Origin of the sequence: Cryobacterium sp. SO2 (assembly GCF_026151165.2) — a bacterium.
In the GTDB taxonomy this organism is placed as follows: Bacteria; Actinomycetota; Actinomycetes; order Actinomycetales; family Microbacteriaceae; genus Cryobacterium.
In genome coordinates, this window is record NZ_CP117849.1 from 3071624 (window position 1) to 3181440 (window position 109817).

Below are 109817 nucleotides of genomic sequence, written 5' to 3' on the forward strand. Positions count from 1 at the left end.
CTTCGGAATCTTCGCGACCTTCGAGATCCTGCTGTCGGCCGTGTACACCGGCCTCGCGCAGCGGGCGCTGGAGCTCGGCGTCGCGGCCGCGAAACGCCGCCGGTCGGCGAAGAACGACGGCCGTGCGCTCGCGCAGGACCCGGACATCCGCCGCCGGATCGCCGAGGCGGCGATGCTGCTCGACGCGCTCTGGCCGCAGATCGAGACGCTCGCCCGCGATGTGGACGCGGTCACCGACCACGGCCCGTTTTGGTTCGCGAAACTCGCCGGCCTCAAGCACCGCAGCGTGGAGAGCGCCAAGCAGGTCGTCGACCTGATGCTGCGGGTGAACGGCGGGGCCAGCTATTTTGCCGGAGACGAACTCGGCCGGCTGTACCGGGACGTGCTGGCCGGGCTGTTCCACCCCTCCAACGCCGATTCCGCCCATGCCACCGTGGCCGCAGCCTGGCTCGGCCCCCTCGATGACTGAGCGCACGCGCCCGATCCCCTCCCGCCTCACCGATCCCCGAAGTGTTGAAGTTGTCCAGTTGACTGCCGTGCCCCCGACCACCCCGCCCACACCCGCCCCACCCGCGAACCCGGCGCACACGTCACCGCTCACCACCGCACCGCTCACCACGGCGCCGGTCAGCGCCGCGACATCGCCCATCCCCAAGCAGCCGTATCGGGCGCCGCATCCCACCACACCGCGCCCGGTCACCACCAGCATCCCGATCCTGCGCGCCGACGCCAGCGGGATCGCCGCTGTGCGCGCCTACGAGGATGCGCCGAGCACCTCCACCACCGCCATCCCGGTGATCGACATCGCCGCGTACACCCGGTCGGTGCTCGACCTCACCATGCGCCTGGCCGAGGTGATCTTCTCGTCCGGCGCCGGCGCCGAAGACGCCACGGCGGCCATGCTCGCCCTCACCCGGGCGTACGGGCTGCGCGGCACCGAGGCGAACATCACCCACACGATCATCACCCTCACGCACGAGGACCAGTCCACCCACGAGTCGATCTCGCGCAGCCGGGACGTCAAGTACCGCACCCTCAACTACGCCAAGCTCACCGCCACGTCTGAGCTGATCGCCGACCTCATCGACGAGCCCACGGATGTCGCCGAGGCCCGCAAGCGCCTGGCCACCATTGTCTCCTCCAAGCCCCAGGTCCCCCTGCTCTACCGGCGGCTGGGCTGGAGCCTGGTCGGCGCCGGCGCCGCGGCGCTCATCGGTGGTGGCCCGATCGTGGTGCTCGCCGCCTTCGTCGCCGCGTTCGTGATCGACTTCCTCACCACCGCGCTCGACAAACGCCGGGTGCCGCTGTTCTACCAGACCGTGGTCGGCGGGGCGATCGGTCCGCTGTTCGCGGCGTTCGTTCCACTGGTGGACCCCACGGCCACCCCCTCCCTCGTCGTCGTCGCGACCATCATCATGCTCCTGGCCGGGGTCACCACCTTCGGCGCGGTGCACGACACCCTCTCCGGGTTCTACCTCACCGGAACGGCACGGCTCATCGAGGCGTTGCTGATCACCGGCGGGCTCGTCGCTGGGGTCGCCGGCTCCTCACTGGTGCTCTCCAAGTTCGGTCTCGACCTGCGCATCAACGCCGATCTCACGCCCACCCTGGGCGTCCTGGCGATCCAGTTGGCCGCGGCAGTGGTCATCGTGGTGGGCTTCGGCCTGGCCACGCAGGTGCCCTGGCGGGCCTTCTGGGTGCTCTGCCTGCTCGGGGCGTTGGCCGAAGCGATCTACCTCGGCGCCACGAGCTCCGGCTTCGGCCTGGTCTGGTCCTCCGGAGCCGCGGCGATGGGCGCCGGGCTCCTGGCGGCGGTCGGCGCGCGCATCGTGCGCACCCCGCCGCTGGTGATCGTGGTGTGCGCCCTGGTGCCGCTGGTGCCGGGCCTGGCGCTGTTCCGCGGGCTGCTGCAGATGTCCGACGGCGACATCAACGGGTTGCTCAACCTGCTCACCGCCGGCGCGATCGCGGTGGCCCTCGCGGCCAGCGCCATCCTGGCCCAGCTGATCGTGCAGTACGTCTGGGGTCCGGGCCGCAGCCTGCAGCGCCGGTTCGTGGGGCCGCTTATGGCCCTGCCCGTTCGGCTGAGCCGCAGCTCCAAGCCGGGCGCTCGCATCTAGGCCCTGGCCGCTGGCCGCTGGCCGATTGCCCTGGCCGACACGTCGGTGGCAGCGCCTGCCGCGCTGCCACCGACGTGGGCGGATCGATCAGTGGGGAACTTCGCCCGCTAGTTGGGGACGTCGCCCTCCGCGGTCTCGTCCGACACGTCTTCGTCGACGAATCGGTACGGGATCGGTTCTTCGGTCTCCCGGCCCTTGCGGTAGGTGCGGGTGATCGTCTGGCCATCCTCCACGGCCTCGAGCACCACCACGTCCTGGTACTCCCCATTGGCGTAGTGCAGTTCCACCTCAGTGCCGGACCCGATCACGTTCGGACCGAATAGCACTGCTTTGTACGTTTCCTGTGCGCTCATGATCTCCCGGCTCTCCGTACGACTTCCCGTCCCAGTGACGAGGCGCCTCAACGCAGACAGCCTACGTCGACACCCTCAAAAGGCACAGGGCCCGGCCCGGCCCCCAAATGGGCGCCCGGGAGGGCCTGGGGCGGCGACGCACGACGCCTCAAGATGCCCTTTGTGTCGAACCCGCGTAGGGTCAGATCATCGGTGCCGCTCGGGCTCAGGTCGAAGGAGTACACATGGCTGACAAATCACCCAAGAAGGATGCGACCAAGAAGGTCGCCGGCAAATCACTCAAGGAAAAGCGCGCCGACAAGCAGGCGAAGTCCGCTGAGACCGAGAAGGCCCGCAAGCGCTAACTCGCTATCCACCGGGCGTTTCCCGCCCGCGTGCGAACGACTCACCGGTGTCACCTGTCCGCGGGCGGCACCGGTTTCGTCTGCCACCGATGTCCAGGCGTCAGACCACGAACCGCACCCCGGCCGCCACCGCCCCGCCGCCGGGCATGTCATCGGCCCGCACCGCGAAGATCTCCGCCCCCGACAGCAGCGCCCGCCGCAGGATCTCGTCCACCACACCGTAGGTCACGGCATCCTCTGACTCGCTCAGGGTGACCGCCCCGGTCTGCTCGTCGACCAGGCCGGGCACGCTCTGGTCGATGTCGACGAAGAGCGTGTCCACCGCGCCGTAGGTGGCCGCCCTGGCCACGTCACTCAGGTCGGTCACCGCACGGCCGTGCGCGGCCCGGCGGGCCATCCGGTCCTTGAGGCCGTCGAGCTCGGCCGCGTAGAGCTCGTCCAGGATGCCCCGCGCCGCCCGGCCGAGGTCTTCGTCCGGGGTCTCCTCCGGGTTGCCGGCGATGATCCCCTCGGTGAGGTTCGGATAACTGTTCACCGACCGGTAGATGCCCGCCAACGGTTCGGTCGCGGCCAGGATGAGCGGCAGGTCGAGGCCGCTCAGCACGGGGCGCAGGGCCCGGTCGATGGCCCGCGCATACTGACGCATCCGCACCTTCTGGCCCTCTCCGCCCTGGATGCGGCCGCCCATGATGTGCTTGTCCTGCGTGCGGCCGTTGATCGACGGCAGTCCCACGGCGTCGGCGACGTCGCTGGGCAGCCCGGGCACCGACACCGCGTAGACCGGGCTTTCCGCGCTGATCTCCAGCAGGCGCACCGAGTTCTGGGCGAGGGCCAGCACGAACGCCGCCTGCGGGAAGGTGACCGCGCGCAGCAGCGGCTTGAGGTAGTACCGGTCGGAGACCTCCAGCGCCGAACTGAGCCGGTTGGGCAGCCGGAAGGTGCGCACACTGTGCGGGGTGGCGAAGATGGCCAGGCTGTACGACAGCGACCGCCAGAAATCGGAGTCCTCGATGAGGTCGTCCAGGGTCTCCTGCAGAGCCTCGATCAAGCCCTTGTCGGTGTCGGCATCGCGCAATTGCTGCACGGCCTCTGTTGTCGAGTTCTTCAGTTCCACCCTGGCCTTCTCCGAGTCCTGCGGCAGCGGGGTGGTGCTCAGGTAGATCGAGACGCACGGATGCGTGCGCACTGCGGCCAGGGTGTCGACGTCGTCTCGGGTGGGTATGTCGGTGTGCAACACGGCACGGGCTCCTTCGCATCTGGGTGCCCACGTGCCAGCCCCCAGCTCGACCGTGAGCCTCTTACCCGGCCCACTCTAACCACTCGGCCCACTTCTCATAAGGGCGGCGACGGCCTCCTCACCGCGGATCACGGCGAGCATCGCCAGGACCTCGTCGACGACGGCGGCGGTGACCCCCGAGCAGACGATGCTGTACCGTCCGACGGCCTGCAGCCCGTCGGAGCGCACCCGGATCACCGCCCAGCCCACCTCCTCGAGCGCCGCGTCCTTCTCCAGGTCCGAGACCTCCTTCAGACCGCGGTGCGACGTCTTCTCTCGGCCGGGCGAGTCATATTCGATGGCCACCATGAGCGCCGGGATGATGATGTCCGGCCACACCTCCGGCTTGCCGTAGAAGCTCCGGTTGACCCGGATCGCGTTCACCCGGTGCGGCAGCCGGATGCGTTCGCCCAGCAACATCCGCAGCTTCTGCTCCGCCTGCGAGGTGCGGGTTCGCAGGCCGGGCTTCATGAAGGGCACGCCGCCCTCCTGCCGGGCCGCGGGCGCCTGCGCGTTGCGTTGGCACTTCGGACAGCCCGGACCGGTGAGGGCCTCCCGCACGGTGGCCCGATACCGCGAGTGCCCGCGTGTGCAGACCCACTCGTACTCGGCCCCGATCCGGGTCTCCTGGGCCAGTGCCGCCAGCCCGGCGGGGGCCGCCTTCCGCAGCAGTTGCTCGCGGCTGCGCGTGGTCTCGGCGAGCAGCATGCACAGCGGGCAGGCCCGCTGCAGAGTGATGCGCGCCTGCCCGGCATCCGCCCCGTGCCCGCACCGGAACCGCACGGCGATGCCCGCCGTGCCCGCGCCGCCTGCATCGTCTCCCGCGCCGTCCATTCGCCTCCGCCTGTCGCCGCTGTGACCCCGAAAACCGAGCTGCCACCACGCTAACAACGGCCGGCGACATCGTCACCGGGCCTGGCGGCAGTCACTTCGGAACATCGCACAGTAGCCGGCCGAGTGGACCCTGCGAAGTTCCGAAGTCAGCTGGCGCCGGCGTGCGCCTCGAGGACCTCGCGCATGCGCGGCAGGGCGAACTGGTCGGCGATCTGGATGCCGGAGTGGCTGCCCAGGTCGGGGTCGGCCCCGGCCTGCAGCAGGTCGAGCAGGATCGCCTCGTTGCCCCGGAACACCGCGCAGGCCAACGCTGTCTGGCCCATGTTGTTCACGACGGATGTGTCGGCGCCTCGGCGAAGCAGCTCGCGCACGGTGTCGAGCTGCTGCCCATAGGCGGCCACGATCAGCAGACTGTCGCCGCGCCCGTTGACCAGGTCGATGGACACCCCGGCGTCGATCATCTCGCCGAGCGGCCCGGTGAGCCCGTCGCGGGCGAGTTCGAAGACGCCCTCGACGACGGCGGCCGACGGTTCGGTCGCCTGGTCTTCCGCGCGCGCTGTCATGATCGTCTCCCGGTGTCTCGAACAGAAGAACCGCCAGGCCATCGGCCTGCCGGTTCTGGTGAGTTGGTCAAGTCTATCCGCGGCTCCGGGCTCCCCTGCCAATGCCTGGACGGTTCTGGCGCACAAGCAGCGCCGCGCATTAGGGTAGGCTAACCAAAGTCACGACACCTTCGGGTCCGTCGTCCCCGTCCCCCACACGAAATTTGGAATCATATGTCGATCCCCCGCTTTCTCGGCCTCAGCGCGGCCGCAGTTATGACCATCGGCCTTGCCGCCTGCTCCACCTCCGCTGCGGAGACCTCCGACTCGACGTCGACCGCCAGCGGCGCCTTCCCCGTGACCGTCGAGCACGCTCTCGGAGAGACCGTGATCGAGAAGCAGCCCGAACGGGTCACCACAATCGGCTGGGGCAACCAGGACGTCGCGCTCGCGCTCGGCGTCGCTCCCGTCGGCGTCGACGACCAGACCTGGTCGATGGACGGCAGCGATGGGCTCGGCGTCTACGACTGGACCCTCGACGCCTACAAGGCGCTCGGCGCTGACGAGCCGGTGGTGTTCTCCACCGCAGACGGCACCGACTTCGAAGCGATCGCCGACACCCAGCCCGACGTCATCCTCGCCGGCTACTCCGGCGTCACCGAGGAGGACTACGCCACTCTGAGCGAGATCGCGCCGACCGTCGCCTACCCCGATGCCGCCTGGCTCACCCCGTGGCGCGACGTCATCCTCACCGACTCCGCTGCTCTCGGGCTCGCCGACAAGGGCCAGGCGCTCGTCGACGACCTCGACCAGCAGATCGCTGACGCCACGGCAGACTCCGCATTCGAGGGAAAGAAGGCGGCGTTCTTCTACATGAGCGCAGCCGACCTCTCCACGATCTCGATCTACGGTCAGGGCGACTCGCGCACGGCCTTCCTCTCCGATCTCGGCTTCGACCTGCCCGAGCTTGCCGGTGACGGCGACACCTTCTACCAGGACATCAGCGCCGAGAACGCCGATCAGCTGGCCGACATCGACGTGATCGTCAGCTACGGCGATAGCGACGAGCTCCTCAAAGCACTGCAGGCCGACCCGCTGTGGAGCACGCTGACGGCTGTGCAGAACGGCGCAGTCGTCTCGGTCGGATCCGGCGATGCCCTCAGCGGCGCCGTCACGCCGACCGCGCTGTCGATCCCGTGGATGCTGAAGGACTACGTCGCCCTGCTGGACGGTGCCGTCGCGCTCGCGAAGTGACCTCAGTACACGCACCGGTCGATGACCGCCGCCGCGCCCCCGCCGCTCAGGTAGGGGCGCGGCGGCGCGCTCTGACGATCGCTGGTTTGATGGTCGGCGTTGGCCTCGCCATCCTGCTCTCCCTGGCATTCGGGTCGCGAACCGTCTCGCTCGCGGAGATCGTCGACGGATTGACCTCCTGGGTGCAGGGGCAGACGCCCGCGGACATCGGAGCGATCGCGGTGCAGGAGCGCATCCCTCGCACTGTGCTGGCCCTCATGGCCGGCGCAGCGCTCGCGCTGTCGGGGGCGCTGATGCAAGCGATCACCCGCAACCCCATCGCCGACCCCGGCATCCTCGGCGTGAACACCGGCGCCGCGCTCGCCGTCGTGTGCGGAATCGCATTCTTCGGGATCACCTCGCCGTACCAGTACCTCTGGCTCGCCCTGGGTGGCGCCATCCTGACGTCCGTCTTCGTCTACAACGTCGGCTCGGTCGGACCTGGCGGCTCCACGCCCATCAAGCTTGCGCTCGCCGGAGCGGCGACCACGGCGGCGTTGGGCTCCCTGGTCAGTGCGGTCCTGCTGCCCCGTACCGCAGCGATGGATACCTTCCGCTTCTGGCAGGTCGGCGGCGTCGGCGGAGCCGACTGGGGCACGATGGCGGTCATCGCCCCCCTGCTCGTGGCTGGCACCCTGGTCGCATTCATCTGCGCACCCGCGCTGAACGCGCTTGCCCTCGGTGACGACGTCGCCGTGGGACTCGGCGTGCGCATCGGTCGCACCCGGCTGCTCGCCGCCGTGGCGGGCGTTGTGCTCTGCGCCGCCGTCACCGCGGTCGCCGGTCCCATCGCCTTCGTCGGTCTCATGGTTCCGCATGTGGTGCGGATGCTCGTCGGCCCGGATCAGCGCTGGATGCTGCCACTCTCGGCGCTGGGCGGCGCCATCCTGCTGACCCTCGCAGACACGATCGGACGACTCATCGGCTACCCCGGCGAGACGGAAGCGGGCATCGTCACCGCCTTCGTCGGCGCTCCCGTCCTCGTCATCATCGCCCGCCGCAGCCGGATGAGGGCCCTCTGACATGACCACTCTCCCCGCAACGCTCGATCTCGCTGCGCGCACGGCGCTGGTCCGTGCCGGCCGCATCCGCCGCTCCCGTCGTCGTCTCCTCGTCATCGGCTGCCTCGCCGTCGCAGTTCTGGCGCTCATGGCCGCCGTGATCATGGTCGGCAACACGATCTACCCGGTCTCGGACGTACTCGCCGTCATGCGCGGAGAAAGCGTGCCCGGAGCATCCTTCACCGTCGGCACCCTGCGCATCCCACGGGCGCTCATCGGAGCCCTGGCCGGACTCGCCTTCGGCGCAGCCGGCACGACGTTCCAGACGATGCTGCGCAACCCCCTCGCCAGCCCGGATGTGATCGGCATCAGCGCAGGGGCCAGCGCGGCCGCCGTCGTCTGCCTCGTCGTGCTGCGCTGGAGCGGCACCGCCACCATGTTCGCCGCTCTCATCGCCGGCGTCGCCACGGCCGCGGCCATCTACTTCGCCGCCCGTGGCGGCGAGTCCACCGGCGGCCGGCTCATCCTCATCGGCATCGGCATCGGCGCGATGCTGGACGCGGTCGTCAACTACGCGATCCAGCGGGCGGCCGAATGGGATGTCGCCGTCGCCATGCGCTGGCTCACCGGCAGCCTCAACGGCTCCCGCTGGGAGAACGTCCTCCCGCTCGGCATCGCCGTGGCCGTGCTGCTGCCACTCCTCGCCCTGCTCTCGAGGCAACTACGAGCGCTGGAGCTCGGCGACGCCGCTGCGACGTCGCTGGGCGTGCGGGTGGACCATGCCCGGATCCTGCTCGTCCTCGCCGCGGTCGCCCTCACCTGCTTCGCAACCGCGACCACGGGGCCAATCGCCTTCGTGGCATTCCTTGCCGGCCCCATCGTGAGCAGGCTGGTCGGTCACGGCTCCTCGCTGACCATCCCCGCAGCGCTCATGGGGGCCTGCCTGGTTCTCACCTCCGATCTCATCGGCCAATTCGCCTTCGACACCCGGTTCCCGGTCGGGGTGATCACCGGCATCCTCGGTGCCCCCTATCTGCTTTTTCTACTGATTCGCACATCCCGCCGCGGAGGATCCTCATGAGTGCACAACATCGACTCACCGCCGAAGCCCTGGTGTCGGGCTACGGCAGCACGACCGTTGTCGACGGCGTCGACGTCGAACTGCCGGCCGGGCGCATCACCGTGATCGTCGGGGCCAACGCCTGCGGCAAGTCGACGCTGCTGAAGACGCTGGCGCGACTCATCACGCCCACCAGCGGTGCTGTTGTGCTCGACGGCAAACGGATCAGCGAGCTGCACACCAAACAACTGGCACGCACCATGGGCCTCCTCCCTCAGCAGCCGATCGCGCCAGAGGGAATCGCCGTGGCCGACCTCGTCGGGCGCGGACGGCATCCGTACCAGAAGCTGTTCCGGTCCTGGACGACGGACGACGACAGGGCCGTCGTCGAGGCGCTGGAGGCGACCGGCGTCGCCGATCTCGCCGACCGCAGCGTCGACGAGCTCTCCGGCGGCCAGCGCCAGAGGGTGTGGATCGCCCTGGCGCTCGCTCAGGAGACCGATATTCTCCTGCTGGACGAGCCGACGACGTTCCTCGACATCGCACACCAGGTCGAGGTCCTCGACCTGCTCACCGACCTCAACCGCCGTCGCGGCACCACGATCGTCATGGTGTTGCACGATGTGAACCTCGCGATCCGCTACGCGGACACCATCGTGGCGGTCAAAGACGGCAAGGTGCTCGCCATGGGCGACCCGTCCGAGGTCGTCACCTCCACGCTCATCGAAGAGGTTTTCGGCCTCCCCAACTGCATCACCAGCGATCCGGTTTCAGGCAAGCCGATGGTCACACCGATCGGGCGCCATCACGTCCGCTTGACCGAAGCGGCGAAGCATCCGGCCTAGGTGTCTGCATCAGCTTCCCACTGCTCCAGCGTCGTCACGACGCGCTCGGCCATCCGATCCGCCTTGAAATGATCCTCGGCGGTGATCGTGACCACTGCGTTGTCGAGGAAGATGAGCAGCTGTCCATACGCACCATGCAGACGCCACGCATCATTGGGCCCAGCCCAGCCGGAGAGTGCATACCGCCGGTACGCGGGCTCGGGCTCTGGCCCCCGCTCGAACCAGTCAGAGTGCATGGCCTGCACCCAGCGCGAAGACACGACGCGCTGTGACTGCCACATTCCGCCGTCGCGGATGAGCTGACCGATCCGTGCCAGCTCAGCTGTGCGCAGGTGCAGCCCCCCTCCTGCCACGATCCAGCCGTTCGGGCATCGCTCCCACAGAGGCGCATCGATCGCCAACGGTGTGAACAAGCGCTGATCGAGCCACCGGGGAACGTCACCCACCACTGACTGCAGCGCCCGCATCGCGGTGTAGGTGCTCGCGTTGGAGTACTGGAAGACCGGTCCTCGTGAGGGACGGCTGAGAAACTCAGCCGCGAGATCGGGCCAGTCCGTCATCATCGTCTCCGACCACGGGAAGTCGATACCGCTCGTCATCTGGAGCACATGCCGCACCGTGACGTCTTCGACGCCCTGTCCGAGTGGGAAGTCCGGCAGGTAGGCGGCCACCGGCTCATCGACATCGAGCAGGCCGTCATCGGCTGCGATCCCGATCGCAAGAACGCAGACGCCCTTGGCAGCCGAGTGAACATCCCGGCGTTCATCTCGGCTCCAGTGATACTCGGCGCTCTCGTCGTCGATGAGGACGTGCACGGCGTGCGCAGCGAAGCCGTCCTCCTCCGCGATGGCGACAAGGCGGTCTACGATCTTCTGCGCGCGACTCATCCCACCATTCTGTCGCGTGTGCGAGGGTCCCCGGCCACCCTCCGCCACGGGGTTCGCAGGCGCCTCGCACCGCGTTCGGTGCGTTCATTCCCCGCCTGCCCGAGGAAAGCAGAAGGGACCGAAGCCAACTGGCTTCGATCCCTGTGCACTGGTGGTGGAGCTAAGGAGATTCGAACTCCTGACCTTCTCATTGCGAACGAGACGCGCTACCAACTGCGCCATAGCCCCAGACTGCGTATTTACAATATCACGCGAGGGCGAGCCCTCCGAACCGTCAGCCGACCGCGCGGCGGCGGCGCAGCACGTCGTCGAGGTCGGTCATGCCCGGTTCGGTGTCACCGATGATGCCCATGTTGGCGAACCGGCTGGGCGCGGCCTGCGGGGCGGCCTTGGCAGCGGCGGCGCGCGCGGCAACCGGCCGGGTGATCGGGGTGACTTCCGACGGTGCGATGGCCTCGGCCATGGCCAACGCCCGGCGCTGCAGTTCGGCCTCAGCGGCCGCCTGGCGCAGCTGGGCGGCAGCATCCACCGACGCCATCGCGGCCTGCGCGATCGAGCCCGGCGACAGGTGCAGGGGCTTGGGCAGCGGCTGCGGGGTCCACGGGCTGGGCTGGGCCACCGGGGCTTCGTCGAAGTGCACGGGTTCGAAGCGCTGGCCGGTGGCGTTGCCGGCGGCGCGGCGTCCCGTCGCGACGGCATCCGTGGTCGCTGTGGCGCGAGGCGCGCGGGCCGACCGGCTGACGGCGGCGAGGCGGCCGAGGGTGGTGAGGGCGGCCACGGCGGCGACGAGGCCGCCGGCGAGGAGGGTCCAGGTGCCCGCGGAGAGCAGGGTCACGCCGACCACGGCGGCGACGAGGCCGATGAGCAGCACGAGGGACGCGAGCGAGCGCATGGCGCGCAGCCGCTTGGCCTTACCGGCCGGTGTGAGCGCCTTGGGGCGGGCGGCGGCGGCGCGCAAGACGGCGGCGCGGCGGGCGGCTGCGGCGGCGTCGCCGGCGGCCTTCGACGCGATGCGCGCATCTTCCTCGGCCTGGGCCAGCAGTTTGCGCTGCGCGGACACTCCGCGGGCGTTGCTTTCCACGCGTACCTCCTGGGGGATCTCCGACGTCTCGGCCAGGATCCGCAGGGTCTGCTGCAGTCGCACGGCGTTGCGTTCGGTGGCGAGATACTGCCGGCGTCTCGCCCATGTCGGCATGAGGTACGTCACCCAGAGCGCGGCGGCAACGGCCACCATCACTCCCCCACCCAGGACTTCGCTACTCATGCTCCCTAACGTATGAGTCGCGGCACCTTCCGTGCCTGATTACCGGGGGTGTGTCACTTCTCAGCCACCGGCAGCGGGTGCAGCGCGGCCACCCTGTCGAACTCGTTCACGGTCGCATTGCCGGCCGGAACCAGGCCGTCCTGCCAGCGGCGCAGCACGCCCCCGCGCACCTCCTCGGCCACCAGGCCGAACGCGAAGTGGTCGCGCCAGGCGCCGTTGATGTGGATGAACCGGCGGCGCAAGCCCTCGTACCGGAAGCCGAGCTTCTCGACGACCCGCAGCGACGGCGCGTTCTCCGGCCGGATGCAGATCTCCATCCGGTGCAGGCCGAGCTGGCCGAAGCAGTAATCGGTCGCCAGCGCCACCGCGATCGGGGTGATCGATCGGCCGGCGAACTCCTCGCCGACCCAGTACCCGATGGACGCGCTCGAGAGCGAGCCCCAGGTGATCGACGACACGTTCAACTGGCCGGCCAGTTCGCCGTTGTACTCCACCAGGAACGGCAGCCCGCTGCCCGTGCGCGAGTGCGCAAGCAGGCTGCGGATGCTGGCCCGGGTGTCGAACGACATCGGCGCATACGGGCTGGTGGCCTCCCAGGTGCGCAGCCAGGACCGGTTCTCCATGAGCTCACGCTCGAGGGCCCTGGCATCGCGCAACCGGATCGGGCGCAGGGTCACGGCGCCCTCACGGAGCGTAGGAATCGCGGTCGGCACGATGAGCCCGTCTAGTTGGGGGCCGAAGCCCGAGATGGATGAAGCTTAGTCCGGAGCCGACCTGCTCGATTGTGGCGTTATTCGAGGGTGGCGGCGAAGTCGTGCAGCCAGGGCCGCAGGTCCGGGCCCAGGTCGTCACGGTCGACGGCGAGCTGGATGATCGCCTTGATGTAGTCGAGCCGGTCGCCGGTGTCGTAGCGGCGGCCGCGGAAGATCACGCCGTACACGCCGCCGGTGGTCTCGGGGGTGACGGCCATCTCCTGCAGGGCGTCGGTGAGCTGGATCTCGTTGCCCTTGCCCGGAGCGGTGCGCTCGAGAACCTCGAACACCTCGGGGCGCAGCACGTAGCGGCCGATGATGGCCAGGTTCGACGGGGCATCCTCTGCGGACGGCTTCTCGACCAGTCCGGTGATCCGCACGACGTCGGGGTCGTCGGTCTTCTCGATCGCGGCCGCACCGTACAGGTGAATCTGCGACGGGTCGACCTCGAGCAGGGCGACGACGCTGGTGTTGCGGCTGATCTGCTCGGCGAGCATCTTCTCGAGCAGCGGGTCGCGGGCGTCGATGATGTCGTCACCGAGCAGCACGGCGAACGGTTCGTGGCCCACGTGCATCTTGGCGCGGAGCACGGCGTGGCCGAGGCCCAGCGGGTCACCCTGGCGCACGTAGTGCATGTCGGCGAGGTCGGTGGACTCGTTCACCTTGGCGAGCCGGTCACGGTCGCCCTTCTGGATGAGCACGGCCTCGAGCTCGGTCACGCGGTCGAAGTGGTTCTCCAGGGCGTTCTTGTTACGTCCGGTGATCATGAGCACGTCGGTCAGGCCGGCCGCGACGGCCTCCTCGACGACGTACTGGATGGCCGGCTTGTCGACGACTGGGAGCATCTCCTTGGGCATGGCCTTGGTAGCGGGGAGAAACCGGGTGCCCATTCCTGCAGCGGGAATGACGGCCTTCGTAATCTGGGTAACCATGGCTTTAGGTTAGCGGCATCCCCCCTTCCTCACGCGTTAGGCGGGACCGACGCATCTAGGATGACTTATATGGACTCTGACATCGAGCACCGAAAGCGGGCGCTCCGCGCAGAGCTCCGGGAGCGCCGCCACAACCTCACCGCCGCCGAGCGTGAGGCCGCTACCGCGGGCTTCACCGAGAACCTGCAGAGCATCGTCACCGACCTCTCCGCCCGGTCGATCTCCTGCTACCTCTCCAGTCCCACCGAGCCCAACACCCGACCGTTCGTGAACTGGGCCGAGGCGCGGGGCATCCGGGTACTGTTCCCCGTCTCCCGCGACGACGGCCTGCTCGACTGGACCGTCGGCGAAGAAGAGACCGAGGTGCAGGGCATCTCGGGCGCACCGGAGCCGAAGGGCGAACTGCTCGGACCGATCGCCATCAACGACGTCGACCTGATCATCGTGCCCGCCGCCGCCATCGACACGACCGGCCTGCGAATGGGCTGGGGCCGCGGCTACTTCGACAAGACCCTCGGGTCGATGCAGAAGTGCCCGCCCGTCTACGCCGTGGTCTACGACAATGAGTATGTCGACGAGGTCCCGCGCGAGGTGCACGACCAGCCGGTGAACGGGCTCGTCACACCCACCCGGATCGTCGTCTTCTAGACTTTCCCGACCGGCGCCTGCCGGCCCTGTTCCCGAACACCCCCAACCGAAAAGACGCAGTGCCTACCTATTCCTACCGTTGCACCGAGTGCGACACGGCCTTCGACATCCAGCAGGCCTTCACCGACAACACCCTCACGGAGTGCCCCACCTGCGGCGGCAAGCTGCGCAAGGTGTACTCGTCGATCGGGGTGAGCTTCACCGGCTCCGGTTTCTACCGCAACGACTCCCGCGCCGAATCGGGCAGCAAGTCGAACTCCCTGTCCGCCGAGAAGAGCAGCGCGAAGTCCGAGACCAAGTCCGACTCCACGCCGGCCGCGAAGCCGGCCGAGAAGTCCGGCAGCAGCGCGTCGTCCTCCGGTTCAACCGGTTCGTCCGGCGGGTCCGGCTCGAGCTCCTCCTCGACTCCCACCCCTGCGCCCAAGGCGTCCTGACCTCCCTCCCCCGCACGACAGCAACACTAGGAGCATCCTTATGGCCATGATCAGCGGTTTCAAAGAGTTCATCATGCGCGGCAATGTCATCGAACTGGCGGTCGCCGTCGTCATAGGCGCCGCGTTCACCGGCGTGGTCAATGCGATCGTCGACGGGATCTTCAACCCGCTGATCGCGGCGATCTTCAACGCGGAGACTCTGAAGACCTCCATGACGGTGTCGCTGGGCACCAGCACCATCTCCTTCGGTCTGGTGCTGGCCGCGCTCATCCAGTTCCTGCTGGTCGCGGCCGTGGTGTATTTCGCGTTCGTGATGCCGCTGAACAAGCTCAAGGAGAACCAGGCCCGCCGCCGCCAGGCCGGTGTGCCGCTGGACCCGAAGAAGAACCCGGTCACCGACCTCGACCTGCTCACCGAGATCCGCGACCTCCTCGCCGCGCAGTCCGCTGTGGCCCCCGCCGCGATGCCCGCCGCCGCAACTGTCCCGGCCGTGGGCACAGCACCGACGGATGCCCTCGCATCCGACGGCCCCAAGCACACCCTCTAACCGGAGACCCACCCGGCAGCCTGCACTCGGCGGTCGTACCCCGGCCGCACCTTCGCCGACTTGCCGCAAACGCCCCTTCAGCGCCCGCGAAGGGGCGTTTTGCCGCAAGTCGGAAAAGCGTCGTTCGCCGACTTGCCGCAAACTCCCCCTTGAGAGCCCGCGAAGGGGCACTTTGCGGCAACTCGCGGATCGGCGCTGGGGACAGCCGCTTCGCGACTTGCCACTTGCGGCCCTTTGCGCACCTCGGACGGGGCCGCAACTGGCAACTCACCCCGGCACCCTCGACTGACATGGCAGTTCGCGCCCACTCCGACCCCTCCTGAAGGCCGCAACTGACAACTCGATACCGGCGTCGACTTGCCGCGAACTCCCCCTTGGGAGCCCGCGAAGGGGCACTTTGCCGCAAGTCGGGAAAGCGTCGTTCGCCGAACTTGACTGCGTCGCGCATCCACGCGCGCAGCGGCGCCGAAAAGCTACCAGTGCGGGGGCTTGTCCTGGCGCAGGCGGGCGTCATTCGGGCTCGTCGACGAGCCGTCGCCGTCGGTGTGCCCGCCCTCTTCCCGGGCGGCCGGCTGGGGGCTGGTGTCGGTGTTCGGTGCCGGCGTCAGACGGGCACGCCGGGCACCGGATGACTTGACGACAGACTGGCGCGGCTCCCCCGCGCCGGCGGATGCCCCCGCCCCGGCAGCGCTGTCGGGCGCAGCCGACCGGTCGGGCACGGCAGCGCCGTCGGGCGCGACCGACCGATCAGGCACGATGCGCCGGACCGGTCGACCCCTCGGTCGGCGTCAGCCCTGCGAGGGCAGCGACGCGGCCGGCAACGGCATCCGGGTTGCTGAACAGTTCGAAGCTGTGCACGCGCAGGTAGTGCCAGCCCAGGCGGCGCAGCACCTCGGGGCGCAGCCGCAGGGATTCGCGCAGGCTGGCCCGGTTGACCACGGCGTCGGTCTCCACCACCACGGCGCGTCCGGCGTGCGAGGCGGCCAGCGCGAGCTTGCCGCGGTGCCCGAGGGAGACGGTGAGGCCCTTGCGTTCGAGGCGGCGGGCGAGGTCGACGAGCATGGCTTCGCGGGCATCCGGCACGGCCACCTCGTTGCGGCGCGCCTCGGTCTCGGTGAGCACCTGTGACAGGGCCAGGATGCCGTGCCGCTGCCGGTCGGCGTCGATGTCGACGGGGCGGAAGCAGGAGACGATGTCCATGGCGCGGCGGGCGCGGGTCATGCCGATCGCCAGCAGGCGTTCGCCGCCGGGCTCGCCGAGCGAACCGAAGTTGCTCAGCAGGCGGCCGTGCGGGGTGCGGCCGTAGCCGATCGAGAAGATCACCCGGTCGCGGCTCTGCGCCACGGCCTGCTCGAGGGTGAGCACGGTGAACGGCTCGGCGCGGTCCTTGAGGATGAAGTCGCTCAGGTCGGTGCGCTTGGCGAAGGCCGCGAGCACGGCCTGGTGCACCCGCACGGCGTGCCGGGCGCTGGCGGTGATCACCATGAGGGACTCGCGCGGGCGCTTGACGGCGTGATCCATCACCAGGTCCACGACCTTGGCCACCTCGGCGTCGACGCTCTCGACCGCTCCACTGTCCACGTCGGGCATGCCGTGACCGCCGGCGACGTAGTTGAGGGTGAGGCTACCGTGGCCCAGGAAGCTGCCCGCCCAGGGCAGCGAGTCGATCCGGCCGCCGTAGAAGCGGTGGTTCACCAGCTCGGCGAGGTCTTCGCCGCCGGCCCGGTAGCTGCGGGTGAGGGTGAGGGTCGGCAGCAGCTCGCCGAGGCGGGCCAGGGCGGAGTCGGCGTGCAGGGCGTCGACGTTGGTCTCCTGCGGAACGGGCACATCGGCCGGTTCCACGATGCCGGTCTCGAACGGGGACGGGGTCTGGGTGACCGGGTCGCCGAACGCCACGACCTGCTTGCCGCGGCGGATGGCGCCGACGTTCTCGGCGAGGGTGGTCGCTCCGGCGTCCACGAGCAGCACGGCGTCGAAGGTCATCGAGTCGTCGAGGGCGGCCACCTCGTAGGGTGAGGCCAGCCAGACCGGGGCGAGCACGCGGCCCAGGTGCGGGGAGACCTCGTTGATGCGAGTGGGGGTGGCCCGGTCGGCGCGCAGCAGCCGGCGCAGCTGGTCGGCCTCTTCGGGCCAGTCGACCACGCCGATCTTCCAGGTCTCGGCGAGCAGCCAGGCCAGGATCTGCCCGGTGGTGGAGGCGTGCGCCTCGTCGACGAGCTTGAAGTCGGCCTCGAGCCGGTCGAGCACCTGGGTGTTGGCGTTGAGCAGGGCGCGGTCGCCGCTGAGCATGACCTCGAGCACGGACTGCCACCAGGCCAGCTCGAGTTCGGCGGCCACGTCGGCCTCCGACACGTGCCGCTGCGACAGGTCGGTCATCAGCGGGTCGAGGTTGTGCTCACGCAGGGTGGCGAGCAGGGCGGTGCGCTCGTGCAGGTTGGCGAGCACCTCGCTCTCTGCGGCGAGACCGTTGATGGTGTGCAGCAGTTCGCGGATGGGCCGGTTGACCAGCTGACGCGGGGTGCCGGCGTTGCCGAGAGGCACGTCAAGCTTGCCGAGGTCCTCCGCCACGCGCTGGTAGGCCACGTGCACGTCGTTGATGCCGACCGGTACCTCGGGGGTGACGCCGGCGGCGGCGTAGCGCTGCCAAAGGGTGCGCTGCTGCTGGATGCGACGCAGGCTCTCGTTCATGTCGCTCACGTGCACGCCGGGCCGCAGGTACTCGTCGGCGAGCTTGCGCAGCCGGCGGCGGTTCGCGCCGGTCATCTCCGGCGAGTCCCGGCGGGCCGAGGTGGCGGCGATCAGTTCGGTCAGCGACCGGTCGAACACGCCGGGCTGGAACTTGTCCAGGGTCTCGCGGATGTCGAGCAGCAGGCGCAGGTAGATGCCCAGTTCGTGCACGGTCTCGAACGGGCGCAACCGGGTCTGGCCGACGAGGTTGTTGGCGCGCTCGAGCAGGCGGGGCAGGTCGGGCAGGTTGAGGCGCTTGGCGAGTTCGTGCGAGGCGCCGGCATCCGCCGTGGAGGTGAAGGACGCGCCGTACCAGGGCGAGTCGCCGGGTCCGTAGCGGAACTGGCCGAGCACGGCGGCCTTGATCAGGGTCGCCGCGGCGCCGGACCTGTCCTGGGCGAGGCGCTCCAGCGCCACCCGGTCGAGCCGGGCGGTGGTGGACGGCGGGGAGGGCAGCTGGGCGAGCCTGGCGAGTTCGCCGAGTGCGTCGAGCACCGACACGCCGAGTACAGCGTCCTTGCGGGTGAGCGCCGACCGGTAGTCGAGCAGCACCTTGCGCAGGCGCACGAGGGCGTCGTCGACATCGCCGACGCGCGGCTGCACGCACTTCTCGTTGCGGGTGATCGACTGGATCAGATCGCGGCGCAGGGTGCGCGGGGTCACGGCCACGCCGGGCAGGCCCACCTGCACGAGGCGGTGGGCGATGCCGTCCAGGCTGGACCGGCGGGCGCTGACCACGAGCACGCGCTTGTGCTGGGCGATGAGCGAGCCGATGGCGTTCACGATGGTCTGGGTGCCGCCGGTTCCCGGCAGGGTCTTCACGACGAGGGAGTTGCCGGCGCTGATCTGCGCGACGACGTTCTCCTGCTCGGCATCGGCATCCAGCAGTAGGGTGTCGGTGCCGGGCGGGCGCACGTCTTGCGCGACCGGCATCACCGGGTTGTAGGCCATCTCGATGGCGCGCTTGGCGGTGGGGTTGCCGGCGACGGCGTCGAGCACCGGGTGGGTGAGCTTGTGTGCGTCGACGGCCATGGCGCGGCCGACGTCGGCGAACGACGACGCCACCAGGCGCGGCACCACGTTGAACCAGGGCAGGTGCGAGGTGAGCCCGCGCAAGCGGTCGATCACGGGCTGCGGCTTGAACGCGCCGTTGGTCACGGCGAGGGCTACGAACGCGTCGGCGTCGAGGGTGATCTGGAACTGGTCGTGCAGCGCGCGCGCGAGTTCGGGGTTGAGGAATGGGGCGCCCTTGAGCTTGAGCTCGAAGTCACGGCCGTAGCGGCGGATGGCCAGGGGGCGCAGCAGCACCGGCGCGGTGAACTCCACGTCGCCGTGTCGCCACTGGGCCAGCCCGATGGCGAGGTGCACCGATTCGATGCCGCGCATCGAGCGCAGTTCGATGCCCTTCTGCGTGATCTCGTTCGCGGCCAGGCGGGCGTTGCGCAGCGCCAGTTCGTCCCGGATCAGGTTGGACAGCAGTGTGGTCTTGCCGGTGATGAACTGGGGCAGGCCGCCGGGGTGGGTGGCGGACAGTTCGATGCGGGAGCGCGGGCTGTCGCCGAAGTGCAGCAACGGCGAGTGCCCGCCGACGGCGGCGAGTTCGTCGCGCCAGCGCTGCCAGGTGGGTTCGGCGATGTTCCCGGCGACGAGCGCCGGGTCGCCCAGACTCACCGAGTCCGGGGATGTTGTCAGTCGCGAGCCGGGTGACGGCACGTCGGAGTACTCCGACGCGAAATCGTCGTCTTCTGGTTTTCTATCGAGGCGCCACACACCCACACCCTAATTCTCTGCCGACCCGTTCAGCGGTAGGCCACCCGGGTTTTTCGCGCATTCGCAGGTTTCTGCGCGTGTTTGGGGCCGATCGGCGCTCTAGAGCCAGTTCCGGCGCTTGAACACGGCGTACAAACCGAATCCCATGGCCACCATCAGCGTGATCGCGAACGGGTAGCCGAACTGCCATTTCAGCTCGGGCATGTGGGTGAAGTTCATGCCGTAGATGGTGCCGACCAGGGTGGGCGCGAAGAGGATCGCCGCCCAGCTGGAGATCTTCTTCACTTCCTCGCTCTGGGCCAGCCCGGTTTCGGAGAGCCGGCGGGTCTCGTCGTTCTGCCGTTGGGCGACGAGAGTGCTGTGCACGGTGAGCGCGTTCTGCAGCAGCTGGCGGAACGCGTCGCCGCGTTCGACGACCCGGATGGTGTGGTCGAGTACGTCGCGCAGGTGCCTGTGCAGTTCCACGTCCACACCGTGCTTCTCGAAGCCGGCCTGCAGCGTTTCGAGCATGCCGATCAGCGGCTGGGTCGCCCGCTGGAACTCGATGACCTCGCGCGAGAGTGCGTAGATGCGCCGGGATACGGCCTGGTCGCCGTCGAAGAGCTGGTCCTCGATCTCGTCGATGTCGTTCTCCAGGCCCGCCACGACGGGCGCGTACTCGTCGATGACCTGGTCGAGGATGGCGTAGAGCACCGCCTGCGGACCGAACGCGAGCAGGTCTGGAGTGCCCTCCAGACGGTGTCGCACCGAGGCGAGGTCGGGTGATTCGGCGTGCCGGATGGTCACCACGAAGTCGGGGCCCACGAAGACGTGCAGCTCCCCAAACTCGACCCGTTCGTCCTCGTCGATGTACCGGGCGGGACGCAGCACCAGAAACAGGGTGTCGGAGTAGCGTTCGATCTTGGCCCGCTGGTGGCCCTTGAGCGCGTCTTCGATGGCGAGGTGGTGCAGGGTGAACTCGTCGGCGACGCTGCGCACCTCATCGTCGGTGGGCCGATACAGCCCGATCCAGGCGAAGCCCTTCTTATCCTTGAGCACCTCAAAAACGTCCTGCAACGTCTCCGGGGTCGCCACCCGGTGGCCATCCACATAGATCGCGTCATCAATCAGCGCCACGGCTGCTCCTCACTCGCCGTACAAGTGTGGCACCGGCACGAGGGTGCAACGCGCAGCGGCGCGGCCGCACCGGCCGGCAGCGCCGCATCAGTGCCGCTGCGGGCCCTCGTGTTTGCGTGAGGTGGGGCTGAACGCGAGCAGAACCAGGCCCAGGCCCAGCACGGCCTGACCGAGCGTCGAGACGGGCAGCAGCGATACGACCCCGCCGAGCAGGATGAGCACGGCCGGCACCACCCGATAGACACGGGCGCGCAGGATGGCGATGCCCACCAATGACCAGCCGACACCGAACACCGAGGACGTCAGCAGCAGGCCGAACGCGAACGAGCCTGGCCGGTCGCCGCCGTCGAGGATGCCCGGCGCCACCCGACCCAGGGTGGGATAGAGGAAAGCCTGCGCCCAGAACAGGCCGCTGATCAGGATCGTGCCGGTGCCGGCAACGACGGCGGCCGAGAACCCGAACTGTCGGATCTGCTTGGCCCGGCGTACGTAGAGGGAGACCAGCGACAGCATCAGCAGCAGGGCGCCGGCCAGCAGCAGCAACGAGCGGGCCGCATAGAACGGCGTCTGCACGAGTTCGCCGATCGGGTCCGGCGTGAGGCGAAGGATCTGGTCGAGGATGCCGCCGATGAGGAACAGCGATCCGGCGGCGAGGGTGGAGGGCTTCCCGAGTCCTTCGAACCTGTTCACAGCAACCTCACCACCGCGCCTGGAGCGTCGTCAGCCTTGCACTCCGCTGTACTCGATCAAGCTTTACGCGATCCGGCTGATCTCGTTGATTGTCGCACCGGCGGATGGGCCGGGCAAGGGCCGCCCGTTGTCCTGCCGGCACTAGGGTGATGGCGTGCCAGCTTCCCCTCTCGATGACACCCTGGGCGTCGACCTCTCGACCAGCGTGGTCGTGGCGTTGGGCGAGAAGGCATCAACACCGGCCGGCGACCACCGCGCGCTGGTCGACCTGGTGGCCCGCCTCACCGGCGTACCGGCGGCATCCGTCTCGCTCGGCCAGGAGTGCCCGCACTGCGGCGCAGCCGGCCACGGACCGCTCCGCGTCCGGTTCGGCGACGGCGCGTCCCCGGTGCCCGCCATCCACGTGAGCCTCGCCCGGTGCGGTGGCCGCCGCGCCCTGGCCGTCACCGCCGCCGGCCCGGTGGGCATCGACCTCGAGTCCGTCGCCGACATCTCGCGCGCGCCGGTGGCCGAGGTGCTGCTCTCTCCCGACGAAGCGGATGCCGTGGCCGCGCTGGGGCCGCGGGCGGCGGCGGATGCCCTGGCGGTGCTCTGGACGACGAAGGAGGCTGTGCTCAAGGCCGCCGGCGTGGGGCTCCGCGTCGACCCCCGCGACCTCACCATCGCCCTCGACCCGGCCGGCGAACCCGGCACCGCTCACCGGCTGCTCATCTCCTGGCCCGATGCCCCGTTCCCCATCGACCAGGTGCGGCTGCTGCCCGTGGCCGCTCCCCCTGGCACCGTCGTGACCGTGGCCGTGGTGTGCGCCCGCCGCCCGCAGCTGCGCCTGTGTCCGAGCGCTGCCTGAGCGCCCTCGGCCGCGACGAGCCAAGCGGAGAATTCTCTGCACGGCAGCGCGGGTTCGGGGTTACCGTGGCAGGTATGAACGGCACACCGTCCACGGCAGCAGCGCAGGTCGCGGTGCAGGACTGCCTTGATGCCTGCTCCGAGATGGTGCGGGCCAGCGAGGACTGCGCCGACGCCTGCCTGCAGCTGGGCGGTGGCGGGGACGTCACCGAATGCTTCCTGGCCGACCTGGATTGCGTCGAGGTCGGCACCTCCACCATCCGTTTGCTCGGTTGGCGCTTCCGCAGCGATGGCCCGACGACCGAGGCCGTGCTGCTGGCCTGCCGCCAGTCGGCATCCGCGTCGATTCGCGCCTGTGAGCGGATGACGCGCACGCACCCGGGCTGGACGTCCTGCGTCACGGCGGGCCGCCGCACCGTCGCGGCCTGCACGGCACTCCTCGCGGCACACTAGGCGCCGCTGCGCAATCTCAATCGACTTGCCGCAAAGTGCCCCTTCGCGGGTGCTGAAGGGGTGTTTAGCGGCAACTCGACGGGGGGGGTCCGGCGGTGACGCTAGGCGGTGGGCTCCAGCGGCGCCGGGACGGCGGGCCGCAGCTGCGGCAGGCTCTTGCTCGACACCCAGCGGGCCACGATCTTGTCGGCCACCCGGGTGCCAGAGGCCACATCGAAGCAGCCGAGCAGGTCCTCCGTGGTGACGCTGCCGTGCCGGTGCGTGCGGGTGTACGCCCGCAGGGCGGTGAAGAAGGCCTCGTCGCCGATGGCCTGGCGCACGGCGTGCAGTGCGAGCGCGCCGCGCTTGTACACCCTGTCGTCGAACATGTCGTGCGGGCCGGGGTCGCTCACGATGAGGTTCTTGGGCAGCCGATCCACCTCGGCGCGGTGCTGCACGGCGCTCTGGTGCGCCGTGAGGCCGCCGCTGGCCTCGGCCCAGATCCACTCCGCGTAACAGGCGAAGCCCTCGTGCAGCCAGATGTCGGCCCAGCGGGTGAGGGTGAGGCTGTTGCCGAACCACTGATGGGCGAGTTCGTGCGCGATCAACCTGTCGCTGCCGTGCAGGCCGTCCACGTGGTTGCGGCCGAACACCCCCAGGCCGTGCGCCTCGAGCGGTATCTCCAGCACATCGTCGGTGACCACGACCGCGTAGGCCGGGAACGGGTAGGGGCCGAAGGCGGCGCTGAACACGTCGATCATCTCGCCCAGCCGGGCGAAGTCCACGGCCGACTGCCGGGCCAACGACGGCGGGAAGAACAGAGTGTGCGCCACCGGCGCCGCGGCGATGTCGTGCCTGCGGTAGCGGCCGATCTGCACACTGGCCAGGTACGGGGCCATCGGCTCGCGCACGTCGAAGGTCCAGGTCGTGCGCCCGGAGCGGGTGCTCTTGGCCACGAGCGGCCCGTTGCTCACCACCGTATACGGGGCCTCGCAGGTGAGCTGGATGCGGAACGTGGCCTTGTCGCTCGGGTGGTCGTTGCAGGGGAACCACGACGGAGCGCCGCTGGGCTGGCCGGCGACGAGAACGCCGTCGGCGAGTTCTTCCCAGCCCAGCTCGCCCCAGTGGCTGCGCACCGGGTGCGGCGCGCCGCGGTAGCGCACCACGACCTCGAAGGACTCCCCCGCAGCCAGCGGCACGGCCGGCGTGAGCACAAGCTTGCGGGCCGTGTGCACCACCTTGACGGGGGCGGCGCCGGCCACGGTGACCTTGTCGACGCTGAGCCCAGCCAGGTCCAGGCTGAATCGGTCCAGCCTCGTGAGGGCGTGGGCGGTGATCGTGGCGACGGCGCTGAGCCGGTTGGTCGCAACCCGGTAGTCCAGGACCAGGTCGTAGTGGTCGACGGCGTAGCCGCCGTTGCCGCTCGCCGGCAGATACGGGTCGCCCGCGGACGTGGACCCGTAAACGGCGGGCGTGGGTAGCAACATAGGGGTCAAGTCTTCCACGGCGGCCGGTGCCAGGGCGAAATCGGGTTGCCCGACCACAGCGAATCAGTCGGTACCCGCTCGCCGCGCATCACCAGCGACCCCGGTCCCACGGTGGCGTTGGCATCGATGCGGGCCGCCGGCAGGATCACGCTGTTGGGTCCCAGAGTGCCGCCGGCGCCGATGTGCACGGTGTCCAGCTGCATGATCCGGTCGTGGAACAGGTGCGTCTGCACGACGCAGCCCCGATTGACGCTGCTGCCGGCGGCGAGGGTGACCAGGTCGGCCTCGGGCAGCCAGTACGACTCGCACCACACGCCGCGCCCGATCGTGGCGCCGAGCGACCGCAGCCACACGGCGAGCGCCGGGGTGCCGGACGCGTTCTGCGCGAACCAGGGCCTGGCCACCATCTCCACGAAGGTGTCGGATACCTCATTGCGCCAGATGAACGACGACCAGAGCGGATGCTCGGTGGCCCGGATGCGCCCCACCAGCAGCCACTTGGCCGCGGTGGTCACCGCGGCGGCCACCACGCCGGCGCCGAGCAGCACGAACCCGGCCAGCAGCAGGGCCACGCCTGGACCCGCCCACAGCCAGAGGGCATCGAGGGCGGCGAGCACGCCGAGGGCGATCCAGGCCGAGACGAACACCGGCACCAGGCGCAGAACCTCCCAGAGCGACCGGGCCAGGCGCAGCCGCGCCGGCGGATGGAAGGTGCGGGCCTCGTCGATGTCGGTGGACCGGCGGCGCAGGCGCGCCGGCGGGTTGCCCAGCCAGGAGGAACCGCGTTTGGCCTTGCGCGGGGTGGACGAGAGCACGGCCACGAGCCCGTCCCGCGGCACGGTGCGGCCGGGGCCGGCGATGCCGCTGTTGCCCAGGAACGCCCGCCGGCCGATCTTGGCGCGGCCGATGCGCATCCAACCGCCGCCGAGTTCGTAGCAGGCCACCATGGTGTCGTCGGCGAGGAACGCGCCGGGCGCGATGGTGGTGAGCGACGGCACCAGCAGCACCGTGGAGGCTTCGACGCCCGGGCCGACCCTGGCGCCGAGCAGCCGCAGCCAGACCGGCGTGAGCAGGCTGGCGTAGAGCGGGAAGAGCAGGGTGCGGGCGCCGTCGAGCAGGCGTTCGGTCATCCAGACCTGCCAGCCCACCCGGCTGCGCACCGGGTGGTGGCCGTCGGTGAGGCCCAGGCCCAGCAGGCGCACGGCGCCGATGACCGCGCCGGCGTAGAACAGGCCGGCGGCGACAACCGCAGCGGGCACGGCCCAGGCGGCACGGCCGAGAGCGGAGCCGAGGGTGCCGGCGTCGCCCACGGCCAGGCCGACGATGAGCACGGCGGCGGCCGGGATGGCGGTGAGTGACACCGAGCCGGCGCCGTAGGCGAGCAGCCAGCGGCGGGCGGCGGGCGGGCGCTCGGCGGGCCAGCTCCGGCGGGCGGAGCCGACCCTGGCGGCGGGGGAACCGGCCCAGCGTTCGCCGCGCGGCACCCGGCCGGAGACGGCCGAGCCCGGTTCGATCTCGGCGCCCTCGCCGACCTTGGCACCGCCGAGCAGGGTGCTGCGGGAGCCGATCAGGGCCTCGGCGCCGATGCGCACCCGGCCGATGCGCAGGGTGTCGCCGTCGAGCCAGTAGCCGGCCAGGTCCACCTCGGGTTCGATCGCGGCGCGCTCGCCGATGCTGAGCATCCCGGTGACCGGCGGCACCGAGTGCAGGTCGACGCCCGGTTCGATGCGGGCGCCGAGCAGGCGGGCGTAGTAGCTGATCCACGGTGCCCCGGCGAGGCTGGCGGCGTCCACGAAGTGGGCGACCTGCTCGGCCAGCCACAACCGCAGGTGCACCGAGCCGCCGCGCGGGTACTCACCCGGCTGCACGCCCCGCAGCAGCAGTCGCGCAGCGGCCACCGAGAGGCCCATCTTGCCCAACGGCGTGACGAACAGCACGAAGCCGGCCAGCACCACCCACCACGACAGGGTGGGGGCGAAGGATGCGCCGGCGGCGGCGAGCACATTGTTCGCCGCGGCCAGGTACACCAGCCAGCGGGCACCGACGAGCAGGTGCAGCGGCACACCGAGGAGGCTCTGCAGCAGCCCGCTGCGAGCGGGGGTGGGCAGCACGGTGCGGATGCGCCGGGCCGCGGGCGGGGTGCGGCCGTCGAGTTCGGCGGCGAGCGCCCCGATCCGGGGGTGGTCGTAAATGTCGCTCACCCGGGTGTCCGGGTAGCGCTCCCGGATGGCGGAGACGAACTGGGCGGCGGAGAGCGAGCCACCGCCATAGGCGAAGAAGTCGCTGTCGGCGTCGACGACGGGCAGCCCGAGGATCGCGGCCCAGTGCTCGGCGAGCCAGGCGGCCGTGCCGCTGAGCGCATCCGCCCCTGCCGTGTCGCCGGTCAGGCTGGGCAGCGGCCAGGGCAGGGCGGCGCGGTCGACCTTGCCGGAGGTGCGGGTGGGGATGGTCTCGACGATGACGAGCAGCGGCACGAGGGCGGCGGGCAGGGCCACGCGCAGGGCCTCGGTGGCGGCGGCGAGATCGAAGCCGGCGGCAGCGGTGCCGGCCGCATCGCCGGGCGCCAGGTCGGCGTCGGCAGGCGCGAGATAGCCCACCAGCACCTGGTTGCCGGCCGGGGTGGTCTGCACCACGGCGGCGGCGCCGGCCACGCCGGGCAGCGCCTGCAGGGCGGCGTCGATCTCACCGAGCTCGATGCGCCGGCCGCCGAGCTTGATCTGGTCGTCGGCGCGGCCCACGAACACCAGGCCGGCGGGCTCGAAGCGCACGAGGTCGCCGCTGCGGTAGGCGCGCTCCCAGCCGAGCCCGGCGTGCGGGGCGTACTTCACGGCATCCTGGCCCGCGTCGAGGTAGCGGGCCAGACCCACGCCGCCGATGATGAGCTCGCCGGTCTCGCCGGCCTGCACCCGCTGGCCGGCCGCGTCGACGACGGCCAGGCTCCAGCCGTCCAGCGGCAGGCCGATGCGCACCGGGTCACTGCCGTCGAGCAGGGCGCCGCAGGCCACCACCGTGGCCTCGGTGGGTCCGTAGGTGTTCCACACCTCGCGGCCGCGGGCGCTGATGCGGGCGGCCAGCTCGGGTGGGCAGGCCTCGCCGCCGAAGATCACCAGGCGCACGTTCTCCAGGGCCTCCTCCGGCCAGAGCCCGGCGAGGGTGGGCACTGTGGAGACCACGGTGATCCCGTGCGCGATCAGCCACGGGCCCAGGTCGGCACCGCTGCGCACGAGCGAGCGGGGCGCGGGCACCAGGCAGGCGCCGTTCCGCCAGGCCAGCCACATCTCCTCGCAGGACGCATCGAATGCCACCGACAGGCCGGCGAGCACCCGGTCGCCCGGGCCGATCGGTTCGTTGGCGAGGAACAGGCCGGCCTCGGCGTCGACGAACGCCGCCGCCGAGCGGTGCGTGACGGCGACGCCCTTGGGCACGCCGGTGGAGCCGGAGGTGAAGATGATCCAGGCGTCGTCGTCCGGGCTGGGCATCGGCTCGCCCCAGTGCGCCAGGGACGGGTCCTCCTCCGCGGCGAGCGGCCGGTCGGTGAGTACCCCGGCGTCGAGACCCTCGCGCACCGCGAACCGGCCGCCTGCACCGATCACGCCCACGACCCTGGCCTCGCCGAAGACCAGCCGGGCACGCTCCTCCGGGTCGTCGGCGTCGACGGGCACATAGGCGGCGCCGACGGTGAGGGTGGCGAGGATCGACAGGTAGAGCTCCCGGGTGCCGGAGGCGATGCGGATGCCGACGGTGTCGCCGCGCCGCACGCCCGCCCGGCTCAGCTGCACGGCCTGGTCGTTGACGAGTCGCACCAGCCGCCGGTAGCTCAGCGCGCCGGCCGCGTCTTCGAGGGCGAGCGCGGTGGGGTGTTCCTCGGCGGTGGCGAGCAGGATGTCCACCAGGGTGCGCTCCGGGTGGGCCAGGTGGCCGGCATCCAGAACGCCCTGCTCGTGCGCGGGCGTCGCGCGGCTGGCTCTGGCCGGGATGGCCGGCGGCACCGTGACGGTCTCGGCAGTGGTCTCAACGGAGCGCGAGCGGGGCTCGGGGTGGATCGGGGTCACGCACGCTCCTGTCCGGGATCGCGAGGGTCCGCGACGGCGCCAGCCTAGAACGATCAGGTAGCCGGTAGGTGAACGCACGTCACACGAGCACATTCTCCTCCGCCACCGCCCGCCTCGCCCATTGATGTGCATAACTCCTGCAATTCGTCCTCCGGGCGGGGTGGCGGTGCGGGTCAGCGGATGCGAGCGCGCACGGCGGTCGCCGCGCAGAGGATCACCGCGAACGCGCCGACGAGCACGATCAGGTCGAGCCTTTCGCCGAGGAGCAGCGTCGCCCAGACGATGGTGAGCACCGGCTGCACGAGCTGGATCTGGCTGATCCGGGCGATCGGCCCGATGGCCAGACCCCGGTACCAGGCGAAGAAGCCCAGGAACATGCTCACCCCGGCCAGGTAGGCGAAGGCCAGCCAGGCCGGCGCATCCGCCCGGGGCCAGCCGGACCCGAGACCCACCAGCATCAGCGGCAGCATCACCGGCAGCGCCACGAGCAGCGCCCAGCAGATGGTCTGCCAGGAGCCGAGTTCGCGCGAGAGCAGCGCGCCCTCGCCGTATCCGACGGCCGCGAGCACCACGGCGCCCACCAAGAGGAGGTCGGCCGGGTGCAGGCTGCTCAGCCCGCCGGCGGTGAGCGCCACGAAGCCGATCACGGCCGCCACCCCGAGGCCGCTGGCCAGCCAGAACCGCGCGGATGGCCGCTCCCGGGCGCGGAGCACCGCGACCACGGCCGTGGCGGCGGGCAGCAACCCGATCACCACGGCGCCGTGCGCGGCCGGCACGCTCTGCAGCGCGTAAGACGTGAGGATCGGGAAGCCGGCGATGACCCCGGCGGCCACGACGGCCAGGCGCAGCCACTGGCGGCCGCGCGGAAAACGCTGCCGCAGCCCGGCTAGCACGAGGGCGGCCAACAGGCCGGCCACGACGGCCCGGCCGGCGCCGACGAACAGCGGGTCGAGCTGGCTCACGGCCACCCGGGTGAGCGGCAGAGTGAACGAGAACGCGAGCACGCCGAGGAAGCCGAAGACCAGCCCGGCGGCGGCGGACCCGTGCGGTGCGGCGGCGGAGCGGACGGGTGAGCTCCCGGCGGCCGTCGCCGACCCCGATACCACTGGCGGGCCGGTCACGATAGCGCTATTCTCTAGTTTCATGAAAGAGGATAGCACCCAGCAGAGTGGGATGGACGGCGAATCTGCCCACCTCGCCATCGAGCGTCGACTCCGGCACTTGGCCGCGACCCGGCCGGCCGGCGAACGACTGCCGTCCACCCGCACCCTCGTGCTCGAACACGCGGCCAGCCCGCTCACCGTGCAACGCGCGCTGCAGCGGCTGGTACTCGAGGGGCTCGTCGAGACCCGGCCGGGCACCGGCAGCTTCGTGGCCCGCCGGCACGGGGTGCACCGGGCCGACTTCGGCTGGCAGACCACGGCGCTGGGCACGGCCCGCACCGGCGCCGACTCGATCGGCGCCGCCCTGGCCAGCGCCGGCCCCGGGGTCATCTCGCTGCACTCCGGCTACCCGGCCGAGGAACTCCTGCCCACCCGGCTCGTGCGCGCGGCACTGGTGCGGGCGGCCCGCACGAGCACCGCGGTCGAACGGGCTCCGTTGGCGGGGTTGCCCGAGCTGCTCACCTGGTTCGCGGCGGAACTGGCGCCGGCCGGGGCCTCCGCCGTCGCCCCGCCCACGGCCGACGACGTGGTCATCACGCCGGGCGGCCAGAGCGCGTTGTCTTCGATCTTCCGGGCACTGGCCGCGCCGGGTGACGCCGTCGTGATGGAGTCCCCCACCTACTGGGGCGCCATGGCGGCGGCCCGCCAGGCCGGGCTGCGGGTGGTGCCGATCGCGCGCGGGGCCGCTGCGCCCGCCGCCGCCGACCTCGACGATGCCCTCGGTGCCAGCGGGGCCCGACTGTTTTATGCCCAACCGCACTTCGCCAATCCCACCGGCGCGCTCTGGAGCAGCGCCGAGCGCGCCGCGATCCTGGCCGTCGTCCGTGCGCGCGGCGTCTATCTCGTCGAGGACGACTGGGCGCATGACTTCGGCATCGACGCCGAGGTGGTGCCGCTCGCCGCCGACGACGCCAACGGCCACGTCGTCTACGTGCGCTCGCTCACCAAGAGCCTCTCCCCGGCCATCCGGGTGGGCGCCGTCGTGGCGCGCGGCCCGGCCCTGGCCCGCATCCAGGCCGACCGCACCGTGGATGACCTCTACGTCAGCGGCATCCTGCAGGCCGCCGCGGTCGACGTGCTCACCGATCCGGGTTGGCGCAGCCACCTCACCCGGTTGCGTGGTTCGCTGCGCGACCGCCGCGACGAGCTGGCGCGGCAGGTGCGCGGCCAGTTGGGGGCGGATGCCCTCGAGCTGGTTCCCCGGGGCGGCCTCAACCTGTGGGTGCGCACGGCTGACGGTGTCGACATGCCCGACCTCGCCCGCCGCAGCCGGGCGGCCGGGGTGCTGTTCTCCCCCGGCGACGACTGGTTCCCCGCCGAACCGACCGGCTCATTCCTGAGGCTGAACTACTCGCGGGCGCGCCCCGAGATCTTCGAGGATGCAGTGGCGACCATCGCGCGCCTGTTGCCCTGAGGACCGCCGGACCTCAGTGGCCCACCGGACCTGGCCGCAGGGGCATCCCCGCCGTCGATCCCCCCACGCCCAGCAGAGCCGGGCCGGGAGCCGCCGAACTGTAACCGACGACTCCCAGCACCACCGCGCCCAGAACGAGCAGAAACACCACGAACATCGACAGCACGGTCTCAGCCTTCACCGGCCCACCCGTCCGCCCCACACCATCAGTCCCCATACCTTCAAGTGTCCGGCACCGGCAGAAACGTCTCAGCGTGCCGACGGCGATGCCGGAATTCCCTACAATCGATGCAGGGGAGAAAATCCGGATGAGAAACAAGAAGAACGACGAACCGCGCGACGAGTTCGATCACATCATGATCCCGGCGTTCATCGCGCGTCCATTCGAGCGCCTCGGCAGCCGTCCGCTCCCGGCCGCTCCGTCCGGTCGGCCCGACAACGCGTCCAACGCCGCCTCCAGCTCTGCGCCCACCGACCAGCGCTCCGCCGATGCGCCCGACGGCGCGGATGCGGACGCCACTGATGCCGAGCAGCCGGCGCCCCGCGCCTGGTGGGCCGGCTACCGCGGCAAGATGCTGCTCTACGGGGCGGGCACCCTCGTCATGGTCTTCCTGCAGTCACGCGGCTGACGTCCCGAGCATCCGCTCGAGCAGCAGGCGTAGCCGCCGCTGGTCGACGGCGCCGAGCGCATCCGTCATCGGCGCCAGCGACCGCAGCACCTCGCCGTAGAGTCGCTCGGTCAACTCCGCACCGTCCGCGCTGAGGAACACGTCCACGGCCCGGCCGTCCTGCGGACTGGCGGCCCGTTCGAGCAGGCCCCGCTTTTCGGCCCTGTCGACGAGACCGGTCATGGTGGATTTTTCCAGACCGAGATAGTCCGCGAGCCCGGCCATCCGCAGCCGACGGTCGCGCAGGATGGCGAGCACCCGTAGTTGGGTGAGTGAGAGGTCGTTCTCGGCGGCCACCCGGTTGAGCACGGCCATCGTCGTGAAGGCCGCCTGCACGAGCGCATCGACGAGCCCGTCCTGCTCGGTGGGGTCGGCCTGCCCGGTCTGCCGCGGTGTCTGCATGCTCGAAGCCTAGTTGACTCGGTTCGTAGTACCAACTACATTTAGTTCGTGTTACCAACCAATCACGTCAACCGCATCAGGAGATTCCCATGAAAGCCGCCGTCGTCAGTTCCTTCGACACCGCACCCCGCTACCAGGAGGTGCCCACCCCGGATGCCGTCGGCGGCACCGGCATGGTGGTGGATGTGCTCGCCGCCGGCCTGCACCCCCGGGTTCGGTCCCAGGCCGACGGGTCGCACTACACGAGCACGGCCGAACTGCCGCTGGTGCCCGGCATCGACGGCGTGGGCCGCGGCCCCGACGGCGTGCTGCGTTACTTCGTGCTTCCCGACACCACCCTGGGCTCGATGGCCGAGCAGACCGTCATCGACATCCGTCGCAGCATCGTCCTGCCCGACGGCAGCGACCCCATCGCGGTCGCCGCGGCGATGAATCCGGCCATGTCGTCCTGGCTCGCCCTGCGCCGGCGAATGCAGTTCCCGGTCGGCGCGAGCGTGCTGGTGCTCGGAGCCACGGGCAGTGCCGGCCAGATGGCCGTGCAGATCACGAAGCGGTTCGGCGCCGACCAGATCATCGCGGCCGGGCGCGACGCGGGCAGGCTGGCCGGCCTACCCGCCCTGGGCGCAACCCGGACCGTGTCGCTGGAGGGAGACGCCGAGGCCGTCGCCGAGCGGATCGGCCGGGCCGCCGCCGACGTGGACGTCGTGATCGATTACCTGTGGGGGCCGCCCACCGCCGCCGCCATGACCGCCATGGTCACCCGGCGTGCCGATCACGGCCGGCCGCTGACCTGGATCGAGATCGGCTCCGTCGCCGGCGCCGACGCGTCGATCCCCTCGGCCGCGCTGCGCTCCGTTCCCCTGCAGATCATCGGCAGCGGCCAGGGCTCGGTCAGCAACCGGGGCATTCTCACCGAGCTGCCCGCCCTCGTCGAGGCGCTGGCCGGCGGGAGCTTCGACATCGACGCGCGCACGGTGCCGCTCGCCGACGTCGAGCAGGCCTGGGCGGATGCCGCGCACACGGCCCAGCGCATCGTTCTCGTGCCCTAGCGTCTACGCCGCACGCAGTAGGCGGGTTCATCCGTGGGGAGGATGCCCCACGCGGGCCGGTCCACAACGATGGAATCACCGACCTCGATCCCGGGTTCGGGCGCCGCCCGTCGAGAGGACCGATCATGACCACCATTCTTCGCACCAGTCCCGCCCAGCGGTCGCTGCATCCCATCGTCATGACCGCGACTCTCGTCGCCGTGCCGGAGGGGGCGCACGGGCCGGCGGATCTGCCCGTCACCGTCGATCGCGCCCCGGCGCACTCGCGCGACTCGATTGCGCTCTGGGCGGCGCAGCCTGCCGGGGTCGGCCGAGCCGCCTGACCTCAGGCCCCCATCAGCAGCAACGCGTTGTAGACGACGTAGGCCGGCCACACGATGGCCTGGAGCAGCCCCAGGATGACGGCCCAGAACGAGCCGTCAGAGACCGAGATGAAGTAGATGGCCGCTCCGACATAGGCCAGCAGGAAGAAGAATCCCCACGACCCGTCCCGCACGATCACCCGGCCCCGACCATCCGTCGCCATCAGATCCTCCTCCACCGACTTCGCGGAACCCGCCATTGGCACACAGGCTAGTCGCGGTGGCCGCCGAGCGAAACCGCTGGTCCCGGCGCCGCCCAGAGGCCCGATCAGGAGTGGATGCCTGCCTGCACGGCGAGGGACACCAGCTGGGCCCGGTTCTGGGTGCCCGACTTCATCATGGCCCGGTTGGCGTGCGTCTTCACGGTGAACGGCGACACGAAGATGCGTGCGGCGATGTCGGCATTGTCCAGGCCCTCGACGATCAGCGTCACGACCTCCCGTTCCCGCTGGGTGAGCTCCACGAAACGCGCCACGGCAGCCGGGTCGCTGGGCATCGCGACGGGCAGGGAGACATGCTCGACCAGTGCATTCACCGCGGCAGACGACAACGCATGATCACCGCCGGCCACCGCCAGGATCCCCTCGGTCAGCTCTGTGCGGCTGGCCCCCTTGCCGAGAAAGCCGTCCGCTCCGGCCCGGAGCGCGGTGAGCACGTATTCGTCCTGCTCGAAGGTGGTCAGGATCAGGATGCGCACGACGCTCGACGGGTACACCGCGCGGATCCGGCGGGTCGTTTCGACCCCGTCGATGCCGGGCATGCGGATGTCCAGCAGGACCACGTCCACCGCGTCGGGATCGAGGAGCCCGATGGCCGCGAGACCATCACCGACCTCCGCCACCACCGAAAGCTCCGGATGCGCGTCGATCATGGTGCGCAACCCGGCCCTGATCATCTCCTGATCGTCGACGATCATCACCCGGATCATGCGTTCCCTCCATTCGACGGCAGGGTCGCCGTCATCCAAAACAAGCTCTCGTCACTCTGCACATCCACCCGGCCGCCGATGGAAGCGGCGCGCTCCTGCATGCCCACGAGCCCGTGCCCGCCGCCGAGGGCGGAACCGGTCGCGCCGGGGCGTCGCATGTTGACCACCTCAATGATCAGCGCTCCGGGGTCCGTGGTCCCCAGCCGCACCGACACCGTCCCTGTGCCGTGCTTGTGGGCGTTGGTCAGGGCTTCCTGGGTGATCCGGTACGCGGCCGCGCTCACCTGTGGTGGCAACGGGAGCGACAGGTCTCCCAGTGTGGCCTCCACCGTGAGGCCGGCCTGCCGGTAGGACTCGATGAGCGCGGGAATCCGGCCGTGTTCGGGGGTGGGGGCGAGGTCGTCGGCCTCGCTGCCGACCCGCAGAATCCGCAGGATCTGTTGGGTTTCCCGCAGCACGGCCTGAACGCTACGCTGCGCGGCGGCGAGATCGGCCCGGCTGGCCTGGGCCTCCGGCGGCAGATGCACCTCGGCCGCGCCCAGGTGCATGTTCACGACCGCGATCTCATGGCCGATGCTGTCGTGCAGGTCGCGGGCGATCCGCAGACGTTCCTCGGCGACGCTGCGGTCCACGGCCGCCGCCCGGGTGGCGATGGCGTCGGCGGTGCGGCGTTCCAGTTCGCGCCAGTACCGCCGGGATTCGCGCACCGCGCTGCCCGCCGCGGCCGTGGCGGCGGCCGCGAACCCGGCCACGGATGCCTCGGCGTTGACGGCTGGATTCAGCGTGCCCGACACTATCCAGACCGACGCCAGGTTCGCCGCGGCGATGACGGCGCCGGTCAGGAACCCCGACAGCCCCCGGAGAGTGAGCAGGAACGCGGCGAAGCAGGCGATCGACCAGTTCGAGATCGGTGCCCAGCCCAGGATCGCGGCGACGAGCGGGGCCGCGGCGACGAGCGCCAGGGCCGGGTAGGGAAACCGGTAGATGAGGCCGACGCCGGCGCTCATGGTGATGACCGCGACGACTCCGCCGAGCGGGAAGCCCGCCTGCACCACCATGACCAGCTCGACGAGGATGGCCAGACCCATGATGACGGTGGTGACGATCTGGAGAACAGCGCCGCCCCGTGCTCCCATGGGCCTCCGCGGCGCGCGCGGCAGGCGCGGGGCGCGGATCTGGTGGGGCTGGCGGGTCACGTGCTTATCCTCCCAGCCCCCGGGCGCGCCCGGGTACTGCCGCTGGAGTAGTCCGGCACCGTCCGGCTGCACGACGGCACCCGCCCGCCGGTCGGCGAGGATGGGCCTCACATCGACGAAACCGCCCGTCGACGGCGGCTCCCGATGACCACACGACTCGAAAGGGCAGTACCCCAGATGAACGACACCGCACCCGGCGACAGCCACTTCGTGGCCTACGAGTACCGCACGATCCGGGTGCCCGTCGGCCGGGAGTCGCTGTTCAGCGACAGCTTCGGCAACTTCGGCTGGCTCCTCGAGTCCACCGGAACCAGCCTGCCCGGCACCCCCACGGTGACCCTGGCGTTCAAGCGCGACCGGGGCATCAAGAACCGCGTGTTGGTCACCGAGCTGCAGAGCCGCAGCGAGGCAGCACTGACCACGATCACGGCGCTCGAACGCTCCAGCACCCGGGCCGCCCTGATGATCTCGCTCACCGCGGGCATCCTCGGCTGCGCGTTCCTGGCCGGCTCGGTCTTCACCCTCCAGGCCGGGCTTCTCCTCGTCTCGATTCCGCTCGGCGTGATCGGGCTGGCCGGCTGGCTGGCCGGCTTCCTGTCGCACTCGAGGGTGCTGGCGCACCGCACCAGGCATGCCGCCCCGCTCATCGAGGAGCAGTACACCCTGCTGGCGCTCAGCGGCGAACAGGCCAGCCATCTGCTGTCCTGACCGGCGGATGCCGCGGCGCGTGCTGGCATCCGCGGCCGCAGCCGACAAGGATGGGGCCATGGTCGTCACGCTCGCCGCCGTCGCCCGGGATCTCTATGGACTCGACCCCGCCGAGTTCACGGCCGCCCGCAACACCAGGGCGCGGGAGCTGAAGCCCTCCGACCCGGCGCTGGCGGCGCAGGTCGCCGCGCTGCACAAGCCCTCCCCCGCTGCGTGGGCGGTGAACCTCGTCGCGCGGGAACGCACCGGCGGGCTCGAGGCGCTCCTGCTCCTCGGCGAACGGATGCGCACGGCCCAGGAGCAGTTCGACCGGGCCGCGCTCGGGCAACTCGGCACGGAGCGCCGGGCCGCGGTCGCCGCGCTCGCCAGGGCGGGCGGAGACCTCGCCGCCGACCGGGGGCATCCGCTCACGGCACCCGTGCTCGGCGAGGTGGAGCAGACGCTGCAGGCCGGCACCTCGGATCCCGCCGCCGCGGCCGCGGTCAGCAGCGGCCTGCTGGTGCGGGCCCTCCGTGCCGTCGGCTTCGAGCCCGTCGACCTGGACGGCGCCGTCGCCGTGCCCGGCGCGGCCCCTGCAGCGGCGCCCCCGAGCCACGCCGGCGCCGCCGAGCCGCCGTCTCCCGTGCACCTCGCCGCCGTGCGCCGCCGCAAGGAAGCCGCCCAGGAGGCCGAGGTGCGGGAACGCGAGGCGGAGGCCGCCACGGCGGAGCTTGAGGCCCTCGACCGCCGGGCTCAGCGGTTGCGGCCGCGCCGCACGAGTCTCGAGGCGGAGGTGGCGGACCTGCGGGACCAGCTGGGCACGGCCGAGCAGGCGCTCGCTGCCGTGCACGACGAGGACGGCGCCCTGGCCGATGCCCGCACGCGAGCACAGCGGAACGTCGAAGAGACAGGCCGGCAAGCCCGCGAGGCCAGACGGGACGCCGACGCTCTCACGACGCCACGATGATCATCCGGTGGGTGCGTCAGGTCGCGCACCGGCCGCTCGGCGGCACGTGTTCGTCCCGGCGGCACGTGTTTGTCCCGGCGGCACGTGTTTGTCCCGGCGGCACGTGTTCGTCCCGGCGGCACGTGTTCTAAAGTGTGCCGCCGGACACAACGCGTGCCGCGACAGCTGGCCTCATCTGCTGGCAGCGAACGGCGCCCACCGGCGGCGCCGACGGACGTACGCTCTGGTGCCATGAACGATGTGCCGGAGATGGATGACGACGGGCTCCTCGACGCCTACTCCAGAACAATCATGGCCGTGGCGACCGGGGTGTTGCCGAGTGTGGCCAGCGTCACGGTGCAGAGCCGCCGCGGTGCGGGGGCGGGCAGCGCGAGCGTCATCACCGCGGACGGTTTCCTCCTCACCAGCGCCCACGTCGTCGCCGGCGCCGAAAGCGCCGAGATCGGGTTCGCCGACGGCACCGCCACCCGGGTGGATGTGGTCGGCCGCGACACCCTGTCCGACCTCGCCGTGCTGCACGCGCGCGGCTCCACGCCGCAGCCGGTGCCGCTGGGCGATGCCGCCCGGCTGCGGGTGGGCCAGGTGGTGGTGGCCCTGGGCAACCCGCTGGGGTTGGCCGGCAGCGTCACCGCCGGCATCGTGTCGGCGCTCGGCCGCTCGCTGCCCACCCGGTCCGGCCGGGTCATCGACGAGGTGATCCAGACCGACGCCGCGCTCAACCCCGGTAACAGCGGCGGCGTGCTCGCCGATAGTTCCGGGCGCATGGTCGGGGTCAACACGGCGGTGGCGGGCGTCGGCGTCGGCCTCGCGGTGCCGATCAACGACACCACCAGGGCGATCATCACGGCCTTGATGACCACAGGCCGCATGCGCCGGGCCTGGCTCGGGATCGCGGGCGCCCAGGTACCGCTTCCGCCCGCCCTGGCGGCACGGATCGGCTCCCCCACCGGGCTGCAGGTGGCCGGCGTCTCACCGGGCAGTCCGGCCGAGGAAGCGGGCCTGCACCGCGGCGACATCGTGGTGGAACTGGCCGGCCAGCCCGTCGTGACGGCCACCGCCGTTCAGCAGCTGATGGTCGAGGACGCGATCGACCGGCCCATCGAGATCACGGTGTGGCGCAACGGCGCCCTCGTGGACGCGATCACCGTTCCGCGGGAGCTCGACGAGTCCTAGACCCGGGCTGGTGCGTCTCGTTCGAGTGCGTCCCGGGGCGGATGCGTGCCCGCGGGTCAGGCCGCGGCGAACCGCTTCGCCGAGCGCGCCTTGGCCTTCTCCGCCTCGAGCTCGCGGTTCTTGGGCGGAGCGGCCGTGACCAGGTCCTCCAGCAGGTGCCTCGAGATGTGGGCGATCTCTTCCACCGCGCGCTCGAAGGCGGCCTCATTGGCCTTCGAGGGCTTGGTGGCGCCGCTGATCTTGCGCACGAACTGCAGGGCGGCCGCGTGCACCTCGTCGTCGGTGGCGGCGGGTTCGAAATTGTGCAGTTGATGGATGTTCCGACACATACTTCGAGGGTACTCAGCGGGGCGCATCCGCGGTACCGGCAAAATTGGGTGTTGCGCGCCGGGCGCGTCGCGCATTACGGTGATGCCTACGCCATACGACGAAAGGAGCCCAGCGTGATCACTTACATGAATGCATTCGCATCCCGTACCACCGCCGGCTTCGTCGGCGTCTTCACCGCCTGATCGGCCAGTAGGTAACCCACCGGTCCAGACGGTGGTGACGCTCTCGAAGCCCGACCAGGCAGCATCCGCACTCGTGTGCGCTCGCGGCCGCAGGTCTCTCACCCCGCTCGTGACGCGCAGTCCTGCGCGTCACGCCTGAGCCGCCCCCAGCGGCCACCCTTCATTCGGCGATCCCGGAGGCTCTCTCAGAGCCCCCGATTTCGCGACCCTGCCAAAGGAATCACCACCATGAATACCCAACTGGCGCCCGTTCAGGGCAGCCACGAGCACCCGCCCCAACCCGAGCGCCTCCCCGAGACGCACCCCGTGCGCCGGGTGGGCGCACTCGATCGCGCCGCCATGCACCTCGGTGTCGCCCTCATCCACTGGGGACGTCGTCCCGCCAAGGCGCGTCGTCGGCCGCGGCCGATGTTGGCGCCGGAGTCGATCGAAGCCCGCCGGGAGCTGGACCGGGTGAGGGACCAGTACCTGGTCCTGAAGCTGACCCAGTTCCGGTGAGGCACTCACCCGCGCAGCACTCACCCGCGCAGCAGCCTGCGCACTCATCGGCGCAGACCGGCACCGCAGTCCTCGGCTGCGGTGCCGGCCCGCGCCGGCCCGCGCCGTTCCGCGCCGTTCCGCGGGTACCGCGCCGCTCCGCGGGTGGCACGCCACGCGCGCAGCGGCGCCTAACCCGCGCATCCCGAAACGCGGGCACCGCGCCCTTCCGCGGGCACCCGGCCGCTCCGCGGGCACCACGCCGCTCCGCGGGCACCACGCCGCTCCGCGGGCACCGTGCCGCTCCGCGGGTGGCACGCCACGCGCGCAGCGGCGCCTAACCCGCGCATCTTGGCTCGTCTCAGTCGTTGAGGCCCGCGCGCCACTGCTCGAGCAGGCGCGCAATGTTGCGACTCTGCACCCAGGGCACCTCGGGCGCCTCGGTTCGATCCTCCCGCAGAGCCAGCGAGACGGCATCGGCCTCCGCGGCGAACGGGTCCACCGTCGGCACCTCGACCACACGATCGCGACCATCCGCACGCACCACGAACGACGCAGCGGACGCGTTGCGGCTGCCGAACGCGTCGGGCAACTCAATGCTGCCGCGGCCACCTGTGAGCGTCGCGGACCGCGGGAGCTCGGCCACGATGGAACACTCCACCTCCGCAGTGAAGCCCTCACCGGTGACCATCGCCGTCGCGTGCTCGTCCACGCCGGTGTCGCCGATGTGACCCGCGACGGCCGTGATGGCGAGATCGGCAGGATCGATGCCGGCGGCAGCCGCCAGCCCCACCGCGAGAGAGACCGGATATCCGCCCACGTCGAGGATCGCCCCACCGGCCAGGGCGGGATCGAACAGCCGCCCGGACCGCTCAGCCGCCGCGAATCCGAACGAGGCGCTCAGCCGAAGCGGCGCCCCCACCTCCCGGGCAGCGACCGCGGCATCGAGCGCCCGCGCGAATGGGCCGAACCGGTGCTTGTACGCCTCGACGAACGGCAGCCCGGCGGATGCGGCCCGGCGCAGCACCCGTTCCACGTCCTCGGTGCTGGGCGCCACCGGCTTCTCGCACAGCACGGCCTTCCCGGCGGTGAGCGCAGCAACGGCGAGATCCGCGTGGGTGGTGTGCACCGTCGAGATGTACACGGCGTCGATGTCGTCCCTGGCCAGGAGCTCCTCGTAGGTGCCGGTGACGGGAGCACCGTGAACCGCGGCGAACGCGGCCGCCCGGCCGGGGTTCGTGCTGCCCACGGCATGCAGAGTGCCGTGCGCCGACCCGGGCAGCGCCCGTGCGAACCAGCCGCCGATGTCGCCAGGTCCAAAGATTGCCCACCGCGTTGTTGTCATCCCTCGACGCTACAACCTCGGAGGCAGTCAGACGCACGGCCCATGGTGCCCCTGGAGGGACTCGAACCCCCAACCCTTTCCTTAGGACGGAACTGCTCTTCCATTGAGCTACAGAGGCTTACCGGGAAAGTTTAGCCGGTAATCCGCGCCGAGTGAGCCCACCCGACACTCGGCAGGATGCGCGTGCGCTGACTTGCCCACGTGCGGACGAGTTGCCCAGGTACGCCGGAGCAACTCGTCCGGACGGGGGCAAGTCGCGGAAGCAGGCCTAACGGTCTAGGTCGGCGGGTAGAGGTAAACGGGCACCTCGCTGATCGGCACGGTGCGCGTGTGATACGCGTGCGAGCCCATCCAGTTGTACTCTTCGAGCACCACGGTGCCGTCGCCGGGCACTGACTGCACGTAGGCGACGTGGTTGTAGGTGAACCAGGCCACAGCGCCCACGACGGGCGACTTGCTGGAGGGCCAGCCCTTGGCCGCCCAGTTGCTCGCCCAGGCTGAGGCGTTGCCGCCGCCGGGGGTCATCGTCGACCAGGTCCACTTCCACGGGCTGCCCGTGCTGCCGGCGTCGCGGTTGAGGCGCCACGCCACGAAGTCCACGCACTCGCGGTAGTAGTAGCCGAGGGGCGAGAGCCCGCCGCCCTGGGACTCGGTGCCCGCGGTCGGCCACGGGTAGTCGTCGCCCTCGGCGCGGATGCCGTACACGGCGAATTCGGCGGCCGCCGAGCGGGCCTCTTCTGCGGCCTGCTGCTGGGCGAGGTCCGCCTGCAGGCCGGCTTCGATGTCGTCGAGTTCGGCCTGGCTCGTCGCAGTGAAGCCGTCGGTCGAGATGCTCGCCGCTGCCGCGGCGGCGGTCACGGTGAGGTCCTGGGTTTCGCCGGAGGCCTGACTGCTGATGCCGGTCGAGCCGCCCTGCGGGGAGAAAGCGTAGGCGGGCAGAGCCGCGGTGAGGAAGATCGCCGGGATCGCCAGCAGGGTGACCATCTTCGCGATCGGCTTGCGGCGCTGGGTGGGTCGCGTGGCCGCGGCCGGCCGGGACCCGGCGGGAGCCTGAGTGGCCGACGATGCGGACTGCCGTGTGAAGCGGACCGGGCGCAGCCGGACCCCGCGAGGCGGGACCGGGATGCCGTGCACCGTCGGCTCGGATGCCAACGGCTGCGGGGCGGCCAGTCCGGGAACCGTGGACCCGGGCGGAGCGGATTCCGGCCTGGTGAGCGGCGCGCGCTCGACGAGAATCTGGTCGTCCACCGGGGTGGGCACTGCAGTCACCGCGGGCAACGTGGTCGCGCTCTCCACGACGACGGCAAGGTCGGGTGAGACCGACTGCACCGGCACGGGAGGAACGGGCACCGCGGGTTCGGCCGGGGCGAGCACGACGACCTCGGCAGGAACCGCTGCATCAGCGGGCGGTGCGGCGGCGGCCGGTGCGGAAAGCGGGGTCCCTGCGGCGAGTGCGGCGGCGGCCTCGCGGCGGGCGCGAGCCTCGCGGCGCGTGGGAAGCGCGCCGTCGCCCTCGGGCGAGCCGGCTGGGCCGGATTGAGTCACAGGGATTCCTTAAACGGCCAAAACCGGTGGGGGACGTCACAACCTTATGTGATGGGTGGGGCTGATGTCACGCCGAGCGTTACGTTTTCGTGACAATGGCGCGACAACCGCGCTATCGACCGGGTTACGCGGCAGTCTGCGCGGCGGAAGCGAGGAACTCGTCCCGCTGCCGTTTCGCGCTGGATTCCGTTAGCGCTCGTTCTCTCCGGAGTGACCAACAAGACCGCCGAACAAGTGGCTACCGTGGCCGTCGCGGCTTGCGCGCTCGACTTCCATCGGGTCCGGGTCTGTGGCAGTGTCCGGTGACGACGCCGGCGCTTCCGGTTGTTCGACCACGACGCCGGTATCTTTGGCTTCCCGCTTCAGCCGATTCTTCGCGGCCTTCTCGACGAGGACGGGAACGAAGTCACGGACTCGCCCCTCCTCTAAATGCTCGTGCTCATCGTGGACGACGTTGACTATGTGGTCTCGGTCCAAGGTCGGGAACCGCTGCGACAGCCGGTCGATCACTTGGTCGATGGCTTGAGTTTCGTCTAGCTCGCTCATGAGGACATTCTTCAGGGATATGCCTCCCGCGACAACCGTGCTTCTGGCTAACGGAACGGCACGGGAACGCGGGCCGCGTTGGCCCAGTTGAACCGGATGCGCTGACCGCCAGTTTCGTTCAGAATATAGGCCTCCAGCTTCATGATGCGGTGATCGGCAATCGCTTGATCGTTGCCGACGATATCGAAGCGATATTTGTTGGCGTGCTCGGTCACGAGGACCGCGCCGATGCCCGGGAAGATCACAAACATCTGATCGGTGAAGAGCAAAGTGTGTTCGTAATGCCGGCGGAGATTCTGTCCGAGGACCGGGAAGCTGCGAAGTGATTCAACCGGGCGCACGATAGCTGTCATGGTGATCATGACGTGATCCTCAGCCCTGAAGGTAAGCACCAGGTTAACTAACGATGGGCGTCTGCTGGGAATGACGACGCATCGGTGACCTACGCGGCCACGGCGGGAGCGAGGAACTCGTCCCACTGCGGCAGTGGCCGTTCCACCCCGCTCACCACCCAGGTGGTGCCCTGCGGCATCCGGGGGTCGAAGTGCATGTCCCAGCCCATTTCGGCGGGGGTGCGGTCGCTCTTGAGGTTGTTGCAGCGCAGGCAGCAGGCCACCAGGTTGTCCCAGGTATCGCGGCCGCCGCGGGACCGCGGCTGCACATGGTCGATGGTGCTGGCGGATTTGCCGCAGTAGCAGCAGCGGTGCTCGTCGCGCCTCAGCACGCCGCGGCGGCTCACCGGCACGGCCCGTGAGCGCGGCAGGCGCACGTACCGGGTGAGCAGGATGACGCTGGGCCGCTCCCACGACCCCGTCGCCGCCCAGACCGGGTGGCCCTGGTCTGCTTGGATGATGGTTGCCTTCTGGTTCATCACGAGCACGAGTGCGCGTTTGAACGAAACGACCGCGAGGGGTTCATATCCCGCGTTGAGGACCAGTGTGCGCATGCGCTCCCTTTCGAAAAAGGCTGGACGGCTTCCAGCCATTCGAACTGCTGCCTGGCGAGCGCGGGGAGGAGATTTGGGCAAACAAAAAGGGCGTCGTCATCATGACAACGCCCCACGGGCTCCAGTGTGCTGGCGGCACACGAAACTCGGACAGATTTGACTGCTGTGCCGCAGCGCGAAGTGTCCGCGCACATCCATGGTGTGGATCGTGCGTAGCTTGCGCATTGGCTCTCCCAAAATCCCGCAGAACATCAGGGCATCAGGTTAACCCACAAATGGTGCGCCACGAAACGTGGCGCACCATTTGTGCTATGCGTTACCCAGTGTTTACCGGGCGGAGACTTTTCGGGCCAGAGAACGGGCTCAGATACCCAGTCGAACGATGTAGTAGTCGCTGGTCCAGATCGGCTGCACCCGAACGGCTGCTCCTTCATAGGGGGCGTGCAGGATGTTGCCGTTGCCGGCGTAGAACCCGTCGTGTCCGTCCATGATCACCAGGTCGCCCGGCTGGGCGTCGGCGAGGGCGATGCGGGTGCCGGCGGCGCCCTGCCCGGTGGAGGAGTGCGGCAGCGAGATGCCGAACTGTGCGTAGACGTACATCACGAAGCCGGAGCAGTCGAAGCCGGCCGGAGTGGCGCCGCCGTAGACATAGGGCACGCCCTGGTACTGCAGGGCCACGTTGTACACCGAGGCGAGGTCGAAACTCGGATAGGCGGGGTTGGCCAGGTAGTCGGCAACCGACGGGCCGGAGTACGAGGCGGCGTAGGTCGTCATCGACGCGGCGGCGGCCACCCGGGCAGCTTCAGCGGCCGCGGCGGCGTCGGCGGCATCGATCTCGGCCTGGGACGTGGCCGAGAAGCCGTCGGCGGCGACCGTCACCGTGGCGGCAGTGTCATCCACGGCCACGGCCTGCTCGCCGGCCTTGGTGAGCTCGGTGGTGTCGGTGGCGGCGAAGGATCCCTCGCCGTCCGTCGGGGCGAACGCATACGCCGGCAGGGCCATGGTGGCGACGAGTCCAGCAGCGAGGGTCATCATCACGATGCTGCCGGCCGGGCTGCGTCGCGCCGGGCGCTTGACGGGGGCGCCTGGGCGCTGCACAGTTCGGGGGCGGACCTCCGATTGGGTCGCTCGCATCGGGTCCGCGGATGCGGGGCGAACGGCCACAGCGGTGGAGCGCCGAGGGCGCGGGGACAGTCTTCTACCTAATCCAGCCAAAAGTGAACCTCCGGCGCCTCGACAACACTAGGTAGTTGCCCCATCCAATGCGGGTGACCGCGTGAAATTTCCGCAACAAGAGACGGGAATAGCGAGACGTCTTGCGCGGGCCCGACGATCGATCTCCGACCTGTGGGCAGATTTGAGGCTACGTGACACGAAACTGTTTGTCACCCTGAAAACGCTTAATCTAACGAATCGGTAACGAAGCTGTGAATTTCCACAGATATTTAGGAGTTCGTTACACCCCAATGGGGGGCGTGGTCACGAAGATGTGGCCGGCCACCTCGTTGGGCAACTCGAGTCCGTCGCCGAAGCCCTCAACCTGCACGAGCACATAGGAGCCGGCGGCGGAGAACACGCCGGTGTTGCCCGGCAGCACACCGGACTGCTTGAGCTGCGCCAGCAGCTCCGGGTCGAACTGCACGGGCTCGCCCATGCGCCGGATGACCGCGCTCACGGGCTCCGCCGACGCCGCGACGACATCGAGCAGGTTGGTGACGCCGGCCATGAACGCCACGGCGGGCGAGTCGCCCAGCTCGTCGAGTCCGGGGATCGGGTTGCCGTACGGGGATTCCGTCGGGTGACCAAGGATTTCGAGGATTTTGCGCTCGACCTGCTCGCTCATGACGTGCTCCCAGCGGCAGGCTTCGTCGTGGACGAATTCCCACTCGAGGCCGATGACGTCGCTGAGCAGCCGTTCCGCGAGACGGTGCTTGCGCATCACGTGCACGGCCTTGCTGCGGCCGCTGAGGGTGAGCTCGAGGTGACGGTCGCCGGAGACGACCACCAGGCCGTCCCTTTCCATGCGCGCCACCGTCTGGGAGACCGTGGGACCGGAGTGGCCCAGCCTCTCCGAGATCCTCGCGCGGAGGGGAACGATGTTCTCTTCCTCCAGATCGAGGATGGTACGGAGATACATTTCGGTCGTGTCGATCAGGTCAGTCATTCGCAGCCTCCCGCTCGGCCATATGTGCAACGCCACAACACTACCCGTGCGGCCCGGCCAACTAGAATCCAGATATGCCGGACATACAGATCCCCACCGAATTCCTGCCCGCCGACGGACGATTTGGCTGCGGCCCGTCCAAGATCCGCCAGGAGCAGCTTGACTACCTGTCCGGCGCCGGCGCGAGCATCCTCGGTACCTCCCACCGCCAGGCACCCGTGAAAAACCTCGTCGGGCGCGTCCGCACCGGCCTCACCGACCTGTTCCGCGCCCCGGCGGGCTACGAACTCATCATGGGCAACGGCGGCTCGACCGCGTTCTGGGACGCCGCCGCGTTCTCGCTGATCGAGACCCGCGCGCAGAACCTCGTCTTCGGTGAGTTCGGTGGCAAGTTCGCCGCCGCGGCCGCCGCTCCGTTCCTCACCGCACCCGACGTGATCAAGTCCGCGCCGGGTTCGCTGGCCACCGCCGTGCCCACCGAGGGCATCGACGTGTACGCCTGGCCCCAGAACGAGACCTCCACCGGCGTCATGGCCCCGGTCACCCGGGTGCAGGGCGACGCGGGGGCGCTCACCGTCATCGACGCCACCAGCGCCGCCGCGGGCATCGACTTCGAGGCCGACCAGGCGGATGTCTACTACTTCGCCCCGCAGAAGAACCTCGCCTCCGACGGCGGCATCTGGTTGGCGCTGTTCTCCCCCGCAGCGATCGAACGGGTCGAGCGCATCGCGGCCAGCGGCCGGTACATCCCGGAGTTCCTCAGCCTGAAGAACGCGATCGACAACTCGCGGCTCAACCAGACGCTGAACACGCCGGCCGTGTCCACTCTGTTGCTGATGGAGAACCAGCTCGACTGGATCAACGGCAACGGCGGACTCGCCTGGGCTTCGGCCCGCACTGCGGAGTCGTCGTCTGTGCTGTACGACTGGGCTGCGACCGTCGACTACGCCACCCCGTTCGTGGCCGACCCGAGCCAGCGCTCGCAGGTCGTCGCCACCATCGACTTCGACGACAGCATCGACGCCGCCGCGATCGCCAAGGTGCTGCGCGCCAACGGCATCGTCGACACCGAGCCGTACCGCAAGCTCGGCCGCAACCAGCTGCGCGTCGCGACCTTCACGGCGATCGACCCGGCGGATGTGCGCAAGCTCGTCTCGTCGATCGAGTACGTTGTGGCCAACCTGGGTTAGCCATCCCCCATGCGGTTCTGGCTCAAGGACAGCGAAAGACGGCCGGACCCGCTGCCCGCCCGCGCGAATGCGCAGAAGGCGGTGGCAGCGGGTTCGGCCGGCTGGCTAGTCGCGCTGGTTCTGGCCGTCGTCTTCCGCGCTGAACTGCAAGCCGCGGGCCTGGGCTGGTGGCTGTGGTGCGCCTTCATCGGCCTGGGCCTCGGGCTCGCCGCTCTGCTCTTCGTTCTGCTCCGGCGCCGCTAGGGGCTCGAGGGCGTCGGCGTGCTCTGACGCCGTCAGCGCCTCGTCGAAGTCGATGCCGTCGAGCACGTCCACACCGTCATCGGCGACGTCGTCGGATTCGGCGCTCTCGTCGTCGGCATCGTCATCGTCGGCGTCATCGCTGTCATCGTCGTCGTCGTCGGAATCGTCGTCGTCGGTCTCGTCGTCGTCGTCTTCGCTGTCGTCATCGTCATCGTCGCCGAGTCCGGCGTCGGCCAGCTCCTTGGCGACCTTCGCGTCGGCGAGACGGTCGCTCCACGGCACCCACTCGGGGGCGAGCAGGGCCTCGTCGCCGGGCATGAGCTCGGTTTCAAGCACCTGCGGAGCGGAGTCGCCGTCCACGCGGGACAGGCTGACCGTCCAGCGCCAGCCCGGGTAGCCGGTCATCAGGCAGTCGAAGAGTAGCGACAGCACGTGCTCGCCCTCAACGATGTAGCCGAGATACTCACCGATGGTGTCGGCCGGGGTGATCAGCTCGAGGGCGGCCTTGGCCTGGTCGGTCGCAGCCATGAGCACCTCGTCGGCCTCGAAGACCTCGTCGTCACCGTCGGCACTGTCGTCGGCGTCGGCGGCCTGGTCACCGGACTCGGCCGGCACCTCGACGGCCGCGGCCGGCTCAGCTGCCGGCTCCTCAGCCACGGTCGAGGTCTCCGGGGCGGCGGGCTCTTCCGCCGCAGGAGCCTTGATCGGGGTCGGATCGAACGGGTTAAGCATCCAGTTCCTCTGCGACCTTGCGCAGCATCGCCGCGATCTTCTTGCTGTGCGAGCTGTCCGGGTAACGTCCGCGGCGCAGGCTGGCCCCGATACCGTCGAGCAGTTTGACCAGGTCTTCGACGATGATCGCCATGTCGTCGGCCGGCTTGCGGCTGAGCTTGGCCAGGCTCGGCGGGGCCTCGAGCACGCGCACGGACAGCGCCTGGGCACCCCGCTTGCCGTCGGCGATGCCGAACTCGAGTTTCATCCCGGCCTTCACCGTCACTCCGGCGGGCACCGCAGATGCGTGCAGGAAGACTTCGTGGCCGTCATCGGAACTGATGAAGCCAAAACCCTTCTCCTCGTCGTAGAACTTGACTTTGCCGGTGGGCATCTAAACCTCGCTGTGAATTTGAGGCGCGCAGAATGCGTGCCAACCAGACACAGCTTATTCCGTTGTAGCTGACTGTGCCCCGTATCCTTGGTCTGTGACCACTCAAACTCCACACGACCCTGGCCGGCTCGAGAAGATCCTGGCGTACATGGTTGCGGGCGTCGTCGGCCTGTCGATCCTGGCCTTCCTCGCCGTCATCCTCGGCACCGCTGCCGGCGCCGGCGACAACGACGGGTTCAGTCAGGGCGTCTGGCCTGCCGTGCTCACCCTGCCCCTGTTCGGTCTTCCCATCGGTTTCCTGCTGATCATCGCTCTGATGATTATCAGTGGTCTCCGCCGCGCTCGCGAGGCTCGACAGAATCGGGAGTAGCCCCCATGCTGACGCTCGCCTCACGCCTCCGTGCACTGGACGACGCAGCACTGCGCCGCATGATCGGCCTCCGAAGGGTGTCGGCGCATGGCATCCACGACTTCTTCGACCTGGCCGAGGCCCTTCTTGACCCGGACGCGATCGAGTCGACCCTGTCGCGCCTGGACCGCAGCACCCTCGCCGTGCTCGCCGTGGCCGGTGAGCTGGGCGCCCCGTCGTTGGCCACGTTGGTCGAAAGCCTCGCCGACCTGGGGCACGACACCCTCGACGCCGCCGATATCGCCGCCCGCGTGGACCGCCTCGAGGAGCTCATGCTCCTGGTGGCCGTCGACGGTACCGTGCGCCCGTACCCCGCGGTCACCGCCCAGCTGCGCGGCTGGCCGGCGCGCGGTCTGCCGAGCGCCGCCGACCTGGCCGGCGTGCCCGCGCCGACCCCGCTCGCGCCGCTCTCGGCCACCGACGGCCGCTTCACCGAGCGCCTCGCCGCCGAGCGCGCCTTCGCCGCCGTGTCGTCGATCGCCGAGCTGCTCACCGAACTCGCCCGGGAACCCGCCCGCGAACTCAGCCGCGGCGGCCTCGGCCTGCCGGACACCAAACGCCTCTCCGCCGTGATGGGCATCGACGTCGACGAGGTGGCCCCCCTCGTGAGCGTCGCCGCGCGCGCCGAGCTGATCGTGCTCGCCGGCGGCTACTGGGGCCAGTCCCCCGCCGGCGAGGAGTGGCTGGTCAACGGCGCCGCGACACGCTGGGCCGTCCTGGCCGGGTCCTGGCTCGACGCCCTGCCCACCGACGTGCGCGAGATCCTCGCCCAACGCCCCGGGGTCGCCTGGGGCGATGCTCTGCACCGCTTCGTGGCCTGGCTCTACCCCGCGGGCGGTGCCTGGATGGACGAACGGATCGCCGTCTTCGCCCGCGACGCCGAGCTGATCGGGATCACCGCGCGGCAGGCGACGAGCGCGGCCGGCGCATCCGTGCTGGTGGGCGACCTCGATGCCGCCGTCGCCACCATCACGGCCTCGCTGCCCGCCGAAGTGGGCACCGTCTACCTGCAACACGACCTGTCCATCGTCGCCCCCGGCCCGCTCTCGTCGTCCATCGACGCCCGGCTGCGCACCTTCGCGGATGTCGAGAGCCGCGAACTGGCCTCGACCTACCGCCTGAGCGGTGCGTCGGTCAATCGCGCCCTCGCGGCCGGCGAGGATGCCGAGTCGCTGCTGGCCTTCCTCGCGTCGATCTCCGTCACGGGCATTCCGCAGCCGGTGGACTACCTCATCCGCGACGCCGCCGACCGGTACGGGCGCGTGCGGGTGGGCGCCCTGCACCCGGACGACCCCGACGGCGCCAGTTACGTGTCGTCGGACGACGCGGCGCTGCTCGGCGCCATCGCCGTTGACCAGACTTTCACCCCGCTGGGCCTCAGCCCCGTCTCCGCCACCCGGCTGCAGAGCGCGCTCCCGGCGCACACCGTGTTCTGGGCGCTCACCGACGCCCGCTATCCCGTCGCCGCCGAGGACGCGGCCGGCACCATCGTGCATCCCCGGCGACACGAGTTCACGGCGGCCCCCCGCACCGACCTGCCCGACCCGAGCATCGCGCTCGTGGAGACACTGCGCGCCACCGACGGCGGTGAGGCCAAGGCAGCCAACGCCTGGCTCGCCCGCCAGCTCGATGCCGCGATCAAACACCGGCAGACCGTGTCGGTGAGCGTGCGGATGCCGGACGGGGAGGTCGTCGACTACCTGCTCGAACCGGCCAGCGTCGGCGGCGGCCGGTTCAGGGCGAGGGACCGGCGCGCGGACATCGAACGCACCCTGCCGCTGTCCAGCATCGTGAGCATCACCCCCGCCCCCTGACCGAGCGGCACCCCCGGAATGCGGGTACGCAGTCCTGCAGCACACCGGCGTAGCATTGACGGTTATGTCCGATGGCCCACTGATCGTCCAAAGTGACCGCACAGTTCTGCTCGAGGTCGCGCACCCTCTGGCCGAGGATGCCCGCCACGACCTGGCCGTGTTCGCCGAGCTGGAACGCGCGCCCGAGCACATCCACACCTACCGCATCACCCGGCTCGGCCTCTGGAACGCGCGGGCGGCCGGGCATGACGCGGCGAACATGCTCGCCACGCTGGAGAAGTACTCCAAGTTCGCGATTCCGCAGACCGTCACGATCGACCTCGAGGAGACCGTCGGGCGCTACGGCCGCCTGGTCATCGACCGGGACGCCGAGGGGCAGCTCATCCTGCGCAGCCTGGACGCCCCGGTGCTCACCGAGGTGGCCGGCGCCCGCCGCATCGCGCCGCTGCTGATCGGCCAGCCCACCCCCGATTCCTTCCTCGTGGCGCCGTGGGCGCGCGGGCAGCTCAAGCAGGAGCTGGTGAAGCTCGGCTGGCCGGCCGAGGACCTCGCCGGGTACACGCCGGGCACCCCGCACGAGATCGCGCTGTTGGAAGACGGCTGGGCGCTGCGCGACTACCAGAACAAGGCCGTATCGAACTTCTTCGAGGCCGGCTCCGGCGTCGTGGTGCTGCCCTGCGGGGCCGGCAAGACCCTCGTCGGCGCCGGCGCGATGGCCACCGCCAAGACCAACACCCTGATCCTGGTGACCAACACCGTGTCCGCCCGCCAGTGGCGCGACGAACTGCTCAAGCGCACCACCCTCACGGCCGAGGAGATCGGCGAGTACTCCGGCCAGGTGAAGGAGGTCAAGCCCGTCACCATCGCCACGTACCAGATCCTCACCGCCAAGCGGAAGGGCGAGTACGCGCACCTCGAGCTGCTCGACGCCATGGACTGGGGCCTGGTGATCTACGACGAGGTGCACCTGCTGCCCGCCCCGGTGTTCAAACTCACCGCCGAGCTGCAGGCCCGCCGGCGCCTGGGGCTCACCGCCACCCTCGTGCGCGAGGACGGCCGGGAGGGTGACGTGTTCAGCCTGATCGGCCCCAAGCGGTTCGACGCCCCGTGGAAGGAGATCGAGGCGCAAGGCTTCATCTCCCCCGCGTCCTGCTTCGAGGTGCGCATCGACCTGCCCCAGTCCGAGCGGCTCAGCTACGCCGCCGCGCCCGACGACGAGCGTTACCGGATGGCCGCCACCGCGCCGGCCAAGCTCGACATCGTCAAACAGCTGGTGGCGATGCACCCCGGCGAGCGCATCCTCGTGATCGGGCAGTACCTCGACCAGATCGACGAACTCGCCGAGGCGCTGCAGGCTCCGAAACTCACCGGGGCCACCCCGGTCGACGAACGTGAACGGCTCTACCAGGCGTTCCGGGTGGGCGAGGAGAACCTGCTCGTGGTGTCCAAGGTGGCGAACTTCTCGATCGACCTTCCCGAGGCCTCCGTCGCCATCCAGGTCTCCGGCTCCTACGGCTCCCGCCAGGAGGAGGCCCAGCGTCTGGGCCGCCTGCTGCGCCCGAAGGAGTCGGGCCTCACCGCCAGCTTCTACACCCTGGTCGCCCGCGACACCGTCGACCAGGAGTTCGCCCAGAACCGCCAGCGTTTCCTGGCCGAGCAGGGCTACGCGTACACGATCCTCGACGCTCACGCCCTAGATCTCGTTCGCGAACCGTGAGCTGAACCCCGAAAACCTCGAGTTTTCGGGGCCGAACTCACGGCTCGCTGGGCTTGAGGTACCGCAGGAGGAGGGTGTCTCCGGCGGGGAGCGCGTGGGCGAGGTGCATCCGACGCGGGGAGGCCTCCGGGGCGGTGGAGACGCGGGGGCCCGAGCCGGACTCCAGCAACGGCGCCAGGGTGAGGCAGAGCTCGTCGACGGCGTCCACGGCCAGCAGCGAGCCGAACAGGCTGGGTCCGCCCTCGCAGAGCACCTGCGGGTAGCCCCGTTCGGTCAGCATGCGCAGCATCAGCGTGTGGTCCACGGATGCCTCGCCGCAGACCAGCACATCGGCCACCGCCGCCAGCGCCTCGCGGGCGGCCACGGGGGCCTGGGCGTGGGTCACCACGAGCGGCCGGGTGGCCGCCCTGGTGAACACCGGGTGCGCCGGGTCGAGGTCGAGCCGACCGGACACGATGGCCACCGGAGGGTGCTCCGGCAGCCCGTTGGCGAGGCGCCAGGCCACCGCCTCGGCGCTGAACCGGATCCCGCCGTAGCCTTCGGCGCGCACGGTGCCGGCGCCCACCAGGATCACGTCGGTGAGCATCCGCAGGGTGTCGAAGACGAGCCTGTCGGCGGCGTCGCCGAGGCCGCCGCTGAGACCGTCGTGGGTGGCTGCGCCGTCGAGGCTGCTGACGAAGTTGACCCGCAGGTGCGGGGCCTGCCGGTCGGCGATCAGGTACCGGCGGAGCACGTCGGCAGGGTCCAGAGCGGCGGGGTCCAAGCGGGCGGGGTCGGAATCGGCGGGGTCGAGCACGGCGGCCGTCATCAGGCCATGTTGTGGCGCAGGTAGGCGGGCTCGCGGAAGCCGAGGATCGCCTCGGTCATCCGCACCGCGTCGACGGCGGCGGCCACGTTGTGCACCCGCACGATGCGGGCGCCCTGCAGGATGCAGTAGACGGCGGCCGCGAGGGTGCCCTCCACCCGGCGGTCGCGGTCCCGGTCGAGGGTCTCGCCGATGAAGTCCTTGTTCGATACCGCCACGAGCGTGGGCAGGCCGAGCGTGGTGATCTCACCCAGCCGGCGGGTGAGTTCGAGAGAGTGCCTGGTGTTCTTGTTGAGGTCGTGGCCGGGGTCGATGACCAGCCGGTCGGCGGGCATCCCGTGCGCCAGTGCCCGCTCGACCCGTGTCTGCAGGAACGCGGCGACCTCGCCGACGACGTCGTCGTACTGCGGGGCCGGGTATGGCGTGCGCGGGCGGGCGAGGCTGTGCGTGATCACCAGCGTCGCGTCGCTGTCTGCCACGATCTCGGCCATGCGCGGGTCGTGCACCCCGGTGGTGTCGTTGATCACGTGAGCGCCGGCGCGGATGCTGGCCAGCGCCACATCGGGGTCGAAGGTGTCAACGGAGATCACGACGCCGGCCCCCTGCAGGGCGGCGACCACCGGCACAACCCGGTCGATCTCTTCGGCCACCGGGACCGGGGGGCCTGGGGCGAACTTGGCCCCGCCGATGTCGACCCAATCGGCGCCGTCGTCGACGGCGGCCCTGGCGGCGGCCACCGCCAGGTCGAGTGCGAAGGTGGCACCACGGTCGTAGAACGAGTCCGGGGTGCGGTTGATCACGGCCATCACCGCCACCTCGTGGTCGAAGTCGAAGTCGCGCCCGCCGATCGTGCGCAGGGGCACGTCCAGGTGCGGCAGGATGACCCCGGTTCCGGCGGTCGAGCTGGCCATCTGACTCCTTGTGCTGGTGCGGTGCCGCGCAGTGACGCGTCTGGTTCCCGGCGGTCTAGCTCCCGGGTTCGAGCAGGTCCTCCAGTGCTATGTTCTCATCCGCGAGCCGACGCGCGTCCACCTGCACGCCCGAACGGATGAGGCGTTGTACGGTCTCGTTCACGTCCCAGACGTTCACGTTCATTCCCGCCACCACCTGCCCGGCGGCCAGCCAGAACGCCACGAAGCGGCGATCGTGCCTGTCGCCGCGGATCACCACCTCGGCGTCAGCGGCGAGGTCGCCGAAGCCCGAGTACTCCATGCCCAGGTCGAACTGGTCGGTGTAGAAGTACGGGATGGCGTCGTAGGCGGTGGTGTCGCCCAGCAGCGCACGGCCGGCGGCCGCGCCCGCGGCATCCGCATTCGCCCAGTGCTCCACGCGCAGGTGCCGCCGCAACCGCGGATGGTAGACGTTCGCCACGTCCCCGACCGCGAAGACGTCGGGGTCTGAGGTCTGGAAGGTGGCCGAGACCAGGATCCCGTTGTCGACCTCGAGGCCGGCGGCGAGGGCCAGCTGGGTGTTCGGGGTTGCGCCGATTCCCACCACGACCATGTCGGCGCGGATGAGGGTGCGATCGGACAGCCGCACCCCGGTCACCCGGGTACCGCCGCTGCGCGTCTCGCCCTCCAGCTCCACCACCTGGGTGTTGACGCCCAGGTGCACCCCGTGGTCGCGGTGCAACTGTTCGAATACCCCGCCGAGCTCTGCGCCGATCGCGGCTTCGAGCGGCACGGCGCCGCGGCCGAGCAGGATCACGTCGTTGCCGTAGCCCTTGGCGGTGGCGGCCACCTCCAGGCCGATCCAGCCGGTGCCGATGATCACCACCCGCCGGCCGCCCTCGGCCAGGGCGGCGCGCAGCTTGCTGGAATCATCCAGGCTGCGCAGGTAGTGCACGCTGGGCAGGCTGGCGCCCGGGCCGGGGAACGGCCGCGGCGACGCGCCCGTGGCCAGCAGCAGCCGCGAGTACCGCAGGGTGCGCCCGTCGTCGAGGGTCAGCCGGTGCGCGGCGCGATCAAGCACGGCGGCACGGTGCCCGGCGATCCGCTCGATCGAGTGCTCGGCATACCAGCCGACCGGATGCACGTCGACCGAGTCGCGGTCGGCGGTGCCGGCGAGGTACTCCTTCGACAGCGGCGGGCGGATGTACGGGGCCAGGGTCTCCTCCCCCACGAGCACCACACGGCCGGCGGAGCCTGCACGCACGGCATCGGCGGCCCGAGCACCGGCGAGACCCGCGCCGACGATCACCACCGGGTCGTCCCCCCTGCCGCCCGCATCGCCCGGCTCCACGTCTCCCCGTTCCACCATGAATGCTCCTCGCCCCGGTTCGTTCGCGCACGCCCTGTCAGGGACGACGGTAGAGGCATCCGGTCCAGACCGGAAGGGCTGCCACCGCTTCACCTGCCCGCATACCGCCCACTCACAGGAAAGCACCAGCTAACGCGCAGATACTAGGAACATGACCGACGGCCCCCGCATCCTTATCGTTGACGACGAACCCAACATCCGGGATCTCCTCACCACCAGCCTCCGCTTCGCCGGTTTCGCCGTGCGCGCGGTCGGCAACGGTGCCCAGGCGATCTCCGCTGTCCTGGAGGAAGAGCCCGACCTCATCATCCTCGACGTCATGCTGCCCGACATGAACGGCTTCGGCGTGACCAAGCGCCTGCGCTCTGCGGGCTACACCGCCCCGATCCTGTTCCTCACGGCCAAGGACGACACCGAGGACAAGATCACCGGCCTCACTGTCGGCGGCGACGACTACGTCACCAAGCCGTTCAGCCTCGACGAGATCGTGGCCCGGATCAAGGCCATCCTGCGCCGCACCATGCACGCAGACGAAGACGCTGTCATCCGCGCCGGCGAACTCACCATGGACCAGGACACCCACGAGGTCCTCGTCGGCGACCAGCCGATCGAGCTAAGCCCTACCGAGTTCAAGCTGCTGCGTTACCTGATGCTCAACCCCAACCGGGTTCTCTCCAAGGCGCAGATCCTCGATCACGTCTGGGAGTACGACTTCAACGGCGATGCCGGCATCGTCGAGTCCTACATCTCCTACCTGCGCCGCAAGGTCGACCAGCACTCCAGCGAGCCGCTGATCCAGACCAAGCGCGGCTTCGGTTACATGCTCAAGGCAGCCAAGGTCTAGACACTCAGTTTCACTTCCTAGACTGTGACCATGCATGTGGCCCTGATGGACCGATGGAGCCGGGTTTCGCTCCGCTCCAAGATCACCGGTGTGACCGTGCTGATGCTCACGCTCGGCCTGCTCGTTTCCGGTGTCGGCACCATGGTCATCCTGCAGAATTACGTGGTGCAGCAGGTGGACGCCCGCCTGCAGACCGAGGCGCAGACCCTGCTCACGAACTACCTGTCGTCTCCGTTGGACGAGGGCAGCGACAAGGTGGACTCCGACTACTTCGTGGCGGTCTACGACCAGAACGGCGTTCTCAAGGACCGCACCTGGCGGGACCGGCCCCGGGCGTCCCTGCCCGTTGTCACCATGCCGCTGGACCTGCACAGCGTGATCAGCCTCGACGGCGCGGTGCAGAAACTCACCGACGCCGAGTCCGACACCGAGTTCCACGCCGTCGCGGTGCCCTTCGTGATCAACTCCACGGGCACTTACGGCACCCTGCTGATGGCCGTGTCGATGCAGTCGGCGCAGAACACCGTCAACACCTATCTGAGCATCTTCCTCGGCTTCGGCGTCGGCGTGGTCGTGGTGGGCGCCATGCTCACCCGGCTGCTCGTCACCACGACCTTCGCGCCGTTGCGCGAGGCCGAACGCACCGCAGCGGCCATCGCCGACGGTGACTTCAGTCAACGCCTCGGCGGCGCGACGCCCAACACCGAGGTCGGCCGGCTCAACCGGTCCCTCAACACCATGCTCAGCCGCATCGACCGGGCCTTCAAAGACCGCGCCCGCACGATCGACCAGATGCGCCGCTTCGTCGGCGACGCCAGCCATGAGCTGCGCACGCCTCTGGTGTCGGTGCGCGGCTATGCCGAGCTCTACCGGATGGGCGCGCTGCAGACACCCGAAGAGGTGGCCCAGGCCATGGAGCGCATCGAGAAGGAGGCCATCCGTATGGGCGGCCTGGTCGAGGACCTGCTCGAACTGGCCCGCCTGGACGAAACCAAGCCCCTCGCACTCACCCGGGTGGACCTGTTGCCCCTGGCCCAGGATGCCGCGCTCGACGCCATGGCGTCGGCGCCGGGACGGCACGTGACGGTGCTCACCAGCCACCCCGCCGAGTTCGACGGCGAGGCCACCGAGGCGTCCATCGACCTCGCCCACTCCACCGGAGAGGTTCCCAGCCCGGCCAAGGTCGCGCCGGCACCGCTGGCCACGCCGGCGCCGCCGACGAAGGCTGCTGCCGCGAAGGCCGCTGCCGCCGCTGCGAAGGCCGCTGCCAAGCCGGCACCGGTCAAGCCAGACCCCTCCGGCACCTCCGGGTCTACAACGGGCACGATCTCCTTTGCCGGCGCCACTCTCGCGCGTCTGCGCACCAGACGGCCCAAGCGCACCGATCTCTCCGCGACCGCCCCGGATGCCCCGCAGCCGGCGGCCGCGCCGCCCGCGCTCGACGCCGTGATCATGGCCGAGGAGAACAAGGTACGCCAGGTCATCACCAACCTGATGGGCAATGCCCTGCGGTTCAGCCCCACCGACAGCCCGGTGGAGCTCGAGGTGGCCGTCGACCGGCGCAACCAACGCGCCTCGATCTCGGTGATCGACCACGGCGAGGGCATTCCGCCGCAGATCCGCGACAAGATCTTCCAGCGCTTCTGGCGTGCGGACACGTCCCGCGCGCGGGAGACCGGCGGCAGCGGCCTGGGCCTGGCGATCGTCGCGTCCATCGTGGCCAGCCACAACGGCTCGATAGAGGTCCTGGAGACGCCGGGCGGCGGCGCCACCTTCCGGGTGTGGTTCCCGTTGGCCGAGTCGAGCGCGGCTCCACAAGCTCTGGGCACATCGACCCTGGCCTGATCGGACACGGCGCCGGCTGGCCCTCCCCAGGCCGCTGAGCGCCGGGTTTTCCCCCGCCAACACTGGCGGACTGCCCGTCGTACCGGCGTCGTCCTACTGTCGCCGTGGGCGTCCGACCGGGCGTCGCACCCAGCGAATGGAGAGAGCCGATGACCCAATTCCAGGTAGACAGCGACGCACTGATCACGACGACGGGCGCGGCCCGCGCCACGATGGGCCGCATCCAGGCGGAGGTGGCCGGCCTGCTCGCGCAGCTGACCGGGCTGGAGGGCAGCTGGACCGGGCAGGCCTCTGCCCAGTTCCAGACTGCCGTGTCGGCCTGGCGCACCACGCAGCAGCATGTGGAGCAGAGCGCCGATGTGCTCAACAAGGCGCTCGGCCAGGCCGGGCAACAGTACGCCGAGGTGGAGCAGGCCAACGCCAGGCTGTTCGCCCGGTAGCACTGCCCCGGCAGCACTGCCCCGGTGGCAGACACAAAGCTGGGCGCCTCCCGAAGGAGACGCCCAGCTGAGGTTCTGCAGTGGTGCGGACTATGCCTGTGGGCTTAGAAGTCCATACCGCCGGAGGGGTCGCCGGCCGGAGCCGGGTTCTTCTCGGGCTTGTCGGCGACAACGGCCTCGGTGGTGAGGAAGAGGCCGGCGATCGACGATGCGTTGAGCAGCGCGGAGCGGGTGACCTTCACCGGGTCATTGATGCCGGCGGCGATCATGTCGACGTACTCACCGGTTGCGGCGTTGAGGCCGAATCCGACGGGCAGGTTGCGCACCTTGTCGGCGACAACGCCCGGCTCCATGCCGGCGTTGAGCGCGATCTGCTTGAGCGGAGCGTCGATGGCGACGCGCACGATGTTCGCGCCCGTTGCCTCGTCGCCGACGAGGCTCAGGATGGCCTCGCTCTCGAACGCGGTCTTGCCGGCCTGGATGAGTGCAACGCCACCACCGGCGACGATGCCCTCTTCGACGGCGGCCTTCGCGTTACGAACGGCGTCCTCGATGCGGTGCTTGCGCTCCTTGAGCTCAACCTCCGTCGCGGCGCCAGCCTTGATGACTGCAACGCCACCGGCCAGCTTGGCGAGACGCTCCTGGAGCTTCTCGCGGTCGTAGTCAGAGTCGGTGTTCTCGATCTCGTTGCGGATCTGCTGAACGCGACCGGCGATGGCCTCGGCGTCGCCGGCACCCTCGACGATGGTGGTCTCGTCCTTGGTGATGACGACCTTGCGGGCGTTACCGAGCAGGTCGAGGGTGACGTTCTCGAGCTTGAGGCCGACCTCCTCGGAGATGACCTGGCCACCGGTGAGGATGGCGATGTCCTGCAGCTGCGCCTTGCGACGGTCGCCGAAGCCGGGGGCCTTGACGGCAACCGACTTGAAGATGCCGCGGATCTTGTTCACAACGAGCGTGGCCAGGGCCTCGCCGTCGACGTCCTCGGCAATGATGAGCAGCTGCTTGCCGCTCTGGATGACCTTGTCGACGATCGGCAGCAGGTCCTTGATGTTGGAGACCTTGGAGTTGACGATCAGGATGTAGGGGTCTTCGAAGACCGCTTCCTGACGGTCGGGGTCGGTGACGAAGTACGCCGACAGGAAGCCCTTGTCGAAGCGCATGCCCTCGGTGAGCTCCAGCTCGGTGCCGAAGGTGTTCGACTCCTCGACGGTGACAACACCCTCCTTGCCGACCTTGTCGATGGCCTCGGCGATGATCGCGCCGATCTCGGCGTCACCGGCAGAGATGGAAGCGGTGGCCGCGATCTCTTCCTTGGTTTCGATCTCCTTGGCGCTCGCGATGAGCTCGGCGATGACCGCAGCGGTGGCCTTCTCGATGCCGCGCTTGAGGCTGATCGGGTCGGCGCCGGCTGCGACGTTGCGCAGGCCTTCGCGAACCAGGGCCTGAGCGAGCACGGTGGCGGTGGTGGTGCCGTCGCCAGCGACGTCGTCGGTCTTCTTGGCGACCTCCTTGACGAGCTCAGCACCGATCTTCTCGTACGGGTCGTCGAGCTCGATCTCCTTGGCGATAGACACGCCGTCGTTGGTGATCGTGGGGGCGCCCCACTTCTTCTCCAGCACGACGTTGCGTCCGCGCGGGCCGAGGGTCACCTTGACCGTGTCAGCGAGGATGTTGAGGCCGCGCTCAAGGCCGCGACGGGCCTCTTCATTGAAAGCAATGATCTTTGCCATATGTGTTTCTCGTCCCTCCCGGACGTTACCAAAACGATGATGGGTTAGCACTCCAAAGAGCAGAGTGCTAAACCGATTCTGGCACTCTGGGGTCGAGAGTGCAAGTGAACGGCGAGGGCCGGTGCCGGCTGACCGACCGCGCTACGGCACCAGTTCCACACTGCCGTCGTCGGCGGGAACCAGTTCGATCCAGGTGTTGCCCGGCGCGAGGTCGATCGAGGCCCCCGCGGCGTCGGCCAGCCGGATCGGAGCGACGGCGGCATCCTTGACCCAGGTCGCCGGCATCGTCGATCCTCCGGTCGACACCCAGGCCTCGCCCGAGCCGGTGAGGAGGGTGCGGGGCACGTCGGATCCGCGGTCCACATCGACACGGAGGACCACGACGTTGGTGGCACCCAACTGGTTTCCGGCGGTGTCCAGGTCGGCGGCGCCGTCCTGGCTGCGCAGGTAGACCTGGGTGGCCGGGTCCCAGGCCCAGGCGCGCCCGGAGGAATCGGAGAAACTGGTGACGATGGTGCTGGTCGGATCTCCCTCGAGCACCGCGGTGGCGTCGGCCGGGCCGTCGGCGTAGTCGAACTGGCGGGGCGGCGGAGCGAGGTCCGCATGCGCAGCGACAACGTCGGCCGCCGCGAGCACCACATTGTGGGGAGACTTCCGGTCTGAGGTCCGCTCGAACACACCGGTGTCGTCCTGGTCGAAGATCACGTTCTCCAGCCCGGTGGCCTGCATCGCGGCCACGAACTGCGGCTGGCCGCCGGAATAAGCGACGATACCGCCGAAGGGGCTGAGGATGTCGGGGTCCATCGGCCGGATGGAGCGCACCGGTCCGACCGCGCCGGGCACATCGGAGTGCCAGAGCGCGGCGTAACGGGTGAGGCCGCCTTCCACGAGTTCCTCGAAGACCAGGTCAGCGCGCTCGAGGCCGATCTGCGGCCGCGCGGCGGGATGGTTGTCGATCTTCACGGCCAACGCCGGATGCTCCGCACTCACCGGGTCCACCGGCGTGCCCCGCAGCGGCGCGATGCTCGGCACCGGCGTGCGGCTGGCGGACGGGATCGGTTCGGGCAACGGGGCCACGCAGCCGGCCAGCGCCAGACACAGCAGAGCCAGGCTCAGCACGGCCACCAGAGCCCCGACCGACCTGCCACCACGCACTGGAGTCCGGAGGGCAGTCAGTAAAGCAGTCACGCCACACACCCTATCCGCCTGGTATGTCTGCCTGGCGGGCACGGTGGTGGCGTGACTGTCACCTTGAGATTGTGTTCAGTTGTTCGACGCGTGGTTTAAGCCGGGCGAACCGACTCGGCCTGCGGACCCTTGGCTCCGGTACCGAGTTCGAAGATGACGTGCTGGCCTTCTTCGAGAACCTTGTAGCCGTGCATGTCGATGGCGGAATAGTGGACGAAGACGTCCTGCCCACCTCCATCAACAGTGATGAAGCCGAAACCCTTTTCAGCGTTGAACCATTTGACGGTTCCGTTCGCCATGTGAAACTCCCCTATTGCAGTGTTGTAGAACGGCACTCACCCGTTGGTGTTACCGGGCCTGGCGCAGAAGCTGCGTCCACCGTCTGTGAAAGAGCGCTCTCAGACCGAGAGCGCTACGCACATAAAATGAGCGACCACTGCAGATAATAGTGATGGCCGCAAAGTTCAATAGGGGGTTGACTGACGGGCCTGATCCCAGTACAAAAACGCGATGTGTGGGCCGGTTAGCCGGCCGGCACCACGTAATCGGTTCCGACCACGACGGTCAAGGTGGCGCCTGTGCCCGCGAAGTCGTCGGAGAGCAGCACCGCCGAACCGGGCAGCAGGGCCGCCACACCGCGAGCAGCGCCTTCCTGGGTGGCATCCGAGTAGTAGACAGTCGTCGTGACGACGTCCTCGGTGTCCGCGTTGCTCATAGTGCCCACGGTCCAGCCGGCGCCCGTGAGCAGGTCGCCCACCGAACGGGCCACGCCAGTGCCCGCGGTGCCGTTGAGCACCGTGACACTCGCACTGGGGTCAGTCGTGGGTTCCGCCGTGGGCACAGCCTCCACCGTGGGCGTCGCGCTGGCGGTCGCCGCCTCGATGCCGGGAATCGTGAAATTGAGCCGGTTGTTCAGCACCGACAGGCCGACGGCGCCCAGCGCGATGAGCACGGCCGTGGCAGCCAGAGCCCACCAGAATGCCACCCAGCGGTGCCCCTTCTTGGCGGGAGCCCGGTGCGCCCCCACGCGATCCAGATGGTGCGGCAGGTCGTCGAAGCGGTCTTTCGGGTACGAAGTGGGCATCGTCAGTCTGGTTCGATCCTCGGTTGGCTGAACACGCGGCAGGGGGTTTCCTACTCGATGGGGCGGATGGCCCGGCGCGACCGGGCCTGCGCTCTGGCCTCACGCATCCGCTGCAGGCGTTTGACCAGCATGGGATCGTGGGCAAGGGCGAGCGGGGAGTCGAGCAAGGCACCCAATACTTGATAGTACCGGGCGGCCGACAGGCCGAACTCAGAGCGGATGGCCTGTTCCTTGGCACCCGGGTGCGACCACCAGCGGCTTTCGAACGCGAGGACCGCCTCGTCGCGCGGTGCGAGCGCGCGGGCTGCGCCCTCGTCCCGTTCGCTCTCGTCGTGCCCGCTGGTCGCCATACGCGTCATCCTATTTGCCGGGGACTGGGTTTTCGCTGACCTGGGCCGCCTGTCGCGGCCCGCGCCCGGTACGGTCGACAGTGGGAATCTGCTGAACGCCACCGGATGCCCGGGTCTCGGGAATGCCAGGGCCGCCAGGCGAGTTTAAGCTGGAGGCAGTCGCCCGCCGCACGAGAAGTATCGAAAGGACGCACCATGGACTACGAGGTCACCAAGTCTGACGCCGAATGGAAGGCCGAGCTTTCCCCCGAGCAGTACGCAGTGCTGCGCGGCGCGGCCACCGAACGCGCCTGGACCGGCGAGCTGCTCGACGAGGGCCGGTCCGGTGTGTACACCTGTGGCGCCTGCAACGCCGAGCTGTTCAAGAGCGGCACGAAGTTCGACTCCGGCTGCGGCTGGCCGAGCTTCTACGAATCCGTCCGCCCGGAGGCCGTAGAACTCATCGAGGACCGCTCCCTCGGCGTCGTGCGCACCGAGGTGCGCTGCGCCGCCTGCGGATCGCACCTGGGCCACGTCTTCGACGACGGCTTCGGCACGCCGACCGGCGACAGGTACTGCATGAACTCGATCTCGCTCAACTTCACCCCCGTCGACTAACGGTGGGGTCGCCCCTCCTCGACGCCATCGGCGCGCGCCGGTCGTACTCCGTGGTCACCGCGGATGCGCCCGGCCGGGCCGAGTTGCTGCCCCTGGTGCAGGCGGCCGCCCGCGCCGCCGACCATGGGGCGCTGCGGCCCTGGCGGCTGATCGAGCTGCGCGGCGAGGCCAGGGCCGCGCTCGGGGACGCCTTCGTGGCCTCCGCGGGCCTGGACGGACCTGCCGCGGCGAAGCTCGCGGCCAAACCACTGCGGGCCTCGCTGCTGATCGCCGTGGTGGCCAGCCGTCGGTCCAGCGACAAGGTGCCGCACTGGGAACAGGACGCGGCCGCCGCCGGCGTTGCCCACCTGCTCAGCCTGCTCCTCGAGGACGCGGGCTGGGGAGTCATGTGGCGCACCGGTGCGCATACCCGCACCGGACCGGTGCGCCGCGTGCACGGGCTGGCCGACTCCGAGGAACTTCTGGGCTGGCTTTACGTGGGCGGCATCCCCGACACCGCCAAGCCCGCGGTGCGGCCGCCCCTCACTCCCACCGACTTCCTCACGTCCCTCCCGCTCTAACCGCGCCACAACTGGTCCCCGTGCGGACAAGTGCGCCCGGCGCACCGGGCGCACTTGACCGCTTCGGCACCAGTTGGGCCGGGGTGAGGCGGGCTAGGCGAAGGCGTTCACTCCGGTGAGCTCGGCCGAGAATGCCCAGAGCCGAGCAGCCGCATCCGGATCGACGGCGTGCGGGTTCACCCCGCGGATGCGCGCGGTCGCCGATCCGACCTCGGTCGGCTCGGCGATGTCGCAGTCCTCGCAGTACACCCCGCCCATCCCGTCCAGCATCGGCGACGTGGCCGCCCAGGTGGACGTCGCCGCCCCCTGCTCGGCCGACTTGAACTGGGCGTTGACGACGCCGTCCTCGGTCATCCAGCCCGACGCCACCATCTCCTCGCGCGGCAGGTGGCGCTGCAGCTCGGTCATGATGCCGCCGGGGTGCACGGCGAAGGCACGCACCCCGAAGTCGGCGCCACGGGCATCCAGCTGCACAGCGAACAGGCTGTTGGCGGTCTTGGCCTGACCGTACGCCTGCCACTTGTCGTAGCCGGAGGTGAAGTTCGGGTCGTCGAAGCGGATGCCGCTGAGCTTGTGCCCCGTCGACGACAGGGCAACGACCCGGGCGCCTTCGGCGGCCACGAGCGCGGGCCAGAGCAGGTTGGTGAGCACGTAGTGGCCGAGGTGGTTGGTGGCGAACTGAGACTCCCAGCCGTCGCCGACCCTGGCCTCTGGGGACGCCATGATCGCGGCATTGTTGATCAGGATGTCCAGGCTGCGCCCGGTGGCCAGGAAGCGCTCGGCGAACGCGCGCACGCTCACAAGGTCGGCCAGGTCGAGGGTCTCGACCTCCACCGCGGCCAGGCCGCGCGCGTCCAGGGCGGCCCAAGCCACCTCGGGGCGCCTGGCCGGCACGATCACCTGGGCGCCGGCCGCGGCGAGCGCCGCGACGGTCTCGATGCCAAGGCCGGAATAGCCGCCGGTGACGATGGCGGTCTTGCCGCTCAGGTCGATGCCCTCGAGCACCTCGGTCGCGGTGGACGCCGCACTGAATCCGGTCGCCAGTCTGTGCTGCGGTGTTGTAGTCATCACTCCAGCGTACGCTCGGCGCCGCCCGTGCCGGTGAGGCCGCGAGCAGGAGCCGAGGCCGGGCACCGCACGGGCTACTCGGAGAGGGTCTCGACCCGGTCGCCCGGTCCGATCTCACGCACGACGCGGGCCGGGTTACCGGCGGCGATCACCCCCGGCGGCACGTCGCGAGTGACCACAGACCCGGCGCCGATGATGCTGCCGGCCCCGATCGTGACGCCCGGGCAGACGACGACATTGCCGCCCAACCAGACGTCGTCCTCGATCACGATCGGCGCCACCCGCTCGTAGCCGGCCCTGCGCTCGGTCACGTCGATGGCGTGGCTCGGGGTGTACAGGCGCACGCTCGGCCCGACCAGCACGTTGGCGCCGATGGTGATCTCGCCGCCGCCGAGCGTGAGGAAGTCGGCGTTGATGAAGGTGTTCGCCCCGACGTGCAGCCGCGAGCCGTAATCCAGGTACATCGGCGGGCGGAAATCGGCGCCCTCGCCGACACTGCCGAGCAGGTCGACGAAGAGGGCGTGGGCCGCGGCGCGATCGTCGTCGTACAGCGCGGTGATCTGCCGGCAGGTGCGCTGGGTGGTCGTCGTCAGCTCGGCGAGCTCCGGACCGGCGCGGTACCGGTACCAGTCACCGGCCACCATCTTGTCGAACTCCGAGCGGGCGGCATCCTCTGGGATTTTGTTGTCTGTAACCACAAACTCGAGCGTAGTGCCTGCGGGCCGAAGCCGCACCCTTGCGCCGATCCCGGCCCGGGGCCAGCGTGGGCACCAACTCCGGCACGCACCGACGAACGAGCAGCACTGACCAGCAGCACCGACCACGCAGCACCGACAGTGGAGGCCAGCGACATGCACGCACCCCCCGATCCGCCGGCGGCTGCACCCGCCGGCGCGGCAACGGATCCGCTCGCGATCCTCCGCTCGAAGGGCTATCTGCGGATACTGGTGCTGTCCGGCGTCATCGGCGTGCCGGTGTCCATCGTCGCGTACGGGTTCCTTGCCCTGGTGGCCTGGCTGCAGGACTACCTCTTCACCGAGCTGCCCGGTGTCCTCGGTTTCGCCGAGGTCCCGATCTGGTGGCCGGCTCCCCTGCTCGCCCTCTCCGGCCTGCTGGTGGCGCTCAGCATCCGGTACCTGCCCGGCACCAGCGGCCACCCGCCGTCCGAGGGGTTCAAGGCCGGCGGCTTCCCCCAGCCGCGGGAGCTGGCGGGCGTGGCGTTGGCGGCCCTCGCCACACTGGCCCTCGGCGCGGTCCTGGGCCCTGAGGCTCCCCTGATCGCGCTCGGCGGCGGCCTGGGCGCGCTCGCGATCCTCCTCGTCAAGAAGGATTCCCCACCCACCGCGGTCGCCGTGATCGCGTCGGCGGGAAGTTTCGCCGCCGTCAGCACCCTGCTCGGATCCCCCCTGCTCGGCGCCTTCCTGCTGATGGAAGCATCCGGGCTCGGCGGGGCAATGCTCGGGGTGGGCCTGCTGCCGGGACTGCTCGCCGCCGGGATCGGCTCCCTGGTCTTCGTCGGACTGGATTCCTGGACCGGCCTGGGCACCTTCTCCCTCGCGATCCCCAACTTGCCGTCGTTCAGCACGCCGACGGTGGCCATGTTCCTCTGGGCCCTGGCGCTCGGGGTCGTCTGCCCGTTCGTGGCCTGGGGCATCAAGGCGCTCGCCCGCACCGTGCGCCCGTCGGTGCGCTCCCACCGGCTGATCGTGACCCCCCTGCTCGGCCTCCTGGTGGCCGGCCTGGCCATCGTGTTCGCCCAGGTCACCGGCGAGGACACCGCTCAGGTGCTTTTCTCCGGCCAGGACACCCTGCCGGCACTCGTCACCGACGGCGCCTCCTGGCCGCTCGGCGCCGTCGCCCTGCTGGTCGTCTGCAAGTCGCTGGCCTACGGCCTGTCGCTGAGCGGATTCCGCGGCGGACCGGTCTTCCCGGCCATGTTCATCGGGGCCGCCATCGGCGTCGCCGCGTCGCACCTTCCGGGCATGGCCCTCGTACCCGCGCTGGGCGTCGGCATCGGTGCCATGTGTGTGTCGATGCTGCGGCTGCCGCTCACCAGCGTGCTGCTGGCCACGGTGCTGCTCACCAGCGACGCCTACGCAGTGATGCCCCTCGTGATCGTCACCGTGGTCGTCGCGCACGTGCTCACCGGCCGGCTCCCTGAACCCCCTGGCCGGGCAGTGGGCCGGAGGCTGCCGGCCATCGGCCCGAAGTCACCGTAGCCCGGCATCCGCCCGGCGTTGTCACCGTGCGTCCCAGAACCCCCGGTGCACCTCGGCCGCCACCTCGATGAGGGCGGGGCCGGCCACGATCACGGTGTTGCCGCCGCGGGCGAAGACGTCCCGGCAGGGCAGGTCCAGGGTCGGCTCGCCATCCTGTTCCGGCACCATGGCCGCGAGCATCTGCTCGGGCAGCGCATAGGCCACCCGGCCGATCCCGGCCCAGTAGACCGCTCCGGCGCACATCACGCACGGTTCGGTGCTCGTGTACAGCGTGCTGGTGCGCAGGTCTTCCTTCGAGAGCCGGGCGCTGGCCAGCCGCACCAGGTTGGTCTCGGCGTGGCCCGTGGGGTCGTTCGCGGTGACCACGCTGTTCTCAGCCTCGAGCACCGTGCCGTCCGCGGTGACGAGGATGGCGCCGAACGGGTGGTTGCCGCCGGATCGCGCCCGGTGGGCCACGGCGATGGCCCGCTCGAGATAGGTCTCGTCGTGGGCGGAGATGCTCGTCAGGTCGGTCATGGCGTGCCCGTGTGCCGTCGGTCTCAGCTGAGCCGCTGCAGCAGCTGCACGGTCACGTTGTCGCCGGCGGCGCCCTTGCCGATGAGCGTGCAGATGGCCTTCCGCAATGGCAGCCAGTGCGGGCCGGTGCCGGAGGGCATCAGGGTCGCCGCGAAGGCGTGTCCGTCGATTGCGCCCTCGACCTTGGCGGCCCGTCGGGTGCCGAGGAGTTCGGCGGAGCCCGGCACGGTGACGAAGGTCTGGAACGCACCATCCTTCTCGATCGGCGCGGTGAAGGTGTAGTCCAAGGGGATGGGCGTTGGCATCGGGCTCCTCGATAGTGGCTGGCCAGACCAACGTTGCCGGTCCCGGTGCGGGAAGTCAACCACGAGCGCAGCACGCCGCAGGGTCGGATGGTCCGGTCACAAAGAAAACCCCTACATCCCGGTCGGGAGTAGGGGTTCAGAGGGCCGGCCACGGGACTTGAACCCGTAACCCCCACTTTACAAGAGTGGTGCGCTACCAATTGCGCCAGGCCGGCATGAGGCTAATGATGCGCCTCGAGCATTCATCCTAAATCACGCGGGCACCCGCCCGCGACGGAATCCGCACTCGACCGGCCTGGACGGTCGACCGGCGCCGCGTTATCCGGCGGTGGTCGGGGTGGGGGTCGGCGTGGCCGTCGAGTACGTTTCGCTGGCCGCCTGCAGCACGAACGCTGCGAATTCCTTGGGGTCGTCGAGCGCGCCGACGTACTGCTTGCCGTTCACGAGCACCGTGGGGGTGCCGGTGATGGCTTTGAGCGAGGAATTCGGGATGGGCCCGCTGAGGGCGCGGTCGGTCGATGCCTTCACCCAGGACTTGAAGGTGGTCTCGTCGATGCACTCGTTGATGGCCGCCAGGCCGGTCGACACACCCGAACTTTTCACGAGGGCCTTGAGGTCGTCGTCGCTGAGCCCGGCGGTGCCCTCCACCGGCTGGTCGGCGAACAGGGCCGTGTTGAAGGCGAAGAAGTCGTCCGGGGAGGTGTTCGCCACGCAGGCGGCAGCGTTCGCCGCGCGCAGCGAGTACTGAGTTCCCGCAGATTTGCTGGTGAGAATCGAGATCGGGTGAATCTCGAGGGTCGCGGCGCCCGACTCGACCCACTGCGAGATCTGGTCGCTGTTGGTGGTTTCGAAGGTGCCGCAGAACGGGCAGAGATAGTCGAGGTACACGCGGATGTCCGCGACCTTGCCCGTCCCGTCCGGAGTGGACGGCACCGGGTCGTCGTCGGGCTGAAGCGCGGGGGTGGTCACCGCGGTGAGGCCCTCGCCGAGGAGCAGGCCGTCGCTGGCCATGTTCCGCGGGCCGGGGCCGGCCGGCTGTATCGAATTCATGATGATCAGAACGATGGCGGTGACCACGGCGATGGTGACGACGCCGATACCGCCCTGCAGGAAGACCCGATTGCGGCGATCGCGCTTCTTCTGCTCCACTCGCAGCTGTGCGGCCTTCGTGCGTGCGGCGTCGCGTCGCTTATTTTTCGAGGGACGAGAGTCGCCTGGGCCGCCAGTTGTCATGGATGATCACTCCGAGTTGAGGGGGTGCGCTCACGGATATGCGCGATAGCACTCCAAATAGTAGGTCCCCAGTCTGGGAAATGACCAACCGGAGCCGCACAGCCGCCTCACTGCCAACTCACCGGCCGCGCACTGCCGGGAGCGCCGGCCGGATTCAGCACTCCCCCATCCGCGGCGTGCCATACTAGAAAGGTCTTGCGCTGGTGCTGCACCGGCCGGACGCATAAATCCCATCACAACGGATCGTCCGGCACGTACCTGCCGGTGAAGGAGAATAACGAAATAATGGCTTCAGTAACCTTTGACAAGGCCACCCGTCTGTACCCGGGCTCCACCCGCCCGGCAGTCGATCACCTCGACCTCTCGGTCGCCGATGGTGAATTCCTCGTCCTCGTCGGCCCGTCCGGCTGTGGAAAGTCCACCTCGCTGCGCATGCTCGCCGGCCTCGAAGAGGTCAACGACGGCGACATCTTCATCGGTGAGCGCAACGTCACCGACGTTCCCCCGAAGGACCGTGACATCGCCATGGTCTTCCAGAACTACGCGCTGTACCCGCACATGACCGTCGCCGAGAACATGGGCTTCGCGCTCAAGATCGCCGGCGTCAACAAGGACGAGCGCGCCGCCCGCGTTCTCGAAGCCGCCAAGCTGCTCGACCTCGAGCCCTACCTCAGCCGCAAGCCGAAGGCCCTCTCCGGTGGTCAGCGTCAGCGTGTTGCCATGGGTCGTGCGATCGTGCGTCAGCCCCAGGTGTTCCTCATGGACGAGCCGCTGTCGAACCTCGACGCCAAGCTGCGCGTGCAGACCCGCACCCAGATCGCGTCGCTGCAGCGTCGCCTGGGCGTCACCACCGTCTACGTCACCCACGACCAGACCGAGGCGCTCACCATGGGCGACCGCATCGCCGTGCTCAAGGATGGCGTCCTCCAGCAGGTCGGCACCCCGCGCGACCTGTACGCCAAGCCGAACAACGTCTTCGTTGCCGGCTTCATCGGCAGCCCGGCCATGAACCTGTTCCTGGCCGACGCCGTCGACGGTGGCATCAAGTTCGGTACCGCCACGGTTCCCGTGCAGCGCGACACCCTCGCCGGCGCCACGGGCACCAAGGTCACCATCGGTGTCCGCCCCGAGGACATCCACCTGTCGACCACCGTGGGCGAAGGCCTCGCGGTCGACGTCGACCTGGTCGAGGAGCTCGGCGCCGACGGTTACCTGTACGGCCACTCCACCGTCGAGGGCAAGCGCACCGACATCGTCGCCCGCGTCGATGGCCGCTCGCACCCGTCGGCCGGCGACACCGTCTACCTGACCCCGACGCCGAACCACCTGCACGTGTTCGACGCCGAGACCGGCGCCCGTCTCGGCGGCGCCGTCAGCGACTAAGTTCCCTCACGACAAACTCGACCGCCGGCACTTTCGGCGGTCGAGTTTGTCATATCGGCAACCGGTTTCCCCGGCGCCGTCCTCTGCGCCGCCGAGCCGATTCCGGCCGGGGCGACCTGCGGCCCACGGGCTCTCTCGATAGTTAGGCTCCTCATGAGCGGTTCTCTCAACATCACCTCCGCCACGGCCGATCCGGCCCTGCTCGACCTGCCCTGGAATGTGCCGCTGGACGCCTGGCCGAACGAGAACATCGCCTCGCTGCCCAAGGGCCTCTCCCGCCACCTCGTGCGGTTCGCGCACCTGAGCGGCCGGGTTGTCGCCATCAAGGAGACCACCAGCGAGATGGCCAAGCGGGAGTACGACATGCTCCGCACCCTGCAGGGCCTGGAGATTCCCTGCGTCGAACCGCTCGCCGTGATCACCAACCGCACCGACGAAGACGGCGACCCGCTCAACTCGGTGCTGGTCACCCGGCACCTCAAGTTCTCACTGCCCTACCGGGCGCTGTACTCGCAGGCGCTGCGCCCCGACACGGCCACCCGCCTGGTCGACGCTCTGGCCCTGCTGCTGGTGCGCGTGCACATGGTCGGCCTGTTCTGGGGCGATGTGTCGCTCTCGAACACCCTCTTCCGCCGCGATGCCGGCGCGTTCGCCGCCTACCTCGTCGACGCCGAAACCGGGCAGCTCTACCCCGGCGGGCTCTCCAACGGGCAGCGCGAAAATGACCTGGAGATCGCCAGGGTGAACATCGCCGGCGAGCTGATGGACCTCGAGGCCGGCGGCCGCGTCGCCGACGAGCTCGACCCGATCAACGTGAGCAACGGCATCGTCGCGGCGTACCGCCTGCTCTGGAAGGAACTCACCGGCTCGGAGTCCTTCGCGAGCAGCGAGCGTTGGCGCATCACCGAGCGCGTCGAACGCCTCAACCACCTCGGCTTCGACATCGAAGAGCTCGCCATCAAGACCGACGAGAACGGCACCACGGTGCGCATCCAGCCCAAGGTCGTCGACGCCGGCCACCACCAGCGCCGCCTGCTGCGCCTCACCGGCCTCGACGCCGAGGAGAACCAGGCCCGCCGCCTGCTCAACGACCTGGACTCCTACGGGGTCGCGTACGGCAACCCGGACGCCGACGAGGAGATGATGGCGCACGAGTGGCTGGTGCGGGTCTTCGAACCCGTCGTGCGCGCCATCCCCCGCGAGCTCAAGGGCAAGCTCGAGCCCGCCGAGGTGTTCCACCAGCTGCTCGACCACCGCTGGTACATGGCGCAGAACGCGAACCGCGACATCCCCCTCGCCGAAGCCGTCACCTCCTATGTGCAGGATGTGCTCCGTCACCGCCGCGACGAGGCCACCGTGATCGACCCGCCCACCGCGCCGATCAGCCTGCCGGTGCTCGAAGAAGAGGGCATCGACGCCGACGAGGCCGACGCCGACGACTGGCGCCTGAACGTCTGACGCACTCCCCGCGCCGACTTACGCCAAAGTGCCCCTTCGGATGCTCCGAAGGGGCACTTTGCGGCAACTCGCGGAAGGCTCCCCCACCGACTTCGGCCAAAGCACCCCTTCCCGCCCGCTGAAGGGGCACTTTGCGGCAACTCGCGGACAACAACAAACGGCGCAGACCCACCCCGAAGGGCCGATCTGCGCCGTTGTGAAACGCGAGCGAGCGGTTACGCCTGCGCGGCAGCCTTTGTAGCTGCCTTCGCGGCCGCGGCAGTGGCGCGCAGCTTGGAGATCTCGTACAACGTGACCCCGGCGGCGATTCCGGCGTTCAGCGACTCGGTGTTCGCGTTGATCGGGATGGACACGATGGCGTCGCAGGTCTCGGTGACGAGGCGGGACAGGCCCTTGCCCTCGCTGCCGACCACGATCACGATCGGGCGCTCGGCGTAGCCGATGCCGAGCTCGGGCAGTTCGGTGTCGCCGCCGCCATCCAGGCCGATCACGAGCACGCCGCGCTCCTTGAGCAGCTTGAGCGTCTGGGTGAGGTTGCTCGCCATGGCGACGGGCAGGCGCGCGGCGGCACCGGCAGAGGTCTTCCAGGCTGAGGCGGTGACGCCCACCGAGCGCCGCTGCGGCACGATGATGCCGTGGCCGCCGAACGCAGCGGTAGAGCGAATGATCGCACCGAGGTTGCGCGGGTCGGTGATGCCGTCCAGGGCCACGAACAACGGCTTGTGGCCGCGGCTGATGGTGAGGTCGAGCAGTTCGATCGGGTGCGCGTACTCGTACGCGGGCACCTTGAGCGCGAGGCCCTGGTGCACGGCGTCCTTGCCGGCGAGCCGGTCGATCTCCGGACGCATGACCTCGAGCACCGGGATGTTGCGGGTCGTGGCGAGCTTGAGGACTTCCTTGACCCGGTCGTCCATTTCGATGCGCGTGGCCACGTAGAGCGCTGATGCGGGGATCTTGGCGCGCAGCGCCTCGAGCACCGAGTTGCGGCCGGTGACGACCTCGAACTCGGCATCCGACTTGGCCTTGCGGGTGGACGAACCGCCGCCGCCGGTGTTGCCGGTGCCGGTGTTGCGGCCGGAGCGCGGGGCGCCGGAGCCGCCCGGGGCGCGGCTGCGACCGCCGCCGGCCGCGGCGAAGCGGTCCTTGGCAGCCTTGGCCTTGCCGGCGGGGTGGTACGGGCGGTCTTCGGCCTTGGGGGTGGGCTTCTTGCCCTCGAGGGCCTGGCGGCCCTGTCCGCCGGAGCCGACCTGGGGTCCCCTGCTGCCCTTGCGCACCGCGCCGGTGCGCGACTTGCGATCTGTGTTCTTCATCAGTCAAAACTCCAATGTGCACCCGACGGGGTGTCTTCGATGGTGATGCCGGCGGCGACGAGCTCGTCCCGGATACGGTCTGCGGCCGCGTAGTCGCGGCTCTGCCTGGCGGTCTCCCGGTCGTCGAGCAGGCGCTCGACAAGGGCGGTGAGGGCCACCATGGCGGGTTCGTCTGTTGCCACGGCCCAGCCGGGCGACAGAGGGTTGATGCCGAGGACCTCGCTCATCGCGAGCACCTGGCCGCGGGCGGCCGCAGCGGCGTGCAGGTCCTCGGCGTCGAGGGCCGCGTTGCCGGCGCGCACGGTGTCGTGCAGCACGCCGAGCGCCTGCGGAACCGCGAGGTCGTCGTCCATCGCCTCGGCGAAGGCATCCGGAACGATCTCGACGCCGGAGCCGGCGAAGCGGGTGTCGGCCAGGCGCCGGTCGGCACGGTCGAGGAAGCTTTCGATGCGTTCGAGGGCGGCTTCGGCCTCGGCCAGGGAGCCCTCGTGGAAGTCGAGGGTGGACCGATAGTGCGCGGCGCCGAGGTAGTAACGCACCACGATGGCGCGGGCCTGGTCGAGCAGCTCGGCGGCGAAGACCGAGTTGCCCAGCGACTTGGACATCTTCTGGCCGTTGGTGTTGACCAGGCCGTTGTGCACCCAGAAGTTCGCGAAGGCGTCGCCGGCGGCGGTGGACTGCGCCAGTTCGTTCTCGTGGTGCGGGAAGCGCAGGTCGAGGCCGCCGCCGTGGATGTCGAAGTGCGGTCCCAGGTAGCGGGCGGCCATGGCGGAGCACTCGATGTGCCAGCCGGGCCGGCCGGAACCCCACGGGGAGACCCAGGAGGCGGAGGCCGGTTCGCCGTCTTTGTGGCCCTTCCAGAGCGCGAAGTCGCGGGGGTCGCGCTTGCCGCGCGGGTCGGCGTCTGCGGCGGCTTCCATGTTGTCGAGGTGCTGCCGGGTGAGTTCGCCGTAGGCCGGCCAGCTGCGGGTGTCGAAGTACACGTCGCCGGAGCCGTCTTCGGCCGGGTAGGCGTGGCCGTTGTCAACCAGGCGCGCGACGATGTCCTGCATCTCGTGCACGCTCGCGGTGGCGCGGGGTTCGTAGGTGGGCGCGAGGATGCCCAGGCGCTGGTAGCCGGCCGTGAACTCGAGTTCGAAACGGTAGGCGAGTGCCCACCATTCCTCGGTGGTGCCGGCGGCGTTGATCAGGATCTTGTCGTCGATGTCGGTGACATTGCGCACGAAGGTGACGTCGTTGCCGCGATAGCTGAGCCAGCGGCGCAGCTGGTCATAGACCAGGGCGCTGCGTAGGTGGCCGATGTGCGGGGACGACTGCACGGTTGGTCCACAGACGTAGATTCCCACCTTGCCCGGAACGATCGGCAGGAAATCGCGAAGGGCCTGGGCCTTCGAGTCGTATAGTCGCATGGTCACTGGTTCAGTTTAGGCGCGGAACGGTCGGAAGCTCGGGTAGGGCCGCTCGGGTAGAGGAGTGCAGTGGCCAGCGCGGCGATGCCCTCGCCGCGGCCGGTGAAGCCGAGCGCGTCGGTGGTGGTCGCCGACACGGACACCGGCGCGTGCAGGATGCCGGTGAGCAGCTGCTGCGCTTCGGCACGCCGGGGAGCGAGCTTGGGCCGATTGCCGATGATCTGCACGGTGACGTTGCCGACCCGGTAACCGGCCTCGGTCAGCAGGCGCAGGGTCTCGGTGAGGAACACCTCGCCGTGCGCGTCGGTGAGGCGCGGGTCGGCGGTGCCGAAGACCTGACCGATGTCGCCCAGGCCGGCGGCGGCGAGCAGTGCGTCGCAGATGGCGTGCACGGCGGCGTCGCCGTCGCTGTGCCCGGACAGGCCCCGCTCGCCCGGCCAGTGCAGGCCGGCCAGCCAGAGGTCGCTGGTGTCGTCGAAGGCGTGCACATCCAGGCCGGTGCCCACCCGGGGCTCGGGTGCAGCGGCGGCGGTGCCGGCGAGCAGCAGTTCGGCGCGGCGCAGGTCCCAGGGCGTGGTGACCTTGAAGGCCAGCGGGTCACCGGGGATGATGCCGACGGGATCGCCGGCCGCGGCCACGAGGGCCGCGTCGTCGGTGAGGTCTCGGGCGGCGGCATCCGTGGCCGGGAGGGTGGCGGCCCAGGCGAACGCGGCGTCGAGCATGGTGCGGGGGAAACCCTGCGGGGTCTGAACGGCGGACAACAACGACCTGTCGACGGTACCGAGGATGGTGGCGTGCTCGTCGACCCGCTTGATGGTGTCCACGACCGGCAGGCCGGGAACGATGCCGTGGCCGGTCGCGCGCACGGCGGCCACCACGGCGTCGCTGAGCGCGGCCGGGGTGAGGGCGCGGGCGGCGTCGTGCACGAGCACGACGGTGACGCCGGCGTGCACGGCGGCCATGCCCCTCGCCACGGAGGCCTGCCGGGTGTCTCCCCCGTCGACCACGCTCACGTGTCCGGCGGCCGGGCCGGCGACGCGCTCGGCGATGGCCGTGGCCTCCGCCAGCTGAGCGGTCGGAGCGACGACGATCACCTGGGCAGGTTCGCTCATGCCGAAGATGCCGGTCAGGGCGTGCTCGAGGATGGCGCGGCCGGCCAGTGGGACGAACGCCTTGGGCTGGTCGCGGCCGAGCCGGCTGCCGCTGCCGGCGGCGACGACGATGACCGCGACGGCGGGAACCGGGATTTCAGTCATGTCTGGAGGCTATCTGGTGGGGCGCGGTGAAGCGGGGCGGGAACGGGCGGATCGGCGGGAAGGTGTCGGACGTGCGAAAGGCGGCACCGCTGGGCGCCGCCTGTCGAACGAACAGGAGTTGCTACGAGGCGAGCACCTCGTCGAGCATGCCGGATGCCCGGTCTTCGTCGGTCTTCTCGGCCAGGGCCAGCTCGGAGATCAGGATCTGTCGCGCCTTCGCGAGCATCCGCTTCTCTCCGGCGGAGAGGCCGCGGTCCTGGTCACGGCGCCACAGGTCGCGCACGACCTCTGACACCTTGATCACGTCGCCGCTGGCGAGCTTTTCGAGGTTGGCCTTGTACCGCCGGGACCAGTTGGTGGGTTCCTCGGTGAACGGCGCCCTGAGCACCTCGAAGACCTTGTCGAGGCCGTCCTGGCCGATGACGTCGCGCACGCCGACCAGGTCGACGTTCTCGGCCGGGACCTCGATGGTGAGATCGCCCTGGGTGACGTTGAGCTTCAAATAGAGCTTTTCTTCACCCTTGATGATGCGCGTCTTCACCTCAGTGATGGTCGCAGCGCCGTGGTGGGGATAGACGACTGTTTCGCCAACTTCAAATAGCATGTATTGATATCCCTTCAGCAACGTCTATGATACCACCCCTCCCCGAGGCCCTCCGGTGTGAGTATTCGCGGCGTCACACACTGCGCCCGGTCCGGACCGTTCCGTAAGGTAAACTCAACGGAAATCTGCAGCGTTCACGCCACTTCGGCTGAACGCTGAACTCTTGTGGAGGTCTTGTGAGAGCGCGAACCATGGCAACCGTCGTTGTGGCGGCCGGCATCCTGTTGGGAACGAGCGGGTGCAATCTGTACGCTCCCCAGGCGACGACCATCCACTATGACGCCAGCGACGGCGTCAGCGGCAACCTCGGCGACCTCGCCATCCGCAACGCGATCCTGCTCACCGACGACGGGGAGAACGCGAACCTGCTCGTTCACGTGGTGAACAAGGGCGCCGACGACATCGACCTGCTCGTGCAGTACGAGGGCGTCGACGACAAGGTCGACAAGACCGTCACCATCCCGGCCAACTCGACGACCGAGATCGGCGTCGACGGCGGCGAGAGCGTGGCCATCGAGAGCCTCAACGCCAGCGCCGGCTCGTTGTTCCCGGTGTTCTTCCAGTACGGCGACCTCACCGGCACCGAACTGCTCGTTCCCGTGCTCGACGGCACCCTCAACGAGTACTCCACCCTGGTGCCCACCGAGACGCCCGTTCCCGTCGCCACACCCACGGCGACTCCGACCGCGACGCCCACGCCCACCGCCACGCCGGAAGCCACGACCGCTCCGTAGCCGGCCGCTGTTCGTCGAGTTACGGCAAAATACCCCTTCAGGGCACCTGAAGGGGTATTTTGCGGCAAGTCGGCGCAGGGTCAGGCCTCGAAGCGGTACCCCAGACCGCGTACGGTGACGAGCATGGTGGGTTCGGAGGGCGTGGCCTCGATGCGGGAGCGGATGCGCTTGATGTGCACGTCGAGCGTCTTGGTGTCGCCGAAGTAGTCGCTGCCCCAGACCCGGTCGATCAGCTGGCCGCGGGTGAGCACCCGGCCGGCGTTGCGCAGCAGGAATTCGAGCAGCTCGAATTCCTTCAACGGCATGTTCACCACCGTGCCGGAGACCGCCACGGTGTGGCGCTCCAGGTCCATGCGCACGGTCCCGGCGCTGAGCACCCCGTCGCCGGCATCGGCCGGGTCGGTGTGCCGGCGCGAGACGGCGCGGATGCGGGCGAGCAGCTCCCGGGTGGAGTACGGCTTGGTGACGTAGTCGTCCGCCCCCAGCTCGAGCCCCACGACGATGTCGACCTCGGAGTCCTTGGCCGTGAGCATGATGATCGGCACGGCGGAGCGGGTGCGGATCTCCCGGCACACCTCGGTGCCGGGGATGCCGGGCAGCATCAGGTCGAGCAGCACCAGGTCGGCGCCCGCCCGGTCGAACTCGGCGAGCGCGCCGGGGCCGTCTTCTGCCACCGCCACCTCGTAGCCCTCCCGCTCGAGCAGGAAGCTCAGCGGTTCGCTGAGCGCCTGCTCGTCTTCAACCAGAAGGATTCGGGTCATGGGGTGTCTCCTGTCGCCGCTAACGCGGGGTGGGTCGCCTCTGGCAGGCGAATGGTGAACGTGGAACCGCTGCCGGGCTGGGACCAGACCCGGATGTCACCGCCATGGATCTGCACGACGTGCTTGACGATGGACAGCCCGAGGCCGGTGCCGCCGGTGTTGCGGGAACGCGCCTGGTCGACGCGGAAGAATCTCTCGAAGATGCGGTCGAGGTCGCCCTCTGCAATGCCGACACCCTGGTCGGTGACGGTGATCTCGATCACGCCATCGGTGACGCGAGCGCCGACGCCGACCCTGGAGCTCGGCGCCGAGTAATGCACGGCGTTCGCCACGAGGTTGTGCACGGCCATGACGAGCAGCCGTTCGTCGCCGTAGACCTGCGCGCGGGACTTCTTGCCCACGGCGATGGTGATGCGGTCGGCGTCGGCCACGACCCGGTTCTGGTCGACCCCGGCGGCCACGATGTCGTCGATGTAGAGCAGTTCCGGCTGCCGGAGTGCATCCTGCGCCTGCAGCCTGGACAGTTCGATGATCTCCTGGGTGAGCCTGGCCAGCCGGCCGGCCTCGGTGGTGAGGCGGTCGGCGAACCGGCGCACCTGCACGGGCTCGTCGGCCGCGTGCCCCAGCGCCTCGGCGAGCAGGCCGACGGCGGCGATCGGGGTCTTCAGTTCGTGGCTGATGTTGGCCACGAAGTCCCGGCGCACCTCGTCGAGCCTGAACGCCTCGGTGCGGTCCTCGGCCAGCAGCAGCACGTATCGGGAGCCCAGCCGGGCCACCCGCACCCGCAGGTGCATGCTCGCGTCACCGAACGGCCCGCGGGACAGCACGAGGTCTTCCGAGACGGCCTCCCCCGTGCGTCGCACGCCACGGGCCAGGTCCAGCAGTTCGGGATGCGCGACCTGATGGTTCACCACCAGGCCCATGCTCAGGGCGCCGGGAGACGTCTTGATGACGTTGTTCGACGGGTCGAGCACCACGCCGGCGCTCTCCAGGGCGTCAAGCACCTGGTCGATACCGTCGGGAACCGCGGGGTTGACCACCTCGGCGGCCCGTTTGCCGTGCCGCTCCGCCACATGAAGCAGGGTCACAAACCCTCCGCCGACAGTGAGGCCCAGTGCCAGGGACAGCAACACGAGCCAGGTCGATTCCATTTGACCAGATTAGTGACTATCTCACGGGGCATTCGCAGCGGCAAGGGTGACCACACGCTACTTTAGGAACTGTTCAATCGCAGGGCACCTGCCGTTAACCTCCGCTCGCCAGTATTGGTCGGGGGCCAGGCGGGCCTCATGCGTTCGCGCGCTTTGGCGCGACCAGGAAGGACCACAGATACATGCGTGAAGTATTTCAGCAGGAGCTCGCCGAGGTGCAGGACCGTCTCGCCGAGATTGCCCGCCTCGTGGCCATCTCCATAGATAAGGCCACCAAGGCCTTCAACAAGTCCGACGTCGCGCTGGCCGAAGAGGTCATCGCCGACGACGACAAGATCGATGCGCTCACGGTGGAGCTCGATGAGCTGGCCATCACCATCCTCGCCCGGCAGCAGCCGGTGGCCAGAGACCTGCGCATCGTCGTGAGTGCCCTGCGCATCAGCGCATCGCTCGAACGGATGGGCGACATGTCCACCCACATCTCGCAGCTGGCCAGGTACCGGTTCCCCGACAAGGTGATCCCCAAGAGCCTGCGGCCCACGTTCGCCGAGATGGGCGCACTCGACGTGAAGATCGCGAACATGCTCGCCGAGCTGCTCACGACCGAAGACATGCAGCTGGCCGAGGCCATCCGCAACGAGGACGACAAGGTCGACGCGCTGCACCTGAGCGTGTTCGATGCCGTTCTCGGCGAGACCTGGAAGGGCCAGGCAGCAGACACCGTGGACGCCACCCTCGCCAGCCGCTACCACGAGCGGTTCGCCGACCACGCGGTCTCGATCGCCAAGAAGGTGCAGTACCTGGGCACGGGCGACTGGCACCAGCCGGCCCCGGCCGACGCGTAGAGCTCGACTCCCTCGCTGGTCGAGCTTGTCGAGACCTCGCGAGGGATCTCGACAAGCTCGATCAGCGGTGCCGCTCGGATCTCGACAAGCTCGATCAACGGGCACCAAAAAGCCCCCGTCACCTGACGGGGGCTTTTTTTCGTGGAGGGCTGGGGCTACTTCTTGGCGCCCTGGGCCGCGACGGCGGCGGCACCGGCAGCGGCAGCGGCGGGGTCGAGGTACTCGCCCGCGCCGATCGGCTTGAGGTCCTCGTCGAGGCGGTAGACCAGCGGGATGCCGGTGGGGATGTTCAGCTCGGCGATGTCGGCGTCGGAGATGCCGTCGAGGTGCTTGACCAGGGCGCGAAGCGAGTTGCCGTGTGCCGTGACGAGCACGGTCTTACCGGTGCGGAGGTCAGCGGCGATGTCGGACTCCCAGTAGGGCAGCATCCGGGCGATGACGTCCTTGAGGCTCTCGGTGCGGGGCACGTCGTCGCCGAGGTCGGCGTAACGGGCGTCGCCCACCTGGGACCATTCGGAGGAGTCGTCGAGCAGGGGCGGCGGCACGTCGAACGAGCGGCGCCAGGTCTGGAACTGCTCGGGGCCGTACTTGGCGAGGGTCTCGGCCTTGTCGAGGCCCTGCAGGGCGCCGTAGTGGCGCTCGTTGAGGCGCCAGGAACGCTTGACGTCGATCCAGAGGCGGTCGGCCTCTTCGAGCGCGATGTTCGCGGTCTGGATCGCGCGGGTGAGCCGCGAGGTGTGCAGGATGTCGGGCAGCAGGCCGGACTCGGCCAGCAGCTCGCCGGCGCGCAGCGCCTCGGCCCGGCCCTGGTCGCTCAGACGCACATCCACCCAACCGGTGAAGAGGTTTTGCTGGTTCCAGGTGCTGTTGCCGTGGCGGAGGAGGATGAGGGTATAAGGAGCAGACATGCTCCAACTCTAGCGAGGCGAGCGGGGCCACGGCGCACCCGCCGGCGTGACGAAAGTCCCGGCGGATGCCTGCGCCTGGCTGGCTCTCAGCCGCGCGGAGCGCGCACGCCCAGCCGCGGCAGCCGGGGGATCTCGGCCACGGATCCGGCCGATTCCGGCACGATGACCTCCTGGCCGGCGGTGATCGAGATGCCCTGCGCGAGCACGTGCAGGGTGACGCTGCCCGGCACCGTGCGCTTGACCACGGCGAGAGCGATCGGCCCGAGCTCGTGGTGGATGGCGCTGGAGGTGATGGTGCCCACCGTGCGGCGTTCGGGTTCGCCGCCCGCCACGAACCGGTCGGCCTGCACCTTATCGCCGTGCGCGGGCAGCACCGCGTCGGAGCCGTCCAGGTGCAACAGCACCAGCCGGCGCGGCGGGTGGCCGAGGTTGTGCACCTTCGCGACGGTCTCCTGACCGCGGTAGCAGCCCTTGTTCAGGTGCACGGCGGTGCGCAGCCAGTCCAGTTCGTGCGGGATGGTGCGGTCGTCGGCGTCGAGGGCGCCGCGGGGGCGCCAGGCCGCGATGCGCAACGCCTCCAGGGCGAGCAGCCCGGCGGCCTGGGCGGTGCCGGCGGCGATGGCGTCACGCAGGGCGGGCAGCGCGGACCGGTCGATCAACACCTCGCTCCAGCGCCAGGCGGCGCCGGGGTGGGCGGTGTCGGCGGCGTACTGCCAGCCGCCGGGTGCCACGGCGGTCCAGGGATCGTGCCAGACCAGCGGCACGCCGTTCGGGCTGGCCGGGGTGAGCGGAGCGGCGGCAGGGTCGGCGGCCATGGTGCCGATGGTGGCGTAGGCGAGGGTGTGGTCGACGACCTGCACCCGCAGGGTGAACCGCATCCGGTCGAGCCAGGCGTGCAGGCCGGGCAGTTCGGCGGCCTCGATCAGCAGCCAGCTCTCGACGCCGTCGTCGAGCAGCGCGATGGCGTACTCGAGGTGGCCGGACGGGTCGAGCAGCAGGGTCTCGGTGGACTGGCCCGGCGTGAGCCCGCGGAGCTCCTGGCTGGACATCGAATTGAGCCAGGTGAGCCGGTCAGGACCGGAGATGGAGAGCACTCCGCGGTGGGAGAGGTCGACGACGGCCTGGCCGGCCAGCAGCCGGCGCTGTTCGATGAGGGGCGCACCGTAGTGCGCGGCGACGCCGGCGTCGATGCCCTCGGCCTGAACGGCTGCGTCGAGCTCGAGCAGGGGCGACCCGGTCGGAGCAAGCGGCGCGTCAGCTGTGGTGGTCATCGGACTCTCCTTCAGGGATTCTCCCGGTGTGCTGCCGGTGCGAGACCGCCGAGGCCGCTGTCGACAGCGGGGAACTCCGGCCCATATGCTAGCCCAACGGCCTGAGCGGTGCCCCGTATTCCCGCGCCGCGGCCGCCGCCGCCTGCAAGGAGTCACCCATGCGCGTCCCCGCTCCCTCGATCGCCGTGCTCCGCCTCATTCTGGCGGCGCTGACCGTCATCGCCGTCGCGGCCACGTTCCTCTCCACCGCGGCGCGTGCCACGATCAACCCGTTCAACTTCTTCGGGTTCTTCACCATTCAGAGCAACCTGCTCGCCGCCGTCGTGCTCGCGGGCACCGCGGTGCTCTGCCTGCTCGGCCGCGAGGTGCCGGCCTGGCTGGTTCTGGCGCGCGCGGCGACCACGGCGTACATGATCGTGGTCGGCCTCGTCTACAACACCCTGCTCACCGGCCTGGCCGGCGGGGTGGACCTGCCCTGGGCGAACACCGTCGTGCACGTGCTCTTCCCGATCTACTGCCTCATCGACTGGGCCCTCGTCGGCGACCGCGCGCCGCAGCCGTGGCGGCGACTCTGGGTGGTCCTGATCTACCCGGTGTTCTGGTGCGCGGTGGTGCTGGTGCGCGGCGCGACGGACGGCTGGGTGCCGTACCCGTTCCTCAATCCGGTGACCGGGTACGCCGCGGTGTTCGGCTACGTGCTGCTGATCGCCGTGACGGTCATCGTCACCGGCGCCGCGGTGTTCGGGCTCAGCCGGCTGCGGCCGCTGCCGGTGCGCCCGGGCAGCCCGGCTACGACGCGCGGCTGAGCCGGCCGGACGCGTGCGTGCGCAGGTCTTGGCCCAGCGCGGCGATGTCCCACGCCCAGAGCAGGTGGCTGTCGACAAGTCCGTAGAGCCGGGTGGCGGCCGCGTACGGTTTGGACCCGCTGGTGCGCAGCACCGCATCCGTGGACAGGTCGATGCGCGGGCCCTTGACCTGGCCCAGGTACAGTTCGGCCACGCCGCCCGGATGCACGAGGGCCACCTCGATATCGAACCCGCCGGCGGCGTTGCGCAGCGTTTCCACAGCCTCCGCGGTCTGGAACGGTGCCGGACCGACACCCGGCAGCAGGCCAGGACCGGGGTCGCCCGGCTGCTGCGGGCGACTGAGCCGCCAGTAGCCGGACTCGGTCATGAGCGGGGTGACCGCGCCTACCGGAGCAGGCGCGCCGTCGATGGCAGCCTCCGCCTCGGGTTCCAGCCAGGCGTACGAGCTGTAGTTCAGGTGCGGCAGGCCGTCGTGGCTGAAGCTGATGCGGTGACCGAATTCACGGGTGACCGTCTCGCCGTCGACTGTGTAGTCCAGGATCCCCGAACCTTCCCAGACGCCGATGAGCCACGACAGCGGAACGAGCTCGGACGGCAAGCCGACCGGAAGTTCATACACAGTCGGTTACCGCTGGCCCCGGAACAGCTTGAACAGCACGACGCCGGACACCCAGGCGATCGACAGGCTGGCCAGCGCGAGTAGGCCCAGGAACAGGATTTCGAGTGCGAGCGTTGACATGCCCCAACTCTAGCCTCTGGCACACGCCGTGCGCCCGAAACGCCGAACCGTTATGCGAGTCCGAGCAGGGCGAAGATGCCCGTCGCCACGGCGAGCACGATGACGGCGCCCACCAGGCTCAGCGTCACGCGGCTCACGTAACCCTCCTTCTGCCCGGTGGACAGCTGGGCGGCGAGGGTGATTATCGTGCAGCCCGCCAGGGAGAGGCTCGTCCAGACCAGCCGGTTTTCGGGGGCGACGAGCACTCCGGTCAGGACCGCACAGACGGCGGCGACCAGCCAAATCATCACAACACTCGAACGCTTCCAGCTCACAGACCCATTCTGCACGCCAGAGTCGCATTCCGTGGCACGCTAGTATGAGTCGCAAGATACTTGGAGGACCTGCGTGGCGCAGCTGTTGATCCTAACCTCGGCGGTGAACGACGAAGTTCTCCCAGCCCTGGCGTTGCTGTCACACAGCACACGACTCATTCCGGCACAGCCGGATCAGCTCATCACCGCGCCCGATTCCGACCTGATCCTGGTCGACGCGCGGTCTAATCTGATGGCAGCCAAGTCGCTGTGCCAGATCCTGCGCACCACCGGAAGCAGTGTTCCGCTGCTCCTGGTGATCACCGAGGGCGGCCTCACCGCTGTCAGCCCGGACTGGGGGGTCGACGATGTTGTGCTCAACACGGCCGGGCCCGCCGAGGTCGATGCGCGCATCCGTCTCGCCGCCGGCCGCACGCCGCACAACGAACCCTCTCCCACCATCCGCGCCGCCGGCGTCGTCATCGACGAGGCCAGCTATTCGGCGAAGGTGCACGGCAAGCCGCTCGACCTCACCTATAAGGAATTCGAGCTGCTCCGTTTCCTCGCCGCGCACCCGTCCCGGGTGTTCACCCGCGAGCAGCTGCTCAGCGAGGTGTGGGGCTACGACTACTTCGGCGGCACCCGCACCGTCGACGTGCACGTACGACGCCTGCGCGCCAAGCTCGGCGACCAGGAATCCCTGATCGGTACCGTGCGCAACGTGGGCTACAGGTTCAACGTGTATGAAGAGGACGGCGAACGTGTCGTTCACTCTGTCGGCGCCTGACCTGGCCGACGCCGCCTTCGCGGCGCGTTTCCACGACGTCGCCGATGCGAGCGCGCACACGGATGGTTACCGCCCGTTCAACGAGCAGGCCATGCTCGACGCCCGCTCCGGCCGGCGCAGCCCGCAGCTGCTGCTCGAGGGCGAAGACGCCGTCGGCGCCCTGATCCTCGGGCAGGGCGAGATCGACCTGGTCGTGCACCCGCGTTACCGCCGCAAGGGCCACGCCACCGCGGCCCTCCGCCGACTGTTCGAGGACGAGGGCGGCATGTCCGGCGACCTCACCGCCTGGGCGCACGGCGACCACCCCGCGGCCCGCGCCCTGGCCGACAGGTTCGGTTTCAGCGCCGAACGCACGCTGCTGCAGTTGGAACGCCCGCTCAGCGACGCCGACGCCGCCACCTCCCCCGTGTTGCCGGCCGGGATCGGCATCGTGTCGTTCCGGCCCGCCGATGCCGCGGAGTGGGTGCGGTTGAACGCCCTCGTCTTCGCGACGCACCCCGAGCAGGGCGCCATCACCGAGTCCGACCTCGCCGCACGCATGGCCGAACCCTGGTTCGACGCCGACGACCTGCTCTTGGCGCGGGAGAACTCGACGGCCGCCGCGCCCGGGCGGATCCTCGGCTACAACTGGCTCAAGATCGAACCGGGGGCCACGCTCGGCGAGATCTATGTGCTCGGCGTGCACCCGGATGCCGCCGGCGCCGGCCTCGGCCGCGCCCTCATGCTGGCCGGCCTGGCCCGCCTGCGCGAGCGGGGCTGCACGGCCGTCGAACTGTACGTGGAGGCCGAGAGCACCACACCGGTGCGGCTCTACCGCAGCCTCGGATTCGGCGACCGCACCGTGGATGTGCAGTACCACCGCGGACCTCGTTAACGTTCCGTTCACCGTGAGCGTCGCGCCCGCCTGGCGCCGGGTGTCAAGATGGACAGATGGACGGCGACAACATCCCAGGCACGTCAGGTCTCGAAAGCGAACTTGACGACGATTTCGACCCCCAGATCGGCAAAAACGATCCGGCCCTACCGAGCGAGCGCTACCTCGACCGTGAGCTGAGCTGGCTGGCGTTCAACCAGCGGGTGCTCGAACTCGCCGAGGACCCGGCCCTGCCGGTGCTCGAACGGGCGAACTTCCTGGCCATCTTCGCAAACAACCTCGACGAGTTCTTCATGGTGCGGGTCGCCGGTCTCAAGCGCCGTATCCTCACCGGACTGGCCGTGCCGACCAATGTGGGCCGCGCCCCGCAGGATGTGCTCTCCGACATCGCCGCCGCCGCGCACGTGCTGCAGGACCGGCACGCGCACGCGTTTCAGGAGCTGGTGCGCCCGGCCCTGGCCGAACACGGCGTGGACATCGTCACCTGGGACAGCCTGAGCGACGTGGACCGCCGGTCGCTGCGCGGGTACTTCTCCAACCAGATCTTCCCGGTGCTGATGCCGCTGGCCGTCGACCCGGCACACCCGTTCCCATACATCTCCGGCCTGTCGCTGAACCTGGCCGTGCGGTTGCACAGCTCCAAGACCGGCAAGCAGGAGTTCGCCCGGCTCAAGGTGCCCTCCATGCTGCCGCGCTTCGTGCGGGTGGACCGCACCGAGTCCGTCGACAAGGTGCGTTTCATCACCCTCGAAGACCTCATCGCCAACCACCTCGAAGATCTCTTCCCCGGCATGGACATCCTCGAACACCACGTGTTCCGGGTCACCCGCAACGAGGACGTCGTCATCGAGGAAGACGACACCGAGAACCTGATCAAGGCCCTCGAGAAGGAGCTGCTGCGGCGCCGGTTCGGCCCGCCCATCCGCCTCGAGGTCACCGAGGACATGGACGAGGTGACCCTGGGCCTGCTCGTGCGGGAACTCGACGTGACCGACCAGGAGGTGTACCGGCTGCCCGCACCGCTGGACCTCGGCGGCCTGTTCGACCTCCGCATCGACCGGCCCGACCTGCACTACACGAAGCACGTGCCCACGACGGCCGCGCAGCTGCTCACCGGCGAACCCAACGAGACGCCCGACATCTTCCGCGCCATCAGCCGCGGTGACGTGCTGCTGCACCACCCCTACGAGTCGTTCGCCACGAGTGTGCAGGCGTTCCTGGAACAGGCCGCCGCCGACCCGAACGTGCTCGCCATCAAGCAGACCCTGTACCGTACCTCTGGTGACAGCCCGATCGTGGAGGCTCTCATCGCCGCCGCCGAGTCGGGCAAGCAGGTGCTCGCCCTGGTGGAGATCAAGGCCCGCTTCGACGAGCAGGCCAACATCTCCTGGGCACGCAAGCTGGAGAAGGCCGGCGTGCACGTGGTCTATGGGCTCGTCGGGCTCAAGACGCACTGCAAGCTCGCCCTCGTGGTGCGCTACGAGAAGGGAGTGCTGCGGCACTACAGCCACATCGGCACCGGTAACTACAACCCCAAGACCAGCCGCATCTACGAAGACATGGGGCTGCTCACGGCGGATGACCAGGTCGGCAAGGACCTCACCCGGCTGTTCAACGAGCTTTCCGGCTACGCCATCGAGAAGAAGTTCAAGCGCCTGCTGGTGGCCCCACTGCACCTGCGCAAGGCCCTGCTCAAGCGCATCGCCGACGAGACCGCCAACGCGGCAGCCGGCAAGCCCGCCGGCATCCGCATCAAGGTCAACTCGATGGTCGACGAGGACATCATCGACGCGCTCTACCGGGCCAGCCAGGCCGGTGTGCCCGTTGACGTGTGGGTGCGCGGCATCTGCAGCCTCAAGCCCGGCGTGCCCGGCATGAGCGAGAACATCCGGGTGCGGTCGATCCTCGGCCGTTACCTCGAGCACTCGCGGATCTTCTCCTTCCACACCCTGGGCGAGACGCAGGTGTACATCGGCAGCGCCGACATGATGCACCGCAACCTCGACCGCCGGGTGGAGGCCCTCGTGCGCCTCGTCGACCCGCGACACCTCAACGAGGTCGACGCCCTGTTCACACGGGCCATGGACGAGCGCACCTCGTCGTGGTGGCTCGACGAGAACGGCGAATGGACCAGGCACCACCTGGATGCCGAGGGCAAGCCGCTCGATGACATGCAGAACCGCCTGATGCAGCAGATCGGGCAGCGCAAGCGACCGGTGAGCCGCCGATGAGTGACGCCGGCGCCGTGTACGCGGCCGGTGCGGTCTGCTGGCGCCTCATCGACGGCAAAATGCACGTCCTACTGATCCACCGCACCGTGCACGGCGACATCACCATCCCCAAGGGCAAGGTCGACCCCGGCGAGACCCTGCCGGTCACGGCCGTGCGGGAGATCGAAGAGGAGACCGGGCTGGCGATCGCTCTCGGGGTCCCGCTCGGCGTCTCCGAGTACCCGATGCCCAACGGCAAGCTGAAGATCGTGCACTATTGGGCCGCGGAGGTGCTGCCGGAGCACATCCTGCGTTCCACCTTCGTGCCCAACGGCGAGGTGGCCGCCCTCGAGTGGGTGACCATCAATAAGGCCAGAACGTACCTCAGCTATGCGCCGGACGTGGAGATCATCGACGCGTTCGCCCGTCTCGTGACCCAGGGCATCACGAGCACCTTCGCGATCATCGCGCTGCGCCACGCCAAGGCGACCGCGCCACACGACTGGTCCGGCCCCGACGCCACCCGCCCGCTCAGCGAACGCGGCGTGACGCAGGCCGCCGCCCTGGTGGGCACCGTGAGCGCGTGGCATCCGCAGCGCATCTTCACCAGCACCGCCACCCGCTGCGTCACCACGGTGGCGCCGCTCTCCGCGGCGACAGGGGTGCCGTTCAAGCGCACCGACCTGATCAGCCAGGACGCCTGGGAGCAGGGCACCAGCGATGTGCGCCACAACGTCGGCAAACGCATCCGCGCCCGCAAGACCGCGGTGCTCTGCAGCCACGGACCGGTTCTACCGGACATCCTGCGCGAGATCGCCCTGGCCACGGGCTCCCCGATGACGCAGCAGCTGGCGAACGCAGCCGCGCTCGCGCCCAGCGGTTTCTCGGTCGTGCACCTCTCCAGCGACAACCCGAGCGCGGGCATCCTGGCCATCGAAACGCACCCGCCGCGCAACTAGCCGGCCAACCACCGCGCCCGCAGATCCGACAGGGACTGCGGGCGCGTCTGTGTGCAGACCGCGAGACCGAACCGACCGATGTCGTTTACCTCCCGTTCACCCAGGGGAGGGAGTGTCGTTAACCACACGGAATAGCGTCTGACGAGGGCCAGCACCGGCCTTTGTTTGCAGGATTCACCTGCGATCGCATTCCCTGTATTCGACCTGAAAAGGACACTTGTGAACATCATGCGTTATGGCCGCCCCGCGGTCATTGCTATTGCCGCAGCCCTCGTACTCTCCTCCTGCGCGTCCAACGAAGCCGCCAGCACGGCTTCAGACGCCCCCACCGAGAGCACCCTCTCCGGCACGATCAACGCCGCCGGCGCCTCGTCGCAGGGCTCCGCTCAGGAGGCGTGGATCTCCGCCTTCCAGACCGCCAACCCCGACGTCACGATCAACTACGACCCGTCGGGCTCCGGCGCCGGCCGCGAGACGTTCATCGCCGGCGGCACCGACTTCGCCGGTTCGGACTCCTACCTGAGCGATGACGAGCTGGCCGGCACGTTCGCCGCCTGCGCTCCCGACACCACCGCCGTGGACCTGCCGGTCTACATCTCCCCGATCGCCGTCATCTTCAACGTCGAGGGCGTCACCGACCTCAACCTGGATGCCGACACCCTCGCGAAGATCTTCACCGGCGCGATCACCACCTGGAACGACCCGGCCATCGCCGCCCTGAACGAAGACGCCACCCTGCCGGCCACCGCGATCACCGCAGTGCACCGCTCGGACGACTCCGGCACCACCAAGAACTTCGCCGACTACCTGTTCCAGGCAGCCCCCGACGTGTGGACTGAGAAGCCGGCCGACCCGTTCCCGTACCAGACCGGTGAAGGCGCCCAGGGCACCTCCGGTGTCGTCGACGCCGTCACCAACGGCACCGGCACGATCGGCTACGCCGACGCCTCGCGCGCCGGTGACCTCGGTGTCGCGAAGATCAAGGTCGGCGACGAGTTCGTCGAATACACGGCCGAGGCCGCCGCAGCAGTCGTCGACGGTTCGCCGCTCGTCGACGGCCGCGCCGACAACGACCTGGCCATCAAGCTGGACCGCCTCACCACCGACGCGACCCACTACCCGCTCGTGCTCGTGAGCTACGCGCTCGTCTGCACCGAGTACGCGGATGCCGACCAGGCCGCCCTCGTGAAGTCGTACGTCAGCTACATGGCCAGCGAAGAGGGCCAGGCCGAGGCCGCGACCTCCGCCGGTGCCGCTCCGCTGTCCGCCGACCTGCAGGCTAAGGTCGCAGCGGTCCTCGAGACCGTCAAGTAAATACCCGCTGAGCCTCACGCCTCAGTAATACTGCCCGGCAGGGCGGCCGCGTTGCACGCGGTCGCCCGGTCGGGCACACTGAGGCTTGGGGTCCGGCCCACGAACCACCCTTACCGGTTTCACCTCACCCCTCCAGGGAGACGCTCGGAATGACGACCGCAGTTGACCGTATTGCGATCAAGGCCAAGGAACGACCGGGCGACCGCATCTTCTCCACCGCAACAGTGGTGGCCGGCAGCCTGATCCTGGCCGTGCTCGCGGCCGTTGCCCTCTTTCTCTTCGTCCAGAGCATCCCCGCCTTCGTGGCGCCCGCGGATGCCTTCAAGGGCGACTTCAGCAACTTCTGGTCCTACGTGGCACCGCTCGCCTTCGGCACGGTCTGGTCGGCGTTCCTCGCCCTCCTGATGGCCGTTCCCGTGGCCATCGCCGTGGCCCTCTTCATCTCGCACTTCGCGCCCCGCCGCCTTGCGCAGGGCCTGGGCTACCTCATCGACCTGCTTGCTGCCGTGCCGTCCGTGGTCTTCGGCCTCTGGGGCATCGGCGTTCTCGCCCCGCTGGTGCAGCCGTTCTACGCCTCCCTCGTCGAGTGGTTCGGCTGGTTCCCGCTGTTCGCCGGGCCCGTCTCCGGCACCGGCCGCACCATCCTCACCGTCGCCATCGTGCTGGCCGTGATGGTGCTGCCGATTATCACCGCCATCTGCCGGGAGATCTTCCTGCAGACCCCGGTGCTCTACGAGGAAGCCTCCCTGGCCCTCGGCGCCACCCGCTGGGAAATGATCACCATGGCCGTGCTGCCGTTCGGCCGCGCCGGCATCATCTCCGCCGCGATGCTGGGCCTGGGCCGGGCACTCGGCGAGACCATGGCCGTCGCCATGGTGCTCTCCCCCAACCCGCAGGTGATCTTCCAGCTGCTCACCTCGCAGAACTCCAACACGATCGCCGCGAACATCGCGCTGAACTTCCCCGAGGCACACGGCGTTGGCGTCAACATCCTGCTCGCCACCGGCCTCGTACTCTTCGTCATCACGCTGATCGTCAACATGATCGCGCGCGTGATCATCAACCGCCGCAAGGCCTTCTCTGGAGCGAATTGATGAGCACCATGACCGTCTCGTCTCCCGTCAGCAACTCCCTCACCGCGGGCAAACTGCCCAAGAACGCCTCCCTGATGGTGCTCGCCGCCAGCTGGATCGTCGTGGGCGCGTTCTTCGTCGTGATCTTCCTCTCCGGCGCCACGGACACCTTCAACTGGGCCGGCACGCTGTTCTTCGGCACCGTGCTGTACTGCATCGCCCTGTTCCTGTTCTCCTACTTCGTCGAGGGCATCCGCCGGGCCAAGGACCGCCTGGTCACCGCCCTGGTCACCATCGCCTTCGTGGTGGCGCTGATCCCGCTGATCTCCCTGGTCGGCACGACCATCGTCAACGGCCTTCCGGCGTTCCTCACCCCCACCTTCTTCACCGAGTCGCAGCGCAACGTCGTCGGCGCCGGTGGTGGGGCACTGCACGCGATCGTCGGCACGCTCTTCGTGACAGGGCTCGCCACGCTCATCTCGGTGCCGATCGGGCTGCTCACCGCGATCTACCTCACCGAGTACGGCCGCGGCCGGCTCGCCCGTGGCATCACCTTCTTCGTCGACGTGATGACCGGCATCCCCTCGATCGTGGCCGGCCTGTTCGCCTACGCGCTGTTCTCGCTGCTGTTCAACGACCCGGGCATCCGCTTCGGCTTCGGCGGTTCTGTCGCGCTGTCGGTGCTGATGATCCCGGTGGTGGTGCGCTCCAGCGAAGAGATGCTCAAGCTGGTGCCCAATGAACTGCGTGAGGCCGCGTACGCGCTCGGCGTGCCGAAGTGGCTGACCATCGTGAAGGTGGTGCTGCCCACCTCGCTGGCCGGCATCGTCACCGGCGTGATGATCTCGATCTCCCGCGTGATCGGCGAGACCGCTCCGCTGCTGATCATCGCCGGCTTCACCGCCAGCATGAACTACGACCTGTTCAGCGAACGGATGATGACCCTGCCGGTGTTCGTGTACAACCAGTACGCCAGCCAGGGCGCCGACTCGCAGGCGTACATCGACCGTGCCTGGGCGGGCGCGCTCACCCTCATCGTGATCGTGATGCTGCTCAACCTCGTGGCCCGTCTGGTCGCCCGCACCTTCTCCCCCAAACTCGGCCGCTGACGCCGCCACCGCCCCCGATTCTCCAGCTTTTCAGATTCGAAGGAACATATGTCCAAGCGCATTGAAGTCAACGATCTCGACGTCTACTACAGCAAGTTCCTCGCCGTCGAGGGCGTGTCGCTGACCATCGAACCGCGCACGGTGACGGCCCTGATCGGCCCGTCCGGCTGCGGCAAGTCCACGTTCCTGCGCACGCTTAACCGCATGCACGAGGTCATCCCCGGCGCCCATGTGGACGGCGAGGTGCTCATTGACGGCAACAACCTCTACGGCCCCGGTGTCGACCCGGTGCTCGTGCGCCGCCAGGTGGGCATGGTGTTCCAGCGCCCCAACCCGTTCCCCACCATGTCGATCGGCGACAACGTGCTCGCCGGCGTCAAGCTGAACAACAAGCGGATGTCCAAGAGCGACGCCGACGCGCTGATCGAGAAGTCACTGAGCGGTGCCAACCTCTGGAACGAGGTCAAGGACCGGCTCGACAAGCCCGGCTCCAGCCTCTCCGGCGGCCAGCAGCAGCGCCTCTGCATCGCGCGCGCCATCGCCGTGCAGCCCGACGTGATCCTGATGGACGAGCCCTGCTCGGCACTGGACCCGATCTCCACCCTCGCGATCGAGGACCTCATCGAAGAGATGAAGACCGACTACACGATCGTCATCGTCACGCACAACATGCAGCAGGCCTCCCGCGTTTCCGACCGCACCGCGTTCTTCAACATCGCGGGCACCGGCAAGCCGGGCAAGCTGATCGAGTACGACGACACCACCACCATCTTCTCGAACCCCACCGTGCAGGCCACCGAGGACTACGTCTCCGGCCGCTTCGGCTAAACCCGCACTCCTGCAGCTCCCGCCGCCCGGACGACCCCACGGTCGCCCGGGCGGCTTTCTGCCCTCCGCAGTGTCACAAGAGCGGCCAAACGGTCACCACGGCACCCCCGAAGCAGCCACATCCCCGCCTTCGCGGATGCGTGACCTCGCGAGAGCGGCCAAACGGTCACCTCGCGGCCCCCGAAGCAGCCACATCCCCGCTCTCGCGGATGGGTGGCCTCGCGAGAGCGGCCAAACGGTCACCACGGCACCCCCGAAGCAGCCACTCCCCCGCACTCGCGGATAAGTGAGCTCACTGCTCTCGCGGAAGTGACACCTCGCGAGAGCGGCCAAACGGTCACCACGGCACCCCCGAAGCAGCCACTCCCCCGCACTCGCGGATAAGTGAGCTCACTGCTCTCGCGGAAGTGACACCTCGCGAGAGCGGCCAAACGGTCACCACGGCACCCCCGAAGCAGCCACTCCCCCGCTCTCGCGGATGGGTGGCCTCGATACCGAGACACGGTCACCGGGTCTGGACAAGCTCGACCAACGGGATGGTGACGAACCGAGACACCGTGCTGGGCTCGACGAGCTCGACCTACGGGCCGTTAGGAGCCGGTGCGGGACAGCAGGGACGAGTTCAGGGCGCGGGTGAGCTCGTCGTCGTGGGGAAACTCCACGCCGTCCAGCGCGGTCACGGCGACCGCGAGGCGCACGCTGGACACCAGCCACGCCGCATCCGCCGCCCGGAGCTCGTCGATGGTGACATCGCGATACTCGACGCTCTCGCCGTGCGCGGTGAGGTACTCGAACACGCTCTGCTGGGTAGTGCCGTGCAGGATGGCCCCGCTCGGCGCCGGAGTGACGTACCGCCCGTCGATGCGCAGGATGACGCTCGAGGTGGGGCCCTCCATGACATAACCGTCGTGGGTGAGGAAGATGGTGTCGTCGGCGCCGCGGCGCTTGGCCTCGCGCAGGGCGGCCATGTTGATGGCGTAGCTGAGGGTCTTGGCGCCCATCAGCAGCCAGGGCGCTTGCTCGGCGACGCCCCGCGGGTACCCACGGTCGAGGGTGATCACCCTGATGCCCTGCTCACGCACGGCGCTGAAGTCGGCGGCGCGGGTGGCGTGCAGCCAGGCGGTGGGGGCGGGGCCGTGCTCGACACCGCGGCTGAGCACGAACTTGAGCGCCAGCTCGCCTTCGCCGGGGATGCGCTCGACCGCGTAGGCGATCGCGGCGCGCCACTGCGCGGGGTTGGGCACCGGCAGGTCGCAGATCTGCGCGGAGTTGATCAGCCGGCTGATGTGCGGTTCGACCTCCTGCGGATGCCCGTTGACCACGCTCAGGGTCTCGAAGATGCCGTCCCCGCGCTGGGTGCTCAGCTCGGCCACCCGCAGCGCCGGAGCGCCGGAGTCGATCTCGTGGAACGTGTCGACGAAGTCGGTGCGGGTGGAGTCGGCCGGCTCCGGGTCAATGAGCAGCGTGAAAGGCAGGGTCATGAGTTCGAGCCTACCCACCCGTCGGATGCGCGCCCGGAGCCAAGTCCAGCCGTCACTGGCGACTTACGCCAAAGCGCCCCTTCCAGGCTTCTGAAAGGGCACTTTGCGGCAAGTCAGGAGAGCGCCCGCCCGCGAGTTACGTCGAAGTGCCCCTTCCTGGACCGGGAAGGGGCACTTTGCGGCAAGTCGGGATGCTGGCCTCACGCCGTGCGGGCCGTGCGGCGACGCCGGTCAGCTCTGGATGGCGACAATCGGGTCGGTGGTGGGCTGCTCGGAGCCGCCCTTGGGCTCCACCGTGACACCGACGGTGTCACCGGCGGTCATGGTGCCGTCCAGCACCCGCCACACCGTGCCGGAGCCGTCGGAGTCGAACGTGCCGGCCGAGACCGGTCCGGCCGCACCGATGTACCAGAGCTGGTAGTCCTGATCGTCACCGAGAGCCGGCAGGTCTTCCACGATGATGGCGGACAGGCCGAGGTCGCCCGACCAGACCAGGGTGGCATCCTGGCCGTCGGCGGTCGTGGTCGACGCGCGCTGGTTGTCGGGGGCCGCGTTGATCTCGGCGAGGCTGGCGGCCTGCTGCTGGGCGAACTCGTCGTTCTGCCCGCCGAAGATGGCCTGCCCGGTGAAAGTGCCACCCACGAAGAGCACCACGGCCGCGGCGGCCGCGAGGAGGTAGCCGGCCGGGCGCTGGAACCAGCGACGCTGGGCACGGTCGGCAGCAGAGCCCTGTGAGCGGGCGGAGCCGGTACCGGAGGCTGAGCCGATCGGGATGACCGCGGGCGGCGCATCCGTCACGGCAGGTTCGACACGCTCGGCTGCGGTCGGAGCGGCCGGGGCGGTGAGCGGGGCAAGCTGCGGGGTGGAGGCCAGCTGGGCCATCAGGCTGGCCTTGAGGCCGCTGGAGGGCTGCACGGGCGTGACCGCCAGGCCCAGGGCCACGGCGGTGTCGCTGAGTTCGGCGGCCTCGATGCGGGCCTGCTCCGAGCGCGCCAGGTACCGCTCATAATCCGCGGACTCCTCGGCGCCGAGCGCGTGCAGGGCATATGCCCCCGCGAGGTCGGCCGGGTTCTCGGCCGAGCCGTTGCCGGTCAGGTCGTCGGGCTTGTCGTTATTGGGCTTATTCGTGCCGGGCTTGTTGGTGTCGCTCAAGACGCCACCCCCAGTTCATCTCGCAAACGGATTAACCCGTCGCGTAGCCGGGTCTTCACTGTGCCGAGCGGGATATGCAGGTAGTCGGCGACCTCACGGTGACTGTAACCGCTGAAGTACGACAGGCTCACGGCCTGCCGTTGCAGTTCGGTCAGTCTGGACATCGCCTTCTCCACCCTTTCATGCTCGATGCGCACTTCGACGGTTTCGGCGACGTGGTCATACGGCACCGCGAGGTCGCGGATACCGATCTTCGTATCACGGTCGCGTCCGGCCTGCGACGACCGAATCCGGTCGATCGCACGTCGGTGCGCCATGGTCATGATCCAGGTCGAAGCCCCGCCACGCTGTGACTCATACCGCGAAGCCGTCTGCCAGATCTCCAGGAAAATCTCCTGGGTCACCTCTTCGGACTGCGCGTGATCGATCAGCACGCGCTTGACAAGGCCAAGCACCCGCGGAGCGATCTGGTCGTAAAGCTCTCCGAAAGCCGATTGGTCTCCTTCGGCTACACGGGCGAGCAGCTCTTCTTTCGAAGGCGCTGTCGACGAGGCGTCGAGGTCGAACTCAGCAGTCATGAGATCCAGCATGTCAGGTCCAGTCCCCTTCCATGCAGAGGGTTCGGTGCCGAGTCCTCGCTGGATTGGTCTGGAGCGAAATAAAGTTATGGCCCCGTGACCTCCGCGGGCGCTCCGGTCGCCGGGCGAAGTGAAGGCCGGACCGCAGAACGCCTCTCGGCGCGAGGCCGTTCTAGACGGCGAATATTGGAGCCCGGGGTTACTGCGGTCCGACCAGCATCCAGTGTAAACGACATCGGCTGAGAGTTCATTCCCGGATGCGTGGGCGCTACTCCAGAGAGTCGCTGCGCCACAGTCTGGCGCAGGCGGCGAACTCCTGCGCGGTGGTGGAGAACCGCAGCGCCCGCGTGGTGAGCTCGCTGGAGCGGCCCGGTTCCGTGCTGTCGAAGTCGTCGGCCACGCTGGCACAGCCGGCGCCGATCACCCGGCAGAACGCCGCGGCCCGGTCCAGGGCGATGGCGAAGTCGCCGGTGAACAGTCCGCGGAGGATCTCGTCGGCCAGCAGAATGATCTCGGCCGGGCCGGTGGGTACCGCCGCTCCCGCCACGATCGGGTCGATGCTCACAGCCACGTCGATGCCGCGCTGGTAGAGGTAGGCCGTGCCATCGGCATCCTGCCGGATCAGCAGCCGCACCAGATAGATCCGCCAGAGCGCGCCGGGCAGACTGCGCGGGGTGGCGCGCGACCAGAGCTCGGCGACGGCGTCGATGCCGTGCTCGTCGGTGTAGGCCACCAGGCGCTCGACAACGTCGGGGTGCGGGTTCTCGCGCACCCGGTTGAGCAGAGCCTGCGCGGTCTCGTGCGCGATCCGGCTGATCTGAGCCGGGTCCTCGCCGCCCATCATCGACTCGAACTTGGCGCCCGAGAACTTCGTGGGCTTGTGAAAATCGTCGGCCATCGCTCTCCTCCTGGCTTTCAGGGCAGCGTAGTCGGGTACGCCGCCGGTTGGGTGTGTTGCCGGGCCGGCGTCGCTGGCGGATGCATCCACGCTAGTCACAAAAACCGTCCGGCAATCCACGCTAAGTTATTAACCGCGGGCCTCTAGCTCAGTTGGTAGAGCAAAGGACTTTTAATCCTTGGGTCGTCGGTTCGAGCCCGACGGGGCCCACATTTTTATCGTCAGCAGGGTGTCCGGCGGGTGTGAGAACTCCCGGCTCACCTTGCCGGACCGGTCCACCGTGAGGATCAGCGATTCGATCCGCCGGTTGAGGATGCGCAGGGCGACGACGATCAGCCACAGGCCCCAGGTGAGGAACACCAGGACCAGGTTCCCGAAGAACCCGATTCTCTTCGTGCGCTGCAGCACGGCCTGGTTTCCGGCCACGCTGCTGACCGTCCAGCCCGCCAATGCGAACCGGGCCACCTCGCTATTCAGCAGCTCGGTGCGCTGTTGCGTCGTCAGTTCGCCTGGTTCCCGTGACATCCCCGCCCCTATCCGTTGATACCGGAAGCATAGAGCCGTCGGCCGCGAAACGCAGTGGCCCGTGGAAGCTGTCAGTTCGCTGGGGCTGGGCGAGGACCCGGAATGTCCTGCGAGTATGCGGTGTTTATTCCGGTGTTGACGCTCATTCTGGTGTGCTGGACTCCGGCTGCAGGCGCGCAATCCGCGCATCGGCGCCGGGTGGCGCACACAACGAGCGTCACGGGAGGAGCCCAGTGCGCAAGAACATCGACGTCGAAGTCGAGACCGGCGTCATCGAGAAGTACCGCAGGCACCCGAACGGGAACGGGTGGGTGTCGGCGAAGTCCACCGTGCCCCCGAGCGCGTTCATCTCCGAGTCCGCCTATATCGAGTCCGGCGCGCAGCTGGGCCGGGAGGCCTGGGTGGGCCCCGGCAGCTGGATCGACCACGACGTCGTCATCGGCGACCGGGTCTTCATCGGCCAGAATGTGCACATCGGCGAGGGCAGCCTCGTCGCCGGTGGTGCGCACCTGGGCAGCCACGTGCGCATCGGCCGCAACGTTCGGATCGCCGCCGGCGTGCGCCTGGACCGGGACACCCGTGTGCCGGACGGCACCGATGTGGCCACCGGCAACGTGGGCGCGGACGGCCGCCGCTCACACGGATTGGCGGCCTAGGCATCCGTTTTAGCCGGTTGACCGCAAAATCCAGCCCGCGCCCCGTGCACCGTTCGCTCCTGGCAGGAGCAGGATGGAGTCATGACACGTCGCGCACCGGTCAAGGACATCAACGAAGACGAGCTCGTTATCGGCACTCCGAAGAAGGCCGCCGCCGGCCTCGAGGCGGTGGTCGTTGCGCTGGACCGCGGTATCGCCCAGGCCGGCGTGAGCCGCACCGCGCGGGCGCTGCTGCGGCTGAACCAGCGCAACGGCACCGACTGCCCCGGCTGTGCCTGGCCGGAATCGACCGGGCACCGCAAAACCGCCGAGTTCTGCGAGAACGGCGCCAAGGCCGTGGCCGAGGAGAACACCCTCCGCACCGTCGGGGCAGAATTCTGGGCCGAACACTCCCTCGCCGAGCTGGCCGAGAAGACCGAATACTGGCTGGGCAACCAGGGCCGCATCTCCCAGCCCGTTGTCGTGCGGCCCGGTGACACGCACTACTCCCCCATCACCTGGGACGACGCGTTCGAGCTGATCGGCGAGAAGATCCGCGCCACCACCCCCGACCGCACGGTGTTCTACACCTCCGGCCGCACCGCCAATGAGACCGCATTCCTGTACCAGCTGTTCGCCAGGTCGATCGGCACGAACAACCTGCCGGATTGCTCGAACATGTGCCACGAGTCCTCCGGCTCGGCGCTCAACCCCACGATCGGCATCGGCAAGGGCACCGTCTCGCTCGACGACATCCACGTGGCCGAACTCATCCTCGTGGTGGGCCAGAACCCGGGCACCAACCACCCGCGGATGCTGTCGGCGCTGGCCGAGTGCAAGGCCAACGGCGGCAAGGTCGTGGCCGTGAACCCGCTGCCGGAGGCCGGGCTGTTCAACTTCAAGGACCCGCAGACGCCCACCGGGCTGGTGGGGCACGGGGTGCCGTTGGCCGACGAGTTCCTGCAGATCAAGGTCGGCGGCGACCTGGCCCTGTTCCAGGCGCTCGGTCACCTGCTGCTCGAGGAAGAGGCCCGCGTGCCCGGCTCGGTCGTGGACCAGGAGTTCATCGACGCGAACACCGACGGCATCGAGGCCTACCGGGCCGCCCGCACCGAGATCGACTGGGTCGAAACCGAGAAGGCCACCGGGCTCTCGCGGCTGGACATCAGCGTGGTCGCGAAGATGATGGCCGCCTCCAACGCCACCATCATCTGCTGGGCGCTGGGCCTCACCCAGCAGCCGCACTCGGTGAACACGCTCAAGGAGATCATCAACCTGCTCCTGCTGCAGGGCAACTTCGGCAAGCCGGGCGCCGGCGCCTGCCCGGTGCGCGGGCACTCCAACGTGCAGGGTGACCGCACCATGGGGGTGTGGGAGAAGCCCAAGGAGGCAATGCTCGCCGCCCTCGACGCCGAATTCGGCATCGTCTCGCCGCGTGAGCACGGCCTCGACTCGGTGAACACCGTCGAGGCGTTCGAGAACGACGACGTGGACGTTTTCGTGTCGATGGGCGGCAACTTCGCGCTGGCCTGCAGCGACACCGACCTGCTCGAGGCCGCGATGCAGCGGGTGGGCTTGACCGTGCACGTGTCGACCAAGCCCAACCGGTCGCACGTGATGCACGGGGTCACCTCGCTGATTCTGCCCACGCTCGGCCGCACCGACACCGACGACAAGCATCCGACCGGCCGGCAGGTTCTGTCGGTGGAGGACTCGATGTCGATGGTGCATTCCACCCAGGGCCGCCTGGCCCCGGTGTCCGAGCACCTGCTGGCCGAACCGGTGATCGTGGCGCGGATGGCTCGGGCCACGCTCGGCGACGACCACCCGGTGGACTGGAAGGCGATGGCGGAGGATTACGACGTCATCCGCGACCACATCGCCCGGGTGCTGCCCGGCTTCGACGACTTCAACAAGCGGTTGCGCGACAAGAACGGCTTCGTGCTGCCCAACCCGCCGCGCGACACCCGCAGCTTCGCCACCGACATCGGCCGCGCCCGATTCACGGTGAGCCCGCTGGAGTACCTCACCCCGCCGCCCGGACACCTGATTCTGCAGACCATGCGCAGCCACGACCAGTACAACACCACGTTCTACGGGCTGGATGACCGCTATCGCGGCATCAAGGACGGCCGCCGCGTGATCCTGATCCACGCCGATGACGTCACCGAGCTGGGCTTTGCGGATCGCGACCTCGTCGACGTGATCAGCACGTTCGGCGGGCAGGAGCGCCGGGCCGACAAGTTCCGGCTCGTGGTGTACCCCACGCCGCGGGGCTGCGCGGCGGCGTACTTCCCCGAGGCGAACCAGCTCATGCACCGGGAGCTGGTGGCCCGGGAGTCGAACACGCCCGGCTACAAGGCCATGAGCGTGCGGTTCATCCCGCACGAGGCATCCGTGCCCGTTCTCAGCTGACCCTCGCGGCACCGCCGCATGATGAGCTGCCCATTCTTGCCAGTGCGAGAGGGCACCTGACTAGCAAAAGTGGGCCACCCCTGAGCCGGGGTGGGCCGGCGTCGCGCCGAGCCGCGCCAGCACGGTGATGACTTGCCCACTCTTGCTAGTGCGGGAGGGTATCTGACTAGCAAAAGTGGGCCAGTCATGTTGTTGGGCGGCTACACCGCGGCGAGCGCGCCCTGGGTGATGCGTTCCTCGCCGGCGTAGATCACCATGGAGTCGCCGCGGAGGAAACCGACCAGCGTCATACCCACCTCGTGGGCGAATTCGGCGGAGAGCGACGACGGCGCCGATACGGCGGCGAGCACCGGGATGCCCGCCATCAGCGCCTTCTGCGCCAGTTCGAAGCTGGCCCGGCTGGACACCATCAGCACGGTGCCGCGTAGCGGCAACAGGTTCTCCTTGACCGCCCAGCCGATCACCTTGTCGACGGCGTTGTGCCGGCCCACGTCTTCGCGCAGCACCAGCATCTCGCCGGTGTGGGCGTTGAACAGGGCGGCGGCGTGCAGGCCGCCGGTCTTCTCGAACACCGCCTGCGCCTCGCGCAGCTTGTCGGGGAAGGTCGTGAGCATCTCAGCGTCGACCCGCGCCGCATCCGCCCGCACATCCCAGGTGGACTTGGTGCGCACCGCGTCGATGCTCTCTTTGCCGCAGAGGCCGCACGAGCTGGTGGTGAGGAAGTTGCGCTGCGTGCTGGGGTCGGGGGCGGCGACGCCGGGAGCCAGGTGCAGGTCGAGCACGTTGTAGGTATTCACGCCCTCGGCGGTGGCACCGGCGCAGTACCGGGCGGTGGCGAGATGATCACCCTGGCTGATGATGCCCTCGGAGACGAGGAACCCGGACGCGAGGTCGACGTCGTGGCCGGGGGTGCGCATGGTGACGGCGAGGGACCGGCCGTTCACCCGCATCTCGAGCGGTTCCTCCACCGCGAGCACGTCTTCGCGGCGGATGGGCGCCTGGCCCACCGTCAGCCGGGTGATCTTGCGCCGTGCCGTGACTCTGCCCATGGTGGCCCTCCTCGAGAGTGTGGTCACCGTGCGACCGGCGCACCGGGACCTCCCCTCGAGCCTAAACCTCCGATCCCTCTGCGGGGAGGGGCGGCCCGGCCGGGCCGCTCTCGCGAGAGGCGCAGCACGCGAGAGCGGGACTGTGGCTGCTTCAGCGGTGCTGAGGTGACCACACGGCCGCTTTCGCGAGCTGACGGTGCCGCGAGCGGGCGTTGCACGTGCGTCGGGCGCGGATACGCGGGGCGGCGTGGGCGGGATGGGGGCGATTGCCGCGTACCGTGGTGTCATGGCACTTCCCCCTCTCGTCGAGCCCGCGGGCCCGCTCAGTCCCACCGAAACCGCGCGCCTGGCCCAGGTGCGCAGCCTGCCGCAGTTGCGGCTGCCCCCGATCGACGACATCGGGCACCGCCGCCTCGCGGCAGCCCGGGTGCTCGTTCTGGGCACCTCGGGGCTCAGCGCGCCCGCCCTGCGCTCGCTCGCCGCGGCCGGCGTGGGCACGATCGGGCTGGCCGATGTGGGCCCGCTCGACGTGGATGCCCTGGTGCTCGCGACCACCACCATCCTGACCCTCTCGCCCGACACCGCAGTCACGGCGCATGACGAAGACCTCACAGCCGAGTCGATCGGGCGCATCCTCGGCGGCTACGACCTGGTGGTCGACGGCAGCGACCTCACCCCGCAGCCGTTCCTGGTGGGCGACACCTGCGCCGCGCTGGGGCTGCCGCTGGTGTGGGGCTCCGTGGCACGCGGCAACGCCGAACTGTCGGTGTTCTGGTCGACCCCGCCGAGGCGCAGCGGTCAGCGCTCTACCCGGTTGCGCGACTTCTTCGGCACGGATGGGACTGCCGTGGGCACCGCTTCCGCCGCCACGGATGCCGGTGTGCTCGGCGCGCTGCGCGGCCAGGCCGGCGCGTTGCTCGCCGCCGAGGCCATCCGGGTGATCACCGGCACCGGCGAACCGCTGATCGGCCGGGTACTCACCATCGACGCCGACACCGGCCGGTTCGACGCCGCTCCGTTGCCCGTGGCGCAGCCGGCCGGCTCCGGCGCCCAGGCCGAATCGGCTTCCGCGACATCCACCCGCGCATCCACCGAGGAGTGACACCATGAGCACCAAGACCCCGCTGCCGCCCGAGGCCCTCGACGAGTGGCTGGCCGCCCTGGCGGCCCGGCTCGGACTCGACGCCGACGTGGTCCCCACCGGACTGCTGCTGGATGTGGCCAGGGACGTCGCGCACAACGTGGCCAGGCCGGCCGCCCCGCTGAGCCTGTTCCTGGTGGGGCTGGCCGCAGCGCAGAACGGTGGCAGCACCGCGGACATCACCGCGGCGAGCGCCGCCGCGACCGAACTCGCCCTGGGCTGGCCGGCCGCAGCGGAGTAGCCCGCTCGCGAGGCGTGCGGGCCGTCAGGGCCGTTTGGCCACGGTCAGCAGAATGGCGGCATCTTCTTCGGCCTCGAGGCTGTGCCTGGCATCCGGCACGATGAGCAGGTCCCCCGTGCGCGCCTGCCAGGAGTCCTCCCCCACGATCAGGCGCACCCGCCCGCTCACGACATAAACTGTCGCATCACCGGGGCTTTCGTGCTCGGCGAGCACCGTGCCCTTGACCATGCCGATGACGGTTTGGCGCAACACCTTTTCGTGGCCGCCGAAGACGGTGTCCGCCGCCCGGCCGCTCGGGGTGGAGCCGGCCGCCGCGAGTTGCTGCCTGGCGAGGGCCTCGATCGAGATCTTCTGCATGCCGACAGCGTACGACTGAAGGGCCTGCCGTGCGCGGCTCGGCGACGTGCCTGTACGCCACTCGGCTAGGACGTCGGCTACTCGGTGACGGGCACTGGATGCGACGCGGACCGGGGCGCCGCGCCGGCGGAGGTGGCGCGGATGACCTCGGTGAGGGAGTCACGCAGCGCGATCAGGCTCTCCGGCGACATCTCCAGGGTGCGGGCCACGCGCTCTGGAATGGTCTCGGCGATCCGCCGCAACTCGCGGCCGTGCTCGGTCAGGGTGACCTCAAGCGTGCGCTCGTCGGTCGTCGATCGTTCCCGGCTGATGTGGCCGGTCGCCTCCAGCCGTTTGAGCAGCGGTGACAGGGTGGCCGGTTCCAGCCGCAGCGCCTCGGCCAGGCTGCGCAGGGTGCGTGGGTTCTCCTCCCACAGCGCCAGCATCACCAGGTACTGCGGATGCGTGAGCCCGAGCGGCTCCAGGATCGGCTTGTACAGGGCCACCGTGGTGCGCGCCGCCACGGTGAGGGCGAAGCAGACCTGGTTCTCCAGGGCGAGCACGTTCGGTTCGGTCATCACATCTCCGGGCAGGCATCGTGGGGCGGGCATCCGTGGGCTTCTGCCCATTTAGTTAGTACACTAACAATCATGACATCAGCCAAGAAGCGCAAACCGACCATCAAGGAGGCCGGCGGCTTCACAGCGTGGTTGAACGGCCGGCTGCTGCCGTTCATCGGCCCGCCACCGCTGGGACCGTACGACGACGAGGTACCGGTGCAGGATCGCCCGGTGGCGCGCTGCCCGCTCTGCGGCGAACCGATGACCGAGCACGACATCGACCGCAGCGGCGAGCGCACCCAGCTGCGCTGCCCCCTGCCGTCCGGCGCCCGGTCGGCCTGAAACACCCCGGCTAGAGCTGCGCGGGCGTGGCGCCGCTTCGCGGGTGGCGCGCCACCCGCGCACCGGCGCCTGACCCGCGCAACGGCATCCGTCGCCGTCTCGCGGCCGGACCGACGCTAGAACTGGGAGTCGATCTCCACCAGGAGGTCCCAGGCGCCCTCTTCGGCGTTGCTGAGCACGACCACGTCGAGGCCGCTCGTGGGGTAGTGCCGCAGGATGCCGCTGGCGCCGGCGTTGACGCCGTCCTTGTAATACGAACGCACGCTGCCGTTGTCGTTGAGGTCGAACTCCAGGCCGAAGCCGTACTTGATGTCGTCGTCGTAGTCCACCTGCGGGGTGAAGAACTCGTCGGTGTACTCCTTGGAGAGCAGCTTCCCGCCGCGGACGGCGTTGAGGAAGTTCATCAGGTCGCCGGCCGTGGTGTGCGCGCCGCTGTCGGGTGAGCCGATCGCCGGAGAGCTGTAGATGTTCGAGACCCAGCTGCCGTCTTCCCGGCGGTCCCAGCCCTCGGCGACCCGCTCGACGGCGTCGCGGCGGTCGAAGAAGCCGGAGTCGGCCATGCCGGAGCGGGCGAAGATCTCCTCGCGCACGTAGTCGCGGTAGGACAGGCCGGAGGCCCTCTCCACGGCCAGGCCGGCGAGGATGTAACCGACGTTGCAGTCCTCGACCTGCACGCCCGGCGCGGCGAGCCGCGGCTTGTCGGCGAACAGCGGCAGGAAGTCGATCGTCTCGATCAGCGAGTAGTTGGGGGTCGCGGCCCAGTACTCGTCGTAGTCCTCGCCGGCCTCCTCGTTGACGTCGTCGGCGATGCCGCTGGTGTGCGTGAGCAGGTGCAGCAGGGTGACGTCGGTGCCGATCGCGCTGCCGCCCAGGTCAACGTACTCGTGGATGGACGCCTCGAGGTCGAGCCGGCCGGCATCCACCTGCTGCAGCACGGCGACGCTGGTGAACAGCTTGGTGATCGACGCGGTGTCGAACCGGGTGTCGAGGGTGTTGGGCACCTGCCAGCGCGGCGTGGCGAAGCCGCGGGCCGCCTCGAAGATCGTGCGGTCGCCGTCGCGCACCAGCACCACTCCGGAGAAATCGCTGTCGTCGAGAAAAGTCTGTATCGCCTGGGTATCCACCCTTCGAGCGTAGCGAACGGCAGCCGCCCCGCGGTGCCGGATGTGCCGGCGCCGGCCCCCGCGCCGGTGGCGGCCGCGCTAGCGCTTGCGGCGGGTCTTCTTGGCCAGGGCGGCGAGGTCGATCGCGCCGACAGCACGCATCCGCTCGGCACGGGCCGCCGCGTAGCCCGGCTGGTGCGGGTCGATCCGCTGGGCCAGCAGCCGGGTCGCAAGAGCGTCGTTGACCTCCTGGAGAGCGTCGGTGCGGGCCTGCTCGACGAGGGCGGCGACGCGCTCATCGTCGTCGGCGAGCGCGCGCAGCCGCTCCGCCACTCGATCGTGCAGGGTGCGCCGGCGGCCGAGGCGGATGACGTCACGGCGTTTGTTCTCGAGCTCCCGGCTTTTGCCGGAGCCGGTGGTGCGGGAGAGGTAGGAGCCGAGGCGTTCCACCCTGGTGGAATCCTCGTCGTTCTGCCTGGCCACTTCGTGCAGCTCCTGGCGGGCCAGGGCGGCGTACTCGGCGGGGTCGTAGTCGGCGTGCTCCCGCAGCGCCCCCACGATGATGCGGTTCTTCAGCGCCATCCGCACGGCGGACATGGCGATGAGCATGCCCTCATCGACGATGCGGGTGGTGGTGGGCAGAGCGGGCCCCTTGCTGGTGCCTTCATCGGAGTCGTGCGAACCGTTTCCCACCGCTTAAGTATGGCTCACCTGGGTCAACGTTGTCGGGCGCGTCGGCGCATCCGGCCACTTCTGGGCATGCCGTCACAGGCCGAACAGCACCACAGCGCCCTGCGCGACAGCGAAGATCAGCAGCCCGGCCAGCGCGCCGACGACGGTTCCGTTGATGCGGATGAACTGCAAATCCTTGCCCACCTGCAGCTCGATCTTCTCCGTGGTCTCGGCCGGGTCCCAGCGCTCGACGGTCTCGGTGATCACCCCGGCGATCTCGTGGCGGTACTTCTGCAGCACGTAGCCGGCGGCGTCCGCCAGCCACCGGTCGATGCGGGTGCCCAGCGATTCGTCGCCGGAGAGCCGGCCGCCCACATCGAGCACCGTCGAGGTGATGCCTCGGCGCACGGCGCTGTCCGGGTCGGCCAGCGCGATCAGCAGTGATTCCTTGAGCGACTCCCAGGCGTCGCCGGCGAACTCGCGCAGCTTGGCGTTGTTGACGAGGTCGAGCTTGAGCACCTCCACCCGCTCGATCATGGTGTCGTCGTGCTGCAGGTCGCTCATCAGCTCGGCCAGGTAGCGGTCGATGGCTTCGCGCAGCGGATGCTCCGGTTCGGCCTGCACGGTCGACACGAACGCGAGAACCTCGCGGTAGGCCTTGTCGTCGACCATCTCACCGACGAAGCCGGGCAGCCAGCGCGGCAACCGGGTGGACACGGCCTGGCCGAAGGCCTCCGGGTGGCTCTCCAGCCAGCTCTGCGCCTTGTCCAGCAGCAGGTCGACAGCGGCATGGTGCCGGCCGGACGCCACCAGGTGCTCCCCCAGCCGGCCCAGGCTCTGGCCCCATTTCGGCGCCAGCAGGTGTTCCCTGGCGACGCCCTCGAGCAGGTCCTTGATGTCGTCGTCGCTGAGCAGGTCGAGCAGCCCGGAGCCGGCATGCGCGATCTCGTCGGTGAGCCGTTCGGCGTTCACCGGCTGCACGAGCCAGGCGCCCAGCCGGCGGGAGATGCCGATGGATTCGAGTTTGCCGCGCACGACGGCATCCGAGAGGAAGTTCGACTCCACGAACTCGCCCAGGCTCGCGCCGATCTCGTCCTTGCGGTTGGCGATGATGTTGGTGTGCGGAATACGCAGCCCGAGCGGATAGCGGAACAGGGCGGTCACGGCGAACCAGTCGGCGATCGCGCCCACCATGCCGCCCTCGGCGGCGGCGCGCACGTACTCCAGCCACGGGTAGCGGTCTTCCAGCGCGAAGGACACGGCGAAGATCACGGCCATCGTGAGCAGCAGGCCGAGCGCCAGCCGCTTCATGCCCACGAGCGCGATCCGGCGTGCCTCGTCCGGCGCGCTGAGCGGGGCCTTCGGGGCGGGCCGGGCGGATGTGGTCAGGGAGGGTGTTGCCATGGGTCTGGTCGTTCCTCGTCGGGTGGGAGCGCGCCGGGTTGGGCGCTCCCGCCACCCTAGGCCGGGTGGCTCACGCGGCAAAACCCGTCGGGGTGATTCCCCAGCGAACAACCCATTCCTCGCCGGGCGCCAGCCAACGCAGGCCCTGGCCGGAGTTGAAGGCATCCGCCGGCGCCGTCATCGGTTCGATCGCGACGGCCTGGCCCCGCTTTACCTCCCCGGCGGAACGCACCGGGAAGATGCGCGGGGTGAACACCTGCACGTAGGCCATGTTCTCGTCGCCCCACAGGGTAACTCTCCGGCCGTCCGGCGCGGTGAGGGAGTGCTCGCCGACGCCGCCAGTGACGACCACCCCGCCGAAACCGTCGTCGAGGTCGAGGTCGCCCACCCGGGCGCCGGCGCGCAGGTCGAAGCGGGTGCCGTCGACGGGCGTGACGCCCACCGGGTTCAGCCTGGAGTCGACGTCGATGTGGGTGCCGGCGTTCAGCCGCAGCAGCAGGTCGCCCGTGGGCACATCGCCGATCTTGAGGTAGGGGTGGGTGCCAAGCGCCACCGGGGCGGCCGCGCCGCCCACGTTGCGGATGCCGTGGGTGACGGCCAGGCCGTCGGCGGTGAGCGTGTAGGTGACGGTGGTGTCGAGCTGGTAGGGGTAGCCGGTCTGCGGGTAGACCGTGGCGGCCAGCGTGACCTCGTTGGCGGTCTGCGTGACCAGCCGGTAGGCGGTGACGGCGAGCAGGCCGTGGATGGCGTTCCCCTGGGCCGGTTCCGTGATCGCCAGCTGGTGCCGGGTGCCGTCGTGCGTCCAGACCCCGTCGCGGATGCGGTTGGGCCACGGGGCGAGCACGATGCCCGCGCCGAGCGGGGGCACCGAGGACGCCGCGAAGCCCTCGACCAGGTCTATGCCGTTCAGCGCATATTCGCGCAGGCCCGCGGCGACCTCGGTGATGGTGGCGGTAGCCGGTCCCTGAGTGGTCGGGGCGGTGAGCACGTACTGGGTTCCGGTGGCTGCGGGCAGCGGCATGGTGGTCTTTCGGGTCAGTGGGGCTGGAGCACGGCGAGGCCGGCGTCGAGGAGCGGAGCGAGGGCGAGGGGGTCGGCCGCCGCATCCGTCACCAGGGTGTCGAAGGCGGCGAGCGGGCCGATCCGGCCCAGGTGCACCTGCCCCAGTTTGGCACCGTCGGCCACGACGATCGCACGCGCCGCGGCGGCGAGCATGAGGGTCTTCACGCCGGCCTCCGGCAGGTTGATGTTGGTGACGCCGCCGTCGGCGTCGACGCCGTTGCACCCGATGAAGGCCAGGTCGGCGTGCACCTGACTCAGCACGGTCGCGGCGAGGGGGTCGACGAGGGAGTGCTGCAACGGGCGGAGGGAGCCACCCGTGACGATCACGGTGAACCGCGGGATGGCCGGTTCGAGGGCCAGGGCGATACTCAGGCCGTTCGTGATCACCACCACATCGGTGAGATCGGTGCGGGCCACCAGCGCGCGCGCGATGGCCAGGGTGGTGGTGCCCACATCGAGGATGACGCTCTGGCCGCTGGCGACGAGGGACGCGGCGAGCTCGCCGATCTGCTGCTTGGGGATGACGGAGGAGGCGAGGGCCTCCTCGAAGGAGAACTCCCGGTCGGGCCGGGTCGTGGTGGGACGTCCGGCCGGCACGGCGCCGCCGTGGATACGCATCAGCACGCCGGTGCTCTCGAGCTGATCGAGGTCGGCACGGGCGGTGACGCCGGAGACACCGAAGGTGTCGCTCAGCTCGCTGACCCGCACGAAGCCACGTTCATCGACGAGCCGCTGGATCTGCTCCCGGCGCTGGTGCGCGGGCAGCGCATCCCGGTCGGTCGGATGTTCGGCTGAGGCCATGCCCCAATCTTCACTCACTT

112 protein-coding genes, 4 tRNA genes and 1 pseudogene (1 of these 117 cut by a window edge) are annotated in these 109817 nt (G+C 69.5%); 49 read left to right on the forward strand and 68 right to left on the reverse strand.

Features of this window, described 5'->3' with window-relative positions; translation table 11 throughout:
• Both BJQ94_RS14405 and BJQ94_RS14410 read left to right on the forward strand, forming a co-directional pair.
• Positions 1-469, forward strand: the end of a protein-coding gene (locus BJQ94_RS14405) for an acyl-CoA dehydrogenase family protein (RefSeq protein WP_265401191.1). The gene continues 725 nt to the left of window position 1, outside the view; 469 of the gene's 1194 nt are visible here — the last part of the coding sequence; its start codon lies off the left edge, out of view; the stop codon is at positions 467-469.
• A 67-nt stretch (positions 470-536) separates the two neighbouring features.
• Positions 537-2120: a threonine/serine exporter family protein gene (locus BJQ94_RS14410; protein ID WP_265401192.1), complete on the forward strand. Its 1584-nt coding sequence runs from the start codon at positions 537-539 to the stop codon at positions 2118-2120.
• Between the two features lie 107 nt (positions 2121-2227).
• Here BJQ94_RS14410 and BJQ94_RS14415 read toward each other — a convergent pair whose 3' ends face one another.
• From BJQ94_RS14415 to BJQ94_RS14430, 4 genes are all read right to left on the reverse strand, one after another.
• A complete protein-coding gene (locus tag BJQ94_RS14415) occupies positions 2228-2473 on the reverse strand; it encodes a hypothetical protein (RefSeq protein ID WP_265401193.1) in 246 nt (81 codons plus the stop codon).
• 444 nt (positions 2474-2917) lie between these two features.
• Positions 2918-4054, reverse strand: coding sequence for a hypothetical protein (locus BJQ94_RS14420; RefSeq protein ID WP_265401194.1), 1137 nt, complete (start codon positions 4052-4054; stop codon positions 2918-2920).
• Between the two features lie 75 nt (positions 4055-4129).
• Positions 4130-4927 carry a hypothetical protein gene (locus tag BJQ94_RS14425; protein ID WP_265401195.1) on the reverse strand — a complete coding sequence of 266 codons (798 nt, stop codon included), beginning with the start codon at positions 4925-4927 and terminating at the stop codon, positions 4130-4132.
• A 146-nt stretch (positions 4928-5073) separates the two neighbouring features.
• Entirely contained in the window at positions 5074-5490 is a 417-nt protein-coding gene (locus BJQ94_RS14430; RefSeq protein ID WP_265401196.1) for an ankyrin repeat domain-containing protein, read from the reverse strand.
• Between the two features lie 213 nt (positions 5491-5703).
• Between BJQ94_RS14430 and BJQ94_RS14435 the strand changes: the two genes are divergently transcribed.
• From BJQ94_RS14435 to BJQ94_RS14450, 4 genes are all read left to right on the forward strand, one after another.
• Positions 5704-6723 carry an iron-siderophore ABC transporter substrate-binding protein gene (locus tag BJQ94_RS14435; RefSeq protein ID WP_265401197.1) on the forward strand — a complete coding sequence of 340 codons (1020 nt, stop codon included), beginning with the start codon at positions 5704-5706 and terminating at the stop codon, positions 6721-6723.
• 89 nt (positions 6724-6812) lie between these two features.
• Positions 6813-7784, forward strand: a complete 972-nt coding sequence (locus BJQ94_RS14440) for an iron chelate uptake ABC transporter family permease subunit (protein WP_265401355.1) — start codon at positions 6813-6815, stop codon at positions 7782-7784.
• A 1-nt stretch (position 7785) separates the two neighbouring features.
• Positions 7786-8844, forward strand: coding sequence for an iron chelate uptake ABC transporter family permease subunit (locus BJQ94_RS14445; RefSeq protein WP_265401198.1), 1059 nt, complete (start codon positions 7786-7788; stop codon positions 8842-8844).
• A complete protein-coding gene (locus tag BJQ94_RS14450) occupies positions 8841-9668 on the forward strand; it encodes an ABC transporter ATP-binding protein (RefSeq protein WP_265401199.1) in 828 nt (275 codons plus the stop codon). The genes BJQ94_RS14445 and BJQ94_RS14450 overlap by 4 nt, the downstream gene beginning before the upstream one ends.
• On the opposite strand, the gene BJQ94_RS14455 is transcribed toward BJQ94_RS14450, so the two are convergent.
• The 5 genes from BJQ94_RS14455 to galU form a co-directional block, all read right to left on the reverse strand.
• Positions 9665-10555 (reverse strand): serine hydrolase, encoded by an 891-nt coding sequence (locus BJQ94_RS14455; protein ID WP_265401200.1) that lies wholly within the window; start codon positions 10553-10555, stop codon positions 9665-9667. The two genes, BJQ94_RS14450 and BJQ94_RS14455, sit on opposite strands and share 4 nt — an antisense overlap.
• Positions 10556-10707: 152 nt before the next feature.
• A tRNA-Ala gene (locus tag BJQ94_RS14460) sits at positions 10708-10783 on the reverse strand.
• Positions 10784-10829: 46 nt separating this feature from the next.
• Positions 10830-11819, reverse strand: coding sequence for a hypothetical protein (locus BJQ94_RS14465; protein WP_265401201.1), 990 nt, complete (start codon positions 11817-11819; stop codon positions 10830-10832).
• Positions 11820-11872: 53 nt separating this feature from the next.
• Positions 11873-12532 carry a GNAT family protein gene (locus tag BJQ94_RS14470; protein ID WP_265401202.1) on the reverse strand — a complete coding sequence of 220 codons (660 nt, stop codon included), beginning with the start codon at positions 12530-12532 and terminating at the stop codon, positions 11873-11875.
• Positions 12533-12609: 77 nt separating this feature from the next.
• Positions 12610-13503 (reverse strand): UTP--glucose-1-phosphate uridylyltransferase GalU, encoded by an 894-nt coding sequence (gene galU / locus BJQ94_RS14475; RefSeq protein WP_265401203.1) that lies wholly within the window; start codon positions 13501-13503, stop codon positions 12610-12612.
• Between the two features lie 69 nt (positions 13504-13572).
• Between galU and BJQ94_RS14480 the strand changes: the two genes are divergently transcribed.
• Genes BJQ94_RS14480 through mscL form a run of 3 tightly spaced genes read left to right on the forward strand, consistent with a single transcriptional unit; the run spans position 13573 to position 15132 of the window.
• The gene (locus BJQ94_RS14480; protein WP_265401204.1) at positions 13573-14151 is read left to right on the forward strand and encodes a 5-formyltetrahydrofolate cyclo-ligase; all 579 of its coding nucleotides are present in this window, start codon (positions 13573-13575) and stop codon (positions 14149-14151) included.
• Positions 14152-14210: 59 nt separating this feature from the next.
• Positions 14211-14585, forward strand: coding sequence for an FmdB family zinc ribbon protein (locus BJQ94_RS14485; protein WP_265401205.1), 375 nt, complete (start codon positions 14211-14213; stop codon positions 14583-14585).
• Positions 14586-14625: 40 nt separating this feature from the next.
• On the forward strand, positions 14626-15132 hold the full coding sequence (mscL, locus tag BJQ94_RS14490; protein ID WP_265401206.1) for a large conductance mechanosensitive channel protein MscL: 507 nt from the start codon (positions 14626-14628) through the stop codon (positions 15130-15132).
• 473 nt (positions 15133-15605) lie between these two features.
• Here the strand turns inward: mscL and BJQ94_RS14495 are convergent, their stop codons facing one another.
• From BJQ94_RS14495 to BJQ94_RS14510, 4 genes are all read right to left on the reverse strand, one after another.
• Positions 15606-15887, reverse strand: a complete 282-nt coding sequence (locus BJQ94_RS14495) for a hypothetical protein (protein ID WP_265401207.1) — start codon at positions 15885-15887, stop codon at positions 15606-15608.
• Positions 15880-19629: an AAA family ATPase gene (locus tag BJQ94_RS14500; protein WP_265401208.1), complete on the reverse strand. Its 3750-nt coding sequence runs from the start codon at positions 19627-19629 to the stop codon at positions 15880-15882. The genes BJQ94_RS14495 and BJQ94_RS14500 overlap by 8 nt, the downstream gene beginning before the upstream one ends.
• A 99-nt stretch (positions 19630-19728) precedes the next feature.
• Entirely contained in the window at positions 19729-20745 is a 1017-nt protein-coding gene (locus BJQ94_RS14505) for a magnesium and cobalt transport protein CorA (protein WP_265401209.1), read from the reverse strand.
• Positions 20746-20832: 87 nt separating this feature from the next.
• Positions 20833-21435, reverse strand: coding sequence for a hypothetical protein (locus BJQ94_RS14510; protein WP_265401210.1), 603 nt, complete (start codon positions 21433-21435; stop codon positions 20833-20835).
• A 154-nt stretch (positions 21436-21589) separates the two neighbouring features.
• Between BJQ94_RS14510 and BJQ94_RS14515 the strand changes: the two genes are divergently transcribed.
• Together BJQ94_RS14515 and BJQ94_RS14520 are read left to right on the forward strand one after the other, a co-directional pair.
• Positions 21590-22282, forward strand: coding sequence for a 4'-phosphopantetheinyl transferase superfamily protein (locus tag BJQ94_RS14515; protein WP_265401211.1), 693 nt, complete (start codon positions 21590-21592; stop codon positions 22280-22282).
• Positions 22283-22356: 74 nt separating this feature from the next.
• Entirely contained in the window at positions 22357-22734 is a 378-nt protein-coding gene (locus tag BJQ94_RS14520) for a hypothetical protein (protein WP_265401212.1), read from the forward strand.
• Between the two features lie 101 nt (positions 22735-22835).
• On the opposite strand, the gene BJQ94_RS14525 is transcribed toward BJQ94_RS14520, so the two are convergent.
• The 3 genes from BJQ94_RS14525 to BJQ94_RS14535 form a co-directional block, all read right to left on the reverse strand.
• Complete coding sequence (locus BJQ94_RS14525) at positions 22836-24200, reverse strand: M1 family metallopeptidase (protein WP_265401213.1); 1365 nt, start codon at positions 24198-24200, stop codon at positions 22836-22838.
• Between the two features lie 5 nt (positions 24201-24205).
• Positions 24206-28129 (reverse strand): Pls/PosA family non-ribosomal peptide synthetase, encoded by a 3924-nt coding sequence (locus tag BJQ94_RS14530; protein ID WP_265401356.1) that lies wholly within the window; start codon positions 28127-28129, stop codon positions 24206-24208.
• 296 nt (positions 28130-28425) lie between these two features.
• Positions 28426-29277 (reverse strand): DMT family transporter, encoded by an 852-nt coding sequence (locus BJQ94_RS14535; RefSeq protein WP_265401357.1) that lies wholly within the window; start codon positions 29275-29277, stop codon positions 28426-28428.
• A gap of 118 nt (positions 29278-29395) precedes the next feature.
• Between BJQ94_RS14535 and BJQ94_RS14540 the strand changes: the two genes are divergently transcribed.
• A complete protein-coding gene (locus tag BJQ94_RS14540) occupies positions 29396-30829 on the forward strand; it encodes a PLP-dependent aminotransferase family protein (protein ID WP_265401214.1) in 1434 nt (477 codons plus the stop codon).
• 13 nt (positions 30830-30842) lie between these two features.
• Here BJQ94_RS14540 and BJQ94_RS14545 read toward each other — a convergent pair whose 3' ends face one another.
• Positions 30843-31010 carry a hypothetical protein gene (locus BJQ94_RS14545; protein ID WP_265401215.1) on the reverse strand — a complete coding sequence of 56 codons (168 nt, stop codon included), beginning with the start codon at positions 31008-31010 and terminating at the stop codon, positions 30843-30845.
• 127 nt (positions 31011-31137) lie between these two features.
• Here BJQ94_RS14545 and BJQ94_RS14550 point away from each other — a divergent pair, with 127 nt between their 5' ends.
• Positions 31138-31458, forward strand: coding sequence for a hypothetical protein (locus BJQ94_RS14550; protein ID WP_265401216.1), 321 nt, complete (start codon positions 31138-31140; stop codon positions 31456-31458).
• Here BJQ94_RS14550 and BJQ94_RS14555 read toward each other — a convergent pair.
• Positions 31447-31899 (reverse strand): MarR family transcriptional regulator, encoded by a 453-nt coding sequence (locus BJQ94_RS14555; protein ID WP_265401217.1) that lies wholly within the window; start codon positions 31897-31899, stop codon positions 31447-31449. The genes BJQ94_RS14550 and BJQ94_RS14555 overlap by 12 nt on opposite strands.
• Positions 31900-31988: 89 nt before the next feature.
• Between BJQ94_RS14555 and BJQ94_RS14560 the strand changes: the two genes are divergently transcribed.
• The gene (locus BJQ94_RS14560) at positions 31989-32948 is read left to right on the forward strand and encodes a zinc-binding alcohol dehydrogenase family protein (RefSeq protein ID WP_265401218.1); all 960 of its coding nucleotides are present in this window, start codon (positions 31989-31991) and stop codon (positions 32946-32948) included.
• Between the two features lie 125 nt (positions 32949-33073).
• Positions 33074-33271, forward strand: a complete 198-nt coding sequence (locus tag BJQ94_RS14565) for a hypothetical protein (protein WP_265401219.1) — start codon at positions 33074-33076, stop codon at positions 33269-33271.
• A 2-nt stretch (positions 33272-33273) separates the two neighbouring features.
• On the opposite strand, the gene BJQ94_RS14570 is transcribed toward BJQ94_RS14565, so the two are convergent.
• From BJQ94_RS14570 to BJQ94_RS14580, 3 genes are all read right to left on the reverse strand, one after another.
• On the reverse strand, positions 33274-33510 hold the full coding sequence (locus tag BJQ94_RS14570) for a hypothetical protein (protein WP_265401220.1): 237 nt from the start codon (positions 33508-33510) through the stop codon (positions 33274-33276).
• Between the two features lie 68 nt (positions 33511-33578).
• Positions 33579-34238: a response regulator transcription factor gene (locus BJQ94_RS14575; RefSeq protein WP_265401221.1), complete on the reverse strand. Its 660-nt coding sequence runs from the start codon at positions 34236-34238 to the stop codon at positions 33579-33581.
• Positions 34235-35434, reverse strand: a complete 1200-nt coding sequence (locus BJQ94_RS14580) for a histidine kinase (RefSeq protein ID WP_265401222.1) — start codon at positions 35432-35434, stop codon at positions 34235-34237. The genes BJQ94_RS14575 and BJQ94_RS14580 overlap by 4 nt, the downstream gene beginning before the upstream one ends.
• Positions 35435-35611: 177 nt before the next feature.
• On the opposite strand from BJQ94_RS14580, the gene BJQ94_RS14585 reads away from it, so the two are divergent.
• From BJQ94_RS14585 to BJQ94_RS14595, 3 genes are all read left to right on the forward strand, one after another.
• Positions 35612-36142 carry a hypothetical protein gene (locus BJQ94_RS14585; RefSeq protein WP_265401223.1) on the forward strand — a complete coding sequence of 177 codons (531 nt, stop codon included), beginning with the start codon at positions 35612-35614 and terminating at the stop codon, positions 36140-36142.
• 58 nt (positions 36143-36200) lie between these two features.
• On the forward strand, positions 36201-37088 hold the full coding sequence (locus tag BJQ94_RS14590; protein WP_265401224.1) for a transposase: 888 nt from the start codon (positions 36201-36203) through the stop codon (positions 37086-37088).
• A 231-nt stretch (positions 37089-37319) separates the two neighbouring features.
• Positions 37320-38261 (forward strand): trypsin-like peptidase domain-containing protein, encoded by a 942-nt coding sequence (locus BJQ94_RS14595; RefSeq protein ID WP_265401225.1) that lies wholly within the window; start codon positions 37320-37322, stop codon positions 38259-38261.
• A gap of 56 nt (positions 38262-38317) precedes the next feature.
• Here the strand turns inward: BJQ94_RS14595 and BJQ94_RS14600 are convergent, their stop codons facing one another.
• Positions 38318-38590 carry a DUF2277 domain-containing protein gene (locus BJQ94_RS14600; RefSeq protein ID WP_265401226.1) on the reverse strand — a complete coding sequence of 91 codons (273 nt, stop codon included), beginning with the start codon at positions 38588-38590 and terminating at the stop codon, positions 38318-38320.
• A gap of 411 nt (positions 38591-39001) precedes the next feature.
• On the opposite strand from BJQ94_RS14600, the gene BJQ94_RS14605 reads away from it, so the two are divergent.
• Positions 39002-39271, forward strand: a complete 270-nt coding sequence (locus BJQ94_RS14605; protein WP_265401227.1) for a hypothetical protein — start codon at positions 39002-39004, stop codon at positions 39269-39271.
• 340 nt (positions 39272-39611) lie between these two features.
• Here BJQ94_RS14605 and BJQ94_RS14610 read toward each other — a convergent pair whose 3' ends face one another.
• The 8 genes from BJQ94_RS14610 to BJQ94_RS14645 all read right to left on the reverse strand — a co-directional run bounded on the left by BJQ94_RS14610 (position 39612) and on the right by BJQ94_RS14645 (position 45796).
• Positions 39612-40595, reverse strand: a complete 984-nt coding sequence (locus BJQ94_RS14610; protein WP_265401228.1) for a Gfo/Idh/MocA family oxidoreductase — start codon at positions 40593-40595, stop codon at positions 39612-39614.
• Positions 40596-40638: 43 nt separating this feature from the next.
• Positions 40639-40713 (reverse strand) — tRNA-Arg (locus BJQ94_RS14615).
• Between the two features lie 158 nt (positions 40714-40871).
• Positions 40872-42140: a CHAP domain-containing protein gene (locus BJQ94_RS14620; protein WP_265401229.1), complete on the reverse strand. Its 1269-nt coding sequence runs from the start codon at positions 42138-42140 to the stop codon at positions 40872-40874.
• Between the two features lie 189 nt (positions 42141-42329).
• A complete protein-coding gene (locus BJQ94_RS14625; RefSeq protein ID WP_265401230.1) occupies positions 42330-42686 on the reverse strand; it encodes a hypothetical protein in 357 nt (118 codons plus the stop codon).
• A gap of 47 nt (positions 42687-42733) precedes the next feature.
• Positions 42734-43048 carry a hypothetical protein gene (locus BJQ94_RS14630; protein ID WP_265401231.1) on the reverse strand — a complete coding sequence of 105 codons (315 nt, stop codon included), beginning with the start codon at positions 43046-43048 and terminating at the stop codon, positions 42734-42736.
• Between the two features lie 80 nt (positions 43049-43128).
• The gene (locus BJQ94_RS14635; protein WP_219900730.1) at positions 43129-43632 is read right to left on the reverse strand and encodes an HNH endonuclease; all 504 of its coding nucleotides are present in this window, start codon (positions 43630-43632) and stop codon (positions 43129-43131) included.
• 363 nt (positions 43633-43995) lie between these two features.
• Positions 43996-44730, reverse strand: coding sequence for a C40 family peptidase (locus BJQ94_RS14640; protein WP_265401232.1), 735 nt, complete (start codon positions 44728-44730; stop codon positions 43996-43998).
• Between the two features lie 358 nt (positions 44731-45088).
• Positions 45089-45796, reverse strand: a complete 708-nt coding sequence (locus BJQ94_RS14645) for a metal-dependent transcriptional regulator (RefSeq protein ID WP_265401233.1) — start codon at positions 45794-45796, stop codon at positions 45089-45091.
• Positions 45797-45870: 74 nt separating this feature from the next.
• On the opposite strand from BJQ94_RS14645, the gene serC reads away from it, so the two are divergent.
• Together serC and BJQ94_RS14655 are read left to right on the forward strand one after the other, a co-directional pair.
• Positions 45871-46986 (forward strand): phosphoserine transaminase, encoded by a 1116-nt coding sequence (gene serC, locus BJQ94_RS14650; protein ID WP_265401234.1) that lies wholly within the window; start codon positions 45871-45873, stop codon positions 46984-46986.
• Positions 46987-46995: 9 nt separating this feature from the next.
• A complete protein-coding gene (locus BJQ94_RS14655) occupies positions 46996-47229 on the forward strand; it encodes a DUF2530 domain-containing protein (RefSeq protein WP_265401235.1) in 234 nt (77 codons plus the stop codon).
• Positions 47230-47403: 174 nt separating this feature from the next.
• Here the strand turns inward: BJQ94_RS14655 and BJQ94_RS19400 are convergent.
• Positions 47404-47961: pseudogene (locus tag BJQ94_RS19400) on the reverse strand (DUF3027 domain-containing protein); the annotation flags it as partial.
• A complete protein-coding gene (locus BJQ94_RS14665; RefSeq protein ID WP_265401236.1) occupies positions 47954-48334 on the reverse strand; it encodes a cold shock domain-containing protein in 381 nt (126 codons plus the stop codon). The gene BJQ94_RS14665 and the pseudogene BJQ94_RS19400, both read right to left, overlap by 8 nt.
• 94 nt (positions 48335-48428) lie before the next feature.
• On the opposite strand from BJQ94_RS14665, the gene BJQ94_RS14670 reads away from it, so the two are divergent.
• The 3 genes from BJQ94_RS14670 (at position 48429) to BJQ94_RS14680 (ending at position 52274) form a co-directional block, all read left to right on the forward strand.
• A complete protein-coding gene (locus tag BJQ94_RS14670) occupies positions 48429-48704 on the forward strand; it encodes a hypothetical protein (protein WP_265401237.1) in 276 nt (91 codons plus the stop codon).
• Positions 48705-48709: 5 nt separating this feature from the next.
• Positions 48710-50557 carry a helicase-associated domain-containing protein gene (locus BJQ94_RS14675; RefSeq protein ID WP_265401238.1) on the forward strand — a complete coding sequence of 616 codons (1848 nt, stop codon included), beginning with the start codon at positions 48710-48712 and terminating at the stop codon, positions 50555-50557.
• 64 nt (positions 50558-50621) lie between these two features.
• The gene (locus BJQ94_RS14680) at positions 50622-52274 is read left to right on the forward strand and encodes a DNA repair helicase XPB (RefSeq protein WP_265401239.1); all 1653 of its coding nucleotides are present in this window, start codon (positions 50622-50624) and stop codon (positions 52272-52274) included.
• Between the two features lie 37 nt (positions 52275-52311).
• Here the strand turns inward: BJQ94_RS14680 and BJQ94_RS14685 are convergent, their stop codons facing one another.
• From BJQ94_RS14685 to BJQ94_RS14695, 3 genes are read right to left on the reverse strand one after another with little or no spacing between them, the layout of a single operon-like run.
• Positions 52312-53082 (reverse strand): pyrimidine reductase family protein, encoded by a 771-nt coding sequence (locus BJQ94_RS14685; RefSeq protein WP_265401240.1) that lies wholly within the window; start codon positions 53080-53082, stop codon positions 52312-52314.
• Entirely contained in the window at positions 53082-53990 is a 909-nt protein-coding gene (folP, locus tag BJQ94_RS14690) for a dihydropteroate synthase (protein WP_265401241.1), read from the reverse strand. Before folP ends, BJQ94_RS14685 begins: the two co-directional genes overlap by 1 nt.
• A gap of 55 nt (positions 53991-54045) precedes the next feature.
• Positions 54046-55338, reverse strand: coding sequence for an FAD-dependent oxidoreductase (locus BJQ94_RS14695; protein ID WP_265401242.1), 1293 nt, complete (start codon positions 55336-55338; stop codon positions 54046-54048).
• A gap of 151 nt (positions 55339-55489) precedes the next feature.
• Here BJQ94_RS14695 and BJQ94_RS14700 point away from each other — a divergent pair, with 151 nt between their 5' ends.
• The 3 genes from BJQ94_RS14700 (at position 55490) to BJQ94_RS14710 (ending at position 58467) form a co-directional block, all read left to right on the forward strand.
• Complete coding sequence (locus tag BJQ94_RS14700; protein WP_265401243.1) at positions 55490-56182, forward strand: response regulator transcription factor; 693 nt, start codon at positions 55490-55492, stop codon at positions 56180-56182.
• Between the two features lie 30 nt (positions 56183-56212).
• Positions 56213-58027, forward strand: a complete 1815-nt coding sequence (locus BJQ94_RS14705; protein WP_265401244.1) for a HAMP domain-containing sensor histidine kinase — start codon at positions 56213-56215, stop codon at positions 58025-58027.
• Between the two features lie 149 nt (positions 58028-58176).
• Entirely contained in the window at positions 58177-58467 is a 291-nt protein-coding gene (locus BJQ94_RS14710; protein WP_265401245.1) for a WXG100 family type VII secretion target, read from the forward strand.
• Between the two features lie 104 nt (positions 58468-58571).
• Here the strand turns inward: BJQ94_RS14710 and groL are convergent, their stop codons facing one another.
• The 5 genes from groL to BJQ94_RS14735 form a co-directional block, all read right to left on the reverse strand.
• Complete coding sequence (gene groL / locus BJQ94_RS14715; protein WP_265401246.1) at positions 58572-60200, reverse strand: chaperonin GroEL; 1629 nt, start codon at positions 60198-60200, stop codon at positions 58572-58574.
• Between the two features lie 141 nt (positions 60201-60341).
• Complete coding sequence (locus tag BJQ94_RS14720) at positions 60342-61388, reverse strand: DUF3048 domain-containing protein (protein ID WP_265401247.1); 1047 nt, start codon at positions 61386-61388, stop codon at positions 60342-60344.
• Positions 61389-61483: 95 nt separating this feature from the next.
• Complete coding sequence (locus BJQ94_RS14725; protein WP_088457037.1) at positions 61484-61687, reverse strand: cold-shock protein; 204 nt, start codon at positions 61685-61687, stop codon at positions 61484-61486.
• A 224-nt stretch (positions 61688-61911) separates the two neighbouring features.
• Positions 61912-62472 (reverse strand): LytR C-terminal domain-containing protein, encoded by a 561-nt coding sequence (locus BJQ94_RS14730; RefSeq protein ID WP_265401248.1) that lies wholly within the window; start codon positions 62470-62472, stop codon positions 61912-61914.
• A gap of 50 nt (positions 62473-62522) precedes the next feature.
• Entirely contained in the window at positions 62523-62822 is a 300-nt protein-coding gene (locus BJQ94_RS14735) for a DUF3263 domain-containing protein (RefSeq protein WP_265401358.1), read from the reverse strand.
• Between the two features lie 195 nt (positions 62823-63017).
• Between BJQ94_RS14735 and msrB the strand changes: the two genes are divergently transcribed.
• Together msrB and BJQ94_RS14745 are read left to right on the forward strand one after the other, a co-directional pair.
• The gene (gene msrB / locus BJQ94_RS14740; RefSeq protein ID WP_265401249.1) at positions 63018-63419 is read left to right on the forward strand and encodes a peptide-methionine (R)-S-oxide reductase MsrB; all 402 of its coding nucleotides are present in this window, start codon (positions 63018-63020) and stop codon (positions 63417-63419) included.
• Positions 63420-63421: 2 nt separating this feature from the next.
• Positions 63422-63979, forward strand: coding sequence for a nitroreductase family protein (locus tag BJQ94_RS14745; protein ID WP_265401250.1), 558 nt, complete (start codon positions 63422-63424; stop codon positions 63977-63979).
• A 93-nt stretch (positions 63980-64072) separates the two neighbouring features.
• Here the strand turns inward: BJQ94_RS14745 and BJQ94_RS14750 are convergent, their stop codons facing one another.
• Together BJQ94_RS14750 and BJQ94_RS14755 are read right to left on the reverse strand one after the other, a co-directional pair.
• Positions 64073-65047, reverse strand: a complete 975-nt coding sequence (locus BJQ94_RS14750; RefSeq protein WP_265401251.1) for an SDR family NAD(P)-dependent oxidoreductase — start codon at positions 65045-65047, stop codon at positions 64073-64075.
• A 74-nt stretch (positions 65048-65121) separates the two neighbouring features.
• Positions 65122-65745 carry a sugar O-acetyltransferase gene (locus BJQ94_RS14755; RefSeq protein ID WP_265401252.1) on the reverse strand — a complete coding sequence of 208 codons (624 nt, stop codon included), beginning with the start codon at positions 65743-65745 and terminating at the stop codon, positions 65122-65124.
• A gap of 153 nt (positions 65746-65898) precedes the next feature.
• Here BJQ94_RS14755 and BJQ94_RS14760 point away from each other — a divergent pair, with 153 nt between their 5' ends.
• Positions 65899-67266 (forward strand): chloride channel protein, encoded by a 1368-nt coding sequence (locus BJQ94_RS14760; protein WP_265401253.1) that lies wholly within the window; start codon positions 65899-65901, stop codon positions 67264-67266.
• Between the two features lie 21 nt (positions 67267-67287).
• On the opposite strand, the gene BJQ94_RS14765 is transcribed toward BJQ94_RS14760, so the two are convergent.
• From BJQ94_RS14765 to BJQ94_RS14780, 4 genes are all read right to left on the reverse strand, one after another.
• On the reverse strand, positions 67288-67782 hold the full coding sequence (locus tag BJQ94_RS14765) for a nucleoside deaminase (protein ID WP_265401254.1): 495 nt from the start codon (positions 67780-67782) through the stop codon (positions 67288-67290).
• Between the two features lie 23 nt (positions 67783-67805).
• Complete coding sequence (locus BJQ94_RS14770) at positions 67806-68087, reverse strand: DUF1905 domain-containing protein (protein ID WP_265401255.1); 282 nt, start codon at positions 68085-68087, stop codon at positions 67806-67808.
• Between the two features lie 142 nt (positions 68088-68229).
• Positions 68230-68302, reverse strand: a tRNA-Thr gene (locus tag BJQ94_RS14775).
• Positions 68303-68405: 103 nt separating this feature from the next.
• Positions 68406-69236, reverse strand: coding sequence for a thioredoxin domain-containing protein (locus BJQ94_RS14780; protein ID WP_345893449.1), 831 nt, complete (start codon positions 69234-69236; stop codon positions 68406-68408).
• Between the two features lie 369 nt (positions 69237-69605).
• Here BJQ94_RS14780 and ugpC point away from each other — a divergent pair, with 369 nt between their 5' ends.
• Together ugpC and BJQ94_RS14790 are read left to right on the forward strand one after the other, a co-directional pair.
• Complete coding sequence (gene ugpC, locus BJQ94_RS14785; RefSeq protein WP_265401257.1) at positions 69606-70703, forward strand: sn-glycerol-3-phosphate ABC transporter ATP-binding protein UgpC; 1098 nt, start codon at positions 69606-69608, stop codon at positions 70701-70703.
• A gap of 153 nt (positions 70704-70856) precedes the next feature.
• Complete coding sequence (locus BJQ94_RS14790) at positions 70857-72161, forward strand: DUF4032 domain-containing protein (protein ID WP_265401258.1); 1305 nt, start codon at positions 70857-70859, stop codon at positions 72159-72161.
• A gap of 215 nt (positions 72162-72376) precedes the next feature.
• Here BJQ94_RS14790 and rlmB read toward each other — a convergent pair whose 3' ends face one another.
• The 4 genes from rlmB to BJQ94_RS14810 form a co-directional block, all read right to left on the reverse strand.
• The gene (gene rlmB / locus BJQ94_RS14795) at positions 72377-73471 is read right to left on the reverse strand and encodes a 23S rRNA (guanosine(2251)-2'-O)-methyltransferase RlmB (RefSeq protein ID WP_265401259.1); all 1095 of its coding nucleotides are present in this window, start codon (positions 73469-73471) and stop codon (positions 72377-72379) included.
• Positions 73471-74886, reverse strand: a complete 1416-nt coding sequence (cysS, locus tag BJQ94_RS14800) for a cysteine--tRNA ligase (protein WP_265401260.1) — start codon at positions 74884-74886, stop codon at positions 73471-73473. Before cysS ends, rlmB begins: the two co-directional genes overlap by 1 nt.
• Positions 74883-76136: a 2-C-methyl-D-erythritol 4-phosphate cytidylyltransferase gene (ispD, locus tag BJQ94_RS14805; RefSeq protein WP_265401261.1), complete on the reverse strand. Its 1254-nt coding sequence runs from the start codon at positions 76134-76136 to the stop codon at positions 74883-74885. The genes cysS and ispD overlap by 4 nt, the downstream gene beginning before the upstream one ends.
• A gap of 121 nt (positions 76137-76257) precedes the next feature.
• Positions 76258-76740: a CarD family transcriptional regulator gene (locus BJQ94_RS14810; RefSeq protein WP_265401262.1), complete on the reverse strand. Its 483-nt coding sequence runs from the start codon at positions 76738-76740 to the stop codon at positions 76258-76260.
• Between the two features lie 191 nt (positions 76741-76931).
• Between BJQ94_RS14810 and BJQ94_RS14815 the strand changes: the two genes are divergently transcribed.
• Entirely contained in the window at positions 76932-77474 is a 543-nt protein-coding gene (locus tag BJQ94_RS14815; protein ID WP_265401263.1) for a DNA modification methylase, read from the forward strand.
• 80 nt (positions 77475-77554) lie between these two features.
• Here the strand turns inward: BJQ94_RS14815 and BJQ94_RS14820 are convergent, their stop codons facing one another.
• Together BJQ94_RS14820 and BJQ94_RS14825 are read right to left on the reverse strand one after the other, a co-directional pair.
• Positions 77555-78235 (reverse strand): response regulator transcription factor, encoded by a 681-nt coding sequence (locus tag BJQ94_RS14820; protein WP_265401264.1) that lies wholly within the window; start codon positions 78233-78235, stop codon positions 77555-77557.
• Positions 78232-79386: an ATP-binding protein gene (locus BJQ94_RS14825; RefSeq protein ID WP_265401265.1), complete on the reverse strand. Its 1155-nt coding sequence runs from the start codon at positions 79384-79386 to the stop codon at positions 78232-78234. The genes BJQ94_RS14820 and BJQ94_RS14825 overlap by 4 nt, the downstream gene beginning before the upstream one ends.
• 182 nt (positions 79387-79568) lie before the next feature.
• On the opposite strand from BJQ94_RS14825, the gene phoU reads away from it, so the two are divergent.
• Positions 79569-80231: a phosphate signaling complex protein PhoU gene (gene phoU, locus BJQ94_RS14830; RefSeq protein WP_265401266.1), complete on the forward strand. Its 663-nt coding sequence runs from the start codon at positions 79569-79571 to the stop codon at positions 80229-80231.
• Between the two features lie 155 nt (positions 80232-80386).
• On the opposite strand, the gene BJQ94_RS14835 is transcribed toward phoU, so the two are convergent.
• Positions 80387-81139: a phosphoglyceromutase gene (locus tag BJQ94_RS14835; protein WP_265401267.1), complete on the reverse strand. Its 753-nt coding sequence runs from the start codon at positions 81137-81139 to the stop codon at positions 80387-80389.
• Positions 81140-81225: 86 nt separating this feature from the next.
• Positions 81226-82410: a folate-binding protein gene (locus BJQ94_RS14840; RefSeq protein ID WP_265401268.1), complete on the reverse strand. Its 1185-nt coding sequence runs from the start codon at positions 82408-82410 to the stop codon at positions 81226-81228.
• A 158-nt stretch (positions 82411-82568) separates the two neighbouring features.
• Between BJQ94_RS14840 and BJQ94_RS14845 the strand changes: the two genes are divergently transcribed.
• Complete coding sequence (locus BJQ94_RS14845) at positions 82569-83216, forward strand: Pr6Pr family membrane protein (protein ID WP_265401269.1); 648 nt, start codon at positions 82569-82571, stop codon at positions 83214-83216.
• On the opposite strand, the gene BJQ94_RS14850 is transcribed toward BJQ94_RS14845, so the two are convergent.
• Positions 83200-83835, reverse strand: coding sequence for an FABP family protein (locus BJQ94_RS14850; protein ID WP_265401270.1), 636 nt, complete (start codon positions 83833-83835; stop codon positions 83200-83202). The two genes, BJQ94_RS14845 and BJQ94_RS14850, sit on opposite strands and share 17 nt — an antisense overlap.
• A 170-nt stretch (positions 83836-84005) precedes the next feature.
• The gene (locus BJQ94_RS14855) at positions 84006-84269 is read right to left on the reverse strand and encodes a hypothetical protein (RefSeq protein WP_265401271.1); all 264 of its coding nucleotides are present in this window, start codon (positions 84267-84269) and stop codon (positions 84006-84008) included.
• A 73-nt stretch (positions 84270-84342) separates the two neighbouring features.
• Here BJQ94_RS14855 and BJQ94_RS14860 point away from each other — a divergent pair, with 73 nt between their 5' ends.
• The 8 genes from BJQ94_RS14860 (at position 84343) to pstB (ending at position 93402) form a co-directional block, all read left to right on the forward strand.
• The gene (locus BJQ94_RS14860; RefSeq protein ID WP_265401272.1) at positions 84343-85035 is read left to right on the forward strand and encodes a response regulator transcription factor; all 693 of its coding nucleotides are present in this window, start codon (positions 84343-84345) and stop codon (positions 85033-85035) included.
• Positions 85010-85909 (forward strand): mycothiol synthase, encoded by a 900-nt coding sequence (gene mshD / locus BJQ94_RS14865; RefSeq protein WP_265401273.1) that lies wholly within the window; start codon positions 85010-85012, stop codon positions 85907-85909. Before BJQ94_RS14860 ends, mshD begins: the two co-directional genes overlap by 26 nt.
• Before the next feature lie 56 nt (positions 85910-85965).
• Positions 85966-88140, forward strand: a complete 2175-nt coding sequence (locus BJQ94_RS14870; RefSeq protein WP_265401274.1) for an RNA degradosome polyphosphate kinase — start codon at positions 85966-85968, stop codon at positions 88138-88140.
• Complete coding sequence (locus tag BJQ94_RS14875; RefSeq protein WP_265401275.1) at positions 88137-89078, forward strand: NUDIX hydrolase; 942 nt, start codon at positions 88137-88139, stop codon at positions 89076-89078. Before BJQ94_RS14870 ends, BJQ94_RS14875 begins: the two co-directional genes overlap by 4 nt.
• A gap of 228 nt (positions 89079-89306) precedes the next feature.
• A complete protein-coding gene (gene pstS, locus BJQ94_RS14880; protein WP_265401359.1) occupies positions 89307-90392 on the forward strand; it encodes a phosphate ABC transporter substrate-binding protein PstS in 1086 nt (361 codons plus the stop codon).
• A 149-nt stretch (positions 90393-90541) separates the two neighbouring features.
• Complete coding sequence (pstC, locus tag BJQ94_RS14885; protein ID WP_265401276.1) at positions 90542-91486, forward strand: phosphate ABC transporter permease subunit PstC; 945 nt, start codon at positions 90542-90544, stop codon at positions 91484-91486.
• Positions 91486-92574, forward strand: a complete 1089-nt coding sequence (pstA, locus tag BJQ94_RS14890) for a phosphate ABC transporter permease PstA (RefSeq protein ID WP_265401277.1) — start codon at positions 91486-91488, stop codon at positions 92572-92574. The genes pstC and pstA overlap by 1 nt, the downstream gene beginning before the upstream one ends.
• A 48-nt stretch (positions 92575-92622) precedes the next feature.
• Positions 92623-93402: a phosphate ABC transporter ATP-binding protein PstB gene (gene pstB / locus BJQ94_RS14895; RefSeq protein ID WP_265401278.1), complete on the forward strand. Its 780-nt coding sequence runs from the start codon at positions 92623-92625 to the stop codon at positions 93400-93402.
• 590 nt (positions 93403-93992) lie between these two features.
• On the opposite strand, the gene BJQ94_RS14900 is transcribed toward pstB, so the two are convergent.
• From BJQ94_RS14900 to BJQ94_RS14915, 4 genes are all read right to left on the reverse strand, one after another.
• The gene (locus BJQ94_RS14900) at positions 93993-94883 is read right to left on the reverse strand and encodes an aminodeoxychorismate lyase (RefSeq protein WP_265401279.1); all 891 of its coding nucleotides are present in this window, start codon (positions 94881-94883) and stop codon (positions 93993-93995) included.
• Positions 94884-95114: 231 nt separating this feature from the next.
• Positions 95115-96035, reverse strand: coding sequence for an anti-sigma factor (locus BJQ94_RS14905; protein WP_265401280.1), 921 nt, complete (start codon positions 96033-96035; stop codon positions 95115-95117).
• Positions 96032-96613, reverse strand: coding sequence for a sigma-70 family RNA polymerase sigma factor (locus BJQ94_RS14910; RefSeq protein WP_265401281.1), 582 nt, complete (start codon positions 96611-96613; stop codon positions 96032-96034). The genes BJQ94_RS14905 and BJQ94_RS14910 overlap by 4 nt, the downstream gene beginning before the upstream one ends.
• A 268-nt stretch (positions 96614-96881) precedes the next feature.
• Complete coding sequence (locus BJQ94_RS14915) at positions 96882-97511, reverse strand: DNA-directed RNA polymerase subunit beta (RefSeq protein WP_265401282.1); 630 nt, start codon at positions 97509-97511, stop codon at positions 96882-96884.
• A gap of 137 nt (positions 97512-97648) precedes the next feature.
• Between BJQ94_RS14915 and BJQ94_RS14920 the strand changes: the two genes are divergently transcribed.
• The 3 genes from BJQ94_RS14920 to BJQ94_RS14930 all read left to right on the forward strand — a co-directional run bounded on the left by BJQ94_RS14920 (position 97649) and on the right by BJQ94_RS14930 (position 101086).
• A tRNA-Lys gene (locus BJQ94_RS14920) sits at positions 97649-97721 on the forward strand.
• Between the two features lie 548 nt (positions 97722-98269).
• Complete coding sequence (locus BJQ94_RS14925) at positions 98270-98692, forward strand: DapH/DapD/GlmU-related protein (RefSeq protein ID WP_265401283.1); 423 nt, start codon at positions 98270-98272, stop codon at positions 98690-98692.
• Between the two features lie 81 nt (positions 98693-98773).
• Positions 98774-101086 (forward strand): FdhF/YdeP family oxidoreductase, encoded by a 2313-nt coding sequence (locus tag BJQ94_RS14930; protein WP_265401284.1) that lies wholly within the window; start codon positions 98774-98776, stop codon positions 101084-101086.
• A gap of 200 nt (positions 101087-101286) precedes the next feature.
• On the opposite strand, the gene fdhD is transcribed toward BJQ94_RS14930, so the two are convergent.
• Positions 101287-102135 (reverse strand): formate dehydrogenase accessory sulfurtransferase FdhD, encoded by an 849-nt coding sequence (gene fdhD / locus BJQ94_RS14935; RefSeq protein WP_265401285.1) that lies wholly within the window; start codon positions 102133-102135, stop codon positions 101287-101289.
• A 286-nt stretch (positions 102136-102421) separates the two neighbouring features.
• Between fdhD and BJQ94_RS14940 the strand changes: the two genes are divergently transcribed.
• Positions 102422-103237, forward strand: a complete 816-nt coding sequence (locus tag BJQ94_RS14940; RefSeq protein WP_265401286.1) for a ThiF family adenylyltransferase — start codon at positions 102422-102424, stop codon at positions 103235-103237.
• A 4-nt stretch (positions 103238-103241) separates the two neighbouring features.
• Positions 103242-103517, forward strand: coding sequence for a DUF6457 domain-containing protein (locus BJQ94_RS14945; RefSeq protein WP_265401287.1), 276 nt, complete (start codon positions 103242-103244; stop codon positions 103515-103517).
• Between the two features lie 24 nt (positions 103518-103541).
• Here the strand turns inward: BJQ94_RS14945 and BJQ94_RS14950 are convergent, their stop codons facing one another.
• Both BJQ94_RS14950 and BJQ94_RS14955 read right to left on the reverse strand, forming a co-directional pair.
• A complete protein-coding gene (locus tag BJQ94_RS14950) occupies positions 103542-103874 on the reverse strand; it encodes a cupin domain-containing protein (RefSeq protein WP_265401288.1) in 333 nt (110 codons plus the stop codon).
• Positions 103875-103951: 77 nt separating this feature from the next.
• A complete protein-coding gene (locus BJQ94_RS14955) occupies positions 103952-104464 on the reverse strand; it encodes a MarR family transcriptional regulator (protein ID WP_275875505.1) in 513 nt (170 codons plus the stop codon).
• Between the two features lie 39 nt (positions 104465-104503).
• Here BJQ94_RS14955 and BJQ94_RS14960 point away from each other — a divergent pair, with 39 nt between their 5' ends.
• Positions 104504-104755, forward strand: coding sequence for a hypothetical protein (locus BJQ94_RS14960; protein ID WP_265401290.1), 252 nt, complete (start codon positions 104504-104506; stop codon positions 104753-104755).
• A 116-nt stretch (positions 104756-104871) separates the two neighbouring features.
• Here BJQ94_RS14960 and BJQ94_RS14965 read toward each other — a convergent pair whose 3' ends face one another.
• The 5 genes from BJQ94_RS14965 to BJQ94_RS14985 form a co-directional block, all read right to left on the reverse strand.
• On the reverse strand, positions 104872-105879 hold the full coding sequence (locus tag BJQ94_RS14965) for a serine hydrolase domain-containing protein (protein WP_265401291.1): 1008 nt from the start codon (positions 105877-105879) through the stop codon (positions 104872-104874).
• A gap of 78 nt (positions 105880-105957) precedes the next feature.
• A complete protein-coding gene (locus tag BJQ94_RS14970; RefSeq protein ID WP_265401292.1) occupies positions 105958-106551 on the reverse strand; it encodes a hypothetical protein in 594 nt (197 codons plus the stop codon).
• Positions 106552-106623: 72 nt separating this feature from the next.
• Positions 106624-107934 (reverse strand): DUF445 domain-containing protein, encoded by a 1311-nt coding sequence (locus BJQ94_RS14975; protein WP_265401293.1) that lies wholly within the window; start codon positions 107932-107934, stop codon positions 106624-106626.
• A 70-nt stretch (positions 107935-108004) separates the two neighbouring features.
• Positions 108005-108955, reverse strand: coding sequence for an aldose 1-epimerase family protein (locus tag BJQ94_RS14980; protein WP_265401294.1), 951 nt, complete (start codon positions 108953-108955; stop codon positions 108005-108007).
• A gap of 14 nt (positions 108956-108969) precedes the next feature.
• Positions 108970-109797 carry a DeoR/GlpR family DNA-binding transcription regulator gene (locus BJQ94_RS14985; RefSeq protein ID WP_265401295.1) on the reverse strand — a complete coding sequence of 276 codons (828 nt, stop codon included), beginning with the start codon at positions 109795-109797 and terminating at the stop codon, positions 108970-108972.
• Positions 109798-109817: the final 20 nt, after the last annotated feature.

What these genes read in the sequence shown, in the direction of transcription:
- BJQ94_RS14415 (WP_265401193.1), bottom strand. Translation starts at nt 2,473, where the DNA reads ATGAGCGCACAGGAAACGTACAAAGCAGTGCTATTCGGTCCGAACGTG.
- BJQ94_RS14425 (WP_265401195.1), bottom strand. Translation starts at nt 4,927, where the DNA reads ATGGACGGCGCGGGAGACGATGCAGGCGGCGCGGGCACGGCGGGCATC.
- BJQ94_RS14430 (WP_265401196.1), bottom strand. Translation starts at nt 5,490, where the DNA reads ATGACAGCGCGCGCGGAAGACCAGGCGACCGAACCGTCGGCCGCCGTC.
- BJQ94_RS14435 (WP_265401197.1), top strand. Translation starts at nt 5,704, where the DNA reads ATGTCGATCCCCCGCTTTCTCGGCCTCAGCGCGGCCGCAGTTATGACC.
- BJQ94_RS14440 (WP_265401355.1), top strand. Translation starts at nt 6,813, where the DNA reads ATGGTCGGCGTTGGCCTCGCCATCCTGCTCTCCCTGGCATTCGGGTCG.
- BJQ94_RS14445 (WP_265401198.1), top strand. Translation starts at nt 7,786, where the DNA reads ATGACCACTCTCCCCGCAACGCTCGATCTCGCTGCGCGCACGGCGCTG.
- BJQ94_RS14450 (WP_265401199.1), top strand. Translation starts at nt 8,841, where the DNA reads ATGAGTGCACAACATCGACTCACCGCCGAAGCCCTGGTGTCGGGCTAC.
- BJQ94_RS14455 (WP_265401200.1), bottom strand. Translation starts at nt 10,555, where the DNA reads ATGAGTCGCGCGCAGAAGATCGTAGACCGCCTTGTCGCCATCGCGGAG.
- BJQ94_RS14465 (WP_265401201.1), bottom strand. Translation starts at nt 11,819, where the DNA reads ATGAGTAGCGAAGTCCTGGGTGGGGGAGTGATGGTGGCCGTTGCCGCC.
- galU (WP_265401203.1), bottom strand. Translation starts at nt 13,503, where the DNA reads ATGGTTACCCAGATTACGAAGGCCGTCATTCCCGCTGCAGGAATGGGC.
- BJQ94_RS14480 (WP_265401204.1), top strand. Translation starts at nt 13,573, where the DNA reads ATGGACTCTGACATCGAGCACCGAAAGCGGGCGCTCCGCGCAGAGCTC.
- mscL (WP_265401206.1), top strand. Translation starts at nt 14,626, where the DNA reads ATGGCCATGATCAGCGGTTTCAAAGAGTTCATCATGCGCGGCAATGTC.
- BJQ94_RS14520 (WP_265401212.1), top strand. Translation starts at nt 22,357, where the DNA reads ATGAACGGCACACCGTCCACGGCAGCAGCGCAGGTCGCGGTGCAGGAC.
- BJQ94_RS14525 (WP_265401213.1), bottom strand. Translation starts at nt 24,200, where the DNA reads ATGTTGCTACCCACGCCCGCCGTTTACGGGTCCACGTCCGCGGGCGAC.
- BJQ94_RS14540 (WP_265401214.1), top strand. Translation starts at nt 29,396, where the DNA reads ATGAAAGAGGATAGCACCCAGCAGAGTGGGATGGACGGCGAATCTGCC.
- BJQ94_RS14550 (WP_265401216.1), top strand. Translation starts at nt 31,138, where the DNA reads ATGAGAAACAAGAAGAACGACGAACCGCGCGACGAGTTCGATCACATC.
- BJQ94_RS14555 (WP_265401217.1), bottom strand. Translation starts at nt 31,899, where the DNA reads ATGCAGACACCGCGGCAGACCGGGCAGGCCGACCCCACCGAGCAGGAC.
- BJQ94_RS14560 (WP_265401218.1), top strand. Translation starts at nt 31,989, where the DNA reads ATGAAAGCCGCCGTCGTCAGTTCCTTCGACACCGCACCCCGCTACCAG.
- BJQ94_RS14565 (WP_265401219.1), top strand. Translation starts at nt 33,074, where the DNA reads ATGACCACCATTCTTCGCACCAGTCCCGCCCAGCGGTCGCTGCATCCC.
- BJQ94_RS14570 (WP_265401220.1), bottom strand. Translation starts at nt 33,510, where the DNA reads ATGGCGGGTTCCGCGAAGTCGGTGGAGGAGGATCTGATGGCGACGGAT.
- BJQ94_RS14575 (WP_265401221.1), bottom strand. Translation starts at nt 34,238, where the DNA reads ATGATCCGGGTGATGATCGTCGACGATCAGGAGATGATCAGGGCCGGG.
- BJQ94_RS14585 (WP_265401223.1), top strand. Translation starts at nt 35,612, where the DNA reads ATGAACGACACCGCACCCGGCGACAGCCACTTCGTGGCCTACGAGTAC.
- BJQ94_RS14590 (WP_265401224.1), top strand. Translation starts at nt 36,201, where the DNA reads ATGGTCGTCACGCTCGCCGCCGTCGCCCGGGATCTCTATGGACTCGAC.
- BJQ94_RS14595 (WP_265401225.1), top strand. Translation starts at nt 37,320, where the DNA reads ATGAACGATGTGCCGGAGATGGATGACGACGGGCTCCTCGACGCCTAC.
- BJQ94_RS14600 (WP_265401226.1), bottom strand. Translation starts at nt 38,590, where the DNA reads ATGTGTCGGAACATCCATCAACTGCACAATTTCGAACCCGCCGCCACC.
- BJQ94_RS14605 (WP_265401227.1), top strand. Translation starts at nt 39,002, where the DNA reads ATGAATACCCAACTGGCGCCCGTTCAGGGCAGCCACGAGCACCCGCCC.
- BJQ94_RS14610 (WP_265401228.1), bottom strand. Translation starts at nt 40,595, where the DNA reads ATGACAACAACGCGGTGGGCAATCTTTGGACCTGGCGACATCGGCGGC.
- BJQ94_RS14625 (WP_265401230.1), bottom strand. Translation starts at nt 42,686, where the DNA reads ATGAGCGAGCTAGACGAAACTCAAGCCATCGACCAAGTGATCGACCGG.
- BJQ94_RS14630 (WP_265401231.1), bottom strand. Translation starts at nt 43,048, where the DNA reads ATGATCACCATGACAGCTATCGTGCGCCCGGTTGAATCACTTCGCAGC.
- BJQ94_RS14635 (WP_219900730.1), bottom strand. Translation starts at nt 43,632, where the DNA reads ATGCGCACACTGGTCCTCAACGCGGGATATGAACCCCTCGCGGTCGTT.
- BJQ94_RS14645 (WP_265401233.1), bottom strand. Translation starts at nt 45,796, where the DNA reads ATGACTGACCTGATCGACACGACCGAAATGTATCTCCGTACCATCCTC.
- serC (WP_265401234.1), top strand. Translation starts at nt 45,871, where the DNA reads ATGCCGGACATACAGATCCCCACCGAATTCCTGCCCGCCGACGGACGA.
- BJQ94_RS14655 (WP_265401235.1), top strand. Translation starts at nt 46,996, where the DNA reads ATGCGGTTCTGGCTCAAGGACAGCGAAAGACGGCCGGACCCGCTGCCC.
- BJQ94_RS14665 (WP_265401236.1), bottom strand. Translation starts at nt 48,334, where the DNA reads ATGCCCACCGGCAAAGTCAAGTTCTACGACGAGGAGAAGGGTTTTGGC.
- BJQ94_RS14675 (WP_265401238.1), top strand. Translation starts at nt 48,710, where the DNA reads ATGCTGACGCTCGCCTCACGCCTCCGTGCACTGGACGACGCAGCACTG.
- BJQ94_RS14680 (WP_265401239.1), top strand. Translation starts at nt 50,622, where the DNA reads ATGTCCGATGGCCCACTGATCGTCCAAAGTGACCGCACAGTTCTGCTC.
- BJQ94_RS14685 (WP_265401240.1), bottom strand. Translation starts at nt 53,082, where the DNA reads ATGACGGCCGCCGTGCTCGACCCCGCCGATTCCGACCCCGCCCGCTTG.
- folP (WP_265401241.1), bottom strand. Translation starts at nt 53,990, where the DNA reads ATGGCCAGCTCGACCGCCGGAACCGGGGTCATCCTGCCGCACCTGGAC.
- BJQ94_RS14695 (WP_265401242.1), bottom strand. Translation starts at nt 55,338, where the DNA reads ATGGTGGAACGGGGAGACGTGGAGCCGGGCGATGCGGGCGGCAGGGGG.
- BJQ94_RS14700 (WP_265401243.1), top strand. Translation starts at nt 55,490, where the DNA reads ATGACCGACGGCCCCCGCATCCTTATCGTTGACGACGAACCCAACATC.
- BJQ94_RS14705 (WP_265401244.1), top strand. Translation starts at nt 56,213, where the DNA reads ATGCATGTGGCCCTGATGGACCGATGGAGCCGGGTTTCGCTCCGCTCC.
- BJQ94_RS14710 (WP_265401245.1), top strand. Translation starts at nt 58,177, where the DNA reads ATGACCCAATTCCAGGTAGACAGCGACGCACTGATCACGACGACGGGC.
- groL (WP_265401246.1), bottom strand. Translation starts at nt 60,200, where the DNA reads ATGGCAAAGATCATTGCTTTCAATGAAGAGGCCCGTCGCGGCCTTGAG.
- BJQ94_RS14725 (WP_088457037.1), bottom strand. Translation starts at nt 61,687, where the DNA reads ATGGCGAACGGAACCGTCAAATGGTTCAACGCTGAAAAGGGTTTCGGC.
- BJQ94_RS14730 (WP_265401248.1), bottom strand. Translation starts at nt 62,472, where the DNA reads ATGCCCACTTCGTACCCGAAAGACCGCTTCGACGACCTGCCGCACCAT.
- BJQ94_RS14735 (WP_265401358.1), bottom strand. Translation starts at nt 62,822, where the DNA reads ATGGCGACCAGCGGGCACGACGAGAGCGAACGGGACGAGGGCGCAGCC.
- msrB (WP_265401249.1), top strand. Translation starts at nt 63,018, where the DNA reads ATGGACTACGAGGTCACCAAGTCTGACGCCGAATGGAAGGCCGAGCTT.
- BJQ94_RS14750 (WP_265401251.1), bottom strand. Translation starts at nt 65,047, where the DNA reads ATGACTACAACACCGCAGCACAGACTGGCGACCGGATTCAGTGCGGCG.
- BJQ94_RS14760 (WP_265401253.1), top strand. Translation starts at nt 65,899, where the DNA reads ATGCACGCACCCCCCGATCCGCCGGCGGCTGCACCCGCCGGCGCGGCA.
- BJQ94_RS14765 (WP_265401254.1), bottom strand. Translation starts at nt 67,782, where the DNA reads ATGACCGACCTGACGAGCATCTCCGCCCACGACGAGACCTATCTCGAG.
- BJQ94_RS14770 (WP_265401255.1), bottom strand. Translation starts at nt 68,087, where the DNA reads ATGCCAACGCCCATCCCCTTGGACTACACCTTCACCGCGCCGATCGAG.
- ugpC (WP_265401257.1), top strand. Translation starts at nt 69,606, where the DNA reads ATGGCTTCAGTAACCTTTGACAAGGCCACCCGTCTGTACCCGGGCTCC.
- BJQ94_RS14790 (WP_265401258.1), top strand. Translation starts at nt 70,857, where the DNA reads ATGAGCGGTTCTCTCAACATCACCTCCGCCACGGCCGATCCGGCCCTG.
- rlmB (WP_265401259.1), bottom strand. Translation starts at nt 73,471, where the DNA reads ATGAAGAACACAGATCGCAAGTCGCGCACCGGCGCGGTGCGCAAGGGC.
- ispD (WP_265401261.1), bottom strand. Translation starts at nt 76,136, where the DNA reads ATGACTGAAATCCCGGTTCCCGCCGTCGCGGTCATCGTCGTCGCCGCC.
- BJQ94_RS14810 (WP_265401262.1), bottom strand. Translation starts at nt 76,740, where the DNA reads ATGCTATTTGAAGTTGGCGAAACAGTCGTCTATCCCCACCACGGCGCT.
- BJQ94_RS14815 (WP_265401263.1), top strand. Translation starts at nt 76,932, where the DNA reads ATGGCAACCGTCGTTGTGGCGGCCGGCATCCTGTTGGGAACGAGCGGG.
- BJQ94_RS14820 (WP_265401264.1), bottom strand. Translation starts at nt 78,235, where the DNA reads ATGACCCGAATCCTTCTGGTTGAAGACGAGCAGGCGCTCAGCGAACCG.
- BJQ94_RS14825 (WP_265401265.1), bottom strand. Translation starts at nt 79,386, where the DNA reads ATGGAATCGACCTGGCTCGTGTTGCTGTCCCTGGCACTGGGCCTCACT.
- phoU (WP_265401266.1), top strand. Translation starts at nt 79,569, where the DNA reads ATGCGTGAAGTATTTCAGCAGGAGCTCGCCGAGGTGCAGGACCGTCTC.
- BJQ94_RS14835 (WP_265401267.1), bottom strand. Translation starts at nt 81,139, where the DNA reads ATGTCTGCTCCTTATACCCTCATCCTCCTCCGCCACGGCAACAGCACC.
- BJQ94_RS14840 (WP_265401268.1), bottom strand. Translation starts at nt 82,410, where the DNA reads ATGACCACCACAGCTGACGCGCCGCTTGCTCCGACCGGGTCGCCCCTG.
- BJQ94_RS14845 (WP_265401269.1), top strand. Translation starts at nt 82,569, where the DNA reads ATGCGCGTCCCCGCTCCCTCGATCGCCGTGCTCCGCCTCATTCTGGCG.
- BJQ94_RS14870 (WP_265401274.1), top strand. Translation starts at nt 85,966, where the DNA reads ATGGACGGCGACAACATCCCAGGCACGTCAGGTCTCGAAAGCGAACTT.
- BJQ94_RS14875 (WP_265401275.1), top strand. Translation starts at nt 88,137, where the DNA reads ATGAGTGACGCCGGCGCCGTGTACGCGGCCGGTGCGGTCTGCTGGCGC.
- pstS (WP_265401359.1), top strand. Translation starts at nt 89,307, where the DNA reads ATGCGTTATGGCCGCCCCGCGGTCATTGCTATTGCCGCAGCCCTCGTA.
- pstC (WP_265401276.1), top strand. Translation starts at nt 90,542, where the DNA reads ATGACGACCGCAGTTGACCGTATTGCGATCAAGGCCAAGGAACGACCG.
- pstA (WP_265401277.1), top strand. Translation starts at nt 91,486, where the DNA reads ATGAGCACCATGACCGTCTCGTCTCCCGTCAGCAACTCCCTCACCGCG.
- pstB (WP_265401278.1), top strand. Translation starts at nt 92,623, where the DNA reads ATGTCCAAGCGCATTGAAGTCAACGATCTCGACGTCTACTACAGCAAG.
- BJQ94_RS14900 (WP_265401279.1), bottom strand. Translation starts at nt 94,883, where the DNA reads ATGACCCTGCCTTTCACGCTGCTCATTGACCCGGAGCCGGCCGACTCC.
- BJQ94_RS14910 (WP_265401281.1), bottom strand. Translation starts at nt 96,613, where the DNA reads ATGACTGCTGAGTTCGACCTCGACGCCTCGTCGACAGCGCCTTCGAAA.
- BJQ94_RS14915 (WP_265401282.1), bottom strand. Translation starts at nt 97,511, where the DNA reads ATGGCCGACGATTTTCACAAGCCCACGAAGTTCTCGGGCGCCAAGTTC.
- BJQ94_RS14930 (WP_265401284.1), top strand. Translation starts at nt 98,774, where the DNA reads ATGACACGTCGCGCACCGGTCAAGGACATCAACGAAGACGAGCTCGTT.
- fdhD (WP_265401285.1), bottom strand. Translation starts at nt 102,135, where the DNA reads ATGGGCAGAGTCACGGCACGGCGCAAGATCACCCGGCTGACGGTGGGC.
- BJQ94_RS14940 (WP_265401286.1), top strand. Translation starts at nt 102,422, where the DNA reads ATGGCACTTCCCCCTCTCGTCGAGCCCGCGGGCCCGCTCAGTCCCACC.
- BJQ94_RS14945 (WP_265401287.1), top strand. Translation starts at nt 103,242, where the DNA reads ATGAGCACCAAGACCCCGCTGCCGCCCGAGGCCCTCGACGAGTGGCTG.
- BJQ94_RS14950 (WP_265401288.1), bottom strand. Translation starts at nt 103,874, where the DNA reads ATGCAGAAGATCTCGATCGAGGCCCTCGCCAGGCAGCAACTCGCGGCG.
- BJQ94_RS14955 (WP_275875505.1), bottom strand. Translation starts at nt 104,464, where the DNA reads ATGCCCGCCCCACGATGCCTGCCCGGAGATGTGATGACCGAACCGAAC.
- BJQ94_RS14960 (WP_265401290.1), top strand. Translation starts at nt 104,504, where the DNA reads ATGACATCAGCCAAGAAGCGCAAACCGACCATCAAGGAGGCCGGCGGC.
- BJQ94_RS14975 (WP_265401293.1), bottom strand. Translation starts at nt 107,934, where the DNA reads ATGGCAACACCCTCCCTGACCACATCCGCCCGGCCCGCCCCGAAGGCC.
- BJQ94_RS14980 (WP_265401294.1), bottom strand. Translation starts at nt 108,955, where the DNA reads ATGCCGCTGCCCGCAGCCACCGGAACCCAGTACGTGCTCACCGCCCCG.
- BJQ94_RS14985 (WP_265401295.1), bottom strand. Translation starts at nt 109,797, where the DNA reads ATGGCCTCAGCCGAACATCCGACCGACCGGGATGCGCTGCCCGCGCAC.